The sequence below is a fragment of the Nocardia sp. NPDC051756 genome (assembly GCF_040681495.1).
Taxonomy (GTDB): Bacteria; Actinomycetota; Actinomycetes; order Mycobacteriales; family Mycobacteriaceae; genus Nocardia.
In genome coordinates, this window is the sequence record NZ_JBFAYV010000001.1 from 681,357 (window position 1) to 794,371 (window position 113,015).

At 67.0% G+C, this 113,015-nt stretch carries 121 protein-coding genes and 1 pseudogene (1 of these 122 only partly in view); 86 read left to right on the top strand and 36 right to left on the bottom strand.

The features are described 5' to 3' along the window. The 3 genes from kdpB to AB0M22_RS03280 form a co-directional block, all read right to left on the bottom strand. Nucleotides 1-1,566 carry the 5' portion of a potassium-transporting ATPase subunit KdpB gene (gene kdpB, locus AB0M22_RS03270; RefSeq protein ID WP_364721630.1) on the bottom strand. Its footprint begins 495 nt before the window's first position, so only the first 1,566 of its 2,061 coding nucleotides appear in the window; its start codon is at nt 1,564-1,566; its stop codon lies beyond the left edge, outside the window. Between the two features lie 109 nt (nt 1,567-1,675). After that, a complete protein-coding gene (kdpA, locus tag AB0M22_RS03275; RefSeq protein ID WP_364720426.1) occupies nt 1,676-3,346 on the bottom strand; it encodes a potassium-transporting ATPase subunit KdpA in 1,671 nt (556 codons plus the stop codon). Next, nucleotides 3,347-3,433, bottom strand: coding sequence for a potassium-transporting ATPase subunit F (locus AB0M22_RS03280; protein WP_223885482.1), 87 nt, complete (start codon nt 3,431-3,433; stop codon nt 3,347-3,349). A gap of 51 nt (nt 3,434-3,484) precedes the next feature. Between AB0M22_RS03280 and AB0M22_RS03285 the strand changes: the two genes are divergently transcribed. The 10 genes from AB0M22_RS03285 to AB0M22_RS03330 all read left to right on the top strand — a co-directional run bounded on the left by AB0M22_RS03285 (nt 3,485) and on the right by AB0M22_RS03330 (nt 11,228). Further along, nucleotides 3,485-3,664, top strand: coding sequence for a hypothetical protein (locus tag AB0M22_RS03285; protein WP_364721714.1), 180 nt, complete (start codon nt 3,485-3,487; stop codon nt 3,662-3,664). A 306-nt stretch (nt 3,665-3,970) separates the two neighbouring features. Next, nucleotides 3,971-6,472, top strand: a complete 2,502-nt coding sequence (locus tag AB0M22_RS03290; protein ID WP_364720429.1) for a sensor histidine kinase KdpD — start codon at nt 3,971-3,973, stop codon at nt 6,470-6,472. Between the two features lie 56 nt (nt 6,473-6,528). Then, nucleotides 6,529-7,236 (top strand): response regulator, encoded by a 708-nt coding sequence (locus AB0M22_RS03295; protein WP_150405534.1) that lies wholly within the window; start codon nt 6,529-6,531, stop codon nt 7,234-7,236. 95 nt (nt 7,237-7,331) lie between these two features. After that, nucleotides 7,332-7,778 (top strand): OsmC family protein, encoded by a 447-nt coding sequence (locus AB0M22_RS03300; RefSeq protein WP_364720432.1) that lies wholly within the window; start codon nt 7,332-7,334, stop codon nt 7,776-7,778. Next, complete coding sequence (locus tag AB0M22_RS03305) at nt 7,778-8,065, top strand: acylphosphatase (protein ID WP_364720435.1); 288 nt, start codon at nt 7,778-7,780, stop codon at nt 8,063-8,065. Before AB0M22_RS03300 ends, AB0M22_RS03305 begins: the two co-directional genes overlap by 1 nt. Nucleotides 8,066-8,096: 31 nt before the next feature. After that, complete coding sequence (locus tag AB0M22_RS03310) at nt 8,097-8,759, top strand: hypothetical protein (protein ID WP_364720438.1); 663 nt, start codon at nt 8,097-8,099, stop codon at nt 8,757-8,759. Next, nucleotides 8,759-9,940, top strand: a complete 1,182-nt coding sequence (locus tag AB0M22_RS03315) for a glutathionylspermidine synthase family protein (RefSeq protein WP_364720441.1) — start codon at nt 8,759-8,761, stop codon at nt 9,938-9,940. The genes AB0M22_RS03310 and AB0M22_RS03315 overlap by 1 nt, the downstream gene beginning before the upstream one ends. Next, the gene (locus AB0M22_RS03320) at nt 9,940-10,395 is read left to right on the top strand and encodes a DUF350 domain-containing protein (RefSeq protein WP_150405538.1); all 456 of its coding nucleotides are present in this window, start codon (nt 9,940-9,942) and stop codon (nt 10,393-10,395) included. Before AB0M22_RS03315 ends, AB0M22_RS03320 begins: the two co-directional genes overlap by 1 nt. 138 nt (nt 10,396-10,533) lie before the next feature. Continuing rightward, nucleotides 10,534-10,911 (top strand): type II toxin-antitoxin system RelE/ParE family toxin, encoded by a 378-nt coding sequence (locus AB0M22_RS03325; protein ID WP_364720446.1) that lies wholly within the window; start codon nt 10,534-10,536, stop codon nt 10,909-10,911. Next, nucleotides 10,908-11,228 carry a helix-turn-helix transcriptional regulator gene (locus tag AB0M22_RS03330; RefSeq protein ID WP_364720449.1) on the top strand — a complete coding sequence of 107 codons (321 nt, stop codon included), beginning with the start codon at nt 10,908-10,910 and terminating at the stop codon, nt 11,226-11,228. Before AB0M22_RS03325 ends, AB0M22_RS03330 begins: the two co-directional genes overlap by 4 nt. Before the next feature lie 37 nt (nt 11,229-11,265). On the opposite strand, the gene AB0M22_RS03335 is transcribed toward AB0M22_RS03330, so the two are convergent. The 3 genes from AB0M22_RS03335 to AB0M22_RS03345 form a co-directional block, all read right to left on the bottom strand. Next, nucleotides 11,266-12,465 (bottom strand): Cmx/CmrA family chloramphenicol efflux MFS transporter, encoded by a 1,200-nt coding sequence (locus tag AB0M22_RS03335; protein WP_364720451.1) that lies wholly within the window; start codon nt 12,463-12,465, stop codon nt 11,266-11,268. A 240-nt stretch (nt 12,466-12,705) separates the two neighbouring features. Next, on the bottom strand, nt 12,706-13,332 hold the full coding sequence (locus AB0M22_RS03340; RefSeq protein WP_364720453.1) for an MBL fold metallo-hydrolase: 627 nt from the start codon (nt 13,330-13,332) through the stop codon (nt 12,706-12,708). Continuing rightward, nucleotides 13,329-14,414 (bottom strand): S-(hydroxymethyl)mycothiol dehydrogenase, encoded by a 1,086-nt coding sequence (locus tag AB0M22_RS03345; RefSeq protein ID WP_364720455.1) that lies wholly within the window; start codon nt 14,412-14,414, stop codon nt 13,329-13,331. The genes AB0M22_RS03340 and AB0M22_RS03345 overlap by 4 nt, the downstream gene beginning before the upstream one ends. A gap of 198 nt (nt 14,415-14,612) precedes the next feature. Between AB0M22_RS03345 and AB0M22_RS03350 the strand changes: the two genes are divergently transcribed. Beyond that, entirely contained in the window at nt 14,613-15,038 is a 426-nt protein-coding gene (locus tag AB0M22_RS03350) for a DUF1707 domain-containing protein (protein ID WP_364720457.1), read from the top strand. A gap of 22 nt (nt 15,039-15,060) precedes the next feature. Here the strand turns inward: AB0M22_RS03350 and AB0M22_RS03355 are convergent, their stop codons facing one another. After that, nucleotides 15,061-17,115, bottom strand: a complete 2,055-nt coding sequence (locus AB0M22_RS03355; RefSeq protein WP_364720460.1) for a hypothetical protein — start codon at nt 17,113-17,115, stop codon at nt 15,061-15,063. A gap of 489 nt (nt 17,116-17,604) precedes the next feature. Between AB0M22_RS03355 and smc the strand changes: the two genes are divergently transcribed. Then, entirely contained in the window at nt 17,605-21,228 is a 3,624-nt protein-coding gene (smc, locus tag AB0M22_RS03360; protein ID WP_364720462.1) for a chromosome segregation protein SMC, read from the top strand. 134 nt (nt 21,229-21,362) lie between these two features. On the opposite strand, the gene AB0M22_RS03365 is transcribed toward smc, so the two are convergent. Further along, the gene (locus AB0M22_RS03365; RefSeq protein WP_364720465.1) at nt 21,363-22,280 is read right to left on the bottom strand and encodes an NmrA family NAD(P)-binding protein; all 918 of its coding nucleotides are present in this window, start codon (nt 22,278-22,280) and stop codon (nt 21,363-21,365) included. A 105-nt stretch (nt 22,281-22,385) separates the two neighbouring features. Here AB0M22_RS03365 and AB0M22_RS03370 point away from each other — a divergent pair, with 105 nt between their 5' ends. Beyond that, entirely contained in the window at nt 22,386-23,159 is a 774-nt protein-coding gene (locus AB0M22_RS03370) for a TetR/AcrR family transcriptional regulator (RefSeq protein WP_364720467.1), read from the top strand. A 215-nt stretch (nt 23,160-23,374) separates the two neighbouring features. Here AB0M22_RS03370 and AB0M22_RS03375 read toward each other — a convergent pair whose 3' ends face one another. Continuing rightward, a complete protein-coding gene (locus AB0M22_RS03375) occupies nt 23,375-23,764 on the bottom strand; it encodes a DUF2237 domain-containing protein (RefSeq protein ID WP_040737431.1) in 390 nt (129 codons plus the stop codon). Nucleotides 23,765-23,883: 119 nt separating this feature from the next. On the opposite strand from AB0M22_RS03375, the gene ftsY reads away from it, so the two are divergent. The 6 genes from ftsY (at nt 23,884) to ffh (ending at nt 32,185) form a co-directional block, all read left to right on the top strand. Next, nucleotides 23,884-25,416: a signal recognition particle-docking protein FtsY gene (ftsY, locus tag AB0M22_RS03380; RefSeq protein WP_364720470.1), complete on the top strand. Its 1,533-nt coding sequence runs from the start codon at nt 23,884-23,886 to the stop codon at nt 25,414-25,416. Between the two features lie 406 nt (nt 25,417-25,822). Beyond that, nucleotides 25,823-27,154 carry an ammonium transporter gene (locus AB0M22_RS03385; protein WP_150405667.1) on the top strand — a complete coding sequence of 444 codons (1,332 nt, stop codon included), beginning with the start codon at nt 25,823-25,825 and terminating at the stop codon, nt 27,152-27,154. Between the two features lie 5 nt (nt 27,155-27,159). Further along, nucleotides 27,160-27,498, top strand: coding sequence for a P-II family nitrogen regulator (locus tag AB0M22_RS03390; protein WP_040737447.1), 339 nt, complete (start codon nt 27,160-27,162; stop codon nt 27,496-27,498). Between the two features lie 84 nt (nt 27,499-27,582). After that, nucleotides 27,583-30,039: a [protein-PII] uridylyltransferase gene (locus AB0M22_RS03395; protein WP_364720473.1), complete on the top strand. Its 2,457-nt coding sequence runs from the start codon at nt 27,583-27,585 to the stop codon at nt 30,037-30,039. A gap of 118 nt (nt 30,040-30,157) precedes the next feature. After that, complete coding sequence (locus tag AB0M22_RS03400; RefSeq protein ID WP_357378324.1) at nt 30,158-30,472, top strand: hypothetical protein; 315 nt, start codon at nt 30,158-30,160, stop codon at nt 30,470-30,472. A gap of 147 nt (nt 30,473-30,619) precedes the next feature. Beyond that, nucleotides 30,620-32,185, top strand: a complete 1,566-nt coding sequence (gene ffh, locus AB0M22_RS03405; RefSeq protein ID WP_364720476.1) for a signal recognition particle protein — start codon at nt 30,620-30,622, stop codon at nt 32,183-32,185. Nucleotides 32,186-32,304: 119 nt separating this feature from the next. On the opposite strand, the gene AB0M22_RS03410 is transcribed toward ffh, so the two are convergent. After that, nucleotides 32,305-32,502 (bottom strand): hypothetical protein, encoded by a 198-nt coding sequence (locus tag AB0M22_RS03410; protein WP_364720479.1) that lies wholly within the window; start codon nt 32,500-32,502, stop codon nt 32,305-32,307. A gap of 73 nt (nt 32,503-32,575) precedes the next feature. On the opposite strand from AB0M22_RS03410, the gene AB0M22_RS03415 reads away from it, so the two are divergent. The 4 genes from AB0M22_RS03415 (at nt 32,576) to AB0M22_RS03430 (ending at nt 36,512) form a co-directional block, all read left to right on the top strand. Beyond that, on the top strand, nt 32,576-33,499 hold the full coding sequence (locus tag AB0M22_RS03415) for a LysR family transcriptional regulator (protein ID WP_364720482.1): 924 nt from the start codon (nt 32,576-32,578) through the stop codon (nt 33,497-33,499). 86 nt (nt 33,500-33,585) lie between these two features. Continuing rightward, nucleotides 33,586-34,680: an amidohydrolase family protein gene (locus AB0M22_RS03420; protein ID WP_364720485.1), complete on the top strand. Its 1,095-nt coding sequence runs from the start codon at nt 33,586-33,588 to the stop codon at nt 34,678-34,680. A gap of 43 nt (nt 34,681-34,723) precedes the next feature. Beyond that, on the top strand, nt 34,724-35,707 hold the full coding sequence (locus tag AB0M22_RS03425; RefSeq protein WP_364720487.1) for an LLM class F420-dependent oxidoreductase: 984 nt from the start codon (nt 34,724-34,726) through the stop codon (nt 35,705-35,707). Nucleotides 35,708-35,768: 61 nt separating this feature from the next. Then, entirely contained in the window at nt 35,769-36,512 is a 744-nt protein-coding gene (locus AB0M22_RS03430) for a class I SAM-dependent methyltransferase (RefSeq protein WP_364720490.1), read from the top strand. A gap of 51 nt (nt 36,513-36,563) precedes the next feature. Here AB0M22_RS03430 and AB0M22_RS03435 read toward each other — a convergent pair whose 3' ends face one another. After that, complete coding sequence (locus tag AB0M22_RS03435) at nt 36,564-36,716, bottom strand: hypothetical protein (protein WP_364720493.1); 153 nt, start codon at nt 36,714-36,716, stop codon at nt 36,564-36,566. Between the two features lie 228 nt (nt 36,717-36,944). Here AB0M22_RS03435 and rpsP point away from each other — a divergent pair, with 228 nt between their 5' ends. The 4 genes from rpsP to trmD are packed head-to-tail and all read left to right on the top strand — an operon-like array spanning nt 36,945 to nt 38,846. Beyond that, a complete protein-coding gene (rpsP, locus tag AB0M22_RS03440; RefSeq protein WP_364720495.1) occupies nt 36,945-37,382 on the top strand; it encodes a 30S ribosomal protein S16 in 438 nt (145 codons plus the stop codon). Next, entirely contained in the window at nt 37,382-37,624 is a 243-nt protein-coding gene (locus AB0M22_RS03445; protein ID WP_011210690.1) for an RNA-binding protein, read from the top strand. The genes rpsP and AB0M22_RS03445 overlap by 1 nt, the downstream gene beginning before the upstream one ends. Continuing rightward, on the top strand, nt 37,625-38,149 hold the full coding sequence (gene rimM / locus AB0M22_RS03450) for a ribosome maturation factor RimM (protein WP_364720497.1): 525 nt from the start codon (nt 37,625-37,627) through the stop codon (nt 38,147-38,149). A 7-nt stretch (nt 38,150-38,156) separates the two neighbouring features. Continuing rightward, nucleotides 38,157-38,846, top strand: a complete 690-nt coding sequence (gene trmD / locus AB0M22_RS03455) for a tRNA (guanosine(37)-N1)-methyltransferase TrmD (RefSeq protein WP_364720500.1) — start codon at nt 38,157-38,159, stop codon at nt 38,844-38,846. Nucleotides 38,847-38,855: 9 nt separating this feature from the next. Here the strand turns inward: trmD and AB0M22_RS03460 are convergent, their stop codons facing one another. Beyond that, complete coding sequence (locus AB0M22_RS03460; protein ID WP_364720503.1) at nt 38,856-39,707, bottom strand: LuxR C-terminal-related transcriptional regulator; 852 nt, start codon at nt 39,705-39,707, stop codon at nt 38,856-38,858. 87 nt (nt 39,708-39,794) lie between these two features. Between AB0M22_RS03460 and AB0M22_RS03465 the strand changes: the two genes are divergently transcribed. From AB0M22_RS03465 to AB0M22_RS03485, 5 genes are all read left to right on the top strand, one after another. After that, nucleotides 39,795-41,417 carry an AMP-binding protein gene (locus AB0M22_RS03465; protein WP_364720506.1) on the top strand — a complete coding sequence of 541 codons (1,623 nt, stop codon included), beginning with the start codon at nt 39,795-39,797 and terminating at the stop codon, nt 41,415-41,417. Beyond that, nucleotides 41,417-43,042: an AMP-binding protein gene (locus AB0M22_RS03470; RefSeq protein ID WP_364720508.1), complete on the top strand. Its 1,626-nt coding sequence runs from the start codon at nt 41,417-41,419 to the stop codon at nt 43,040-43,042. Before AB0M22_RS03465 ends, AB0M22_RS03470 begins: the two co-directional genes overlap by 1 nt. Before the next feature lie 256 nt (nt 43,043-43,298). Beyond that, nucleotides 43,299-43,616, top strand: coding sequence for a hypothetical protein (locus AB0M22_RS03475; protein WP_364720510.1), 318 nt, complete (start codon nt 43,299-43,301; stop codon nt 43,614-43,616). Between the two features lie 269 nt (nt 43,617-43,885). Then, on the top strand, nt 43,886-46,246 hold the full coding sequence (locus AB0M22_RS03480; protein ID WP_364720512.1) for a Tex family protein: 2,361 nt from the start codon (nt 43,886-43,888) through the stop codon (nt 46,244-46,246). A gap of 24 nt (nt 46,247-46,270) precedes the next feature. Beyond that, on the top strand, nt 46,271-47,167 hold the full coding sequence (locus AB0M22_RS03485; protein WP_364720515.1) for a hypothetical protein: 897 nt from the start codon (nt 46,271-46,273) through the stop codon (nt 47,165-47,167). Nucleotides 47,168-47,221: 54 nt separating this feature from the next. Here AB0M22_RS03485 and AB0M22_RS03490 read toward each other — a convergent pair whose 3' ends face one another. Further along, nucleotides 47,222-48,091 carry a sigma-70 family RNA polymerase sigma factor gene (locus AB0M22_RS03490; RefSeq protein WP_364720518.1) on the bottom strand — a complete coding sequence of 290 codons (870 nt, stop codon included), beginning with the start codon at nt 48,089-48,091 and terminating at the stop codon, nt 47,222-47,224. 129 nt (nt 48,092-48,220) lie between these two features. Between AB0M22_RS03490 and AB0M22_RS03495 the strand changes: the two genes are divergently transcribed. Both AB0M22_RS03495 and AB0M22_RS03500 read left to right on the top strand, forming a co-directional pair. Then, nucleotides 48,221-48,637 carry a DoxX family protein gene (locus tag AB0M22_RS03495; protein WP_364720520.1) on the top strand — a complete coding sequence of 139 codons (417 nt, stop codon included), beginning with the start codon at nt 48,221-48,223 and terminating at the stop codon, nt 48,635-48,637. 24 nt (nt 48,638-48,661) lie between these two features. Further along, nucleotides 48,662-49,816, top strand: coding sequence for a serine hydrolase domain-containing protein (locus AB0M22_RS03500; RefSeq protein ID WP_364720523.1), 1,155 nt, complete (start codon nt 48,662-48,664; stop codon nt 49,814-49,816). Here AB0M22_RS03500 and AB0M22_RS03505 read toward each other — a convergent pair. After that, nucleotides 49,807-50,247, bottom strand: a complete 441-nt coding sequence (locus AB0M22_RS03505) for a hypothetical protein (protein WP_364720525.1) — start codon at nt 50,245-50,247, stop codon at nt 49,807-49,809. The genes AB0M22_RS03500 and AB0M22_RS03505 overlap by 10 nt on opposite strands. A gap of 75 nt (nt 50,248-50,322) precedes the next feature. Between AB0M22_RS03505 and AB0M22_RS03510 the strand changes: the two genes are divergently transcribed. The 12 genes from AB0M22_RS03510 to AB0M22_RS03565 all read left to right on the top strand — a co-directional run bounded on the left by AB0M22_RS03510 (nt 50,323) and on the right by AB0M22_RS03565 (nt 59,222). Beyond that, nucleotides 50,323-50,889, top strand: coding sequence for a helix-turn-helix domain-containing protein (locus AB0M22_RS03510; protein WP_364720528.1), 567 nt, complete (start codon nt 50,323-50,325; stop codon nt 50,887-50,889). Nucleotides 50,890-51,052: 163 nt separating this feature from the next. Further along, the gene (gene rplS / locus AB0M22_RS03515; protein ID WP_029893064.1) at nt 51,053-51,394 is read left to right on the top strand and encodes a 50S ribosomal protein L19; all 342 of its coding nucleotides are present in this window, start codon (nt 51,053-51,055) and stop codon (nt 51,392-51,394) included. Between the two features lie 101 nt (nt 51,395-51,495). Further along, nucleotides 51,496-52,245 carry a signal peptidase I gene (lepB, locus tag AB0M22_RS03520; RefSeq protein WP_364721634.1) on the top strand — a complete coding sequence of 250 codons (750 nt, stop codon included), beginning with the start codon at nt 51,496-51,498 and terminating at the stop codon, nt 52,243-52,245. Nucleotides 52,246-52,326: 81 nt separating this feature from the next. Further along, a complete protein-coding gene (gene lepB / locus AB0M22_RS03525) occupies nt 52,327-53,088 on the top strand; it encodes a signal peptidase I (protein WP_364721636.1) in 762 nt (253 codons plus the stop codon). 28 nt (nt 53,089-53,116) lie between these two features. After that, entirely contained in the window at nt 53,117-53,923 is an 807-nt protein-coding gene (locus AB0M22_RS03530; RefSeq protein WP_364720531.1) for a ribonuclease HII, read from the top strand. A gap of 46 nt (nt 53,924-53,969) precedes the next feature. Next, nucleotides 53,970-54,275, top strand: coding sequence for a DUF2469 domain-containing protein (locus tag AB0M22_RS03535; RefSeq protein WP_011210678.1), 306 nt, complete (start codon nt 53,970-53,972; stop codon nt 54,273-54,275). Between the two features lie 140 nt (nt 54,276-54,415). Continuing rightward, nucleotides 54,416-54,772 (top strand): YraN family protein, encoded by a 357-nt coding sequence (locus tag AB0M22_RS03540; RefSeq protein WP_364720533.1) that lies wholly within the window; start codon nt 54,416-54,418, stop codon nt 54,770-54,772. After that, nucleotides 54,772-56,280, top strand: coding sequence for a YifB family Mg chelatase-like AAA ATPase (locus tag AB0M22_RS03545; RefSeq protein ID WP_364720536.1), 1,509 nt, complete (start codon nt 54,772-54,774; stop codon nt 56,278-56,280). Before AB0M22_RS03540 ends, AB0M22_RS03545 begins: the two co-directional genes overlap by 1 nt. An 86-nt stretch (nt 56,281-56,366) precedes the next feature. Continuing rightward, complete coding sequence (gene dprA / locus AB0M22_RS03550; RefSeq protein ID WP_364721638.1) at nt 56,367-57,515, top strand: DNA-processing protein DprA; 1,149 nt, start codon at nt 56,367-56,369, stop codon at nt 57,513-57,515. A gap of 64 nt (nt 57,516-57,579) precedes the next feature. After that, nucleotides 57,580-57,819 (top strand): ribbon-helix-helix protein, CopG family, encoded by a 240-nt coding sequence (locus tag AB0M22_RS03555; RefSeq protein ID WP_364720538.1) that lies wholly within the window; start codon nt 57,580-57,582, stop codon nt 57,817-57,819. After that, nucleotides 57,816-58,250, top strand: coding sequence for a PIN domain-containing protein (locus tag AB0M22_RS03560; protein ID WP_364720540.1), 435 nt, complete (start codon nt 57,816-57,818; stop codon nt 58,248-58,250). Before AB0M22_RS03555 ends, AB0M22_RS03560 begins: the two co-directional genes overlap by 4 nt. A gap of 48 nt (nt 58,251-58,298) precedes the next feature. Continuing rightward, complete coding sequence (locus AB0M22_RS03565) at nt 58,299-59,222, top strand: tyrosine recombinase XerC (protein ID WP_364720542.1); 924 nt, start codon at nt 58,299-58,301, stop codon at nt 59,220-59,222. Between the two features lie 84 nt (nt 59,223-59,306). Here AB0M22_RS03565 and AB0M22_RS03570 read toward each other — a convergent pair whose 3' ends face one another. Next, complete coding sequence (locus AB0M22_RS03570) at nt 59,307-60,767, bottom strand: MFS transporter (protein ID WP_364720545.1); 1,461 nt, start codon at nt 60,765-60,767, stop codon at nt 59,307-59,309. Nucleotides 60,768-60,821: 54 nt separating this feature from the next. On the opposite strand from AB0M22_RS03570, the gene AB0M22_RS03575 reads away from it, so the two are divergent. From AB0M22_RS03575 to AB0M22_RS03605, 7 genes are all read left to right on the top strand, one after another. After that, a complete protein-coding gene (locus tag AB0M22_RS03575; RefSeq protein ID WP_364720547.1) occupies nt 60,822-61,568 on the top strand; it encodes a TetR/AcrR family transcriptional regulator in 747 nt (248 codons plus the stop codon). Between the two features lie 94 nt (nt 61,569-61,662). Continuing rightward, nucleotides 61,663-62,394, top strand: a complete 732-nt coding sequence (locus AB0M22_RS03580; protein WP_364720549.1) for an acetoacetate decarboxylase family protein — start codon at nt 61,663-61,665, stop codon at nt 62,392-62,394. Nucleotides 62,395-62,543: 149 nt separating this feature from the next. Then, nucleotides 62,544-62,717, top strand: coding sequence for a hypothetical protein (locus AB0M22_RS03585; protein ID WP_364720552.1), 174 nt, complete (start codon nt 62,544-62,546; stop codon nt 62,715-62,717). Further along, nucleotides 62,714-63,079, top strand: coding sequence for a DUF202 domain-containing protein (locus AB0M22_RS03590; RefSeq protein ID WP_364720555.1), 366 nt, complete (start codon nt 62,714-62,716; stop codon nt 63,077-63,079). The genes AB0M22_RS03585 and AB0M22_RS03590 overlap by 4 nt, the downstream gene beginning before the upstream one ends. Beyond that, nucleotides 63,076-63,384: a DUF202 domain-containing protein gene (locus tag AB0M22_RS03595; protein WP_364720558.1), complete on the top strand. Its 309-nt coding sequence runs from the start codon at nt 63,076-63,078 to the stop codon at nt 63,382-63,384. The genes AB0M22_RS03590 and AB0M22_RS03595 overlap by 4 nt, the downstream gene beginning before the upstream one ends. 132 nt (nt 63,385-63,516) lie before the next feature. Next, on the top strand, nt 63,517-65,433 hold the full coding sequence (locus AB0M22_RS03600) for an alkyl sulfatase dimerization domain-containing protein (RefSeq protein ID WP_364720560.1): 1,917 nt from the start codon (nt 63,517-63,519) through the stop codon (nt 65,431-65,433). 56 nt (nt 65,434-65,489) lie between these two features. Further along, the gene (locus tag AB0M22_RS03605; protein WP_364720562.1) at nt 65,490-65,855 is read left to right on the top strand and encodes a hypothetical protein; all 366 of its coding nucleotides are present in this window, start codon (nt 65,490-65,492) and stop codon (nt 65,853-65,855) included. 87 nt (nt 65,856-65,942) lie between these two features. On the opposite strand, the gene AB0M22_RS03610 is transcribed toward AB0M22_RS03605, so the two are convergent. Then, nucleotides 65,943-66,461 (bottom strand): DUF1990 domain-containing protein, encoded by a 519-nt coding sequence (locus tag AB0M22_RS03610; RefSeq protein ID WP_364720565.1) that lies wholly within the window; start codon nt 66,459-66,461, stop codon nt 65,943-65,945. Nucleotides 66,462-66,611: 150 nt separating this feature from the next. Beyond that, the gene (locus AB0M22_RS03615; RefSeq protein WP_364720567.1) at nt 66,612-67,094 is read right to left on the bottom strand and encodes a peptidoglycan DD-metalloendopeptidase family protein; all 483 of its coding nucleotides are present in this window, start codon (nt 67,092-67,094) and stop codon (nt 66,612-66,614) included. A 4-nt stretch (nt 67,095-67,098) separates the two neighbouring features. Between AB0M22_RS03615 and AB0M22_RS03620 the strand changes: the two genes are divergently transcribed. The 8 genes from AB0M22_RS03620 to AB0M22_RS03655 all read left to right on the top strand — a co-directional run bounded on the left by AB0M22_RS03620 (nt 67,099) and on the right by AB0M22_RS03655 (nt 73,946). Then, a complete protein-coding gene (locus tag AB0M22_RS03620; RefSeq protein ID WP_364720569.1) occupies nt 67,099-67,500 on the top strand; it encodes a hypothetical protein in 402 nt (133 codons plus the stop codon). Between the two features lie 389 nt (nt 67,501-67,889). Then, nucleotides 67,890-68,780, top strand: coding sequence for a 30S ribosomal protein S2 (gene rpsB / locus AB0M22_RS03625; RefSeq protein ID WP_364720572.1), 891 nt, complete (start codon nt 67,890-67,892; stop codon nt 68,778-68,780). 101 nt (nt 68,781-68,881) lie between these two features. Beyond that, entirely contained in the window at nt 68,882-69,706 is an 825-nt protein-coding gene (gene tsf, locus AB0M22_RS03630) for a translation elongation factor Ts (RefSeq protein WP_364720574.1), read from the top strand. Nucleotides 69,707-69,963: 257 nt separating this feature from the next. Beyond that, complete coding sequence (gene pyrH / locus AB0M22_RS03635; protein ID WP_150405586.1) at nt 69,964-70,692, top strand: UMP kinase; 729 nt, start codon at nt 69,964-69,966, stop codon at nt 70,690-70,692. 50 nt (nt 70,693-70,742) lie between these two features. Next, a complete protein-coding gene (gene frr, locus AB0M22_RS03640) occupies nt 70,743-71,300 on the top strand; it encodes a ribosome recycling factor (RefSeq protein WP_150405675.1) in 558 nt (185 codons plus the stop codon). Nucleotides 71,301-71,636: 336 nt separating this feature from the next. Next, a complete protein-coding gene (locus tag AB0M22_RS03645; RefSeq protein ID WP_364721640.1) occupies nt 71,637-72,479 on the top strand; it encodes a phosphatidate cytidylyltransferase in 843 nt (280 codons plus the stop codon). Nucleotides 72,480-72,531: 52 nt separating this feature from the next. After that, on the top strand, nt 72,532-73,218 hold the full coding sequence (locus tag AB0M22_RS03650; RefSeq protein ID WP_364720578.1) for a hypothetical protein: 687 nt from the start codon (nt 72,532-72,534) through the stop codon (nt 73,216-73,218). Then, the gene (locus tag AB0M22_RS03655) at nt 73,215-73,946 is read left to right on the top strand and encodes a hypothetical protein (protein WP_364720580.1); all 732 of its coding nucleotides are present in this window, start codon (nt 73,215-73,217) and stop codon (nt 73,944-73,946) included. Before AB0M22_RS03650 ends, AB0M22_RS03655 begins: the two co-directional genes overlap by 4 nt. Nucleotides 73,947-73,973: 27 nt before the next feature. Here the strand turns inward: AB0M22_RS03655 and AB0M22_RS03660 are convergent, their stop codons facing one another. Then, on the bottom strand, nt 73,974-74,348 hold the full coding sequence (locus AB0M22_RS03660) for a lipopolysaccharide assembly protein LapA domain-containing protein (RefSeq protein ID WP_364720583.1): 375 nt from the start codon (nt 74,346-74,348) through the stop codon (nt 73,974-73,976). Nucleotides 74,349-74,473: 125 nt separating this feature from the next. On the opposite strand from AB0M22_RS03660, the gene rlmN reads away from it, so the two are divergent. Continuing rightward, the gene (gene rlmN, locus AB0M22_RS03665) at nt 74,474-75,583 is read left to right on the top strand and encodes a 23S rRNA (adenine(2503)-C(2))-methyltransferase RlmN (RefSeq protein ID WP_357378409.1); all 1,110 of its coding nucleotides are present in this window, start codon (nt 74,474-74,476) and stop codon (nt 75,581-75,583) included. 109 nt (nt 75,584-75,692) lie between these two features. Here rlmN and AB0M22_RS03670 read toward each other — a convergent pair whose 3' ends face one another. Then, nucleotides 75,693-76,013: a hypothetical protein gene (locus AB0M22_RS03670; protein ID WP_364720586.1), complete on the bottom strand. Its 321-nt coding sequence runs from the start codon at nt 76,011-76,013 to the stop codon at nt 75,693-75,695. A gap of 296 nt (nt 76,014-76,309) precedes the next feature. Between AB0M22_RS03670 and AB0M22_RS03675 the strand changes: the two genes are divergently transcribed. Both AB0M22_RS03675 and AB0M22_RS03680 read left to right on the top strand, forming a co-directional pair. Then, a complete protein-coding gene (locus AB0M22_RS03675; protein WP_364721642.1) occupies nt 76,310-76,543 on the top strand; it encodes a DUF397 domain-containing protein in 234 nt (77 codons plus the stop codon). A 76-nt stretch (nt 76,544-76,619) separates the two neighbouring features. Then, complete coding sequence (locus AB0M22_RS03680; protein WP_364720588.1) at nt 76,620-77,516, top strand: helix-turn-helix transcriptional regulator; 897 nt, start codon at nt 76,620-76,622, stop codon at nt 77,514-77,516. 45 nt (nt 77,517-77,561) lie between these two features. Here AB0M22_RS03680 and AB0M22_RS03685 read toward each other — a convergent pair whose 3' ends face one another. After that, entirely contained in the window at nt 77,562-78,362 is an 801-nt protein-coding gene (locus tag AB0M22_RS03685) for an SAM-dependent methyltransferase (RefSeq protein ID WP_364720590.1), read from the bottom strand. Nucleotides 78,363-78,862: 500 nt separating this feature from the next. Here AB0M22_RS03685 and AB0M22_RS03690 point away from each other — a divergent pair, with 500 nt between their 5' ends. The 5 genes and pseudogenes from AB0M22_RS03690 to AB0M22_RS03710 all read left to right on the top strand — a co-directional run bounded on the left by AB0M22_RS03690 (nt 78,863) and on the right by AB0M22_RS03710 (nt 82,561). Next, entirely contained in the window at nt 78,863-79,327 is a 465-nt protein-coding gene (locus AB0M22_RS03690) for an Rv3235 family protein (RefSeq protein ID WP_364720593.1), read from the top strand. A 286-nt stretch (nt 79,328-79,613) separates the two neighbouring features. Further along, nucleotides 79,614-80,351, top strand: coding sequence for a hypothetical protein (locus AB0M22_RS03695; protein ID WP_364720596.1), 738 nt, complete (start codon nt 79,614-79,616; stop codon nt 80,349-80,351). A 118-nt stretch (nt 80,352-80,469) separates the two neighbouring features. Then, nucleotides 80,470-81,660: a Fic family protein gene (locus tag AB0M22_RS03700; RefSeq protein WP_364720599.1), complete on the top strand. Its 1,191-nt coding sequence runs from the start codon at nt 80,470-80,472 to the stop codon at nt 81,658-81,660. Between the two features lie 134 nt (nt 81,661-81,794). Further along, nucleotides 81,795-82,235 (top strand): annotated as a pseudogene (locus AB0M22_RS03705) (hypothetical protein); the annotation flags it as partial. Between the two features lie 35 nt (nt 82,236-82,270). Continuing rightward, nucleotides 82,271-82,561 carry an Rv3235 family protein gene (locus tag AB0M22_RS03710; RefSeq protein WP_364721644.1) on the top strand — a complete coding sequence of 97 codons (291 nt, stop codon included), beginning with the start codon at nt 82,271-82,273 and terminating at the stop codon, nt 82,559-82,561. A 364-nt stretch (nt 82,562-82,925) separates the two neighbouring features. On the opposite strand, the gene AB0M22_RS03715 is transcribed toward AB0M22_RS03710, so the two are convergent. The 4 genes from AB0M22_RS03715 to AB0M22_RS03730 all read right to left on the bottom strand — a co-directional run bounded on the left by AB0M22_RS03715 (nt 82,926) and on the right by AB0M22_RS03730 (nt 85,464). After that, nucleotides 82,926-83,585, bottom strand: coding sequence for a nucleotidyl transferase AbiEii/AbiGii toxin family protein (locus AB0M22_RS03715; protein ID WP_364720601.1), 660 nt, complete (start codon nt 83,583-83,585; stop codon nt 82,926-82,928). A 7-nt stretch (nt 83,586-83,592) separates the two neighbouring features. Then, nucleotides 83,593-83,886, bottom strand: a complete 294-nt coding sequence (locus AB0M22_RS03720) for a hypothetical protein (RefSeq protein ID WP_364720603.1) — start codon at nt 83,884-83,886, stop codon at nt 83,593-83,595. A gap of 188 nt (nt 83,887-84,074) precedes the next feature. Further along, nucleotides 84,075-84,725, bottom strand: a complete 651-nt coding sequence (locus AB0M22_RS03725) for a hypothetical protein (RefSeq protein WP_364720605.1) — start codon at nt 84,723-84,725, stop codon at nt 84,075-84,077. A 265-nt stretch (nt 84,726-84,990) separates the two neighbouring features. Continuing rightward, the gene (locus AB0M22_RS03730) at nt 84,991-85,464 is read right to left on the bottom strand and encodes a DUF6194 family protein (protein WP_364720608.1); all 474 of its coding nucleotides are present in this window, start codon (nt 85,462-85,464) and stop codon (nt 84,991-84,993) included. 62 nt (nt 85,465-85,526) lie between these two features. Here AB0M22_RS03730 and AB0M22_RS03735 point away from each other — a divergent pair, with 62 nt between their 5' ends. From AB0M22_RS03735 to AB0M22_RS03745, 3 genes are all read left to right on the top strand, one after another. Then, nucleotides 85,527-86,264, top strand: a complete 738-nt coding sequence (locus tag AB0M22_RS03735; protein WP_364720610.1) for a MerR family transcriptional regulator — start codon at nt 85,527-85,529, stop codon at nt 86,262-86,264. Nucleotides 86,265-86,526: 262 nt separating this feature from the next. Continuing rightward, nucleotides 86,527-86,811, top strand: coding sequence for a hypothetical protein (locus tag AB0M22_RS03740; protein ID WP_364720612.1), 285 nt, complete (start codon nt 86,527-86,529; stop codon nt 86,809-86,811). A 246-nt stretch (nt 86,812-87,057) separates the two neighbouring features. Then, nucleotides 87,058-87,348: a hypothetical protein gene (locus AB0M22_RS03745; protein ID WP_364720614.1), complete on the top strand. Its 291-nt coding sequence runs from the start codon at nt 87,058-87,060 to the stop codon at nt 87,346-87,348. Nucleotides 87,349-87,403: 55 nt separating this feature from the next. On the opposite strand, the gene AB0M22_RS03750 is transcribed toward AB0M22_RS03745, so the two are convergent. Continuing rightward, nucleotides 87,404-88,360 (bottom strand): alpha/beta hydrolase, encoded by a 957-nt coding sequence (locus AB0M22_RS03750; protein WP_364720617.1) that lies wholly within the window; start codon nt 88,358-88,360, stop codon nt 87,404-87,406. 123 nt (nt 88,361-88,483) lie between these two features. Further along, the gene (locus tag AB0M22_RS03755) at nt 88,484-89,647 is read right to left on the bottom strand and encodes an NAD(P)/FAD-dependent oxidoreductase (protein WP_364720619.1); all 1,164 of its coding nucleotides are present in this window, start codon (nt 89,645-89,647) and stop codon (nt 88,484-88,486) included. A gap of 83 nt (nt 89,648-89,730) precedes the next feature. On the opposite strand from AB0M22_RS03755, the gene AB0M22_RS03760 reads away from it, so the two are divergent. Together AB0M22_RS03760 and AB0M22_RS03765 are read left to right on the top strand one after the other, a co-directional pair. After that, the gene (locus AB0M22_RS03760) at nt 89,731-90,315 is read left to right on the top strand and encodes a helix-turn-helix domain-containing protein (protein ID WP_364720623.1); all 585 of its coding nucleotides are present in this window, start codon (nt 89,731-89,733) and stop codon (nt 90,313-90,315) included. An 88-nt stretch (nt 90,316-90,403) separates the two neighbouring features. Next, on the top strand, nt 90,404-91,819 hold the full coding sequence (locus AB0M22_RS03765) for a serine/threonine-protein kinase (protein WP_364720625.1): 1,416 nt from the start codon (nt 90,404-90,406) through the stop codon (nt 91,817-91,819). Between the two features lie 52 nt (nt 91,820-91,871). Here the strand turns inward: AB0M22_RS03765 and AB0M22_RS03770 are convergent, their stop codons facing one another. After that, nucleotides 91,872-93,842: a glycosyl hydrolase family 18 protein gene (locus tag AB0M22_RS03770; RefSeq protein WP_364720628.1), complete on the bottom strand. Its 1,971-nt coding sequence runs from the start codon at nt 93,840-93,842 to the stop codon at nt 91,872-91,874. Nucleotides 93,843-94,235: 393 nt separating this feature from the next. Continuing rightward, nucleotides 94,236-95,096: a C1 family peptidase gene (locus AB0M22_RS03775; protein WP_364720630.1), complete on the bottom strand. Its 861-nt coding sequence runs from the start codon at nt 95,094-95,096 to the stop codon at nt 94,236-94,238. A 258-nt stretch (nt 95,097-95,354) separates the two neighbouring features. On the opposite strand from AB0M22_RS03775, the gene AB0M22_RS03780 reads away from it, so the two are divergent. From AB0M22_RS03780 to AB0M22_RS03790, 3 genes are all read left to right on the top strand, one after another. Next, a complete protein-coding gene (locus tag AB0M22_RS03780) occupies nt 95,355-96,017 on the top strand; it encodes a papain-like cysteine protease family protein (protein ID WP_364720633.1) in 663 nt (220 codons plus the stop codon). Nucleotides 96,018-96,720: 703 nt separating this feature from the next. Next, complete coding sequence (locus tag AB0M22_RS03785; RefSeq protein WP_364720635.1) at nt 96,721-97,572, top strand: inositol monophosphatase family protein; 852 nt, start codon at nt 96,721-96,723, stop codon at nt 97,570-97,572. A 14-nt stretch (nt 97,573-97,586) separates the two neighbouring features. Then, nucleotides 97,587-98,822 (top strand): hypothetical protein, encoded by a 1,236-nt coding sequence (locus tag AB0M22_RS03790; protein ID WP_364720638.1) that lies wholly within the window; start codon nt 97,587-97,589, stop codon nt 98,820-98,822. A 7-nt stretch (nt 98,823-98,829) separates the two neighbouring features. Here AB0M22_RS03790 and AB0M22_RS03795 read toward each other — a convergent pair whose 3' ends face one another. After that, nucleotides 98,830-99,243, bottom strand: coding sequence for a DUF5997 family protein (locus AB0M22_RS03795; RefSeq protein WP_364720640.1), 414 nt, complete (start codon nt 99,241-99,243; stop codon nt 98,830-98,832). Between the two features lie 36 nt (nt 99,244-99,279). Between AB0M22_RS03795 and AB0M22_RS03800 the strand changes: the two genes are divergently transcribed. From AB0M22_RS03800 to AB0M22_RS03810, 3 genes are all read left to right on the top strand, one after another. Beyond that, complete coding sequence (locus AB0M22_RS03800) at nt 99,280-100,218, top strand: LysR substrate-binding domain-containing protein (protein ID WP_364720643.1); 939 nt, start codon at nt 99,280-99,282, stop codon at nt 100,216-100,218. A gap of 162 nt (nt 100,219-100,380) precedes the next feature. Further along, nucleotides 100,381-100,917 (top strand): RNA polymerase sigma factor, encoded by a 537-nt coding sequence (locus AB0M22_RS03805; RefSeq protein ID WP_364720646.1) that lies wholly within the window; start codon nt 100,381-100,383, stop codon nt 100,915-100,917. Beyond that, nucleotides 100,914-101,183 (top strand): hypothetical protein, encoded by a 270-nt coding sequence (locus AB0M22_RS03810; protein ID WP_364720649.1) that lies wholly within the window; start codon nt 100,914-100,916, stop codon nt 101,181-101,183. Before AB0M22_RS03805 ends, AB0M22_RS03810 begins: the two co-directional genes overlap by 4 nt. Before the next feature lie 45 nt (nt 101,184-101,228). Here AB0M22_RS03810 and AB0M22_RS03815 read toward each other — a convergent pair whose 3' ends face one another. After that, complete coding sequence (locus AB0M22_RS03815; protein ID WP_364720651.1) at nt 101,229-101,561, bottom strand: hypothetical protein; 333 nt, start codon at nt 101,559-101,561, stop codon at nt 101,229-101,231. Nucleotides 101,562-101,694: 133 nt separating this feature from the next. Continuing rightward, a complete protein-coding gene (locus AB0M22_RS03820; protein ID WP_364720653.1) occupies nt 101,695-101,964 on the bottom strand; it encodes a DUF2631 domain-containing protein in 270 nt (89 codons plus the stop codon). A 154-nt stretch (nt 101,965-102,118) separates the two neighbouring features. Between AB0M22_RS03820 and dxr the strand changes: the two genes are divergently transcribed. The 5 genes from dxr (at nt 102,119) to AB0M22_RS03845 (ending at nt 108,829) form a co-directional block, all read left to right on the top strand. Next, nucleotides 102,119-103,258, top strand: a complete 1,140-nt coding sequence (gene dxr / locus AB0M22_RS03825; RefSeq protein WP_364720656.1) for a 1-deoxy-D-xylulose-5-phosphate reductoisomerase — start codon at nt 102,119-102,121, stop codon at nt 103,256-103,258. Between the two features lie 194 nt (nt 103,259-103,452). Continuing rightward, nucleotides 103,453-104,652: a M50 family metallopeptidase gene (locus AB0M22_RS03830; protein WP_364720658.1), complete on the top strand. Its 1,200-nt coding sequence runs from the start codon at nt 103,453-103,455 to the stop codon at nt 104,650-104,652. A 144-nt stretch (nt 104,653-104,796) separates the two neighbouring features. Then, nucleotides 104,797-105,954 (top strand): flavodoxin-dependent (E)-4-hydroxy-3-methylbut-2-enyl-diphosphate synthase, encoded by a 1,158-nt coding sequence (gene ispG / locus AB0M22_RS03835; protein WP_364720661.1) that lies wholly within the window; start codon nt 104,797-104,799, stop codon nt 105,952-105,954. A gap of 111 nt (nt 105,955-106,065) precedes the next feature. Continuing rightward, on the top strand, nt 106,066-106,932 hold the full coding sequence (locus AB0M22_RS03840) for a GNAT family N-acetyltransferase (protein ID WP_364720664.1): 867 nt from the start codon (nt 106,066-106,068) through the stop codon (nt 106,930-106,932). 88 nt (nt 106,933-107,020) lie between these two features. Then, on the top strand, nt 107,021-108,829 hold the full coding sequence (locus tag AB0M22_RS03845) for a penicillin-binding transpeptidase domain-containing protein (RefSeq protein ID WP_364720666.1): 1,809 nt from the start codon (nt 107,021-107,023) through the stop codon (nt 108,827-108,829). Here the strand turns inward: AB0M22_RS03845 and AB0M22_RS03850 are convergent. Then, nucleotides 108,823-108,978, bottom strand: a complete 156-nt coding sequence (locus AB0M22_RS03850; RefSeq protein WP_364720668.1) for a hypothetical protein — start codon at nt 108,976-108,978, stop codon at nt 108,823-108,825. The genes AB0M22_RS03845 and AB0M22_RS03850 overlap by 7 nt on opposite strands. 277 nt (nt 108,979-109,255) lie before the next feature. Beyond that, nucleotides 109,256-109,798 carry a cupin domain-containing protein gene (locus AB0M22_RS03855; protein WP_364720670.1) on the bottom strand — a complete coding sequence of 181 codons (543 nt, stop codon included), beginning with the start codon at nt 109,796-109,798 and terminating at the stop codon, nt 109,256-109,258. A gap of 139 nt (nt 109,799-109,937) precedes the next feature. Between AB0M22_RS03855 and AB0M22_RS03860 the strand changes: the two genes are divergently transcribed. Further along, a complete protein-coding gene (locus AB0M22_RS03860) occupies nt 109,938-110,441 on the top strand; it encodes a helix-turn-helix domain-containing protein (RefSeq protein ID WP_364720672.1) in 504 nt (167 codons plus the stop codon). A 6-nt stretch (nt 110,442-110,447) separates the two neighbouring features. On the opposite strand, the gene AB0M22_RS03865 is transcribed toward AB0M22_RS03860, so the two are convergent. The 3 genes from AB0M22_RS03865 to AB0M22_RS03875 all read right to left on the bottom strand — a co-directional run bounded on the left by AB0M22_RS03865 (nt 110,448) and on the right by AB0M22_RS03875 (nt 112,973). Further along, the gene (locus AB0M22_RS03865) at nt 110,448-110,948 is read right to left on the bottom strand and encodes a peroxynitrite isomerase (protein ID WP_364720675.1); all 501 of its coding nucleotides are present in this window, start codon (nt 110,946-110,948) and stop codon (nt 110,448-110,450) included. 502 nt (nt 110,949-111,450) lie between these two features. After that, the gene (locus AB0M22_RS03870) at nt 111,451-111,942 is read right to left on the bottom strand and encodes a hypothetical protein (RefSeq protein ID WP_364720678.1); all 492 of its coding nucleotides are present in this window, start codon (nt 111,940-111,942) and stop codon (nt 111,451-111,453) included. Nucleotides 111,943-111,953: 11 nt separating this feature from the next. Next, the gene (locus AB0M22_RS03875) at nt 111,954-112,973 is read right to left on the bottom strand and encodes a MerR family transcriptional regulator (protein ID WP_364720681.1); all 1,020 of its coding nucleotides are present in this window, start codon (nt 112,971-112,973) and stop codon (nt 111,954-111,956) included. Nucleotides 112,974-113,015: the final 42 nt, after the last annotated feature.

Consider the following 113,015-nt stretch of genomic DNA (forward strand, 5'->3'; position numbering starts at 1 on the left):
GCCGTCACCGGTCATCGCGACCAGCCTGCCGCCGTCCTGCTCCTTCTTGATCAGCGCCAGCTTGTCCTCCGGCGTGGCCTCGGCGAGGAAGTCGTCCACGCCCGCCTCGTCGGCGATCGCCTTGGCGGTCAACGGATTGTCGCCGGTGATCATGACGGTGCGGATGCCCATCCGGCGCATCTCGTCGAAGCGCTCGCGCATGCCCTGCTTGACCACGTCCTTGAGGTGGATGACGCCGAGCAGCCGCGCGGCGCCGTCGCTGACCTCACCGACCACCAGCGGCGTGCCACCGGAGGCGGACACACCGTCGACGGTCACGCCGACCTCGCTGGGCACGTTGCCGCCTTGTGCGCGAACCCATTCGATGACCGCGCTGGCCGCGCCCTTGCGCAGCTGGTGCCCGTCGTGCAGGTCGACGCCCGACATCCGGGTCTGCGCGGTGAATTCCACCCACGTCGCGCCCTTCAGCTCGCCGGGCGTGCGCTCGCGTTTGTTGAACGCCTGCTTGGCGTACACGACGATGGACCGCCCCTCGGGCGTCTCGTCGGCGAGGCTGGACAGCTGCGCCGCGTCGGCCAGCTCGTCGGCCGAAATGCCGGGCATCGGCACGAATTCCGAGGCCTGCCGGTTGCCGAGGGTGATGGTGCCGGTCTTATCCAGCAGCAGCGTGTTCACGTCGCCGGCCGCCTCGACCGCGCGGCCGGACATGGCGAGCACGTTGCGCTGCACCAGCCGGTCCATGCCCGCGATGCCGATGGCCGAGAGCAGCGCGCCGATGGTGGTCGGGATGAGGCACACCAGCAGCGAGACCATGACGATCCCGGTGATCCCGTTGACGTCCAGGGCCGAAGTGTCCGGCACGCCAGGGTTGTTCGCCTTGGAGAAGATCGCCAGCGGCTGCAAGGTGACCACCGCGAAGACGAAGATGATGGTCAGCGAGGCGAGCAGGATGTTGAGCGCGATCTCGTTCGGCGTCTTCTGCCTGCTCGCGCCCTCGACCAGGGCGATCATCTTGTCGATGAAGCTCTTGCCGGGCTCCTGGGTGATCTTGACGACGATCCGGTCGGACAGCACCGTGGTGCCGCCGGTCACCGCGGAGCGGTCACCGCCGGATTCCCGGATCACCGGCGCGGATTCACCGGTGATCGCCGATTCGTCTACGGAGGCAATGCCTTCCACGACATCACCGTCGCCGGGAATGACCTGTCCGGCCTCGACCACGACGTGATCGCCGCGTTGCAGTTCCGGTGCGGCGACGCCCTCCTCGATGACCTGACCGCCGGGCGTCCAATCCACCAAACGCCGTGCCACAGTGTCGGTTTTGGCCTTGCGCAAGGTGTCCGCCTGCGCCTTGCCGCGGCCCTCGGCCACGGCCTCGGCGAGATTGGCGAAGATCACGGTGAGCCACAGCCACACCACGATCGCCCAGGCGAAGAAGGTGGGATCGGAGATCGCGAGCACGGTGGACCAGACGGCGCCGAGCTCGACGATGAACATCACCGGGTTGCGCCACATGGTGCGCGGGTCCAGCTTGCGCACCGCGTCGGGCAGCGAGGTCAGCAGCATCTTGGGATCGAGCGCGCCGCGCGGTACCCGGCCGGACTTCTCGGCCAGCTGCTTCTTCGACTCGTTGAACTCGTCCGGAACGGTGACTTCAGTAGTGGGAGTGGTCATTTCAGTGGATTCCTTCGGCGAGCGGCCCGAGCGCGAGTGCGGGCAGGAAGGTGAGCGCGACCAGGATCACGGTGGTGCCGACGACCATGCCGATGAACTGCGGCCGGTGCGTCGGCAGCGTGCCGATCGACTCGGGGGTGTTGCCCTGCTTGGCCAGCGAACCGGCGAGCGCGAGCACGAAGATGATCGGCAGGAACCGGCCGAAGACCATCGCGAGGCCGAGCGCGGTGTTGTACCACTCGGTGTTGCCGGACAGGCCAGCGAACGCGGAGCCGTTGTTGTTGGCGGCGGAAGTGAAGGCGTACAACACTTCCGAGAGCCCGTGTGGTCCCGAGTTGGCCATCGAGGCGCGTTGTCCCGGCATGGCCATCGCGATCGCGGTGCCGATCAACACGATCAGCGGGCTGACCAGGAAATAGGAAGCGGCGAGCTTGATTTCGCGCGGCGTGATCTTCTTGCCGAGGTATTCCGGGGTGCGCCCGACCATCAGACCCGCGACGAACACGGTGATCACCGCGAGGATGAGCATGCCGTAGAGCCCGGAACCCGTTCCGCCCGGCGCTACTTCGCCGAGCTGCATGTTGAACATCGTCATCATGCCGCCGAGGCTGGTGTAGGAGTCGTGGAAGGAGTTGACCGCGCCGGTCGAGGTCAGCGTGGTCGCGCCGGAGAAGGTCGCGGAATCGGCTACGCCGAAACGGGTTTCGACGCCCTCCATGGACGCGCCGATCGCGGTCGGCACGGTGCCGTGGTGCGCGAGCTGGAACACATTGCTCAACGTCACGCTGATCAGCGCGATGGTGCCCATCACCGCGGCGATGGCCACGCCCTGCTTCTTGCTGCCGACCATCCGGCCGAAGGTGCGCGGCAGGGAGAAGCTGATGATCAGGATCAGGAAGATCTCGATCCAGTTGGTCCAGGTGGCGGGGTTCTCGAACGGGTGCGAGGAGTTGGCGTTGTAGAAGCCGCCGCCGTTGGTGCCGAGCTCCTTGATCACCTCCTGGCTGGCCACCGGGCCGCCGGTGATGGTCTGCTCGGTGCCGTTCAGCGTCTGTGCGACCTGGTCGTGCAGGTGGAAGTTCTGGATCACGCCGCCCGCGACCAGCACGATCGCGAACACGAACGCGATCGGCAGCAGGATGCGCAGGGTGCCGCGCACCAGGTCCACCCAGAAGTTGCCGAGATCACCGGTGTGCCGGCGGGCGAACCCGCGCACCAGCGCGACTGCGACGGCCATGCCGACGGCGGCGGAGACGAAGTTCTGCACCGCGAGGCCGGCCATCTGCACCAGGTGCCCCTGGGTGGACTCACCGGAGTAGTTCTGCCAGTTCGTGTTCGTCACGAAGCTGACCGCGGTGTTCCAGGCCAGCGCCGGGGTCATCTCGGTGCCGGGATCGTTGAGGTGCAGCGGCAGCTTGCCCTGGAGCAGCTGCAGGAAAAAGAGGAACAGAATGCTGACCGCCGAGAAGGCCAGCACGCTGCGGGCATACACGCCCCAGGTCTGTTCCACTTCCGGCTGCACGCCGATGGCCTTGTACAGAACGCGCTCGGCGCGCGAGTGCTTGGTGTTGTTGTAAACCCGGTACATGTAGTCGCCGAGCGGCACATGGACCAGGGCGAGCGCGATGATCAGGGACGCGATGAACGCGATCCCCGCCGTAGTCGTGTTCACCTAGAACCTCTCGGGGAAAAGCAGCGCCGCGACCATGTACACCGCGACGGAGATGGCGAGAACCAAACCGATCAGGTTCGCGATCACAGCTTCTCCACCCCTCGCTGGATCAGCCCCAGCAGGGCGAAGATCGCCACGGTGAGCACCGTGAACACCACGACAGACATGATTAACCAACCTCCATCAAGCGCTCGTGTTGTGGAGCGCGCCTTGGCGAGTCAAGTCTTCGATCAGGCGCTAGCCGAGGTTGTTTACGACTCCTTTGCGCGGCAAATGCTTGCCTTTGCGTTTCGTTTACACCCGGCTTCGGATAGCTGAAAGGATGCCGTCAAAGAGTGCGGCGATACCGTCAACACACCGTAAAGATCGCCGTGATCTTCATATGTGGGGGTAGTAGTGGAGGGCCGGCCAGGCGGACCACCTCCAGCGCAACCGGTTGTTCGTATCGGTTGGAGAGAGGATCGAAATGTCGGCTGTCGCCGTTGCCGTCATCGTCGGATTCGTGTGTTGCGCGCTGCTCATTCGCGCGCTGGGGACGCGCGGTGCGGACCGGGACGTGGCGCACCGCGCCGATACGTCCGAGGGGTACTCGGTTCCGGGACCTCGACGCGCAATGATGAACGAGTGAAACGCGGCCAACTCCGGATCTACCTCGGCGCCGCGCCGGGAGTCGGCAAGACCTACGCCATGCTCGGCGAGGCACACCGGCGGATCGAGCGCGGCCGCGATGTGGTCGCCGCGGTAGTGGAAACACATGGGCGGGCCAAGACCGCCGCCCTGCTGGAGGGCATCGAGCGGATTCCACCGAAGCTGGTGGAGTACCGCGGTACCGAGCTGCCCGAACTCGACGTCGAGGCGGTGCTGCGCCGGCATCCGACGGTGGCGCTGGTCGACGAGCTGGCGCACACCAACGCGCCGGGCGGAAAGCACGAAAAGCGTTGGCAGGACGTGGAAGAACTCCTCGACGCGGGCATCGACGTGATCTCCACGGTGAACGTGCAGCACCTGGAGAGCCTCAACGATGTGGTCGAGCAGATCACCGGCATCCAGCAGCGCGAGACGGTGCCGGACGCGATCGTGCGCGGCGCGGATCAGGTCGAGCTGGTCGACCTCACGCCGGAAGCGTTGCGGCGCAGGTTGTCTCACGGAAACGTCTACGCGGCGGACAAGGTGGACGCCGCGCTGCGCAACTACTTCCGTCCTGGAAACCTCACCGCGCTAAGAGAATTGGCGCTGTTGTGGCTGGCCGATCAGGTCGACGCCGCGCTCTCGAAGTACCGGGCCGACCACAAGATCACCGATCTGTGGGAGGCCCGCGAGCGGGTCGTCGTCGCGGTGACCGGGGGACCGGAGTCGGAAACGGTGGTGCGCCGGGCCAGTCGCATCGCGAGCAAGGCCAGCGCCGAACTCGTCCTGGTGCATGTCGTGCGCGGCGACGGGCTGGCCGGTGTGTCGACCGAACGGTTGAACCGATTACGGGAGCTGGCAGGCAGTTTGGACGCCTCGCTGCACACCATCACCGGCGACAACGTGCCGACCGCGCTGCTGGAATTCGCCCGCGAGGTGAACGCGACCCAGCTGGTGCTGGGCACGTCGCGCCGCTCCCGGTGGGCGCGGATGGTGGACGAGGGCATCGGCTCCACCGTGGTGCAGCAGTCGGGCAAGATCGACGTACACATGGTCACGCACGAGGAAGCCCATCGTGGCCTGCGCAAGGGCTCGCTCATGCCGCGCCAGCCCATCCGGGCCTGGCTCGCGGCGGTGCTGGTGCCCTCCGCGGTGTGCGGACTCGGCGTCGCCTTCCTGGACGGTTACCTCCAGCTCGGCGGGCTCAGCGCGGTGTTCTTCATCGGCGTCGTCGCGGTCGCGTTGCTCGGCGGCGTTGTCCCCGCGGCCTTTTCGGCGCTGCTGTCCGGGCTGCTGCTGAACTGGTTCTTCGCCGATCCGCGCTACAGCCTGACCATCGCCGAGCCGGACAGCTTCGTCACGGTGGTGGTGCTGTTGTTCGTCGCGGTGGCGGTGGCGGCGTTGGTCGACGTGGCCGCGAAGCTGACCCGGCAGGCCCGCCGGGCCTCGCAGCAAGCCGAACTGCTGACCCTGTTCGCCGGTGCCGTGCTGCACGGCGCGGACCTGCCCAAACTGCTGGAACAGGTCAGGGAGACCTACGGCCTGCGCGCGGTCAGCATGCTGTGCGGCGAACAGGTGGTCGCCGCGGTGGGTCAGAATCCGCCGGAGCGCGCCGCCGACGCCGAGACGGTGATTCAAGCCGGGGACGCGTCGAGCCTGCTGCTGCTGGCCGGACGCCCGTTGGCCGCGGCCGATCGACCGGTGCTCAACGCGGTCGCCAATCAGGCGGCCGGCCTGGTCCGGCAATCCCGCCTCGCCGAAGAGGCCAGTGCCGCCGCCGCCCTGCTCGAGGCGGACCGGTTGCGCCGGGCGCTGCTGTCCGCGGTGAGCCACGACCTGCGCACCCCGCTGGCCGGGGCCAAGGCCGCGGTGTCCAGCCTGCGCAGCGACGACATCGAGTTCTCCGCCGAGGACACCACCGAATTGCTGGAGACCATCGAGGAATCGGTGGATCAGCTGACCGCGCTGGTCGGCAACCTGCTCGACTCGTCCCGGCTGGCCGTCGGGGTGGTGAAACCGCAGCTGCAACGGGTGTACATGGACGAGGTGGTGCACCGGGCGCTGGTCAGCGTCGGCATGGGCGCGCGCGGGCTGCGGCGCGCGGCGATGGATCGGGTGAAGGTCGAGGTCGGCGACGTCTCCGTGCGCGCGGACGCCGGACTGCTGGAACGCGTGGTGGCCAACCTGATCGACAACGCCCTACGGCACGCGACCCGCGACACGCCGGTGCGGGTCACCGCCGAACGCGAGGGCGGCCGCATCTCCATCGCGGTCGTCGACGTCGGTCCCGGCGTGCCGCCGGGCACCGAGGAACAACTCTTCGAGCCGTTCCAGCGGCTCGGCGACCGCGACAACACCACCGGGGTCGGGCTCGGCCTGTCCGTGGTGCGCGGTTTCGTCGAGGCGATGGGTGGCACCGTGCACGCCGAACCGACCCCTGGCGGAGGATTGACCATGATCGTGGACCTGCCTGCCGACGAAACGGAAGCGAGCAGCTGATGATGGATACATCGACAGTGGCGGCCCCGCAGCCCCGGACCACACAGGAAGCCGTGATGACCGACAAGAAGCAGGATGCCCCGGCGATCAAGGTGCTGGTGGTCGACGACGAACCGCAGATCGTGCGCGCCCTGCGGATCAATCTGTCGGTCCGCGGCTACGAGGTGATCACCGCGGGAACCGGCGGCGCCGCGTTGCGTGCGGCCGCCGACAAGCACCCCGACGTGGTCATCCTCGATCTCGGCCTGCCCGACATCGACGGCATCGAGGTATTGGCCGGGCTGCGCGGCTGGACCTCGGCGCCGGTGATCGTGCTCTCCGCGCGCACCGACTCCGCGGACAAGGTCGAGGCCCTGGACGCCGGCGCGGACGACTACGTCACCAAGCCGTTCGGCATGGACGAGCTGCTGGCCCGGCTGCGCGCCGCGGTCCGGCGCGGCGCCGCCGACACCGACTCCTCCGACCCGGTGGTGGTGACCTCGTCGTTCACCGTCGACCTGGCCGCCAAGAAGGTGACCAAGAACGACGAGACGGTGCACCTCACGCCCACCGAGTGGGGCATGCTCGAGATGCTGGTGCGCAACAAGGGCAAGCTGGTCGGGCGCAAGGAGCTGCTGCGCGAGGTGTGGGGGCCGTCGTATGCGACCGAAACCCATTACCTGCGCGTTTATCTGGCCCAGTTGCGGCGCAAGCTCGAGGACGATCCGTCGCACCCCAAGCACCTGCTGACTGAGGCGGGGATGGGCTACCGGTTCCAGGAGTGAGTGGCCGGGATCGCCCCGCCCGCCGGAATGCCCGACCGCCCGACCCGCGTTGCCAGGCGTGAGTGGACTCCGACGAGAAATGGCAGGATCGACCCATGGCTGAACAGACATCCGCGACCGCGGCATCACAACCGACCGAACTCTGGGTCGAGCGCACCGGGACGCGGGCGTACACCGGCCGCAGCTCGCGCGGCGCCGAAGTCCTGATCGCGTCGCAGGGCGTGCCGGGCGCCTTCACCCCCGGCGAGTTGCTGAAGATCGCGCTGGCCGGTTGCTCCGGATTGAGCGCCGACTTCTCCATCGCGCGCAAGCTCGGCGACTCCTTCGATGCGACCGTCCGCGTGGCCGGCGACGCGGACCGGGAGAACGAGCTGTACCCGCAGCTGGACGAGACGTTCCAGCTCGACCTCAGCGAATTGGACCAGGAGGCGCGCGAGCGGTTGCTGGTTACCGTGCAGCGCGCGATCGACAAGGCGTGCACGGTGGGCCGGACGCTGGAGGCGGGGACGAAGGTGACTTTGTCCTTCGATATCGAGGCCTGATGGGCGAGGACGCTGAGCTATCCCGGCTGAGCGCGTGGGCGCACGGCCGCGTCCAGGGGGTGGGATTCCGCTGGTGGACGCGGTCGCGCGCGTTGGAACTCGGGTTGAGCGGACATGCCACGAACGCGCGCGACGGGCGGGTGCATGTCGTCGCGGAGGGGCCGCGAGCCGACTGCGTGCGGTTGCTGGAACTGCTACGTTCCGGTGATACACCTGGTCGGGTGACCTTGGTTGTGGAAAGCTGGGAGCCCGCGCGGGGTGATATGACCGGATTCGAGGAGCGGTAGTGGTGGGCCGGGATAGGACGAGGACTCGACAGTGAGCACGAACGATCCCGGTGACGAGCGTCCGGGGAACGAGCCCCCTGCCGCGGCGGAGCAACCGCCGAGCACGGCCGGGGCGCACGAATTCCACCCTCCCGCCCCGCAACCGGACCCGCCTCGGCAAGGCAGTGTGCAGCGGCAGGAGCCGGGCATCACCCAGCCGCGCCCGCCCACCGTGGCCGAGGCACGGGCCAGGGACAAGGCACGCAAGCGCGCCGAGGAAGCTCAGCAGGCCGCGGCAGCGGCGGACGTGGCGAAGAAGCGCACGCGCAAGCGGGTGATGATCGGCGGGGTCGCCATCGTCGGCGTCGCGGCGCTGGTCGGCGGCGGTTACCTCGCCTATCGGGCGATCAGTGCGCCGGACAAGGTCACCGCGTCGTGCGTGAAGACCGAGAACGGTCAGGAAATCGTCGTCGACGACAGCTATTGCGGCGACGGGCGGCGCGGCTTCGTCAGTGATGGCGGCATCAACCCCGGCCTGATCATCCTCGGCGGCGGCCCGCAGTACCGCTACTACTACGGCGGCACCCCCACCATCGGCAAGCCGCCGACCGGCGGCACCACCGTGAAACCCAAGAGCGCGGAGATAAAGACGAAGAGCGGCACCACGATTCAGCGTGGCGGGCTCGGCAGCAAGAGCACCGGCGGAGGGTCCTAGTGCGGCGAGTGCGCAGTACGCCCCGGCCGGATTGGCAGCAGATCACCGAGAGTCAGGGCCTGGTCTACGGTGTGCCCGGCCGCGACGCCGGCGGTCAGCCGCGCCCGTACTGGGACGAATCGGTGTACTACGAGTTCGAGATGGACGAAATCCTCGCGCTCGAAGCCGATGTCGAGCTGCTGCATTCGATGTGCCTCAACGCCGTCGAACACGTCGTGCTCACCGGGCGGTTCAAGGATTTCGGCCTGCCCGAATGGAGTTGGGCGCCGATCGCCGAATCCTGGCGGCGCAGTGACCCTTACGTCTACGGACGGTTCGACCTGCGCTACGACGCGCGTCGTCCGGCGAAACTGCTGGAATACAACGCGGATACGCCGACGTCGCTGCTGGAGGCGGCAATCGTGCAGTGGCACTGGCTGACCGCGCTCTACCCCGGCGGCGATCAGTGGAATTCGTTGCACGAGAAGCTGGTCGAGCGCTGGACCGAGCTGCGCGACGTCCTGCCGACCGCGCAACTGCACTTCAGTTGGTCCGGTGCGGACGCGACCGGTGAGGACAACGTCACCACCGCCTACATGCAGGAGACCGCGGCCGAGGCCGGGTTCGACACCATCGCGTTGCCGATCGAAGAGGTCGGATTCGACACGGAGCTGGAACGTTTCGTCGATCTGGCCGAGGCGCCGATCGAGGCGATCTTCAAGCTCTACCCGTGGGAGTGGGCGCTCGACGACGACTTCGGCAAGCGGGTCGTCGGCAGCCTGCCGCAGACCATGTGGATCGAGCCGCTGTGGAAGACGTTGCTCAGCAACAAGGCGATCCTCGCGGTGCTGTGGGAGATGTACCCGGGACACCCGAATCTGTTGCCCGCGTACCTGGATCAGCCCAACGAGCTCACCGAATACATCCGTAAGCCGAAGCTGGGCCGCGAGGGCGCCAACATGACCATCGTCGGCGCCGGCCTGGAAACCGCCACCGGCGGCATCTACGGCGAAGAGGGCTACGTCTACCAATTGCTGGACCCGCTACCGGAATTCGACGACATGCGTCCCGTGCTCGGCGCCTGGATCGTCGGCGACACCGCCGCCGGACTCGGCATCCGGGAGACCGCCGGACTGATCACCGACGACGGCTCCGCCTTCGTCCCGCACCGCATCGCCCAAAACACTCCGGAAGGACCATGATGACCACAGTCGCCCTCGAATCGGGGTACTGGAGCTCGCTCGGCGAGGGCGTGGGAGCGATCATCCTCTACGCCCTCATCGGTCTGGTGCTGATGCTCGTCGGGTTCTACGCCATCGACCTGACCACGCCGGGCAAGCTGCGCGCGCTGGTCGTCGCGGGCAAGCCCAACGCGATCATCGTCACCGCCGCGGGCATGATCAGCATGGCCTTCATCGTCGTCCTCGCCATCCTCGCGGTCGGCACCGGCGGCAAGCTCTCCGAAGGCCTCATCGCCGCCCTCGTCTTCGGCCTCGTCGGCATCATCGCCCAGGTCGTCTCGGTCCGCGTCATCGAAAAAGCCCTCGGCATCGACATCGGCGCCGCCCTGCACGCCGACACCTACACCACCGAAGTCCTGGTAGTAGCCGCCGCCCATTTCGCCCTCGGCCTCGTAGTAGCCTTCGCGATCCTGTAGCAGCTAACCCACGGCGGCGAGCGCCGCTGCTGGTCAGACGTTACTTGTCGGACCCACGACCTACCCTGCAACCGCATTCGCTCGATCAATTCCTGTTAAGGAAATCCTTGAATCGCGGACCAAGGGGAGGTACCGTCAATGGACGAGTGGGAGATCTTCATGACCGACGAGGTGGGGCAGTTCCTCGACGGCCTGTGTGAGACCGACTGCGAAACGTACAAGTTGGTGAATCAAGCGATCCTGGTGCTCGAGGAGAATGGGCCGTGCCAAGGAAGACCATTGGTGGACAGGATCGCCGGGTCGTCGATCGCGAATCTGAAGGAGCTGCGACCGGGCTCCTCCGGCCACAGCGAGATCCGAATACTGTTCGTCTTCGATCCATGGCGGTCGGCGATTCTGCTTGTGGCCGGCGATAAGTCGGGGAAATGGCGGCAGTGGTATCGCGAGGCCATACCGCGAGCTGAGCGTCTATATGAGTTTTATTTGATCGAACGGGAGAGGGAGTTGAGCGAATGAGCAACTACCGTCGCTGGCGCGACAGCGGACATCTCGAACGCGCGATCGAGGTGGCTGGCGGACCCGAGAAATTCGCGGAGGGTGTCGACCGTCTCAAAGACCGTGCCCGCGGCTGGCGGCTCGCGGAACTGCGGAAGCACCGCGGGCTCAATCAGAAACAGGTCGCAGAGCAGATGGGCGTATCGGTGGCGCGGGTCTCGCAGATCGAACAGGGCGAGGTGTCCACCCGAGACGTATTGGATCGGTACGTATCCGCGCTCGGCGGGGTGCTGAAGCTCGTCGCCGACTTCGGCGACGAGCAACTGCGCGTGGGTTGACCCGTGAGAGGCGCACCTGCCACTCACGGGCGCGTGGTCAGCGAGTGTTGATGCGGGAGCTGGGTTCCTGATCCAGCGGGTAGCCGGAGGTCCAGTGGCGGCGGGTGCTGGTGGCGATTGCGAGGGCGGTGGCGGCCAGAGCTGTGCTGGTCCATAGGGCGGATGTTGGGGATTCGGTTGTGCTGATGGTCAGGGCTGCGAGGGCTGGGCCGGTGGCGGCGCCGATGTTGAGGGCGGCGGTGGCGAAGGCGCCGCTCAGGTGCGGGGCGGTGGGGGTGGCGGCGGTGATTGTTCGGGCGATCCAGGTGGAGCCGACGGCGAAGGATGTGGCGCCGGTGATGGTGGCCATGATCAGGATGCCCGGTAGGGAGTGGGCTGTCAGGGCTGTGGTGGTCCAGATGATCGGTAGGGCAATCGATCCGGTGGTGATGATGATGTGGGCGTGGCGGTCGGCATAGTGGCCGCCGAGGGTTACGCCGAGGAATGAGCCGATTCCGAAGAGCGCCAGCACTATTGGGGTCCAAGCCGGTCCGGCTCCGGTGACGTTGGTGGTGACTACGGCGAGGTAGGTGAAGGCAGCGAAGGTCGCTGCGTTCACGAAACCGCCGAGGATCAGCGGGACCCGCACGCGCGGCAGGCTTAGTGCTCGCCACTCTGTCCGGAGGGCAGTGCCGGCCGATTGCTCTGTTCGTGGCGCTGGTCGAACCAGCAGCCAAGTGCCAAGCAGCGCAGGGACACTCACGATGACGACGGCCCAGAATGCTGAGCGCCAGCCGAGGGTTTGACCGAGGAAGGCGCCGGCGGGGACGCCGGCGATACAGGCCAGGGTTACGCCGGACAGGATGATCGAGGTGGCTCGGCCGACTCGGTGTGGGCCGGCGAGGGTGGGCAGGGCGGCGAGGGCGACCGCGAGGAATCCGGCGTTGGCTATCGCGGCGGCCACTCGGGTGGCGAGCAGGACCGCGAATGTTGTAGTGAGCGCGCCGACGATGTGGGCGGCGATGAACAACGACAGGCAGCCGGTCAGGGCGTGCCGGGCGGGCCAGCGGCCGGCGGCCATCGCCATCAGCGGGGCGCCGATGATCATTCCGACGGCGAACAGCGAGGTCAGTAACCCGGCTGAACCGAGGGATACGCCGACGTCCGCGGCGATGGGCTCGATCAGCCCGGACAACATGAATTCCGATGTGCCCTGGGCGAATACGGCCAGACCCAAGACGAAAACGACAACAGGCATACAAAGACTCCCAGACTCTGTTCGACACCGAGCCACCCATCCGGCACAGCGGACGGGAGGCGGAGCTGATATCGCCCATTACGGGGCGACGCGCAGCGTCGAACGACCTGGCGGGCAGGTCGTTTCGCGAATGGCGAGGGAACGCCACCTGGTCGTTCGACAGGTGGCTAGAGTCTGGACGCCTCTGGAGAAGTCACGAGCGACACCATAACAACGGCACCGCCCGTGACCGCAAGGGATTTAGTGACCGCGGGCGATCCAGTCGGCGAGCGAAGGCTTTTCGGCGCCGATGGTGGTGGTGTCGCCGTGGCCGGTGTGCACGGTGGTTTCGTCGGGGAGGGTGAGCAGGCGGTCGCGGATGGAGTCGATGATGGTGCCGAAATCGGAGTAGGAGCGGCCGGTGGCGCCGGGACCGCCGGAGAAGAGGGTGTCACCGGTGAAGAGCGCGGCGGCCTCGGGGAGGTGCAGGGAGACCGAGCCGGGGGAGTGACCTGGTGTGTGCAGGATGTCGATGTCGGTGCCGCCCACGGTGATTCGAGGAGTGTCGGCGAGCGAACGGTAGTCGACGTCGGGGTGGGTCATCCGCCAGAGCGGATCGTCGGCCGGGTGCAGGAGGATGGGAGCGTCGAGCCGGGCGCTCAATTCCGGTGCGACGGTGACGTGGTCGTTGTGGCCGTGCGTGCACAGGATCGCGACCACGTTGCGGGAGCCGACGGCCGCGGCGATCGCGTCCGCGTCGTGCGCGGCATCGATGACGAGGACGTCCTGGTCGTCGCCGAGGAGCCAGACGTTGTTGTCGACGTCCCAGGTGCCGCCGTCGAGGGAGAAGGTGCCGGAGGTGACGACGCGATCGATGCGCAGGCTCACAGGACCACCACCGAGCGGAGCACCTCGCCGGCGTGCATCGCGGTGAACGACGCCTCCACCTGATCGAGCGAAATGCGTTCGGTGACAAAACGTTCCAGCGGCAGCCGGCCTTGCAGATGCAGGTCGACCAGCATCGGGAAGTCGCGCTCGGGCAGGCAGTCGCCGTACCAGGACGACTTCAGCGCGCCGCCGCGGGAGAACAGGTCGATCAGCGGCATCTCGATGGTCATGTCCGGTGTGGGTACGCCGACCAGGACCACGGTGCCGGCCAGATCGCGGGCGTAGAACGCCTGCTTCCAGGTTTCCGGGCGGCCGACCGCCTCGATGACCACGTCGGCGCCGAAGCCGTCGGTGTACTCCTGGATCTTCTCGACCACGTCCTCGCTGGTCGCGTCGATGGTGTGGGTCGCGCCGAAGTCGGTGGCCCAGTTCAGCTTCCGGGCGTCGCGATCGACCGCGATGATGGTCTTCGCGCCGGCCAGCCGCGCGCCGGCGATGGCGGCGTCGCCGACCCCGCCGCAGCCGAGCACCGCGACGGTGTCGCCGCGGGACACGTTGCCGGTGTTCATCGCCGCGCCGATGCCCGCCATCACGCCGCAGCCGAGCAGCCCGGCGACCGCGGGGTCGGCGGCCGGATCGACCTTGGTGCACTGTCCTTCGTGCACCAGCGTCTTGTCCACGAAGGCGCCGATGCCGAGCGCCGGGCTCAGCTCGGTGCCGTCGGTGAGGGTCATCTTCTTGCTCGCGTTGTGGCTGGCGAAGCAGTACGAGGGGCGGCCGCGCTTACAGGCCCGGCATTCGCCGCACACGGCGCGCCAGTTCAGCACCACGAAATCGCCGACCTCGACGTGCGTGACCGCGTCGCCGACGGTCTCCACGATGCCCGCGGCCTCGTGCCCGAGCAGGAACGGGAACTCGTCGTTGATGCCGCCCTCGCGGTAGTGCAGGTCGGTGTGGCAGACGCCGCAGGCCTGCACCCGCACGATCACGTCGTGCGCACCCGGATCGGGAATCACCACGTCGACGATCTCGACCGGCGCGCCTTTGCTACGGGCGATGACACCGCGCACGGTTTCCGACACCTATGCCTCCTAGGAGATTTCGTCGACGCGGATCCGGAGCGCCCGCGAGCTGAGCTTCGTCCATACTGCCGCGCCCGGGGTGGCGACACCAGCGCCGGGTCCGGTCGGCCGGTCGAAGGGTTGACATTCCACTATGGAGGGTGCATTCTTAGTTTATATTCCACTATGGAGGGTGGAACCGTCGACAAGGAACCGCAGATGGAAATCTCGACCGGTACCCGCGCCTCGAACGCCGAACGCGAGAAGGTGGTGCGCCTGCTCGCCCGGCACATGGAGGATGGGCGGATCGACCTCGCCGAATACGATCAGCGCACCGCTCAGGTGTACGCGACGACCACCACCGATGATTTGCAGCTGGTGCTCTCGGATCTGCCCAAGCTGCCGAAAGCGCCGACCGGCAAAGCCGATTCGCGTTCGCGCATCCCGATCTGGCAGAAGATCGAGGGCACCAGCTGGCTCGGGGTGAGCGTGCTCGTCCTGTTCATCTGGGGCGCGATCTCGCTCAGCGTCGGCGAATTCACCTACCCGTGGCCGATCTGGGTGATCGGGCCGTGGGGTGCGGTGCTGGTGTTCCGGATGCTCACCGGGTTCGAATCCGGTAAGTACTCACGCCACGTGCGCTGAGGATGCGTTGGCAGGCAACGGTTTACGGCCAGGGCGGGGTAGCGCTGTGTGAGGATGCGTGGCGCCCCGAGCCGGTCTGATTCGGCGGCGGGCTCGAGCGGGGGCGGCGGCGAGCGGGTGGGTTGTACTCATCGGGCTCGTCGTCCCACGGCTGGGCGTATTCGTCGCGCTGTCTCGGCGGGGGAGGTGCTTGCCGCTGACGCGGCATCGACCGCTCGGGCCAGGACGGCCCGGCGGTCGGCGCGGGTCGTTGCCGGGGTGGCGAAAGCTGTTCGTACCGGCCCGCTTCCGCGTAATCGTGAGGCACGGCCGAACTGCCTCTGCGCTGTAGCGGAAGATCGGGTTGGCCGAGGCGCGAATCATAGTGCGGCTGTGCGGCTTCCCGGCGATACGCCGGTGGCTCCGGTGTGTGTTGCTCGAGCTGCGCCTGAATGGCGTCGAGCCGCTGGCGCCGGGCCCAGACCTCCGCCGGATCCTCGTAAGGCGACTGTTCGTCGTAGCCGGGCACCGCGGGCTGAGACCGTCTGCGCCGCTCGAGCGGAGGTCGTGCGTTGTCGTCCTGGACCGGCCAATGCGGTGCCGGGTCCGCGTAGTGCGGTGCCGGATCGACCTCCCACTGCGGCTGCGCCGGTTCTGCGTAAGTCGATCGAGCGTCCCCGAAGTCTTCGTAAGACGACTGCGTGGGGGCGTATTCCTGCTGTGCGCGTACAGACTCCGGTGCCTCGTGTGGTGCCCGAGCAGGCGCGGGCTCTTCGTAGGAGTGCCGGGTAGCGGCGAGACTGTCCGGCGACGAGCGCGCCGGTTCGGCGGAAGGCCAGTGCACGCGTGCAGATTCCAAATCCACGTAGGGCGTCCGCGCGGGTTCGGCGTCCGCGTATCTCGACGGCGCGATCGGTCCTCGTCCCGAGCGTGCCGGTTCGGGATCTTCATAACCCGACCGGACCGGTTCGACGTCCGCGCGACGGAATCCGGAGGGTGAGACCGAGTCTCGTCGTGAGCGTGCCGGTTCGGGCTCGTCGTAGGGCGAGTGTGCGGGTTCGGCGTCGTCGTATCGGGACCTGCCGCGCGAGATCGGATCTCTTCGTGCGCGTTCAGGTTCCGGCTCGTCGTAAGGCTGCGCAGCGGCAGGATCCGCGTATCGGGACCGGCTCGGTGTGATCGAATCTCGCCGCGAACGCGTGGGCACGACGGGAATGGGCGACGACTCTTCGTCGAGGGGTTCGGCATTGCGCCGGTCGCGCTGGGAGCGCTTGGCCGGCAGATCTTTTCGGTGCGACCGCGCCGAAAGGGGTTCCGCGCGCCGGGGTGTCGGGCGGGGTAGGCCGGGCTGCATGATCGGGAGTTCGCGGGTCTGCTGAGTGGCGCTGACGCCCTTCTCGCGGTAGGTCGCGGGAATGTCGTGAGACCGCAGCCAAGCGCCCGGATCATGCCGTCCGTGTCGATCCAGCTGCGGGACAACCTCTTCGAGCAGTTCGAGAATGTCCCCTTCGTCGTCTCCGAGCGCCGCGCGGATCGCCGCGAAGGTGTCGGGGTGGAAGACCCACATCCATTCGTACGGCGGGTAGGTGCCGCCGAGATCGTGACCGTGGAAGATCAGATCACCGGATCGGGCGATCTTGGCGCGCATCGACCAGCCCTCGGATTCGACCAGGAACTCCTGGCTTCCGGCCCGATCGACAGCGGGTCCGTCGTCGGCGCGGATCAGGCCGGATATCCACCGGCTCTTGCGTACCCGGTCGAGGGCTTGCGCCGCGCCCACAGTGCGGGATTCGGCGCGATCCCGGCGTGCCACCGTTCGTGCCCGTGGAGCCTCCGCTCGCCTCGCGCGAATCCTCGCCGGCTCCGGCTCGTCGTCCGCATCGTCGTACTCGGGGTAGTCGATCAGCTTGACCTCGAACCAGGCCACCCCCAATCCGGCGGCCAACAACCCACCCGCGATCGCGACCTCGACCCACTTGTCCGCCAGCACCGCGCTCTTGCTGTTTTCACACGCGTAGAGAAACAACAGACTGCCGCCGACCAGCGCCGCGATTCGGGCAAGCCGGAACGCCGTGTAGGTCCCGGCTGGGGCTGGCATCCTGTGGCGCTCCAAACATTCCCGCTGGCGAATCAGCATGGATCGTATGCGGCGACGTCGCCGGACGGCAGGGCGTGCGGCGAGTCCGTCGTTCTATTGGTGTAACGGTTCCGTTGAGGTCGAAGAAGATGCCCGAGTTGGTTACCTGCGAGCATCTGCCCGCCCTGTCCGGGCGCGCTATCGTCCTGCATGCGGTGGGCGCGTCGGTCGCGGCGCCGGATCCGGTGCGGTAGACACTGAGTACGCGTCCGGCAAACCTCGGGCACATCGAAATACCCGGGATTGCGGGATGACTCGATAACCTACGTGTATCGCCGAAGCACCGCTCGGTCACGGGGGTCCGTCCCGCGTCGGGGGTATTCGACACTCGACGGATACCATGGCTGGTCGCCCGCGTCTGCTGACCAGGCAGAACCTGAACGGTGTGCGCGATGGGCAGCTTGCCGGACCGACGAAGGCCGCCAATCGAAAACGGAAAGGTCGTCGAACTTGCATCTCAAGAGCCTGACGTTGAAGGGCTTCAAGTCCTTCGCGTCCGCGACGACGCTGCGATTGGAACCGGGTATCACGTGTGTGGTCGGTCCGAACGGATCCGGCAAGTCCAACGTGGTGGACGCGCTGACCTGGGTCATGGGCGAGCAGGGCGCGAAGGCGTTGCGCGGCGGCAAGATGCAGGACGTGATCTTCGCGGGCACCGCGGGCCGGGCCGCGCTCGGCCGCGCCGAGGTCACCCTCACCATCGACAACTCCGACGGCGCGCTGCCGATCGACTACGCCGAGGTGTCCATCACCCGGCGGATGTTCCGCGACGGCGCCGGCGAATACGAGATCAACGGCAGCTCCTGCCGGCTGATGGATGTGCAGGAGCTGCTCAGCGACTCCGGCATCGGCCGCGAGATGCACGTCATCGTCGGACAGGGTCAGCTCTCGGCCATTCTGGAATCGCGCCCGGAGGACCGGCGCGCGTTCATCGAAGAGGCCGCCGGCGTGCTCAAACACCGCAAGCGCAAAGAGAAGGCGGTGCGCAAGCTCGACGCCATGCAGGCCAACCTGGCCCGCCTCACCGACCTCACCACCGAGCTGCGCCGCCAGCTCAAGCCGCTCGGCCGGCAGGCGGAGGTGGCCCGTCGCGCGCAGACCGTGCAGGCCGACCTGCGCGACGCGCGAATGCGCCTGGCCGCCGACGACCTGGTGACCCGCCGCGGCGAGCTGGAGAGTCAGCAGAGCAAGGAAGCCTACGCTCGCGAGCAGCACATCAACGTGCAGAGCGAACTGGACGCCGCCAATGCCGCACTGGCGCAGCAGGAATTCCAGCTGTCCCGGCTGACGCCGAGCGCCGAGGCCGCCGCGCAGATCTGGTTCCAGCTCTCCGCGCTGGCCGAACGGGTCAACGCGACCATCCGCATCGCGCAGGACCGGGCCCGGCACCTCGACACCGAGACTCCGGTCGGCAGCGGGCGTGACCCGGAGCAGCTGGAGGCCGAGGCCGAGCGGGTGGAGGCCGAGGAGGCCGAACTGCGCGAGGCGGTCGAGATCGCGACCGAGACCCTCGAAGCCGCGCGTGACGCGCTGGCCGAACGCGAACACTCCGCCAAGGCCGCCGAGCAGGCGCACCTGGCCGCCGTGCGCGCGATCGCGGACCGCCGCGAAGGCGTGGCTCGGCTGGTCGGCAAGGTCGACACGTTGCGCACCAGGGCACAGTCCTACGACGGCGAGATCGCCCGGCTGACCACCTCGATCGCCGACGCGCGGCAGCGCGGCGACGCCGCGCAGGCCGAATTCGACACGGTGCAGACCGAACTCAGCGAGCTGGACGCCGGCGAGGCGGGCCTGGACGCGCAGCACGAACACGCGGTGCAGGCACTGGCGCTGGCGGATCAGCGCGTGACCGAACTGCGCGAGCAGGACCGCGAGGCGAGTAAGCGGGTCGCGTCGCTGTCGGCGCGGATCGAGGCGCTCGGCATGGGCCTGGCCCGCCGCGACGGCGCGGCCTGGCTGGTCGAGCATCGGTCGCAGGGCCTGCTCGGCCCGCTGTCCGGGCTGTTGCGCGTGCACGGCGGATTCGAAGCAGCGGTCGCCGCCGCGCTCGGTCCGCTCGCCGATGCGGTCGCGGCGGACACCGGAGAGTCGGCGCACGACGCCATCCGCGCGTTGAAGGACGCAGACGGCGGACGTGCCGCCCTGGTCTTCGGCGCCGACGGCGGCAGCCGACCGCAATTCGGCTCGCTCCCGGGTGCCGCGCGCTGGTTGACCGACGTGGTCGAGTGCCCGGACACCATGCGCGGCGCGATTACCGCACTCACCGCGGGCATCGCCGTGGTCGACGACTTGGCTGCCGCCCGGGCCGTAGTGACCGCCCGTCCGGACATTCGAGTGGTCACCCGCGACGGCGATCTCACCGGATCCGGTTGGCTGCTCGGCGGTTCCGACCGCGCGCCGAGCCAGCTGGAGATCCAGGCCGACATCGACGGCGCCAAGACCGACCTGGTCGCGGCGCAGCGCCGGGCCGAGGAACTCGAGGCGGCGCTGTCCGGCGCGCTGGCCGAACAGACCGATCGCAAGGACGCCGTCGACCAGGCGCTGCTCGCGCTGCACGAATCCGACCAGTCCCTGGTCGCCATCTACGACCGGCTCGGCCGCCTCGGCCACACCGCCCGCACCGCGCAGGGCGACAGCGAGCGGCTGCTCGCGCAGCGCACGGAAACCGAGGCGAGCCGCGAGGAAGCGCTCACCTCGCTGGCCGAGATCGAGGACCGGCTGCGCAACGCCGAACTCGAACAGTCCGAGATCGACTCCGACGGCACCTCCGCGGGCACCGAGACCGCGGGCCGCGAACGCGAGGAGGCCGCCGCCGCGCTGGCCGAGGCGCGCTCGATGGAGGTGGAGGCCCGGCTTTCGGTGCGCACCGCCGAGGAACGCGCGGAATCGGTTCGCGGCAAGGCGGATTCGCTGCGCCGGGCCGCGCGCGCCGAACGCGAGACCCGGGCCCGTGCCGAACGCGCGCAGGCCTCGCGCAAGAAGGCCGCCGAAGTCGCTGCGGCCGTGGCGGAATCCGGCGCCCGCGTCGCCGCGGAGCTGGAAAAGGTGGTCGCCGAGGCGGGTACCCGCCGCGACGACCTGGTCCGCCGCCGCGGCGAGGCCGCCGCTCAGGTCGAGCAGGTCAAGGAGCGGGTGCGGGCGCTGTCCACCCAGCTGGCCCAGCTCACCGACGCGGTGCACCGCGACGAAGTGGCGAAAGCCCAAGCGGCCCTGCGCATCGAACAGCTGGAGACGACCATCTCCGAGCAGTTCGGCATCGCGCTCAACGACCTGATCGCCGAGTACGGCCCCGACGTGCCGCTGCCGCCGACCGACCTGGAATGGCAGGAGTACGAGCAGGCGAAGGAGCGCGGCGAACAGGTCACCGCGCCCGCGCCGATGCCCTACGACCGGCCCACCCAGGAACGCCGCGCCAAACGCGCCGAGAAGGACCTCACCACCCTCGGCAAGGTGAATCCGCTTGCGCTGGAAGAGTTCGCGGCGCTCGAGGAGCGCTACAACTTCCTCGCCACCCAACTCGAAGACGTCAAGAGCGCGCGCAAGGACCTCCTGGAGGTGGTCGCCGAGGTGGACGCGCGGATCTTGCAGGTGTTCACCGAGGCGTGGGAGGACGTCGAGCGGGAGTTCGTCGGCGTCTTCGCGAAGCTGTTCCCCGGCGGCGAGGGCCGCCTGATCCTCACCGACCCGTCGGACATGCTCACCACCGGCATCGAGGTGGAGGCCAGGCCGCCGGGCAAGAAGGTCAAGCGGCTCTCGCTGCTCTCCGGTGGCGAGAAGTCGCTCACCGCGGTGGCCTTGCTGGTCGCCATCTTCCGTGCCCGGCCATCCCCGTTCTACGTGATGGACGAGGTCGAGGCCGCGCTGGACGACACCAACCTGCGCCGCCTGATCGGCCTGTTCGAGCAACTGCGGGAGAAGAGCCAGCTGATCGTCATCACCCACCAGAAGCCGACCATGGAGATCGCCGACGCGCTCTACGGCGTCAGTATGCGCGGCGACGGCATCACCCAGGTCATCTCGCAGCGCATGCGCGGGCAGAACGTGGCCGACCCGGTCGGCGCCGCCGCCGGCTGACCGCACACCTTTCGACCCGCCGCACCGAGACTCGCATGCGGTCGATCCGCATACCCCCTGACTTGCCGCACAGGGAATTGCATGCGAAAGGGTGTGCGGGAAGCTGGAAGGTGTGCGGCTGCATCGCCGGAGCGTCAGCGTGGGGCGGGTACCCGGTCGCTGTCCAGCAGCGATTTGATCTGGGCGGCACCGGTTTCGGTGAGCCAGGTGTCGAACGTGCGTAGGCCCGGGTGGATTTCGCGGACCGCGGCGATGTCGGCGAGCCAACCGCCGGTCTTGCGCATCAGTCGCCAGGTGTGTGCGATCGAGTCGCCGAGTTCGGCGGCGGCCGCCTCGTCGAGTTCCTGATAGCGGACCGGATGACCGGTGGCCTCGGTGATCGCCGCGGCCGCGGCCGGTGGCGTCACTGCGTCGCCCGCGAGTTCGAGGGTCTTGCCGTGCAGGCGATCCGGATCGGCGAAGGCCAGGGCCGCGATGTCGGCGATGTCGGCCAGCGCGATGACTTTCATCGGCTGATCGGCGGGGAACAGGTGCCGGTGCACGCCGTCGACGATGCCGTCGACCGGGAAGCCGCGCATCAGGTAGTTCTCCATGAAGCGGACCGGGCGCAGCAGGGTGTAGCGGGCGCCGCTGGCCGCGATCGCGTCCTCGATGCGGTTCTTGCCGATCGCGCCCCAGGTGTTGTCGCCGGGGAACGAGGCGATGCCGGTGAACACGATCTGCTCGACGCCGGCCTTGCGGGCCGCGTCGACGAGGGCCGTGCCGCGCTGCGCTTCGAGGTCGACATCCCAGCCCTGCGGGCCGTGTGCGGCCGGCGGCACCGCGAATAGTGCTGTGGCACCGGCGAGTGCGGCGGGCAGGGTGTCGGGGGCGTCGAAGTCGCCGACGGCGAGTTCCGCACCCGCGGCGGCCAAGGCCTGCGCGGCGGGCGCGTGCGGATCGCGGACCAGCGCCCGCACCGCCCGGCCGTCGGCCAGCAGCCTGCGGGCGGTCGCGCCGCCCTGCTTGCCGGTGGCGCCGGTGACGAGAACGAGGTTGTGCTGAGGGGACATGCGTGCCTTCTCTGTCGATAGAATCGGGTCGAGCAACCCGTATTTCGGACCATACGGGTGCCCTGACCCGGTTCACCAGGTCAGGCAAGAGGAGGGCGTAACGAAATGACCGCAGCAGTCGACGCCGCGCCGAACACCGCGGCGCGGGCCGATGCCCGCCGCAACCGCACGCTGGTGCTGGCCGCCGCGCAGCGGGCGTTCGCCGAGCACGGACCGTCGGTGTCGCTGGCCGAAGTCGCCCGCCGGGCCGGGGTCGGCGCGGGCACCGTCTACCGGCACTTCCCGACGAAATTCGATCTGCTGGAAGCGGTTATGCAGCAGCGCGTCGATCGGCTGGCCAAGCTGGCGGCCGACCATCTCGACGCCCCGGATCCGGGTGCCGCGTTCTTCGACTTCTGCACCGAGGTGGTCGCGTCGACGCCCGGTAACGAGGCGTTGTGCGAACTGATGCAATCCGACGACGGTTGGCCGCGAGCTTTGCTGATGAGTGCCGGAGCACGTTTCCATAAAGCGCTGGGTGGACTACTGCTCGCCGCGCAGCGGCAGGGCGCGGTGCGCGCCGATATCGAAGTGGCCGATGTACTGGCGATATTCACCGGATGCGTTGCGATCCAACGGCTTCAGCAGTCCAAAGGACGGATCGATCGCACGGCCGCGATCGTCCTCGACGCTATGCGTGCCACACCGGGCGTAACGAATCGTATCGGGGGAACGGATGTCCGTAACGAATCATCGGATCGTAACGAAACCGGCGAGCATCGTTGCCCGGTCTGTGACGCAACGGTGCGGCACACCGGAACCGGCCGCCGCGCCCGCTACTGCTCGGCCGCTTGCCGCCAGAAGGCGCATCGCCAACGCGCGGCAGCCCGGCGGCCATGATCAACGGGACCTGGTGGCGGATCCACTCCTGAGTCGCCGCCGGCATGTCCCGTTGATCATGAAAGGTTCGACGGCAGAGTGATCTGAATCGCATTGTGCGAGGCGGAGATCGAATGGCGCAAAAGCGCCGTGGGACGAAACCGGACGTTGCCGGGGACAGGTCCGGTCGGCAGCCGCGGCGCGAGGCGCGGGCTGCCGCCGGGCGATGGGCGGTTCTACAGCAGGTCACTCACGTCGTTGGGCACGTCCACGGCGTATTTACGCAGGATGTCCATCGAGATCACTTCCAGGGCGTTTTCGTGCGTTGCGGCCAGCACCACGGGTGCGGCGACACCGTCCTCATGCGCGTGCAGCCAACGTACGGCCACCACGCACCAGCGGTCTCCTGGTTGTAGGCCCGGGAAGTTGTTCTCCGGGCGCGGCGTACTCAGATCGTTGCCGATGGACGCCTGATGTTCCAGGAATTCGGCCGTGACGACGGTGCACACGGTGTGGCTGCCGAGATCCTCCGGCCCGGTGCTGCAGCAGCCGTCCCGGTAGAAGCCGGTGAGAGGATCGGTGCCGCACTCTTCCAGCGGCCCCCCAAGCACGTTTCGATCGGTCACGTCGCCGATCCTATTGCCACCTCGCGAGAAGTTCCGCAGGACAAGAAATCTCGGGGGTTGTGTCTCGGCCCCGGGGCGGCGTGGTAAAGCAGGCCGCTCGGTTCTGCAAGGATGGGCGCGTGAGTTCCGCAGCCTGGATCCTGATCGCCGTCGCCGCCGCCTTACTGCTGGTGGTGCTTGTTGTCGGATTTGTCCGGTACAAGCGCTCCCGGGTATCGCTGACGCCGCCGCCCGCCGACAAAGAGCTGACCGACAAGTCCGGTGGGTACTCGGCATCGGGCGGATTCAGCTTCAGTCAAGGCGGGACCGCGACCAAGGAACCGCAGCCGATCGAGCGCACCGACGACGACGGGCAGCCGCACGTCGGCGACGACGCGGCCATCCCGCGGGACGCGCCGAAGCGCGGGATCACGAATGTCACGCTGCCGGAGACCGATGTCGTCGAGGCGCCGGCGACCGAAGTCGGCGCGGACGTGGCGACTGCACCCGAGGAAACGGACACCGCGGAGTCGGCAGAGACGGGCACGGCCGAATCGAGCATCGCACCGGCCGAACCCGCTGAGTCGGAGGCACCCGCCGAGACGGACGCAGCCCCGACGACGGGCACATCTCAGACCGGAGCGGCCGCGCCCGGAACCACCACACCCCTGAGCGGAACGGACCTCACTCCGACCGGAGCCGCCCCCGACACCGCCGCCGGCGCCGAATCCCCGGTTCCGCTCGAGGACATCGACCCCACCGCGGGCCGCCTCGTTCGCCTGCGCGGCCGGCTGTCCCGCTCGCAGAACGCGGTCGGCAAGAGCCTGCTCGGCCTGCTCGGCGGCGGCGACCTCGACGACGAGTCCTGGGAAGAGGTGGAGGACACCCTGGTGCTCGCCGACCTCGGCACCGCAAGCACCGCCGCGGTCGTGGCTCGGCTGCGCCAGGAGATGGCCTCGCGCAGCGTCCGCACCACCGACGACGCCCGCGCGGTCCTGCGCGACGTGCTGATCGAGGCGCTGCGCCCGGAACTCGACCGCTCGATCCGCGCCCTGCCGCACGCCGACCACCCGTCGATCCTGCTCGTCGTCGGCGTCAACGGCACCGGAAAGACCACCACCACCGGCAAACTCGCCCGCGTGCTGGTCGCCGACGGCCGCCGAGTGCTGCTCGGCGCGGCCGACACCTTCCGCGCCGCGGCCGCCGACCAGTTGCAGACCTGGGGCGAGCGGGTCGGTGCCGACACCATTCGGGGCAAGGAAGCCGCCGATCCCGCCGCCGTCGCCTTCGACGCGGTCAGCGCGGGCATCGAGCGTGGCGTGGACGTGGTGATGATCGACACCGCGGGTCGCCTGCACACCAAGACCGGCCTGATGGACGAGCTGGGCAAGGTCAAGCGCGTAGTAGAGAAGAAGGCCGCCGTCGACGAGGTGCTGCTGGTGCTCGACGCCACGGTCGGCCAGAACGGGCTGATGCAGGCGCGGGTGTTCGCCGAGGTGGTCGACATTACCGGCGTGGTGCTGACCAAGCTCGACGGAACGGCCAAGGGCGGCATCGTCTTCCAGGTGCAGCACGAGCTGGGCGTCCCGGTGAAGCTGGTCGGGCTCGGCGAGGGCGCCGACGATCTGGCGCCGTTCGAGCCGGGCGCGTTCGTGGACGCACTGCTCGGCTGAGCCGGCCCGATATTCGGATCGGCGCGATATCGGCATTAGATGGGACGAATTATCGAGCCGCGCGAGCGCGCGGCGAAATTCGATCCGGCATCCGTTGTGTTTGCGGTGAAAGGCGCCGCAAACGGAATGTTTGCTAGCTCTACTCGCCGGTAACCGTCTATCCCTTTTGTCCGAAGCTAGCTTCCGATCAGCTCGGAAAGTCGCGGTGTAAACCACGAAACGTGGAAGCAACACAACTGGCCCATCCGTTCACGCAGGTGAAACACGCCAGCTCTGTGGATGAAACACCGAGTGAGGACCCTTCTGTGCAGGTCCATTTGCCGGAGTCGGCAGGGCCCGAGATGAGGAGGACTTCAAGGTGGCTTTTCCCCTTACCGGTGCACCGGACACTGGTGACACCGCATGGATGCTGGCGAGTTCAGCGCTTGTGTTGTTGATGACGCCCGGTCTGGCATTTTTCTACGGCGGCATGGTCCGTTCGAAGAACGTGCTGAACATGATCATGATGAGTGTCAGTGCCATGGGATTGATCGGCGTCCTATGGTCGCTGTACGGATACTCGACGGCATTCGGCGACAACAAGTTCGGCGTGATCGGTGACCCCGCGCAGTTCTTCGGACTGAAGGGTCTGATCGGCGGCAACTCGGTTGCCGAGGTCAAGGACGCCAGCGGCGCGGTCACCACGGCGGCGGTGAACATTCCGCTCGCGGGCACCATTCCGATGAGCGTGTTCGTCGCCTTCCAGCTGATGTTCGCCATCATCACGGTTGCCCTCATCTCGGGCGCGGTCGCCGACCGCCTCAAGTTCGGCTCCTGGCTGCTCTTCGCGGGCATCTGGGCCACGGTGGTCTACTTCCCGGTCGCGCACTGGGTCTTCGACTTCGATGTGAAGGACGCGGACGGCACCGTCGTGCACGAGGGCGGCTGGATCGCGAACAAGCTGCTCGCGGTCGACTTCGCCGGTGGCACCGCGGTGCACATCAACGCCGGTGCGGCCGGTCTCGCCCTGGTGCTGGTGCTCGGTAAGCGCAAGGGCTGGCCGACCACCGCGTTCCGCCCGCACAACCTGCCCTTCGTCATGCTCGGCGCCGGTCTGCTGTGGTTCGGCTGGTTCGGCTTCAACGCGGGTTCCGCGGTCACCTCGGGCGGCCTGGCCGGTTCGACCTTCATCACCACCACCTTCGCGACCTGCGCGGGCATGCTCGGCTGGCTGCTGGTGGAGAAGTTCCGTGACGGCAAGCCGACCTCGCTCGGCGCGGCCTCGGGTGTGGTGGCCGGTCTGGTTGCGATCACCCCGTCCTGCTCCTCGGTCAACGTGCTCGGCGCGCTGGTCATCGGTGTGGTCGCCGGCGTGCTCTGCGCCCTCGCGGTGGGCCTGAAGTTCAAGTTCGGCTTCGACGACTCGCTCGACGTGGTCGGCGTGCACCTGGTCGGCGGCATCGTCGGCACCCTGATGGTCGGCCTGGTCGCCACGCCGGAGGCGGGCGCGGGCAAGACCGGCCTGTTCTACGGCGGCGGCATCGACCAGCTGTGGCGGCAGGCGGTGGGTGCCGGTGCGGTACTTGCCTTCTCCTTCATCGCCAGCCTGATCATTGCCTATATCGTGAAGTTCACCATTGGGCTGCGAGTCAGCGACGAAGCCGAGGCCGTGGGCTTGGACGAGTCCGAGCACGCGGAAACCGCCTACGATTTCGCCGCGCTGGGCAGCACGGCACGTTCGGCCGTCAAGGAGGCATGACGAACATGAAACTGATCACCGCAATCGTCAAACCGTTCACACTCGAGGACGTCAAGACCGGGCTCGAGCAGGCGGGCGTGCTCGGCATGACTGTCAGCGAGGTGCAGGGTTACGGCCGCCAGAAGGGCCACACCGAGGTCTACCGCGGTGCGGAGTACTCCGTGGATTTCGTGCCCAAGGTTCGGGTCGAGGTGGTCGTCGACGACGCGTCCGTGGACAAGGTCGTCGAGGTGATCGTCGAGGCCTCCCGCACCGGCAAGATCGGTGACGGCAAGGTCTGGGTGACTCCGGTCGACACGATCATCCGAGTGCGGACCGGCGAACGCGGTACCGACGCTCTGTAACGAATATCGATCGAGCGGCGGCCCCGCCTCCTACCGGAGCACCGGTCGGGGCGGGGCCGCCAGCGTATGGATGGGTGGTGGGTTGTGGGCAGCAACGGGCACGGCGAAGGCAACGGCGGCAAGGTATCCAATGGGGCGGCCGATCTGGTCCGCGCTCGAACACAACTGCTCGACGGCGGTATGCCACGCAACCCACGGCTCGACGCCGAGTCCTTACGCCAGGCCCTGGTCGATCTCTACGAGCTGTGGCTCACGAGCAAGGGCACCGAACTGGGGATCACCAGGGACAGCGGCCTCGCCGTGGTCGCGGTCGGCGGACTCGGTCGCGGGGAGATGCTGCCCTACTCCGATCTGGACCTGGTGCTGCTGCACGATGACGTCGACCCGGCCCGGGTCGCCGAGGTGGCCGACCAGCTCTGGTATCCGCTGTGGGACGCCCACATCAAGCTCGATCACAGCGTGCGGACCGTCCCGCAGGCGCTGCGGGTGGCGTCCGACGATCTGATCGCCGCGCTCGGCATGCTGGAGGCCAGGCACATCGTCGGCGATCAGGACCTGAGCAACCTGCTGATCGGCGGGGTGCGCCGGGAGTGGCGGACCGGGATCCGGTCCCGGTTCGACGAGCTGATCGCCCAGGCCGAGGCGCGCTGGCAGCGCAGCGGCGAGATCGCCCATCGCGCCGAACCCGATCTGAAGAACGGGCGCGGCGGGCTGCGGGACATCCAGTTGCTCGACGCGCTGGCCATCGCCCAATTGACCGATGCCATGCCGGGACTCGGTCCGGAGGTGCCCGGAGGTGGCCTGAAACAAGCACATCGACGGTTGCTGGATGTTCGCACGGAGCTGCACCGGGTCGCGGGCCGAGCCCGTGACCAGCTGCGCGCTCAGGATGCCGACGAGATCGGCGCGGCGCTGCGAGTCGGCGACCGCTTCGATCTGGCCCGCACGCTGAGCGATTCCGCGCGGACCGTGAGCTACTCGGTGGATGTCGGATTGCGTACCGCGGCAAACGCTTTGCCGCGGCGTGGACTGGCCCGCCTGCGCCGCATGCCGGTGCGCCGACCACTCGATGAGGGGGTGGTCGAGCACGCGGGGGAGGTGGTGCTGGCCAGGGACGCGCGGCCGCAGCGCGACCCCGGCCTCATCCTCCGGGTGGCGGCCGCATCGGCACAGACCGGGCTGCCGATGTCGGCCACCACGCTGAACCGGCTCTCCGAGGACGCGCCGGAGCTGCGCGAACCCTGGCCGAAGGACGCGCTCAACGACCTGCTGGTGCTGCTCGGCGCGGGCCGCGGCGCCATCGACGCGATCGAGGCGCTGGACCGAACGGGCTTGTGGGGCAGGCTGCTTCCGGAGTGGGGCGCCGTGCGCGACCTACCGCCGCGCGATGCCCTGCACACCTGGACCGTCGATCGCCATCTGATGGAGACGGTGTCCTACGCCAGTGCGATGAGCACCCGCGTGGCCCGACCGGACCTGCTCGCGCTCGGCGCTTTGCTACACGACATCGGCAAGGGCCGGGCCGGCGACCACAGCGTTGTCGGGGCCGAACTGGCCACCCATATCGGCCGTCGGCTCGGCCTGTGGCCATCGGACGTACGCACCCTCAGCGCCATCGTCCGGCACCATCTGCTGCTCCCCGACACCGCGACCCGTCGCGACCTGGCCGACCCCGCCACGGTCCAGCACGTCGTCGACACGCTCGGCGGCGATCCGGAACTGCTGGAACTGCTGCACACCTTGGCCGAGGCGGACTCGCTCGCCACCGGACCCGGCGTCTGGGGTGATTGGAAGGCCTCGCTGATCGGCGACCTCGTCCGGCGCTGCCGCCTGGTCATGGCCGGCGGCGAGCTGCCGACGCCGGAACCGATCGCGCCGGAACTCGTCGCCAAGGCCAAGGCGGGCGGCGTGCACGTCGAATTGAAGCCGGGGGAGGGCAAATACACCTACACGGTCACCGTGATCGCGCCCGACGCCGCGGGCCTGCTCTCCGACGCCGCCGGGGTGCTCGCGCTGCACTCGCTGCGGGTGCTCTCGGCCTCGCTCGGCGTCGAAGGCGATTCCGCCATCGACACTTTCGTGGTGTCGCCGAAGTTCGGTGACCCGCCGGATGCCGGTTTGTTGCGCCAGGAACTGATCCGCGCGATTGCCGGTGACCTGGACGTTCCCGCCGTGCTCGCGAAGCGCGAACGGGAGGCGGGCGGCATCGGACCCAGCCAATTCGCGCAGGCGCAGCCGCGCGTGCTCTGGTCCGGCGCCTCGGTGCCGGGGCAGGTGCTGCTCGAACTGCGCGCCGAGGATCGGATCGGGGTACTCAGCCGGCTCGCCGCAGCCCTCGAGGACAGCGGCGCCGACGTTCGCTGGGCGAAGGTGGTGACCATGGGCTCGGCCGTCGTCGACACCTTCTGCCTCGACCTCGGTTCCGCGGACAGCCCGGACCGCCGGGCGGATATCGAGAAAGCGATCCTGGCCGTCGTCCCGCGCCCGGCGCCGAAGAAGCCGGAAGCGGGCATGCCCGGACCGGAGATCATCGGTTCCTGACCTTCGCTACCTAGTAACCAATCTGTTGCACACGATTTGCTGGAACCCATATCTCGAGGCTCCCTCACGTTCTAGTATCAGAGCGTCTGGCTATCGCTAGCATGAGGGGAGCACGTCGGTGGCAATTGAAGTTGTTTCGGCGTCGATGATGACGAGCGACGAGACCACGCACATGGCGCGGTGCGTCGGCGGGGATCGCTGGGTCGTTTCCTGGCTACCGGGTCGGACATTGACCGGACAACAGGCTGTGACCGCCATGACCATCGCCTCCACGGTCGCCAACTCGCGAATCCCCACCACCACGGAATGGGCCATCCTCGACGACCTGGCACTCGAGCTGGGATTGACCGCGCGCGAGGCGGTCTACATGGTGGCCAAGGAGAATCACGACTATCGCAAGACGGCCAAACCGCGACGTCGTTCGCTCGAATAAGATCTGCGGTACAGCGTGGGAAATCCGGCGACCGGGAGCGAAATGGCCCGGTCGCTTTCCTGCGCGTTCATCCCCATGCGCGGACAGGTCGGCTATCCCATTACCCTGGGAGGCAATTGACGTCCCCCGAGATCAGGAGCGCGATCGGTGTTCGAATCCCTGTCCGACCGGCTTACCGGTGCCCTCAAGGATCTGCGTGGTAAGGGGCGTCTGTCACCGGCCGACATCGACGCCACCTGCCGGGAGATCCGGCTAGCCCTGCTCGAAGCCGACGTCGCGCTGCCCGTGGTGCGCGGTTTCATCGCCCGAATCAAGGAGCGCGCCAAGGGCGCCGAGGTCTCCGCGGCGCTGAATCCGGCGCAGCAGGTCGTCAAGATCGTCAACGAGGAACTCGTCGGCATCCTCGGCGGCGAGACCCGCAGGCTGACCCTGGCCAAGAACCCGCCGACCGTGGTCATGCTCGCCGGCCTGCAAGGCGCCGGTAAGACGACCCTCGCCGGCAAGCTCGCCAAATGGCTGAAGGGACAAGGACATCAGCCGTTGCTGGTGGCCTGCGACCTGCAGCGTCCCGGCGCGGTCACGCAGCTTCAGGTGGTCGGTGAGCGCGCGGGCGTGCCCGTGTTCGCGCCGCACGGCGGCACCTCCATCGGCGGCGGCGAGAACGCGCTCGGCGTCTCGGCCGCCGACCCGGTCGAGGTCGCCCGCGGCGGCATCGAAGAGGCCCGCAGCAAGCAGTACGACGTGGTCATCGTCGACACCGCCGGTCGCCTCGGCATCGACGAAGAACTGATGCGCCAGGCCGCCGGCATCCGCGACGCCGTGCAGCCGGACGAGACGCTGTTCGTGCTCGACGCGATGATCGGCCAGGACGCGGTCGCCACCGCGCAGGCCTTCCGCGACGGGGTCGGCTTCACCGGCGTCGTGCTCACCAAGCTCGACGGCGACGCCCGCGGTGGCGCCGCGCTGTCGGTGCGCGAGGTGACCGGCGCGCCGATCATGTTCGCCTCCACCGGTGAGAAGCTCGAGGACTTCGACGTCTTCCACCCGGACCGGATGGCCAGCCGCATCCTCGGTATGGGCGACGTGCTCAGCCTGATCGAGCAGGCCGAGCAGATCTACGACCAGGAACAGGCCGAGGAAGCCGCGCGCAAGATCGGCAGCGGCGAGATGACGCTCGAGGACTTCCTCGATCAGATGCTCGCCATCCGCAAGATGGGCCCGATCGGCAACCTGCTCGGCATGCTCCCCGGCGCCGGCCAGATGAAGGACGCGCTCGCCGCCGTCGACGACAAGTCGCTGGATCGGGTGCAGGCCATCATCCGCGGCATGACCCCGGCCGAGCGGGACAACCCGAAGATCATCAACGCTTCTCGCCGCCTGCGCATCGCGAACGGCTCCGGCGTACAGGTCTCCGAGGTCAACCAGCTCGTCGACCGGTTCTTCGAAGCCAAGAAGATGATGGCGATGATGGGCAGGCAGATGGGCATGCCGGGGTCGCGTCGGAGCAACAACAAAAAGGGCAAGAAGGGCAAGAAGGGTGGGCGCGGACCCACGCCGCCGAAGGTGCGCGGTGGTATGCCCGGCATGCCCGCGGGAATGCCCGGGCTGCCGGCCGGAATGCCGGACATCTCGAATATGCCCGCCGGGCTGGACCAGTTGCCGCCCGGGCTCGAAGGTTTCGACTTGTCGAAGCTGAAGTTCCCGAAGAAGTAAGACGTTTCGAGCCGCCCCGTACCGATCACCGGTGCGGGGCGGTTTCGTCGGTGGATGACGTTCGGTCGCCACGCGCGTTTGTGTTGCGCCGCACAAGGTTTCGTACGTGGCTGGTGGAGTCAGGCCGTAACGCGTCGTCGTGTAGTGGTTTCCAGCCAGACGTGCACGGTGCCGCACGGGCAGCGGGTGTAGACGATCGTGCCCTCCGAGGTGCGGTGGCGCGAAAGGGTGGTGCCGGGTCGATCGACCGCGCCGCACTGTCGGCAGCCGCGGTGATCGGTGGATTCGGTCGGCGGCGCGGTCGCGAAAGTGGTCATGTCTCGAATCGTGGCCGGTTTGCATGTTCGAATCCAGCGAAAGATTCCGCACCGAATCATGTTGAATCAATGCATGATCGACCCTCGCCTGCACACCCTGCGGATGTTGCGGGAACACGGAACCGTCACCGCGGCGGCGACCGCGCTGCACCTCACCCCCTCCACCGTGTCGCAGCAATTGCGCTTGCTCGCAAAGGATTTGGATGTGCAACTGCTCGAGCAGGTCGGCCGCCGGGTCCGCCTGACCTCCGCCGCGCACACCCTGCTCCGGCACGCCGACGAACTGTTCGCCCAGGCCGAACGAGCCAGGGCCGAACTCGCCGCGCACCGCACCGGCATCACCGGCATGCTGCGAATCAGCGCGATGCCGACCGCGCTCGTCGCGCTGGTCGCCCCCGCCGCGGCCCGGCTGCGCGACGCCAACCCGCTGCTGACGGTCGAGATGAGCGAGGACGAAAGCAGGCACTGCTTCGACCTCCTGCTCAGCGGCGACAGCGACATCGGCGTGCTGATCCCCGCCCCCGGCGGCCCCGCCCTGGACGACCCCCGCTTCGAACAGCATCAACTGATCGACGAGCCACAAGACCTGCTGGTCCCGTCCGGTCACCGCCTCGCCGAATGCCGCAGTGTCGCCCTGACCGAGGCCGCCGAGGAACCCTGGGTCGGTGCGCCGGACCGAGTCGCCCACTGCCACCTGTTGCTCGGCGCCTGCGCCGCAGCCGGTTTCATGCCCCGCATCAACCATCGCGGCGTCGATTGGCTCGGCATCTCCGCAATGGTCGCCCACGGTTTCGGGGTCAGCCTCATCCCTCGTCTCGCCACCCTCCCCGCCGACCACGCCGTCGTCCGCGTCCCGCTGCACGGAGACGGTGCGCCCACCCGCCGCCACATCATCTGCATCCGCCGAGGCAGCGCCGCCCAGCCCGCCATCGCGGCCGGCTTGGCCGCCGTCCGAGAGATCTGCCGCGAACGCAACGACGTGGTCTTGGTGGATTGAGTCGGCTCGGTCGGCTGTGGTGCGCGTGACGGTCAGGGGCATGGACGTTAGGTTGGAGGACAGCCGACGACGTCCAGGAGGTTGCTATGCATCTGCGCGGTGTGGTTCTCCCTGGTGAGGATGTCCGCGACCTCTGGGTGCGGGATGGGCTGGTGTCGTTCGAGCCGGTGCCGGGGGCTGAAACGCTCTGCCGCACAGGGTGGATCGTGCCGGGGCTGGTCGACGCGCACTGCCATGTCGGGATCCGGTACGGCGGGGGAGACGAGGATCGGGACGGGGCGATCGCGCAGGCGGAGACCGAGCGCGATGCCGGGGCGCTGTTGTTGCGGGATGCCGGTTCGCCCATCGACACGCGGTTCATCGATGACCACGAGGAACTGCCGCGCATCATCCGCGCCGGCCGCCATATCGCCCGACCGCGCCGCTACATCCGCGAGCTGGGCATCGAACTCGACGACGAACGCGACCTGCCGGAGATCGTCGCCGAGCAGGCCCGCTTCGGCGACGGCTGGGTGAAGATCGTCGGCGACTGGATCGACCGCTCGGTCGGCGATCTGCGCCCGCTGTGGAGCGACGCGATCCTCAAGGAGGCCATCGACGCCGCGCACGCCAACGGCGCCCGGGTGACCGCCCACGTCTTTGGGGAGGACGCCCTGCCCGGCCTGATCGACGCGGGCATCGACTGCCTCGAACACGGCACCGGCCTCACCGACGACACCATCGAGATGATGGTCGAACACGGCACCGCCTTGGTGCCGACCCTGGTCAACATCGACACCTTCCCCGAAATCGCCGACAGCGCAGGCAAATTCCCTGCCTACGCCGCGCACATGCGCGACCTGCACCGCCGCGTGCGCAGCACCGTCGCCAACGCCCACGACGCGGGCGTCCCGATTTTCGCCGGCACCGACGCGGGCGGTTCCATCCGGCACGGCCGCATCGCCGACGAGATCAGCGCCCTCGGCGGCGCGGGCCTGTCCACCCACGACGCCCTCGGCGCCGCCTCCTGGAACGCCCGAACCTGGCTCGGCCGGCCGGGCATCGAACCCGGTGCCCCCGCCGATTTCGTTGTCTACCAGGAAGACCCACGCATCAACCCGGAGATCCTGAACACCCCCTACGCCGTAGTCCTGCGCGGCCGCCTATACGCCCACCGCGACCCCGTCACCGGCCACCGCTAGCGCGGAGCGGGCGGATTTGCGGGCGCGCGTATCGTCGGGCGGTATGAGCATTCGTCTCGGCTATCAGATGCCCAACTTCAGTTATGGACAGCCGGTTTCCGAGCTGTTCCCCACGGTGGTCGCGCAGGCCAGGGAGGCTGAGGCGGCGGGGTTCGACACCGTGTTCGTGATGGACCATTTCTACCAGCTGCCGGGGCTCGGTGAACCGGGCGATCCGATGCTGGAGGCGTACACCGCGCTGTCCGGTATCGCCGCATCGACCGAGCGAATTCAGTTGTCCGCGTTGGTAACCGGTAATACCTACCGCAACCCGGCGCTGCTCGCGAAGACCGTCACCACGCTCGACCTGGTCAGCGCGGGCCGCGCGGTGCTGGGGATCGGTGCGGGCTGGTTCGAGCTCGAGCATCAGTCCTACGGCTTCGAATTCGGTACCTTCACCGATCGTTTCGAGCGGCTCGACGAGGCGTTGCAGATCATCCAGCCGATGCTGCGCGGCGAGCCCGCCACCTTCGACGGCAAGTGGTACCACACCGACAAGGCGATCAACGAGCCTCGGCTGCGCGACGATCTGCCGATCCTGCTCGGTGGGGCGGGGGAGAAGAAGACGTTCGCGCTGGCCGCCCGCTTCGCCGACCACCTGAACATCATCTGTAACGCCTCGGAACTGCCGAAGAAGATGGCGGCCCTGCATCAGCGGTGCGCCGAGGTCGGCCGCGATCCGTCGACGCTGGAGGTCAGTTACCTGTGCTTCCTGATGGTCGACGAGGACGGCGATCAGGCGCGCAAGGAACAGCGGGATCTGCTGCGCGGCATCGGGGTCGACGTGGACGCGCTGTCCGACGAGGAACGCGCGCAGAGCATCGCCGACCGCCAGTTCGTCGGCTCGCCCGATGAGGTAGCCGAGCAGTTGCAGACCAAGGTTCTCGACCACGGCGTGCAGGGCATCATCGTCAACATGGTCACCAACGGGCATCAGCCCGGCGCGGTCGATCTCGCCGGCCGCACCCTCGCTCCGCTGGTCCGATGATCAGCAAAGCCCTGAAAACTGTTGGGGCGCGAAAACTTCAGCGCTCGATAGAATCGGCCCTGTGACGACGACCACATCGCGGCGCGCGTCCTACGGCTTCGACGCGCCGCCCATCATCCTCATGCTCGGTGTCCTCGCGGTCGGCTTCCTGGTCGCCGCGGTGACGAACGCGCTGGTCGGCAACGTCATTCCGGCGTGGCTGACCTTCCTGGTCGGCCTGATCATGGCCGCGCAGTTCGGACTGTTCCTGCACGCGACCCGCCGCGGCAAGTTCCGCGCGTGGGACGGCCTGCTCGACGATCTCAGCCTGCGCGGCGACGAGCGGTTGCTCGATCTGGGGTGCGGCCGTGGCGCGGTGCTGCTGGCCGCGGCGAAGCGCCTGCCGCAGGGGCGTGCGGTGGGCATCGACCTGTGGCGTTCGGTGGACCAGTCGGGCAACAGCCTGGCCACCACCGAGCGCAACGCGGTCGCCGAAAACGTCGCCGATCGAATCGAATTGCATACCGGCAACATGACCGCGCTGCCGTTCCGCAACGACGAATTCGACGTGATCGTCTCCAGCCTCGCGATTCACAACATCAAAGCGTCCGCGGGCCGCGCCGCCGCGGTGCGCGAGGCGCTGCGCGTGCTGCGACCCGGCGGGCATCTGGTGCTGGTCGATATCGGCCGGACCGGCGAATACGAGACCACCCTCACGGCCAACGGAGCGCAAACCCTCACCGCCCGCTCACTGGGCTGGCAGCTGTGGTGGGGCGGGCCGTGGACGAAGACCCGCGCCCTCACCGCCGCGGCCCCGTCCGCTTGAGCGGGCCGGCGATCCGGCGGTCGAGTTCAGGCATTGCCGCAGTTCATGGCCTCAGTTGAAGGCGTGCACGATCCCGGAGACGATCCCGCGCAGCACCCGGAACAGGCCTGCGGCGACGAACTCGCCGGCGATCTCGGTGCCCACGTCACCCGCGACCTCGCGGGTGGTGCTCTGCTTGCGCCGGTTGCGACGGAAGATCCCCATACCCGTTTATAGCCGCGCGACGCCGGTTCGCAACGGGGTCGGGGATGCGATTTCAGGTGAACGTGGCCCGTCTGGCAGAATGAACAACCGTCCTTCCGGACAAGTGTCAGCCCGTCTCCGGTTACGTACCGCGCGGCGGTCACACACTCCATGCGCTAAACCGGGCTCGCAGACCGTGCGGGTCGCTGAATTGCGCCGTGACCAGACTACGAAAGAGGCAGAACAAGCATGGCTGTTCGCATCAAGCTCACCCGCTTGGGCAAGATCCGCAACCCCCAGTACCGCATCGTCGTCGCCGACGCGCGGACCCGCCGGGATGGCCGTTCCATCGAGTCCATCGGCCTGTACCACCCGAAGGAAGAGCCGTCGCTCATCGAGATCGATTCCGAGCGCGCTCAGTACTGGCTCAGCGTCGGTGCGCAGCCGACCGAGCCCGTCCAGCGCCTGCTGGAGATCACCGGTGACTGGCAGAAGTTCAAGGGCCTGCCGGGCGCCGAGGGCACGCTGAAGGTCAAGGCCGAGAAGGCGTCCAAGCTGGACCTGTTCAACGCCGCGCTGGCCGCCGCGGACAACGCCCCCTCCGGCGAGGCCACCACCCCGAAGAAGAAGGCCGCCAAGAAGGAAGAGGCCGCCGAGGCGCCCGCCGCTGCTGAGGCCGCCGAGTAATGAGTGCCGTCGTCGCCGATGCTGTCGAACATCTTGTTCGCGGCATCGTCGCGAATCCCGATGACGTCCGCGTCGAGCTGATCACCGGCCGCCGCGGACGCACCGTCGAGGTGCATGTGCACCCCGACGACCTGGGCAAGGTGATCGGTCGCGGCGGTCGTACCGCGACCGCACTGCGCACCCTCGTCGCCGGCATCGGCGGCCGGGGCATCCGGGTCGACGTGGTCGACACCGACCAGTAGATGGAACTTGTCGTAGGACGGGTCGCCAAGTCGCACGGTGTGCGCGGTGAACTGGTCGTCGAGATCCGCACCGATGAGCCGGAGGCCCGGTTCGCCCCGGGCAGCACGCTGCGCGGACGACTGGCGCGATCCAAGGAAGTCCGTGACTTCACCGTGGAGTCGGCCCGAGAGCACTCGGGCCGGCTTCTGGTGTTTCTCGCCGGCGTCGCCGACCGCGACTCGGCCGATGCCTTGCGCGGCACGCTGTTCGTGGTGGACAGCGACGACCTGCCGCCGGGCGACGACCCGGACGAGTACTACGACCACGAACTCGAGGGCCTGACCGTTCGGCTGCTCGACGAAACCGTGGTCGGCACCGTGCGCGAAGTGCTGCATTCCGCTGCGGGAGAACTGCTTTCGGTGAAAGCCGCCGACGACGGCCGGGAGATCCTGATCCCGTTCGTGAACGCCATCGTGCCCACCGTCTCGCTCGCGGACCGGCTGATCGTCATCGATCCGCCCGAAGGACTCCTCGATCCGGAATGAGGTCGCCGTGAAACTCGATGTGGTCACGATCTTTCCGGAATATCTCGAGCCGCTGCGAACCGCGTTGCTGGGCAAGGCAATCGACAAGGGTCTGATCTCGGTCGACGTGCACGATCTGCGTGGTTGGACGCATGACGTGCACAAGTCCGTCGATGACTCGCCGTACGGCGGGGGACCCGGCATGGTCATGAAGCCGACCATCTGGGGCGATGCGCTCGATGAGGTTTGCCCCGACGACGCGTTGCTCGTCGTCCCCACGCCCGCGGGTGTTCCGTTCACGCAGGAAACAGCGCAGCGCTGGGCCACCGAGGATCACCTCGTGTTCGCCTGCGGGCGCTATGAAGGCATCGACCAGCGCGTCTTCGATGACGCCGCCCGGCGGGTTCGCGTCGAAGAGGTCAGTATCGGCGATTACGTCCTGATCGGCGGCGAGGCGGCCGTCCTCGTCATGACCGAAGCCGTCGTCCGTCTGCTCCCCGGCGTCTTGGGCAATCAGCAATCGCACCAAGAGGATTCGTTCTCCGACGGCCTCCTCGAAGGCCCCAGCTACACGCGACCGGTCACCTGGCGCGACCTCGAGGTGCCTCCGGTGCTGCTCTCCGGCGACCACGCCAAGGTGGCCGCGTGGCGTCGCGAGCAATCGCTCCAGCGCACCCGCGACCGCCGCCCCGATCTCCTCCCCGAAACCGACCGCTGAAGCACCCTCTCAGGGCAGCAGCCCGTGCCGCCGGGCCGCGACGACGGCTTCGTGGCGCGAGTGCGCGTCCAGCTTGGTCATGGCGTTGCGGAGGTAACTCTTGACGGTTTCCGCGCTGAGCGAGAGGCGTTGGGCGGCTTCCTGATTGGAGCACCCGAGGGCGATCTGGGACAGGACGTCCAACTCGCGGCGGGACAGCCGCGGGGCGTCCGGGAGCGGCTCGCCGACCATGACTCGGATCAGACGTTCACACACCGTGTGCAGGCGCGTGCGCAGCAGATCGTCGCCCGCGGAACGCGCCATGCCGCGCAGTTCGGCGTGGATGTCGCGCAACTCCTCGGACACCGCGGGCACCGCCTCCGGGGTTGGCAACGTGGCCTCGAGCAGTCGCAGGCGACGGTCCACCTCGTCCCGGATGCTGATCTCCCCGGCTAGCCGGCGAGCGGCCTGCATCACCAGATCGGCGGTGCGATCGCCGACCGGACTCGCGCTGCGGGTAGCGGCGTAGAGGACCGCCCTGGAGCGTTTGTCCACGACCACCGGTACGGCGACGATCGACCGCAGTCCCTCGCCCGAGACCGGCCCGTCGTAGTGGTGGGTGATGGAAGAGGTATTGACGTAATCGGTGACCGAGGCGGGCCGCCCGGAATCGATCACCCGGCCGCCCAGGCCGGAGCTGCGCAGCACGGACAGGCCGCGTAGCCCGTTGGTCAGCGTGCCGACGAATTCCGACAGCAGCAGCGCATCGTTGTGCACTTGGCCGCCGAACGTCACCGGCACCCCGGCCGCGCTCGCCACCCAGCGGATTTCGGCGCGCAACGCATCGCCATCGCGGGGACGCAGCAGTGCGGTGTGGGTCATGGGACTCACCCCTTTTCGGGGGTAGTAGCGAACTCGGTGTGACCCACATCCTATTGGGTGAGCTGGATCACGATGAGGAGTGGCGAGATGGGTACCGACCTGAAACCTCGGGTACGCGAACTGCTGGACATGTACGACCGGCCCGAGGCGTCCGCGGCGGAGCTACTGTGCGATCGGCACCCGGCGGGCGCCATCGCGTTCACGATCGTCGAGCGGGACCTGTCCTCGATCGACCTCACCTACGGCGAACTGCGGGAACGGTCGACTCGATTCGCCATCGGGCTGGCCGAACTCGGGATCAAGCAGGGCGACCGGGTGGCGACCCTGATGGCGAAGTCCACCGACCTGGTGGTGGCGCTGCTCGGGATCTGGCGGCTCGGCGCGGTGCACGTTCCGCTGTTCACCGCGTTCGCGCCGCCGGCCATCGCGTTCCGGCTGGAAGCGAGCGGCACGTCGATCGTCATCGCCGATGCCGATCAGGCGCCGAAGCTGGCCGCGGGCCCCGACATGCCCGCCGACGCGCCGTGGCAGGTCATCGTCAGCGGCGATTCGCCCGAGGGCACGCTGGGCATGGTGGACGTGCACGCCGACCACGCGCCGACCCCGCCCGCGGTGGCGATCGGCGGCGACGGCCTGATGGTCGAGCTGTTCACCAGCGGCACCACCGGAACCCCGAAGGGCGTGCCGATTCCGTTGCGCGCGCTCGCGGCGTTCCAGGCGTATCAGGAGTTCGCGCTGGACGTCCGCCCCGACGACGTCTTCTGGAACGCGGCCGATCCGGGCTGGGCCTACGGCCTGTACTGGGCGATCATGGCCCCGCTCGGCAGTGGCATTCGCAGCATCCTGTTGCACGCGCCGTTCTCGCCGACGCTCACCTGGCAGGTGCTGAATCGGTTCGGCGTCACCAACTTCACCGCGGCCCCGACGGTGTACCGCGCGCTGCGTTCGGACCCGAACGCGCCTGCGCTGCACCACACGCTGCGGCGCGCGTCCTCCGCAGGCGAACCGCTGACGCCCGAGGTCGTCGCCTGGTCGCTGGAACACTTCGGCGTCGCGGTGCGCGATCACTACGGGCAGACCGAGCACGGCATGCTGATCTGCAATTCCTGGCACGAGGCGCTCGACGCCGAGGTCCCGGCCGGCTCGATGGGCCGCGCGCTGCCCGGCTGGACCTGCGCGGTGCTGTCGGACAACGCCGACACGGTCGCGCCGATCGGTGAGCTGGGCCGGGTCGCCATCGACACCCAGAACAGCCCGCTGCTGTGGTTCCTCGGCTACCTCGACGCCCCCGAACGCACCGCCCAGCGCTACACCCCCGACGGCCGCTGGTACATCACCGGCGACGCGGGCTCGCAGGACGAGAACGGGTGCTTCCGCTTCTCCGCCCGCGACGACGACGTGATCATCATGGCCGGCTACCGGATCGGCCCGTTCGAGGTGGAGAGCGTGCTGGTGCTGCACGATCTGGTCGCCGAGGCGGCTGTGGTCGGCATGCCGGACGAACTGCGCGGCGAGGTGCTGGAGGCGTTCGTGGTGCTGCGCGACAGTTCCCGGGTCGGCACCGCGTTGGAGGCCGAGTTGCAGGAACTGGTGAAGAAGAAGTTCGCCGCGCACGCCTACCCGCGCACGGTGCATTTCGTGACCGAGCTGCCGAAGACTCCGAGCGGCAAGGTGCAGCGATTCGTGCTGCGGCAGAAGGGAAACCGGTGATGTCGGACCCGAGCTACGCGTCCGGCACCTCGGACACCCCGCTGCTGGGCGACACCATCGGCGGCAACCTCGACCGCGCCGTGGCCGCCTTCCCGGATCGGGAGGCATTGGTGGACAAGGCTTCCGATCGGCGCTGGACCTACCGGGAACTCGGCGCCGCGATCGGCGCGCTGGCCACCGGCCTGGCCGCGCGCGGCATCGGGAAGGGCGACCGGGTCGGCATCTGGGCGCCGAACTGCGCGGAGTGGTTCTTCGTGCAGTACGCGACGGCGAAGATCGGCGCGATCCTGGTCAACATCAATCCGGCCTACCGGACCAGCGAGCTGGAATACGTGCTGCGCCAGTCGGGTGTGCGGATGCTCGTCGCCGCGCCGGAGTTCAAGACGTCGAACTACGTCGCGATGATCGAGGAGGTCCGGCCGAACTGCCCGACGCTGGAGCAGGTGCTGGTGCTCGGTACGGCGGACTGGGACGAGCTGGCGCGGACGGAGATCGATGCGGACCGCTTGGCCGCGCTGGCCGGCGAACTGTCCATCGACGATCCGATCAACATTCAATACACCTCGGGCACAACGGGTTTCCCCAAGGGGGCGACGCTCAGCCATCACAACATCCTGAACAACGGCTTCTTCGTAGGCGAGCTGTGCGGCTACTCCGAACAGGACCGGATCTGCGTGCCGGTGCCGTTCTACCACTGCTTCGGCATGGTGATGGGCAACCTGGCCGGCACGAGTCACGGTGCGGCGGTGATCATTCCGGCGCCGGCCTTCGATCCGGTCGCCACGCTGGCCGCGGTCGAGTCCGAGCGCTGCACCTCGCTCTACGGCGTGCCGACCATGTTCATCGCGTTGCTCACCGAATTGGACTCCGCCACACCGGATCTGTCCAGCCTGCGCACCGGGATCATGGCCGGCTCGCCCTGCCCGGTCGAGGTGATGAAGCGCGTGATCGACCGGATGGGCATGCACGAGGTGTGCATCTGTTACGGCATGACCGAGACCTCGCCGGTGTCCACCCAGACCCGCCGCGACGACGGCATCGACCGGCGCACCGGCACCGTCGGCCGGGTCGGCCCGCACCTCGAGGTCAAGATCGTCGATCCCGCAACGGGTCTCACGGTGCCGCGCGGCGAGCCGGGCGAACTCTGCACCCGCGGCTACTCGGTGATGCTCGGCTACTGGAACGACCAGGCCAAGACCACCGAGGCCATCGACACCGCCCGCTGGATGCACACCGGCGACATCGGCGTGATGGACACCGACGGCTATCTGGCGATCACCGGCCGGATCAAGGACATGGTCATCCGCGGCGGCGAGAACGTCTACCCGCGCGAGATCGAGGAGTTCCTCTACACCCACCCCGACATCCTGGACGCCCAGGTGATCGGTGTGCCCGACCCGAAGTACGGCGAGGAGTTGATGGCTTGGGTACGGATGCGTGACGGCGCGACCGCGTTGGATGCCACTGCTGTTCGCGAGTTCTGTGAGGGGAAGCTCGCGCACTTCAAGATCCCGCGCTACGTGCACGTGGTGGACGAGTTCCCGATGACGGTCACCGGGAAGATCCGCAAGGCCGAAATGCGCGAGCTGTCCCGTGCACTCCTGGGGGTGGTCGACCAGACCTGATATCGGGTGCCCCGATTACTGGCGTCATGTGAGCTGTGGTTGGTCCACCTAAGGTGGGACAAGGTCATTTCGTCGGGGATCTGGTTTATCTGGTCGCGAAAGGTCTTACATGCAAATCGGTTCGTTTTCACGTGTCGTATCTTGTGTTATCGCCAGTGCCGCACCACTTCTCGTCTTGGCGCCGGCGGCCGTTGCTCAGCCGGGTAGCCCGTACAGCTGCTCAGGTCTTTTTCTGACCAGTGATGGTTCCGCGGAAGTGGAATCGTGCATTTATGCGGAGAACGGGACGCCGCGGGCATTCGGCGGGCTCAATATCAAGAATGGCACCATCGACAACAAGAATTGCACCATGTCGGTCAGGGTCATCGATAAAGACGCCTATCGGACCGGGCAGAACGAAGAGGTCGCCAACAGTGGCGACTTCCCCTGCTTCAACGGACGGTATCCCTCCCCGCCGTTGACGGTGGACGTCGCCAAGGCGACCCCCGGGCACCGCTACGTCAGCGTCACGACGGTAACCAAGCAGGGGCAGAGTCCGTTCAGTCCCATCTACAGCCCGGAACTGGTCCTGTAGTAGGCGATTCGGCACATGCGTAAGAACTACCGAACCCGGTCGAGCGTGCTCGGCCGGGTTCGGCGCGTCCCGGGGTTCGGCCGGCGAAGTTCGCCGGACCAGCGGTTGATGCGGCACGCACGACCCGGTTCCGCCGGGTGCGGGTCCCTTGTCGGGCGGTCCCGGTAGTGTCTCCGGACGTGACGACAGCGCCCGAGACTGTAAGTGCAGAGTCCGACCCCGCCGTGCTCCCACCCGCGACGTCCTCCGGCGTCGCGAGTCAAGCCAGCGTGAACCGTCGCATCGCCGACGAGCTCGCGGTGCGGGAGAGCCAGGTGCGTGCCGCCGTCGAGCTGATCGATGGTGGCTCGACCGTGCCGTTCATCGCGCGATACCGCAAGGAGGTCACCGGCGGTCTCGACGACGCGCAGCTGCGCCTCCTGGACGAGCGCCTGCACTACCTCCGCGAACTCGACGAGCGCCGCGGCGCGATCCTCGAATCCATCCGCGGCCAGGGCAAACTCGACGACGCGCTGCACCAGCAGATCATGCTCGCCGAGACCAAGGCCCGGCTCGAGGACATCTACCTGCCGTACAAGCCGAAGCGGCGCACCAAGGCGCAGATCGCGCGCGAGGCGGGCCACGAGCCGGTCGCCGACGCCCTGATCAACGACCCGACCACCGATCCCGCGCAGTACAACGCCGAGCAGCTCGACGGCGCGCGGTCGATCCTGGTCGAGCGGTTCGCCGAGGACGCCGACCTGGTCGGTGAGCTGCGCGAGCTGATGTGGAACCGCGGTCAGGTCAAGTCGACCGTCCGTCCGGGCAAGGAGGAGGCGGGCGCGAAGTTCGCCGACTACTTCGAGTTCGACGAGCCGTTCACCAAGCTGCCCTCACACCGCATCCTCGCGCTGCTGCGCGGCGAGAAGGAAGACGTGCTCTCGCTGCACCTGGAGCCGGACACCGAGGAACTCGAGCCGGGCGAACGGTCCATCTACGAGGGCCGGATCGCGATCAAGTTCAACATCGCCGAGAAGGGCCGCGCCGCCGACACCTGGCTGCTGGACACCGTGCGCTGGGCCTGGCGGACCAAACTGCAAGTGAGCCTTGGCATCGACACCCGGATGCGGCTGCGCCAGGCGGCGGAGAAGGACGCGGTCGACGTGTTCGCGGCGAACCTGCGCGACCTGCTGCTCGCCGCGCCGGCCGGCACCCGCACCACCATGGGCCTCGACCCGGGCTACCGGACCGGCGTGAAGGTCGCCGTCGTCGACGCCACCGGCAAGGCGGTCGCCACCGAGGTGATCTACCCGCACAAGCCGCAGGGCCAGACCGAGAAGTCCCTCGCGGTGCTCGGCGCGCTGGTCGCCCGGTTCGGCGTGGAGCTCATCGCCATCGGCAACGGCACCGCCTCGCGCGAGACCGATGCCCTTGCCACCGAGCTGATCTCGCGCATCCCGGAGAACAAGCCGACCAAGATCGTGGTGTCCGAGGCGGGCGCCTCGGTGTACTCCGCGTCGGCGTACGCGACCCAGGAACTGCCGGACATGGACGTGTCGCTGCGCGGCGCGGTGTCCATCGCGCGCCGGCTCCAGGATCCGCTGGCCGAGCTGGTGAAGATCGATCCGAAGTCGATCGGCGTCGGTCAGTACCAGCACGACGTGTCCGAGACGCTGCTCGCCCGTTCGCTGGGCGCGGTGGTCGAGGACGCGGTGAACGCGGTCGGCGTCGACGTGAACACCGCCTCGGTGCCGCTGCTCTCGCGAGTGTCCGGCATCGCCGGCTCGGTCGCGGAAAGCATTGTGGCGCACCGCGACCAGAACGGCCCGTTCCGCAGCCGGACCGCGCTGCTCGAGGTGCCGCGGCTCGGACCGAAGGCATTCGAGCAGTGCGCGGGCTTCCTGCGGATCCGCGGCGGCGACGACCCGCTGGACACGTCCTCGGTGCACCCCGAGGCCTACCCGGTGGTCCGCCGGATCATGGAATCCACCGGCCGCGACATCACCGAGGTCATCGGCAACACGACGGTGCTGCGCGCGCTGCGGGCCGACGAGTTCACCGACGAACGCTTCGGCGTGCCGACCGTCACCGACATCATCACCGAACTGGAGAAGCCGGGCCGCGACCCGCGACCGGAGTTCAAGACCGCGGAATTCGCCGCCGGCGTGGAGAAGGTCGCCGACCTGGAGCCGGGCATGGTGCTCGAAGGCGTCGTCACGAACGTCGCGGCCTTCGGCGCGTTCGTCGACATCGGCGTGCACCAGGACGGCCTCGTGCACGTTTCGGCGATGTCGCACAACTTCATCAAGGATCCGCGCGAGGTGGTGAACACCGGCGACGTGGTCAAGGTGAAGGTGCTCGAGGTCGATGTGGCGCGCCAGCGCATCGGTCTGTCGCTGCGCCTGGACGACGAGCCGGGGCCCGCGGTGAAGGGCGAACGGGGCGAGAACCGCCAGCGTGGTCAAGGTGACCGCAAGGGCGGCGCGCCGGACCGGCAGAATGGTCAGGGTAAGAACCAGCAGGGCCGAAATCAAGGACAGCGTAATCAGAGTCAAGGCCAGGCCCGTGGCGGCGGCAATCAGCGTCGCAACGCGCCCGCACCCAGTGGTTCGATGGCGGACGCCTTGCGCCGGGCAGGTTTCGGACAGTAGGTCAGACGGAGGTTTCAGGCGGCCATGCGACGATGGCTCAGTGAGGATGTGATCGCGCAGGGCCGGCTTCCGCTGCTGTGCTTCCTTCTAGGGTTCATCGTCGGTTTCCTGTTGATCCGGCTCAGCGTCCGGATGATCCGCAAGCAGGTGCGCTGGTGGCCGGGGAACCTGCGGTCCGGCGGCGTACACATCCACCACATGGTGTTCGGGGTGATCCTCGTGCTGGTGTCCGGCGTCGGCATGGTCACCCTGTACCAGACCGCCGACGTCACCACGGCCGCCGTGCTCGCCGCGTTCTTCGGGGTCGGCGCGGCGCTGACCCTGGACGAATTCGCGCTGATCTTCTATCTGCGCGATGTGTACTGGGAAGAGCAGGGGCGGACCTCGGTGGACGCGGTGTTCGTCGCGCTCGCGGTCACCGGGTTGCTGCTGTTGGGATTTCATCCGCTGTGGTTGCTCGACATCAACGACTTCCGCAGTGACCCGAGCATCGAGGTCCGGGTGTTCGTCGTCTTCTTCGCGGTGGTGAACCTCGCGCTCGCCGCGATCGTGATCGCCAAGGGGAAGATCTGGACCGGGTTGTTCGGGATGTTCTTCCTGCCGCTGCTGTTCGTCGGGGCGCTGCGGCTGAGCCGGCCCGGCGCGCCGTGGGCTCGTTGGCGGTATTCGGATCGGCGTCGGCTCATGTACCGGGCCATTGTCCGCGAACGGCGCTACCGGCGCCCGGTCATCCGCGCCAAGATCTTCGTCCAAGACCTGGTCGCGGGCAAACCGGACGTCGAACACGTCCGCACCGCCGCCGAGGCCGAGCTGACCCGCACCGTCGTCCCCGCCCCGCCGGCGCCGCACCGCCACCACCTCTCGCTGTTCCCCTCGGACCACGAACCCGAACCGGTGGCCAACGCCACGGATCGCGACTGAGCCTGCCGCCGCCCGTGAGTTGTCCTGCCGAGCGCTGATCGGCAAGTTCGCGCGTCAGCGGGCCGGGAGGGGGAGGGTGGCGAGTCGAGTTCGGTCGGCCAGCAGGTCGATCGCGGTGATCTTGTCGTCGGCGACGCTGAAGGCGATCACCGACATCGGTGCGCCGTCGGCCGTACTCAGCAGGCCCGCAACACCATTGACCACGGCGTGCGTGACGTCGTACTGGTTGGCGAAGCGGTGGAAGGTGTCCAGTAGCCCGGCGACGGCGGACGCGCCCCGGATGATCTGGATGCCACCGGCTCCGGCGTCGGCGCGCAGCACCACATCGGGATCGAGCAGCGACAGCAGATCGTCGAAGCTGCCGTCTCGCGCGGCGGCGAGGAATGCGGCAACGGCGCGCCGCTGGCGCGGGAGGTCCGGGTCCAGCCGCGGTGCGCCGCCTTGGACGCGACGGCGGGCGCGGCTCGCGATCATCTTGGCCGCGCCGGGCGTCTTGCCGAGGATCGGCGCGATCTCGTCGTACGGCAGGGCGAACATGTCGTGCAGCACGAATGCGAGCCGCTCGGCCGGATTCAACGACTCCAGCACCACCAGCAGCGCGATACCGACCGAATCCGCCAGCATCGCTTGCTGTTCCGGATCGGTGCCGTCGTCGAGCCGGACCACCGGGTCTGGCAGTTGCTCCCCGAACGAGTCCTCCCGTCGCGCCCGGCGCGAGCGCAACACGTCCAGGCACACCCGGCTCACGGCGGTGGTCAGCCAGCCGCCGAGATTGTCGATGCCGTCCGCGTCGGTGCGGGCCAACCGCAGCCACGCCTCCTGCACGGCGTCCTCGGCCTCGGCCGGCGACCCGAGCATCCGGTAGGCCACCGCGACCAGATGCGCGCGATGCGTCTCGAACCGATCGGCCAGGTATTCGTCCACGTGGTCTCCTCCGCAGGGTCGTCTCACAGTGATGACGAATCTCGCGCGCCCGATGTGACAACTCGCGGCCGGTTACCTCTTCGCCGCCCCACTCGTCAGAGAGGTAACAGCGACGGAAGGAACCACATCATGAACACCGATACGAAGAACCTCGCACGGAGCGTTGCCTACCTGGGTGCGACCGGGGTCGTGCTCACCGAATCGGTGATCGGCTCCTATTGGGACCTCGCCCGGATTCCTTATGTCCGTGAGGTTTTCGAGCGGCTCGAATATCCGATGTATTTCGCGACCATGCTCGGCGTCGCCAAGGCGGCGGCGGTGGCCGCGATCGTGCTGCCCGGCCATCCGCGCGCCGAGGAATGGGCCTATGCCGGACTGACTTTCGTCTACGGCGGCGCGGCGGTGTCGCACCTCGCAGCCGGTGACGAGCCGAAGGCGGCGATCGGGCCGCTGGTGTTCGCCGGGCTGAGCCTGGCGTCGTGGGGGCTGCGGCCGCCCAGCGGTCGGCGCAATCCCCTGGCCTTGCTGCGTCGTTCGGCGGCCTGAGGCCTCGGCAAGGAGGAGCGAACTATGAACAACGTACAAGGCACTGTCGCACCGGGATTCGAGGCAGTGCGGGACGAGTTTGCCGAGGTCGTGGCCGAGGATAACGGCGAATCCGGTTCGCAACTGGCCGCTTTCGTGCACGGCAGACCGGTGGTCGATCTCTGGGCCGGCCCAGAGGTGACCGGCGAAACGCTGACCGGCCTGTTGTCCTCGACCAAAGGCGCAGCGACGCTGGTCGTCGCCTTGCTCGTGCAGGACGGAGTACTCGACCTGGACCGGCCCGTCGCGGCCTACTGGCCGGAGTTCGCCGCCGCGGGCAAGGTCACGATCACCTTGCGGCAGGTACTCACCAACAAATCCGGCGTGATCGGGGTCGACGGCGGTTTCACCCTGGCCGAACTCGCCGACGATCGGCTGATCGCGCAACGCGTCGCCGGTCAACGCCCGTTCTTCCGGCCGGGAGTCGTGCAGGGTTACGGCGGCTTCGTTACCTTCGCCATCATCGGCGAGGTGATTCGCCGCCGTACAGGCAGTTCGATCCAGGAGCTGTTCGAGGAACGCATCAGAGCCCCGTACGATCTGGACCTCTATCTCGGATTGCCTGCGGCACTGGAGGATCGGTACCTGGCGATCCTGCCCTGGTCGGCGACGCCGGAGATGCGGGCCGTGTTCGAGGCGAATTCTCCTGGTCCGCACAGCATTCCGGGCATCTCGTACAACCTCAACGCCACCGGATTCACCCCCGGCGATGTGCTCTCGCTGCCTAACTACGCCGATCTGCGCGCGAACGGTCCCGCCTCGATGGGCGGTGTGGGTAGCGCGCGTGGCCTGGCGGCGATGTACGCGGCGGCGATCTCCGAAATCAACGGCCGTGCAGCGCTATTGAAACCCGACACGCTCGCGGTGTTCACCACCATCCAGACCGCGGGCCACGATTTGGTCCGCGGCGACAACGCGCCCTATCTGGTCGGATTCGAGGCCAAGGGCCTCGGCTATCCGTTCCTCGGCGCAAACGCCTTCGGCCACACCGGCGCCGCCGGTTCCGATGGCTTCGCCGACCCGCACAGCGGCCTGTCCTACGGCTACACCCGCCGTCGCGCCGCCTTCGCCTTCAATGCGGCGGAAAACGAGAGGCTGGCCTCGGCGCTGCACCGTGCCGCCCGAAATACTCAGGGCTGAACGGTAATTCGCCGCATGCGCGGCGATGTGACGGCGTCGTCCGGGGTCAGTGCCACGTGCATGCACGCGGCGATCAACACGGTCTCGGCGACCGCACAGACCATCGCCTGCGCCAGGGGTGCTCCGGGGTCGGCGGTCACCAGGTCGAACCACAGGTCGATGACCGCCGCACCGGCGACCGCCGACGCCACCAGCCGGGCCCGGGAGTCGTTGCGGTGCAACAACCCCGTGGTCAATCCGCAACCGGCGGCGAGAAAGAGATCCAGGCCGACCCACGCCGACGACCAGTTCCGCACGTCCGCGGTGCTGGGCAACGTATTCCAGAGGATGGCGGCCCACGGCACGAGCGCGAGCGCGCTGGCGGCGATGAACCAGCGCGCTTTGTCGCGCACCAGCCGGGTTCGAGAAGGGAGTAGGGCAGTCATTCGCATGACGGCCACGCTACGTCCGCAAAGAACTCTTTGCAAACATTTCTTTGCAAAGAATCGTTTGCTATTCTTCGCCCCATGGCACCGCGCAGAAGCGACGACATGACCAGCGCCGAGCGCACCGCGCTCTACCGCACGCTCGCTCACCCCCTGCGCGGCCGAATCCTCGACTACCTGGGCAAACACGGCGAAGCGAACTCGGCGACCCTGGCCGAGGTGCTGGACGAGAGCACCGGCAGCACCAGCTACCACCTGCGCAAGCTGGCCGAACTCGGCCTCATCACCGAGATCGCGGAGAAGTCGACGGGCCGCGAGCGCTGGTGGAAGTCGCTGCCGTTCGAACACACCACGCCCGATCCGGCGACCATGGCGCCGGCCGAATACGCGGCGGCCGAGCATCTCGGCCGGCTGAAATCCGGCCGCGACATCGAGCTGTACCTGCGAGCGGTGCGCGAATGGGCGGGCCCGGACGGCTGGGCGCAGGTGCAGCGCACCGGAACCTATATGACAAAAGACCAGGTGGTAGCGTTCGTCGCGGAGTACAAAGCGTTGCTCGCCCGGCACGGCGCCGCCCGCGAGGACGCACCCGAGGGCGCGCAACCGATGAGCGTTCGCCTGTTCGCGGTACCCGAGGCCCCGGCCTGATCCGGGGGCCGATTTTTCCGGCGACCCGCTGATCTGGCACAATACTCAGGTTGCCCTGGGCGAGTTGTGCACCAGGCGCATCCCCTTGAATCGGAGCATGAACCGGCCGAGCACGCGAAGTGCCGCCAGGGTCCTCTGTTCGCGCGAACCCATAAGGATGGAAATGAACACCCTTGACTTCGTCGACGAGAAGTCGCTGCGCAGCGACGTCCCCGACTTCCGGCCGGGCGACACCCTCAATGTGCACGTAAAGGTCATCGAAGGCTCGAAGGAGCGCATCCAGGTCTTCAAGGGCGTCGTCATCCGACGCCAGGGCGGTGGCATCCGCGAGACCTTCACGGTCCGCAAGGTGTCCTTCGGTGTCGGCGTGGAGCGCACCTTCCCGGTGCACACCCCGAACATCGACCACATCGAGGTCGTCACCCGCGGTGACGTCCGCCGCGCCAAGCTGTACTACCTGCGCGATCTGCGCGGCAAGGCCGCCAAGATCAAGGAAAAGCGCTGATCTAGCTTTTCGCACGACAGAGCGTCTGGTAGCCCGGCCGCGGAACTCAGTTCCGCTGCCGGGCTACTGTTTTCGGTGTGACAGACCACAGCGCGTCCTCGATGGAATCGGCCGACCACGGGGGAGGGCGTCGCGGCAGGCGCCGGCGGGCGAAGAAGCAGCGCCCGTTCTGGCAGGAACTGCCGATCCTCATCGTGATCGCCGCGGTCATCGCCGCGTTGATGGTCAACTTCGTGGGGCGTCCGTATCTGATCCCGTCGGAGTCGATGGAGACCACGTTGCACGGTTGTGCCGGGTGCACGGGCGACCGCATCTACGTGCAGAAACTGAGCTACTACTGGGGTGATCCGCAGCCGGGCGACGTCGTCGTGTTCGTCGGGCCGCCGTCGTGGAACGACACGTTCCAGTCGACGCGTTCGCAGAACACCGTCGTCCGCGGGGTGCAGAACTTCTTCTCGTTCTTCGGGATCGTGCCGCCGGACGAGAACGATCTGGTCAAGCGCGTGGTCGCGGTCGGCGGCCAGACCGTGCAGTGCTGCGACGCGCAGGGCCGGGTTCTGGTCGACGGCAAGCCGTTGGACGAGCCGTACGCCCGCTACACCCTCCCGTACAAGCCGGGCCAGCCCTTCGGCGCCGGCGGCGGCCGCGAGTTCGCGCCGGTCAAGGTGCCCGACGGCTCGTTGTGGGTGATGGGCGACAACCGCAACAACTCACGCGACTCGCGCGCGCACATCACCGACGAGCTGCACGGGACCGTCCCCGTCGACAACGTCCGGGGCAAAGCGGTGTTCAAGATCTGGCCGCCGAGCCGGATCGGGCCGGTGCGATCGGAGAATCCACAATCGAATTAGTGTGGACGCCGATCGCCCGGCGTCAGCCGAGTCTCAGGGTGCCGGGCTAATCTGTTCGGCGTGGCAGACGAAAGTGGGTCGGTGTCGGTGTCCGATTCGGACGACGAGCGGGTGCAACCGCGGCGCAGCAGGCGGCGACGCGAGAAGAAACAGCGGCCGTTCTGGCAGGAGCTGCCGATCCTCGTCGTCATCGCGGCGGTGATCGCGGCGCTGATGGTCACCTTCGTCGGACGCCCCTACGTGATTCCGTCGCAATCGATGGAGACCACGCTGCACGGCTGCGCCGGGTGCACCGGCGACCGCATCTACGTGCAGAAACTGAGCTACTACTGGGGCGATCCGCAGCCCGGTGACGTCGTCGTGTTCGTCGGCCCGCCGTCTTGGAACACGCACTACCAGTCGATCCGTTCGGACAACGCCGTCGCACGCGGGGTGCAGAACTTCTTCTCCTTCTTCGGCCTGGTGCCGCCGGACGAGAACGATCTGGTGAAGCGGGTGATCGCGGTCGGCGGTCAGACCGTGCAGTGCTGCGACGCGCAGGGCCGGGTCTTGGTCGACGGCAAGCCGCTCGACGAGCCATACGCGCGTTATCTGCTCCCGTACGTCCCGGGTCAGCCCTACGGCCCCGGCGGCGGGCGCGAGTTCAAGCCGGTCAAGGTGCCCGAGGGGCATCTGTGGGTGATGGGCGACAACCGCAACGAGTCTGCCGATTCGCGCGCCCACATCACCGATGAACTGCAAGGCACCGTCCCGGTGGACAACGTCCGCGGCAAGGCCGTGTTCAAGATCTGGCCGCCGAGCCGGATCGGTCCGGTCCGCTCACAGAACGCCCAAGCGAACTGATCATCAGCGGCCGCAGCATAATTGGACGGTGGGGCAGAGCCGAGTGGTACAGAGCAATGGGTGGCCGCCGCGCGTGGTGATGCGAAAGGCGGGTGGGTTACGCACGCTCGAAGCGGCGTTGATCCGCAGCGGGCTCGGCCCGGTCGCCGGCGTCGACGAGGCGGGCCGCGGGCCGTGCGCGGGACCGCTGGTCGTCGCGGCCTGCCTGCCCGCGCCCAAGGCCTACGACAAGCTGGCCGGGCTCGACGACTCCAAGAAGCTCACCGAGGCGGTCCGGGAAGAGCTGTACCCGGTCATCGTCCGGCTGTCGCTGGCCTGGAATGTCGTGGTGATCCCGGCCTGGGAGATCGACTCGATCGGCATCCACGTCGCCAATATCGAGGGCATGCGCCGCGCGGTCGCCGGGCTCGGCGAGACACCGGGATATGTACTGACCGACGGATTCCGGGTGCCCGGCATCCCCGCGCCGTCGCTGCCGGTGATCGGCGGTGACGCGGCCGCGGCCTGCATCGCCGCCGCCAGCATCCTGGCGAAGGTCACCAGGGATCGGATGATGGTCGATCTCGACGAACGGTTCCCCGGTTACGGATTCGCCGGCCACAAGGGCTACAACACGCCCGACCACCTCGCCGCCTTGCGCAGGCTCGGGCCCAGCGACGAGCACCGGCGTTCCTGGCGCAACGTGCGCGAGGTCGAGGGCCTGCGACCGGTCTCCGCGGTGGCCGAAGCGGCGGATGTGATGCTCTCCGGCGAGGAGACCCCGATGATGTCCGATGAGTTCCAAGACGGGCGTCCGGATAGCCGAGTGGCTACCGGCGCTACCCATGCGCGATGATGTCAGCACACGACGCAGCGCGGCGAGAAGGAGGACGTCCCACCCGATGAGTGCCGAGGACCTCGAGAAGTACGAAACCGAGATGGAGCTCTCGCTGTACCGAGAGTACAAAGACATCGTCGGTCAGTTCTCGTACGTGGTGGAGACCGAGCGCCGCTTCTACCTGGCCAACTCCGTGGAGTTGCGCCCGCAGAACGCCGACGGTGAGGTGTATTTCGAGGTTCGGATGAGCGATGCCTGGGTGTGGGACATGTACCGTCCGGCCCGCTTCGTCAAGCACGTCCGTGTGATCACCTTCAAGGACGTCAACATCGAAGAGCTGGAGAAGCCGGACCTACGCCTGCCGGAGTAGTAGCACGGTCCACCGACAATCCGGTGGCCCCGGATAGCTGCTCACCGGAAGTTGTGCACAGGGGCTCGGCTATCCCCAAGGGCGGTATTTGCCCAGGTCGGCGGACGAGGCCGCGCTGAGCCGCCGGGCACATTGGCCGAGTGACGGATAAAAGGGCGCTCGGCGCGCGTGGGGAAGAACTGGCGGCACGGTTCCTCGAGGCAGCGGGGATCGAGATCGTCAGCAGGAACTGGCGATGCAGATACGGTGAACTGGACATGGTCGTCCGGGACGCCGGGGTCACCGCGTTCGTGGAGGTCAAAACCCGATCGGGGCTCGGGTTCGGGACGCCGGCCGAGTCGGTCACCTTCGTCAAACAGCAGCGGATCCGGCGGCTGTCCCTGCTGTGGCTGGCCGATCAAGAAGGTCCGTGGCGGCAGATCCGGTTCGACGTCGTCTCCGTGCTGCTGGCCCGCGGGCACGAGCCGGTCATCGATCATCTCAAGGCGGTGTTCTGATGGCCCTCGGCCGGGCCCATTCGGTCGCGGTCACCGGCGTGGACGGGCTGCTGGTCGAGATCGAGGCCGACATCGGGCAGGGATTGCCCTCGGTGCACCTGGTGGGGCTACCGGATACGGCGTTGCAGGAGTCGCGGAATCGGGTTCGCTCGGCGGTGGCGAACTCGGGGGAGAAGTGGCCGGACGGGCGGGTCATTCTGGCGCTCTCGCCGGCCACGTTGCCGAAGATCGGCAGCGTTTACGATCTGGCCCTGGCGATTTCGGTACTCGACGCGTCGGGGGCGGTTCCGTCCGAGCGGCTCGCGAAGACGGTGTTGCTCGGCGAGCTCGCGTTGGACGGGCGGGTTCGGCGGGTGCGCGGCATCCTGCCCGCGGTGATCGCCGCCCGCAATGCGGGGTGGCCTGCGGTCGTGGTGCCGGAATCGGCGCTGGCCGAGGCCGGATTGGTGGATGGGATAGCGGTTTTCGGGGCGGCGAGCCTGCGCACGGTGGTGGCGTGGTTGCGTGGGGAAGGCTCGCTGTGCGAGCCGACCGGGCGGATGCCGGAGCCGGTGCGGTCCGGCGGCGATCTGAGTGAGGTGGTCGGGCAGGACGAGGCCCGCTGGGCGTTGGAGGTGGCCGCGGCGGGCGGGCATCATCTGCTGCTCACCGGGCCGCCGGGGATCGGGAAAACGATGTTGGCGCAACGGCTTCCGGGGTTGTTGCCGCCGTTGTCGGAGGCCGAGTCGCTAGAGGTGACCGCCATCCACTCCATGGCGGGCGTGTTGTCCGGCGATCATCCGCTCATCACGATGCCGCCGTTCGTCGCGCCGCATCATTCGACGTCGGTGACCGCCATGGTCGGTGGTGGGTCGGGCACCGCGCGACCTGGTGCCGTGAGCCGGGCGCATCGCGGGGTGCTCTTTCTCGACGAGTGCGCGGAGATCGGCGCCAAGGTGCTGGAGGCGATGCGAACTCCATTGGAGGAGGGCGAAGTTCGCATCGCGCGCCGCGACGGTGTGGCCCGGTATCCGGCGCGATTCCAGCTCGTCCTGGCCGCCAATCCGTGCCCGTGCGCGCCGGCCCGGGACGTCGACTGCATCTGTGCGCCGCTTGCCCGGCGACGTTATCTCGGGAAACTGTCCGGGCCGTTGATGGATCGGATCGATATCTGGGTGCAGATGCGCGGGCAGTCCGGGGCCGCGTTCAGTACCGACAAGGCCGAAAGCAGTGCGGTGGTGCGTGATCGGGTCGCGCTGGCGCGGCAGGCGGCGGTGCGGCGCTGGCAGGAGTACGGCTGGCTGACCAATGCCGAAGTGCCGGGCCATATTCTGCGCCAGCGATTCCGGTTACCGCATGACGCGATCGCGCCGGTCGAGACGGCGTTGCGGCTCGGGCGGATGTCCGCGCGTGGTGCGGATCGGGCCATTCGAGTCGCATGGACGATCAGTGACCTGCGTGGTGCGGACTTGCCGACCGCGCAGGATGTGCTGGCGGCATTGAACTTTCGTCAGCGTGGTGCGCAGTGAGCGCGGAGGCGGTGCCATCTCCGACGAACGGCGGGGGCATCGAGCTGCCGGTGTGGTCGACGGAAAGCTGCTCCGCGGCGTTCGATATGGATGCCTACGAGCGACGGCTGGCGTGGGTGTACCTGTCCCGGGTGGTGGCGGGGCCGTGTGCGGCGCTCTCGGCCTTGATCGAGTCGGTCGGAGTGATCGAGGCGGCCCGCGCGGTGCGCGAGTGCGAGTTGCCGCAGTCGTTGCGCGGGCCGACCGAGCAGCGGCGCGGAACAGACTCGGCGGCACGGGATCTGGAGTTGATCGAGCGGATCGGTGGGCGGGTGGTGACGCCGGATGATCCGGAGTGGCCTGCCTGGCGGCTGTTGGGTCTCGCCCAACTCGATGCCGGTCGCGACCGGGATGGCGCCGTGCCGCTGGTGCTGTGGGTGCGCGGTCCGCGGTCGCTGCTGGAATCGAGTGACCGTGCCCTCGCGGTCGTGGGCGCCCGGTGCTGCACTGGGTACGGGAACCAGGTCACCGGTGAGATCGCGGGCGATCTCGCGGCGAAAGGCTGGACGATCGTGTCCGGCGCGGCCTTCGGGATCGACGGGATGGCGCATCGCGCGGCCTTGGCCGTCGGCGGTGCCACCATCGCGGTGCTGGCCTGCGGCATCGATCGTCCGTATCCGGCGCAACACGATCGGCTGCTGGCCGAGATCGCCGAGACCGGGCTGGTGGTCAGCGAATATCCGCCGGGCACCGCCGCGCACAAACACCAGTTCCTGGCTCGGAATCGACTCGTCGCCGCGCTGGCCGACGGCGTGCTGGTCGTCGAGGCGGGATTGCGCAGCGGGGCGCGCAACACGGTGAAATGGGCACGGCGCCTGGGCCGTCCGGCGCTGGCCGTCCCCGGCCCGGTCACCTCGGCGGCCTCCGTCGGCTGTCACCGGATGATCCGGGAAGGCGAAGCCTTGCTCGTCACGCGAGCCGAGGAGGTCGTCGACGAGGCGGGGCCGCTGCGCTTGCCGCTGCCCGGTTCGATCGGCAGCCCCGAGGATTCGCTGTCCGGCGACGAAGCCCTCGTCTTCGCCGCGCTCCCGAAGATCGGTTCGCGCACACCCCGCGAACTGGCCCAGCAGTCCGGACTGTCGCTACCCGCCGTGCGCGCGGCCCTGCCCGCCCTCGAACTCGCGGAGTTCGTCGGCACGAGCGAAGGCGGTTGGTACCGGAAAACGACCGCTCGTCGCCATACCGAGGACACCTGACCGATGCCACCCACCCCAGAAAAGAAAGCTGACACAAATGTATGGTGCAGGTACCATAACCTCCATGCTGAAAAAGACGACAGTGATGGTCGACGAAGAGGACCTGGCCCTCATCAAGGCGGCTGCCGCGCGGGAGGGCAGGCCCGAGTCCGAGATTTTCCGCGAGGCGTTCCACATCGCCGCACTGCGCACCAAGCGCTGGGACGACGACTGGGACATCCCGACGATCAGTTCCGGCACCTCGCGAACGGCCGAGGAGATGAGCCAGGTGGTGCACGAGGAGATCGTGCGGCGGAACAGTTGATCGTCATCGGCGATACCTCCGCCCTGGTCGCCGCGTTCGACACCGATCATTCGGAACACGAAGGCGCGCGCGCCGCATTGGCCGCGGCGGCGCTGACGGTTGTCTGCCCCCTGGTGCTACTCGAAATCGAACACATCGTGACCCGAGACTTCGACCGGCACACAGTGGGCGTCGTCCACGACTGGCTGCTCGCCCAGGAACCGCTCGGCCGCGTCGCCGTAGCGCCGTTGCCGAGCGAGCACCTGCGCAAGGCGCGCAGGGTGCAGGACCGGTACGCCGATCTGCGACTCGACTTCACCGACGCGGTAAACGTCGTGCTGGCCGCCGAATACGAGACCGACGTGATCCTGACCCTGGACCGCAAGGATTTTCGCGCGATCCGGCCACTCACCGGCGCCGAGGGCTTCCGCGTGCTGCCGGACGACCTATGACCGGCGCGGTGGCTTGCCAACCGAGACGACGGTCGGGACGGTGGTGAGATGGAAGAACTGCCCGAGGACCTGGAAGCGCTGCTGACCGAGTACAGCAGGCACCTGCGGCTCGGCCGGAACCGGTCGGCGCACACGGTGCGCGCCTACCTCGGCGACGCGCGTTCGCTGCTGGCCCACCTGTACGCCAGGTCGGCGGATTCGGCGGTGCGCGAACTGGATCTGCTGCTGATGCGCTCCTGGCTCGCCCAGCAGTCGCAGGCCGGCGTCGCGCGGACCACGATGGCGCGGCGGGCCTCCTCGGCCCGGACCTTCACCGCCTGGCTCACCCAGACCGGCCGGCTGCCCGTCGATCCGGGACTGCGGCTCGGTTCCCCCAAGGCGCACCGGGTGCTCCCCGCCGTGCTCGGCCGCCAGCAGGCGCTCGGCGCGATGGATGCCGCGGAATCCGGTGCCGCACAGCATGAGCCGATGGCCCTGCGGGACCGGTTGATCGTGGAGCTGTTGTACTCCACCGGAATTCGAGTCAGCGAGCTGTGCGGCCTCGACATCGATGACGTCGACCGCGAACGCCGAGTGGTCCGCGTCCTCGGCAAGGGAATCAAGGAACGCTCGGCCCCCTTCGGCATCCCCGCCGACGAGGCGATCGGCAACTGGCTACAGTACGGCCGCGCCGCCTTCGCGACGGCGGACTCCGGCCGCGCCCTCCTCCTCGGCCGCCGCGGTAAACGCCTCGATCAACGCCAAGCCAGAACCGTTGTGCACGAGGTGGTCTCATCCATCCCCGGAGCTCCCGACATGGGCCCGCACGGCCTACGCCACACCGCCGCCACCCACCTCCTGGAAGGTGGCGCCGACCTCCGCGTCGTCCAAGAACTCCTCGGCCACGCCAGCATGGCCACCACCCAGCTCTACACCCACGTATCGATCGAACGCCTCAAGAAGGTCCACGACCAGGCCCACCCGCGCGCCTGAGGTATTTCGATCCGTCTGCGACGCAGCGAGTCCGGCAGCATCGTCGCCTCTCCGCGCTGCACGGAGAGGCGACGACGCCAGTTCTTATCCGACCTCGACCACAGGCTCCTGCGGCTGATCGGCCGGTGTCCGCCGCGCACGAAGCAAGGTCAGGCCGAGCAACGCGGCCGCGACACAGAACCCGGCGCTGATCCACGAACCCGTGGACATCGCCGCGGTGAATGCGACCTTCGCCGGCTCGGCGAACCCGAGCTGGAATGCGGCGCCGATGGATTCGCGCGCCGCCTCGGGCACATCCGCCGGCATCTTCTCGGTGAACACACCGGCCAGCACGCTGCCGAGGATGGCGATGCTGATCGCCATGCCGACCTGCTGCAACGTGTCGTTCATCGCCGAACCGACGCCGGCATGCTCGAGCGGAATGGCACTCATGATCGCGGCATACGCGGCCGGACCGGCCAACCCGCCGCCGACGCCCATGACCAGCATGCTGACCAGGATCCACCCATAACTCTCACTGACCGCGAGGATCGCGAACGCCCCACCCATGATCAGCAGACCCGACACGATCAGCGTCTTGTTGGTGAGCTTCTTGCCCAAGGTCGCGCCGAGCCCGTTGCACACGGCGGCCGCCACGGCGTAGGGGAGTAGCGCCAACCCGGCCTTCATCGGTCCATAACCGAGCACGAATTGCAGATACTGGGTGAGCATCAGCATGACCGCGCCCATCCCGAACACCATCAACAGCAGCGTCAGCGCGGTGCCGGTGAAGTCCCGATTGCGGAACACCGCCAGCGGCAGCATCGGATGCTCGGACCGGCTCTCCCACACCACGAACCCGACCGCGGTCAGCACGGCCAGCACGATCATGCCGATGTTCCACTCCCGCTCGATGATCACGTAGACCGTCGAGACGAGCGCGACGATGGACAACAGCACCCCGACCAGGTCGACCGGCCGCTGCTCACCGGTGGTTTCCGGCATCAGCACCAGCGCCGCGACGATGGCGAGCGCCGCCACCGGGATGTTCAGCAGGAACACCGAGCCCCACCAATAGTGCTGTAGCAGCAGGCCGCCCAGCGTCGGCCCGGCGACGATGCCCACCATCGACACGGTGGACCAGGCGGCCATCGCCTTGCGCCGTTCGTCCTCGGCGAAGGTGGTCATCAGGATGGAGATGGTCGACGGCATCAGCAGCGAACCGCCGACGCCCATCAGCACCCGCGCGGCGACGACATGCCACGGCTCGGTGGCCAGCACCGCGGCCAGCGAGGCCACGCCGAACACGGCCAAGCCGTAGATCAGCATCCGCCGCCTGCCGAATCGGTCGGACAGGCTGCCCGCGGTGAGCAGCAGTCCGGCGAAGACCAGCACGTAGCCGTCCAGGATCCACTGCACGTCCGACGGCGTGGCCCCGAGCTCGCGAATCAGCGACGGGATAGCGAGGTTGAGCACAGTGCTGTCGAGCATCAGCACCAGCAAGGACAGGCAAAGGACCCCCAGAATCCACCAACGGCGAGGGTCTCGTACAACGTTCGATTCCACTCGAACAGCGTACGATTAACTCGCACAGTGTGCGAATGAATATAAGATTGGCCGGTGACCAAGCAGTTCGACTCGGTATGGCTCCGCGAACCCCGGCAACCGAAGGCGTCGGGGTTACGCCTGGACCACATCGTCGGTGCGGCCGTCGACCTGCTCGACGCCGAGGGGCTCGATTCGTTGAGCATGCGCAAGATCGGCGCCAAGCTCGACGCGGGCGCGACCAGCCTCTATTGGTATGTCGCGAACAAGGACGAGCTACTGGAATTGGTGCTCGACGAGTTCTGGGGCATGGTCGAGGTGCCGGAATCGGACGACGCGCCCTGGCGGGAAGTGCTGACGACCTTCGCCTACAACTTCCGTGACACGCTGCGCGCGCACGGATGGAGCGCCTCGCTGATCGGCCAACTGCCCAGCATGGGGCCGAATGCGTTGCGGCTCACCGATCGGCTGCGGCGCGCGTACATCCGCGCGGGCTTCCGTGGCATCGACATCTACCTCGCCAGCGGGACGGTGATGTCCTACGTGCTCGGGATCGTGACGCCGGAGATCGCGTGGGCCAAGACGTATGGCGACGTCGATATCAACCGGGACTCCATCGTGCAGATGATGGAAGAGGTGGCCGGGGACTATCCGGACATGATGTCGGACTATCGGGCGCTCTCGCCGGTCAGCCCCGACGCGGCGCGGGCGATGGCGTTCGATTTCGGCTTGCTGTGCCTGCTGGACGGTCTGGAGCACCGGCTGCCCGAGGGTTCCGCGGAACGATCGGGGGATCGGGACGCCGACGCCGGGTTGTCTTGATAAACTGGAACGAGTTCTAGTTTCGACGGGCGCAGACCCGGAGACGCGGTGCACCTCAACGGTTCCGGCGTGGGGTGCACAGGAAGGCGTTCGCGTGAGCACCCACACCGTCCTCGGTCGGGAAGTTCGCATGCCGGTTCGCATCCGCCTCGCGCGGGCGTTCCTGGCGAGCTACCTGGTTCCCGCCGACGCCGCGCAGCAGGTGATCGACTACTCCGGACTGCGGGTGCTGCGACTGCCGGGCGGTCGCGCGATGTGCTCGCTCGTCTTCGTCGAGTACGTCGACGGTGATCTCGGCCCGTACAACGAGTTCGGCGTCTCGTTCATGGTCCGGCACCACACCGCCGACCCGGCCGAGCGTTTCGGCGACCTCCGCGCCTTGGCCACGAGCCGGGCCGGAGTGTTCATCCATCGACTGCCGGTCGACGGCGACTTCACCCTTGCGGCCGGTCGCGGAATCTGGGGATTCCCCAAGGAACTCGCCGATTTCACCGTGCGGCACGACGCCGGACCGCGCCACGGCGCGCTGCACCAGAACGGCAGGCTCGTCGTCGATCTGACCGTCCAGCAGGGCATTTCCACCCCGCAACGCCGAAACACCGCCGCCTCGTTCGACGCCTACTCGCACATCGACGGCGTCACCCGGTGCACGCCATGGCGGATGGAACCCTCCGGCATGCGCGCCCGTCCCGGCGGCGCCACCCTCGCCCTGGGCGGCCACCCCCTCGCCGACGAACTGCGATCGCTGCGCCTGCCGCACCGCGCCGTCATGACCTCCACCATCTCCCGGCTGGCGATGACCTTCGAAGACGCGGCCGTTGTGTAGTTACAGCTACAACCAGCGGGAACGACACATCGAGTAACCGCATGATCACGGCCCGCGCGGTTCGTGGACGCCCCCAGGACGGCCGGTTAGGGTGACTTAGCGGGCAGTTTGCTCGCGACACGAAGCCGATCTGTATAGGAGAGGTGCCCGTGAATTCCGACGACCAGCGCCCGCTGCTGGCTCCAGGCGACGGCCTGGCGGAATCACGCGGTTACCGGCCGCCGGACGTAGCGTGGAGCGTCGTGATGACCGTGCCGTTCGGCGCGCCGCTGCGCGCCGACAAGCCACCCGAGCCCGCCACCGCCCGAGTCGGGGCGGCATGACGCTCCCGCGCCCCGACGCCGAGTCGGAGGACGGGGAAGAAGAGGTCGACTACCGGTTCACTCTGGCCAACGAGCGCACGTTCCTGGCGTGGATGCGTACGTCGCTCGGTCTGCTCGCCGGTGGAGTCGCGGTGCATACGTTGGTGCAGCCGTTCCGGATGGGCGGCGTGCGGCGGGTGCTCGCCTTGAGTTGTCTCGTGCTCGCGGTGGTCATTGCCGTTGGCGCGTACGCGCATTGGCGGCGGGTGGGGGTGGCGATGCGGCAGGGGCGGCCGCTGCCCGACACGGTGCTGGTGCCGATCCTGTCCGCGGGCATCGCCGTCGTCTCGGTGCTGGCCGGTGTCGCGGTGTTGCTGCGATGAGCCGCGCCGGACTCGCCGCGGAGCGCACCGCCCTGGCCTGGCGGCGGACGGCGGTGGCCTCGATGATCACCGGCGCGCTGTTCCTGAACCACGCCGTGACCAGCGGGTGGCGTCCCGCGTTGATCGCGCCGATCGGCGCGGCGATCGCCATGGCGGCGCTGGCCGGCCTGAGTTACCTGCGCAACCGCAGCTTGCACGAGGGGCGCCACAGTCACGGCGGCTGGGTCGTCGCCGCGGCGACCGCGGCCGTGGTGTCCGTTGCGGTGATCGCGGTAGGCATCGAGTTCACCGACCCAGTGCCCTAGACCCTCACCGGCACAGCAACTTTGCACCGACTCCCAGGAGGACGACATGAGCGAACGACGTGAGCGAAGTGAGCGAATCGTGGGCCAGTGTGCGTCGCGCATGCCGGAGCCGAGCAGCGGCGAGGTGCGGGCATGAGCACCGCGACCGAGCCGAGCGACTTCATCGTCGCAGAACAGCAGCGTGCCGCCGCGGCAATGCCGTTCGCCGACACCGCCGACCTCGAGGACGCCGATCGCGGGTTCATCGCCGCGCTCGAGCCCGGCGTGGTGACCGCCGAAGACGGAAGCGTGGTGTGGGACAACGATTCCTACGACTTCCTGCACGAACCCTGCCCCGCCTCGGTCAATCCCGGCCTGTGGCGGCAGTCCGGCCTGGTCGTGAAGCAGGGACTGTTCGAGGTCACCGACGGGATCTATCAGATTCGCGGACTCGACCTGTCCAACATGACCCTCGTCGAGGGCAAAACCGGTGTGCTCGTGATCGATCCGCTGGTTTCCGCGGAGACCGCGGCGGCCGGACTGGCGTTGTATCGAGCGCATCGCGGCGACCGCCCGGTGACCGGCGTCATCTACACCCATTCGCACGTGGACCATTTCGGCGGCGTGCTGGGCGTGACGACCACCGAAGAGGTCGAGGCAGGGCGTTGTCCGATCCTGGCCCCGGCGGGGTTCCTGGAACACGCGGTGGCCGAGAACGTTTACGCGGGCACCGCGATGGCGCGCCGGGCCGGCTACATGTACGGCGCGGTGCTGCCACGCGGCCCGCTCGGCGCGGTGGGCGCCGGTCTCGGACAGACCAATTCGATCGGCACGATCACCCTGATCCCGCCGACCGTCGACATCACCGCGACCGGGCAGGAGGAGACGGTCGACGGGATCCGGATCGTCTTCCAGATCACCCCCGGCACCGAAGCGCCCGCCGAGATGAACTTCTACTTCCCCGATCACCGCGCCCTGTGCATGGCCGAAAACGCCACGCACACCCTGCATAACCTGCTCACCCTGCGCGGTGCGCTGGTGCGCGACCCGCACATCTGGGCGAAGTACCTGACCGAGGCGATCAACCTGTACGCGCGCCGCTCCGATGTGGTGTTCGCCTCCCATCACTGGCCGACCTGGGGCACCGATCGACTGGTGGAATTCCTTGCGCTGCAACGTGATCTATACGGATATCTGAACGACCAGACCTTGCGGCTGCTGAACCAGGGATACGTCGGCGCCGAGATCGCCGAAATGATCACGCTGCCCTCGGCGGTCGAGGGCAGCTGGCACACGCACGGGTACTACGGGTCGGTCAGCCACAACGTCAAAGCCATCTACCAGCGGTACATGGGCTGGTTCGACGGCAACCCCGCCCATCTGTGGGAGCACCCGCCGGTCGAATCCGCCATGCGGCACGTGGAATTCATGGGCGGCGCCGAGGAGGTGCTGCGCAAGGCGCGCAAGTCCTACGACGCGGGTGACTACCGGTGGGTGGCGCAGGTGGTCAACTACGTGATCTACGCTGATCCCACCAACGATGCCGCGAAAGCGTTGCAGGCCAGCACATTCGAGCAACTCGGCTACGGCGCGGAGAACGCGACGTGGCGCAACTTCTATCTCAGCGGCGCCTACGAACTGCGCTACGGCTCGTTCGGCACACCGACCAAAGCCAACGCGCCGTCCATGCTCGCCGCGCTGACCGTGGAGCAGGTCTTCGACGCCATGGCGCTGCGCGTCGACGGACCGAAGGCGTGGAACCAGCGGGTCGTCGCGGATTGGCAGATCAACGACGAGGATCGCGTCCACCGTCTCGAACTGCGCAACGGACGGCTGACCCACTACGCCCGGCCGGACGGGGTGCCGCTGCCGGAGCCCGACGCGGTCTTCACGCTGAGCAAGGCGACGCTCATTCGAGTGCTGCTGGCGGGTGAGGATTTCGGGGTGGCGGCCGCCGCGGGCGACATCCTGATCGACGGCGACGTCACCAAGCTGGCCGAGCTGGTCGGTGTATTCGATTCGCCGGACCCGGATTTCACCATCGTCACCCCGCGCGGCACGCTCGGGTAGTCCGCCTGCCGGAAAACTGTTCGACTCCGAAACCGACCCTCCTTACGGTGGTGCACATGTCAACCGAACCCTCGGCCGATCGGCCGCCGCTGCGCGAGCGCCTGCGCGCCGCGCTGTCCGTTGCGATGAAGTCCCGTGACCGTCAGGCGATCACCGCCCTGCGGTCCACCTTGGGCGCCATCGACAACGCGGAAGCCGTCGACGTCGGCGAGCACCGGGCCGGTTCGGTGGAGAGCAGCCCGGTCGGCCTCGGTGTCGCCGAAGTCGCCCGCCGCGAGTTGACCGACAGCGACATCGAGCAGATCGTGCGTGCCGAGATCGCCGAACGCCACACGGTCGCCGAGGAGTACGACGGACACGGGCGGGCGGAACATGCCGAGGACTTGCGTGCGCAGGCCAAGGCGCTGGCCGACCTGCTCTAGACCGAAGAAGTAGCTATCCGACGATGTCTGTCGAGTGTCATATCTGCTTGACGGACACCGTGATTCGCGATGTGCCGCCGGTCCGATTCACACCGACGTGGGCAGGGTCTTGATATACCGCCCGGCGAAGAAGCGCTGGATGACGCGCACCACGGGCCCGCCGAGCTTGGTGTACCAGGTCCCGGGCCGCGAGAACGCGGTCACGATGCCGTACACCGATTCGTCGGCCGGGTCGTACTCGACAGCGAACAATTCCTCGCCGATCTCCGGATGCCCCGGCAACGTCCCGTAGGCGAACCCGCGCTGGTTCGGCGCGGCCAGCACGTACACCACCCGGCACGGCGCGATGATCGCCAACGGCCCGACCCCGAGCCGCACCGTCAAACGCGTACCGGGCTCGGCCTTCACGGTCGACGCGTCATGAAAGATCCCGGTGCCCTTCTGCATCCGATAGTTCAGAATCTCCGCGCCGGCATGCTCGAACAACGCCCGTCCATGCCCGATCCGCCGCCGCAACCGAAACCGGTGATACCCCTCCGGCAATTCACTGGTCGTCGCACCGACTTCCGAATACGTGAACGGCGGATCGCCTGGCGCTTGCTCCATCTCCCGATCTTCACCCGCACCCGACGCCATTGGGAAGCAATCCGCCGCGTCTGTTTCGACACGCCGCGCGCCCCGCCTCGTCTCGATGTGATCCGGAGAGAGGCGGAACCGCGGCCGGGTAGCGGAACGTCGGCTACCGACGCGAACAGTTCAGGCCGGCGCGACCGGCTTGAGCCGCAGAGGAGTGAAGTGGAGCAGACCCAGCGGATCCAGATACTCCCGTCGCCGCCGACCGCCACCCTCACTCCGCAGCCCCCAGTGCAGACAAGTCCCGCACCCTTCATGCCCGGCCGCCACGGTGCCGATCCGGGCACCTCGCCCGACCCGCCGCCCGACCGCAACCTCGGCACGCACGGGCTCATACGTCGTCCGCAGCCCACCCGGATGGTCGATCGACACCACCGGCTTGTCGGCCACCGTCCCCGCGAACACCACGATCCCGTCCCCGGCCGCCAGCACCGCCTGCCCCGCCGCCGCAGCCAGATCGACTCCGCGATGTCCCGGCAGCCAATCCTGCGCAGGCTTGTCGAACCGTCGCAATACGGTCGGCCGCGGCTGTAAAGGCCAGCCGAACTGTCCGACGGGCGTCGCCGCCACCGGTTCCGCACCGGTCAGCACGAGCCCCACGAGCACCGCGGTGACGACATTCGAACGCGCCCAGTTCCGCGACATCACCCGGCATCACTCGGCCACCGACGGCAACGCCAACGGAGCCGGCGCGAGCAGCCCGCAGAACTCGGAATCACTCGGCGACATGAAAAACGGTGCGGGCCCGACATATTCGCAAAACTCCGGATCGAGCGGCGAAACTCCGTCCGCCACCCGCAACGGCGCCGGACGCACCAACCCGCAGAACGAACCCGTGCACGCCCCGGGCACGGGTTCGTGCCACAGCCACCCGCCGATCGAACCCGCGGGCTCCGGTCTCGCCGCTTCCCGCGCACCCGCGACCGGCGGAGCCGTCAACACGGCAAGCACGAAGAAAAGCGGTATGGCCAGCGTGATCATCGAAGAAATCGGATTCGAAGGCATGCCATGAAGCCTCATCCGCCCGGCCCGCCCGCGGAACCCCCACCACCCCGATTGTGGACAACTTTCTCAACTGTGGACATCTCCCGTTCCACCCGCCGCAACCACCCTCGCGTACCCCCTGACAGGCCGATTTAGAAGCTGAGCCCCCTACCCCGTAGACTGATCGAGCGGTCTGTGCGTGCACGGACCGACTTCGCGCGCCACCCCGTGCTTGTTCGCAACGGCGCTGTTCGAATCGAGTTCATCAGTTTTCGGTTCGCGGCAGAGCCTGTGCGGAGCAGGGAGTCGTCGGCTGGTCCCCACCCTCGAGGTCGGGTCCGACGGTTCGGAGGCGCCAGGGCAACGAGTCACCGATTCGTTGCGTCAACCGGCAAACGAAAGAGAGATACGGGAGCTATGGCTGTCGTAACAATGAAGCAGCTGCTGGACAGCGGCGCGCACTTCGGGCACCAGACACGGCGCTGGAACCCGAAGATGAAGCGGTTCATCTTCACCGACCGCAACGGCATCTACATCATCGACCTGCAGCAGACGCTGACCTACATCGACAAGGCCTACGAGTTCGTCAAGGAGACTGTCGCCCACGGTGGCACCGTTCTCTTCGTCGGCACCAAGAAGCAGGCCCAGGAGTCGATCGCGGCCGAGGCGACTCGCGTCGGGATGCCCTACGTCAACCAGCGCTGGCTGGGTGGCATGCTCACCAACTTCTCCACCGTGCACAAGCGCCTGCAGCGCCTCAAGGAGCTCGAGGCCATGGAGCAGACCGGTGGCTTCGAGGGTCGCACCAAGAAGGAAATCCTCATGCTCACGCGTGAGATGAACAAGCTGGACCGCACCCTCGGCGGTATCCGCGACATGGCCAAGGTGCCCTCGGCCATCTGGGTCGTCGACACCAACAAGGAGCACATCGCCGTCGGCGAGGCGCGCAAGCTGAACATCCCGGTCATCGCGATCCTGGATACCAACTGCGACCCCGACCTGGTCGACTACCCGATCCCGGGTAACGACGACGCGATCCGTTCCGCCGCTCTGCTGACCAAGGTCGTTGCCTCCGCGGTGGCCGAGGGCGTGCAGGCGCGGGCCGGCCTGTCCTCCGGTGACGACAAGCCGGAAGCGGGCGCGGGCGAGCCGCTGGCCGAGTGGGAGCAGGAGCTGCTCGCTTCTGCCGCACCGGCCGCCGAGGCCCCTGCCGAAGCCGCCGCCGAGGCCCCTGCTGAGGCTCCGGCCGAAGCACCGGCAGAGGCGCCTGTCGAGGTTGCCGCTGTGGAGACCCCGGCCGAGGCCTGAGTCTCGTAACCCGCTGTTCCAGCGGTGATCATGATCGCGTGCGATGGTGATCACCGCTGCCCAGTATTTCCAGAACTTTCTCCGAAGGAGGCTCGCCACCGATGGCGAACTACACCGCTGCCGATGTGAAGCGGCTCCGGGAGCTCACCGGCTCCGGGATGATGGACTGTAAGAACGCGCTGGCCGAGACCGACGGCGATTTCGAGAAGGCCGTCGAGATCCTGCGCATCAAGGGCGCCAAGGACGTCGGCAAGCGTGCCGAGCGCACCACCGCCGAGGGCCTGGTCACCGCCAAGGGCGGCGTCATGGTCGAGATCAACTCCGAGACCGACTTCGTCGCGAAGAACGCGGAGTTCCAGGCGCTGGCCGACCAGATCGTGGCTGCCGCCGCGGCTGCCAAGCCCGCCGACCTGGACGCGCTCAAGGCCATCGACCTCGGCGGCCAGACCGCCGATCAGGCCGTGCAGGCGCTTGCCGCGAAGATCGGCGAGAAGCTCGAGCTGCGTCGCGTCATCTCGCTCGACGGCCCGGTCGCCACCTACCTGCACAAGCGTGCCTCGGATCTGCCGCCGGCTGTCGGCGTGCTGATCGAGTACCAGGGCGAGGGTGACGCGGCGGCCGACGCCGCGCGTGCCGCCGCCATGCAGGTGGCCGCGCTCAAGGCGAAGTACGTGACCCGCGACGAGGTTCCGGCCGACATCGTGGAGAACGAGCGCCGCATCGCCGAGCAGACCGCGCGCGAAGAGGGCAAGCCCGAAGCCGCACTGCCGAAGATCACCGAGGGCCGGGTCAACGGCTTCTTCAAGGACGTCGTGCTGCTCGAGCAGTCGTCGGTCACCGATTCGAAGAAGACCGTCAAGGCCCTGCTGGACGAGGCCGGGGTCACCGTGACCCGCTTCGCCCGCTTCGAGGTCGGCTCCAACTGATCGCGCCCCGCGCGGTCATCCCGGCACCCGCCGGGATCGAGACGCGCGGGACCGGGTCTAGCCGCACTCACAGCACCATAGCGAGCAGACCCCCTGTCGACCGATTTGCCGGTTGACGGGGGGTCTTCTTATGCCGCCGAACACACATAGGGCAGGATAGGGGCCGCTCCGTGTTGAGGAGCCTTTCCGAGCTGCCGAATTCTTTGACGCACTTGCCTGCCGAGAACAACGTTGACCGCCGAAGGAGAAGAACACCCATGACGGACCCGGGGATCGATCGCCCAGGATATCGCCGGGTGCTTCTCAAGCTAGGTGGCGAGATGTTCGGCGGCGGCCGGGTCGGGCTCGACCCCGACGTGGTGGAGACGGTCGCCGAGCAGATCGCCGAGGTCGTCGCGACCGGCGTGCAGGTGGCCGTGGTGATCGGCGGCGGCAACTTCTTCCGCGGCGCCGAGCTGGAGGAGCGCGGCATGGAACGCGCCCGCTCGGACTACATGGGCATGCTCGGCACCGTGATGAACAGCCTTGCGCTGCAAGACTTTTTGCAGAAGCAGGGAATCGAGACCCGGGTGCAGACCGCGATCACCATGGGTCAGGTCGCCGAGCCGTACCTGCCGCTGCGCGCCAAGCGCCACCTGGAGAAGGGCCGCGTGGTCATCTTCGGCGCAGGCATGGGCATGCCCTACTTCTCTACCGACACCACGGCTGCCCAGCGCGCCCTGGAGATCGGCGCCGAGGTGGTGCTGATGGCCAAGGCGGTCGACGGCGTGTTCACCGCCGATCCCAAGGTCGACGAAGACGCCACCATGTACTCCGAGATCACCCACAAAGAGGTCATCGAGAAGGGGCTCAAGGTCGCCGACGCGACCGCCTTCAGTCTCTGTATGGACAACCAGATGCCGATGCTGGTGTTCAATTTGTTGACCAAGGGCAATATCGCCCGAGCGGTCGCCGGTGAGAAGATCGGCACATTGGTTCGGTCCTGACCCCGCGACCCGCGGATCATGACGATGACGACGCTGTGGAGGAAACGGTCGTGATTGAAGAAGCGCTCTTCGACGCCGAGGAGAAGATGGAAAAGGCTGTCACGGTAGCGAAGGACGATCTCGCGGGCATCCGCACCGGACGCGCCAACCCGGGGATGTTCACTCGGATCGTCGTGGACTACTACGGCTCGCTCACCCCCATCACCCAGATGTCCAGCATCACGGTGCCGGAGCCGCGCATGGTCGTGATCAAGCCGTACGAGCAGGCGCAGCTCGGCGCGATCGAAACCGCGATCCGCAACTCCGATCTCGGCGTCAACCCCACCAACAACGGTGACATCATTCGCATTTCGGTGCCGCAGCTGACCGAGGAGCGTCGCCGCGAGCTGGCCAAGCAGGCCAAGGGCAAGGGGGAGGACGCCAAGGTGTCGATCCGCAATGTCCGCCGCAAAGCCATGGACGAACTGTCGCGCATCCAGAAGGATGGCGAGGCGGGTGAGGACGAGGTCGGGCGTGCCGAGAAGGACCTCGACAAGACCACCGCCAGGTACGTCGGCCAGATCGACGAACTGGTCAAACACAAAGAAGCTGAACTGCTCGAGGTCTGACGCTGACGGCGGCGCGCCGCCGATCGACGCAGCAGGCCCGCCCGGGCGGGGGACGAACGGAACGACGAGTTGAGCGACGGGACAATCGTGGCCGAGAACGCCGCCGCGACCGGTGCGGCTGAGGAGCCGAGGCCGGTGAACGGCACAGCTGATGCGAGGCAAGAGCACGTGCCCGATGCGGGAGCATCGGGTTACGAGCCTTTAGCCTCGGCTGCGGCGTCCGTGCACGACGCTCCGGCCGCCGATGGTGCCGCGTGGGCGTCCGCCGCGACCGAGCAGGCGGTTCCGGCCGTCTCAGCCGCCGAGCACGATCCGGAGGCGCACGGTCCCAACGCAGTGCTCGCCGCGACCCCGCCGGCCGGTTCGCGCGCGGGGCGGAACCTGCCCGCGGCGCTCGCCGTCGGCTTCGGGCTCGGGCTGTCGCTGATCGCGATTCTGCTGTTCGTGCCGAAGGTGTTCATCGGTGTCGTCGGCGTCGCGGTGGGCGTCGCCACCTGGGAGGTCGCCAAGCGGCTGCGCGAGGCCGACGTTCTGGTGCCGCGGATTCCGCTCATCGTCGGTGGTCAGGCCGTGTTCTGGCTCGGCTGGCCGTACGGCGCCAGCGGTGTCGCCGGGGCCTTCGCCGCGACCGCGCTGACCTGCATGGTGTGGCGGCTGTTCGATCATGGACTGCAAACCGCGCCGCGAAACTTCCTGCGCGACACCGCCATTGCCATCTTCACCCTGGCCTGGATCCCGCTGCTCGCCTCGTTCGCGACGCTGCTGCTGCTCGAACCCGACGGCAACCTGCGGGTGCTGACCTTCATGATCCTGGTCGTCTGCTCCGACGTCGGCGGCTACGTCGCCGGGGTGCTGTTCGGCAGGCATCCGATGGTGCCGTCGATCAGCCCGAAGAAATCCTGGGAGGGTTTCGGCGGCTCGCTAGTCTTCAGCGTCATCGGCGGCCTGCTCACCGTCACCCTGCTGCTCGACGCCAACTCGATGATCGGCGTCGTCCTCGGCGTCGGCCTCGTCCTCGTCGCCACCTGCGGCGACCTGATCGAATCCCAGATCAAGCGCGAACTCGGCATCAAGGACATGGGCACCCTGCTCCCCGGCCACGGCGGCATCATGGACCGCCTCGACTCCATGCTCCCCTCCGCCTTCGTCTCCTGGCTGGTCCTCTCCACCCTCCTCTGACCAGGCACTATAAATATTTGCCGGACAGCTGGCAAAAATTTATACTCGCCACATGGCCCAGTTCCGACTGTCGCACGCCGAGGTAGCGGTGCTGTCGTATCTGCTCGGCAGTCCCGCGCCGCAACGCCAGGTCCATATCGCCGCGGCCACCGGCGTCACCCAGGCCCGGGTCTCGCAGATCATGGCGATCGCGGATACCCGCGGCTGGACCGAGCGCTGCGCCGAGGGCTGGCGGGTGCTGCGTCCCCGCGCGGTCTTCGATCACCTCGTCACCGCTCGCCCGCCCAGGGTGACCACGGTGGAGGCCTGGTACAGCCTGGACAACGGCCCGAGGCAGATCGAACTCGCACTGGAACGGGCCGCCGCCCAGCGGGTTTCACTTCACGTATGCGGTGACTGGGCGGCCGACCGAATCGCTCCGTGGCGAATTCCGGAGATCGTCGTGCTGCACGCCGACGCGCGTTTGGAGTTGGATGAGGCCGGTTTCGTCCCGGTCGACACGGATCCATCCGATGCGAGCCTGGTGGTAACTATCGGCAAATCCCCACCCGGCTGGCGCCTCGACGCGGCGCTGGCCGCCGCGATGGGCGGACTCCAGGCCCAGGTGTGGCCGCTGGCACCGGTCATCGAGGTGGCCAGGCACATGCTCATCGGCAATAAACCCGACGCCGCCGAGGCCGTCGCCGAGCTCGAAGAACGCTTCCTCAGCGCCCGCGCCGAGCTCGAGCGCGCCGCGTGAAAGACCTTGCGGTCTACAGCGGTTCGCGGGCCGAGGATGGCGCGTATCGAGCCCTGGCCGATGCCGCGCTCGTCTCGCGGGCGCTGGAGTCGTGGACGGTGGTCGGTGGGCACATGGTCAACCTGCACGTCCTGCGCAGTGGGGTTTCGATCCCGCTGCGTGCCACCCGGGATGCCGACCTCGCGGTCGAGCTGGTCGCCATTCGCGACGGTGTCCTGTTGGACAGCTTGCGCGAGCTGGGCTACGACAATCCGCGATCCGGAAATCGTTTCGAGCGATCGGTCGCCGGAACCGCCGCGACGATCGACTTGCTGGCTCCTTCGTGCACCAATCGGCACGTGCCCGACCTCGACGCCGGGCCGATCGCCGTCGACGGAATTCCCGCGCTGCACGTCGCGCTGGCCAGGGACCCGGTATGGATCGGCCTCGATGCCACGCTGACCGACGGCACTCAGCTTGCCGCTCGGATCGCGATCCCCGACATACCGACTGCCATCTGCATCAAGGTGTTCGCCTACGGGCAGCGACTAGCGCCGCGCGATGCGGAAGATATCGCCCGGCTGTTGGAGTGCGGCTACGCGGAACAGTCCGAATGGCCGAGCGGCACTACCTTCACCGAAGCACTCGGGCTGCTGCGCAAGCACTTCGATCAGCCGGGACGCGCACTGCGCAATTGGAACGGAAACCCAGCCCGGATTCGTGCGCTCGTCCGGGCTCTCCGCGCCTGACGGTCGTCGGTCGCCAGGCGCGGTGACCTACTTCTTGGCGGCTCGGCGCAGTTGGAGGATGCGGACTCCGCCGACCAGGGCCATCACCAGCGCGCCGCCGATTACCGACAGCAGGACGGCGACGCCGAGGGGCAGCGAGAAGTGCCAGAAGAACAGGCCGACCTGAACCTGGTCGAGGTTCTGCAGGATGAAGACCAGCAGCACGATCAGGATCAGTGCGCCCGCGATCAGCCCGATCCAGGTGTTGCCGGTCCGGGAGGACAGCGACTGGCGATGCTTGGCGGCGGGGACGGCAGGCGGGGCGGTGGTGGCGGGCGGGGTGGTCGCCGGGGGAGCCTTGGTCATCGGCTCGTCCGGGAAGGCCGGATCGGGATCCGACAGGTGGTCAGCATTGGTGGACATATCCCGATCATTGCCCACTGCTATGACAGTTACACGTATTTCCTTGCAACGAACTGGTCATGTCGAGGCCCGGGCGTACGGGCGGGTGTGCGGCACATTCGCCCAGATGGGAGAATGGAGGAACTATGACCGTCTCCCTGCCCCTCGTTTTCGATGCTCCGCGCCGTGGCATGCCGCCTCGGCACCTCGCCGACCTCGACGCCGAGGGCAGGCGGGCAGCCATCGAGGAGCTGGGACTGCCCAAGTTCCGCGCCGACCAGATCGCCCGCCAGTACTACGGCAGGCTGCAAGCCGACCCGGAACAGATGACGGACCTGCCCGCGCCGGTGCGCGAAAAGATCGGCGAGGCGCTGTTCCCGCCGCTCATGTCCGTGGTCAAGCACGTCGCCTGCGATGCGGGCGAGACGCGAAAGACGTTGTGGCGTGCGGGTGATGGCACCCTGCTGGAGAGCGTGCTCATGCGCTACCCCGACCGCGCCACCCTCTGCATCTCCAGCCAGGCCGGCTGCGGCATGGCGTGTCCGTTCTGCGCGACCGGACAGGGCGGATTGAACCGCAACCTGTCCACCGCCGAAATCGTCGACCAGGTCCGCGCCGCGGCCGCCGCGATGCGTGACGGTGAGGTCGCCGGCGGCCCCGGCCGCCTGTCCAACATCGTCTTCATGGGCATGGGCGAACCCCTGGCCAACTACAAGCGGGTGGTCGCCGCGGTCCGCCGCATCACCTCCCCGTCGCCGGACGGTTTCGGCATCTCCCAGCGCAATGTGGTCGTCTCCACCGTCGGCCTGGCCCCCGCGATCCGCAAACTGGCCGACGAAGACCTCTCCGTCACCCTCGCCGTCTCCCTGCACACCCCCGACGACGAACTCCGCGACACCTTGGTCCCGGTCAACAACCGCTGGCCGATCGCCGAGGTCCTCGACGCCGCCCGCTACTACGCCGACAAGTCCGGTCGCCGAGTCTCGATCGAGTACGCGCTGATCCGCGACATCAACGACCAGCCCTGGCGCGCGGACATGCTCGGCCAGAAACTGCACAAGGCGCTGGGTTCCCGCGTGCACGTCAACGTGATCCCGCTGAACCCGACCCCCGGCAGCAAATGGGACGCGAGCCCGAAACCCGTTGAGGCCGAATTCGTTCGCCGCGTCAACGCCCAAGGCGTCCCGTGCACAGTCCGCGACACCCGCGGCCAAGAAATCGCCGCCGCCTGCGGACAATTGGCAGCCGAAGGGTAGTTCCTGGTTCGGGTTTAGCCGGGCGACGATCAGACCGATGATGGGCGCTGATCCGCGATACCGATGATCATCCCGTGGCGTGGAACAGTTTCTGCTGCAGCCGGATTCATTATGCGTCGCCTGCGGTCGCGTGGAGCTCGCTGGAATCGAACAGGGTTGTCCAGAACTCGTGTTGCACGGCATTCCACAGGTCTTGATGCTGCGGCAGCTTCTCCCGCGCGTCGGCGAGATCCAGCGAGGATGTGTCGCTATCGAAGACGATCGTTCCGGGCTGGGCCAACGGCAGCGGCTTGTCCGGCCATTCGACCGCAGGGCCAGGGTCGCTGAACAGCGTTATCCGCAGAATCCACGGGCGTCGCCGAACCAGCTGCCATTCAGCGGCTTTGCGGCCATCGGCCGTTGTGGTCGTGCGCAGCCCTCTGCGTCTCATTGCGATTCTCCTCGGCGGCAGCGCACCCGCGGATCGACATCGGTCTCCGGGGCAGGAGGCGATTCAGCCGCCTGTTCGTCGAGACGATCCATGCCGTGTCCTTCTGTGGTGCAACAGCGTTCGGCTGCTCACGCTGCATGCCCCGAACGGGGCGATTTGGGCGATCACAGTGTTTCAGACCCGGCGCGCAGATGCAACGGCACCTGCGTCTGCACCTGCGAACGCACGTACATTCGCACGTGCGTTGGCGTGTACATTGTTTGGTGAGCGGCGTTAACCAGAAAGTCGAGAGTGTCATGTCGGAGAGAACTGCGGCGCACGAGCTACCTTCGAGCGAAATCGTCTGGCGGAAGAGCTCATACAGTGGTCCGCACGGCAATTGTGTTGAGGTGGCGCAGCTTTCGGCAGATCGGATCGGATTGCGCAATTCGCGGCACCCACGAGGAGCGGTGCTGACGTTTGGCCGCACGGAGTTCGATGCGTTCGTCGGGGCGATCAAGAACGGCTGTTTCGATGGCCTGATGCGGTAAAGTATTTCGTTGGTGTGGCTACTGGGACGTGGCTCCCCACGCACATCGGCGGCGATACAACATCGGAGACGACTTGATGGCAGTCAGGCCGGAACATGCAAATCCTGCGGTAGCGGAACTCTCAGCCGCAAGGGGCCCAACGGTTTTGCGAATCGCGCTCGGCGGCCAACTGCGCAAGCTTCGTGAAGAACGCAATATCAGTCGGCGCGTCGCCGGTGAAGCGTTGCGGGCGTCCGAAACCAAGATCACGCGTATGGAGCTGGGGCAGACCGGGTTCAAAGAACGCGACATGGCGGACTTGCTCACGTTGTACGGCGTGCTCGACCTGGACGAGCGTGAGCGTTTTCTGGACCTGGCCCAGCAGGCGAACCAGCCCGGCTGGTGGCACCGCTACAGTGATGTGCTCCCCTCCTGGTTCGAGACCTACGTTGGCCTGGAGCAGGCCGCCCAGCGGATCCGGATCTACGAAACCCATTACATCCCAGGCCTTTTCCAGACCGCTGATTACGCCCGATACATCTTCGGTCTCGACTCGGCGCAGGAAGCGCAGCGCCTGGTCGACATGCGGATGCGACGGCAGCGGATCTTGACTCGCGAACCGGACGCACCGTCGGTGTGGGCGGTCGTCGATGAGCATGTGCTGCGCAGGCAGCCTCCGGAGCCTCGAATTGCCCGCGATCAGCTGGAGCATCTCCTCGAGCTGATCGAGCGGCCGAACATCACGCTGCAGGTCTTGCCGGAGACGGCTGGTCCGACTCCGGCCGAAGGCGGCTCGTTCAGCATGCTTCGCTTCCCCGAATCGGAGCTGCCCGACATCGTCTACCTCGAACAGCTCACCGGCGCACTCTATCTGGACAAGAGCTCGGATCTGCAGCACTATCGGCAGCTGATGGATGTCCTGAGTGCGGTCTATGCCCGACCACCGGAAGAGACGCCCGCCGTGCTGAACAAACTCCTCGACGCCCTGCCGTAACGCCGGCGTCGATGCGCGGTGGCGCCCCGGATAACGCTGCCGGAGTCAGGGTTTGCGAGCGATTGCGCCGATCATGAGGCGTTCGGCGATGGTCAGCTTGTCGCGGACGATGCGGTCCGGGCGCCACTGAGGCAGGTAAACCAATCCAGGGTCAACCATCTCGAGGCCGGCGAACAACGCGGCAACTTCGTCGTGCGTGCGGAAACGGCCGGTGCCGAGGAAGGTGAGAAACGTCTTTTCGAGCTCGCGGGCCTCGGGACCCGAATCGCAGAAATGGGTCAGGAACAGGTAGCTTCCCGACGGCACCGCACTCATGTACGCGTCGACGATGCCCTTTGGGTCCTCGTCGTCGTGCAGGTGATGCAGCATGCCCACCAGCATCACCGCCACCGGTTCGGTGAAGTCGATCAGTTTCCGGACGCGGGGCGAACCCAGCACCGCCTCCGAGTCGCGCAGATCAGCCGTTTCCACGTTGGTGAGTCCATTGGTGGCCAACAGAGCTCGCCCGTGCGCCAACACGATCGGGTCGATGTCGACATAGACCACCCGTGCGTGCGGGTCGACGCTCTGGGCGACCTGGTGAGTGTTCTCCATTGTCGGCAATCCCGCACCGAGATCCAGGAACTGCCGGATCCCGGCCTCGCCGGTCAGGTACCGCACACCGCGGCCGAGGATTGCCCGGTTGTACCAAGCGAGTTCGCCGATCTGGGGCATGGTCTCCCGAAGTCGATCAGCCACTTGTTGATCAACATCGTAGTTGTCCTTGCCGCCCAACACTGCGTCGTAGGCCCGCGCGATGCTGGGCCTGCCCAGGTCGATCCCTTCCGGCACTTCGGGATTGGCCACAACTTACCTCTCTCGACGTATTGCCCAGCGGTTCGCGATCGAGCACCACAGCTGGTGGTCCACAACCGATCATGCTGCTGCTCAACAACATTAGCAAGGGATTGGATGCCCGCCGCGAGCTTTTCGGAGGCTGACGTTACGTCTGATCCCATGCACGGTGCGCGCGGTCGGGAGATTGCGGCCGTTGGTACCTGAGAACCCGTGATTTGCCTGCCGGCGCTGCCAACGGAGAGGGGAGTGCGATGCGTCAGCGCACAAGCCGGAAGAACGCCCGAATATGGCGTGGGATTCATGACCTTCGGCCCGACTGGTGAGAACGTGCAGGACCATACAAGAGTGGTCGCTTGGTTGGTGGACAGGGTTCGGTGGCCGTGGAATGCTGTCGCGATCGCGGGGGACGCGACGGGAACCGAGGGGGATTTGACGTGGATAGCTTTGTGGCGCCACCGGCAGCGCCGAGTACCGAAACCGCAGTGGCTGCTCCTCGGCAATGTGCGGGGGTGGCGGTCCCGTCTGCGAGTGGGCCGTCCGGTGATCATCGACCGGCACTGCGCGACGAGCAGTCTCGGCGGTCCGGAAGATCAGGTCCGCGTCGCCTGCTGCGTGCTGGGCACATCGGGTCGCCCTCGATCGGCGAACCGGACAGCGAGGTAAGGGAATTCGCTCACGGAGCGTTACGAATCGCCCTCGAGGTACTCGATCACCGCCGACCGATCGCCCACCTCGACGCCATAGCAGAACCGCCGGTGGTCTCGGCGATCCGCACCTTGGTCGCGGGCGGTTTCGTGCCCGGCCGCGCATTAGGCACCGCAGTACTGACCCGGGTCAACGTGGTGATGGTCAACAGTGACGCCGCGGAACTGTGCGCCGCGTACGACCGAGGCCACCGCCATTTCGCCCTCGCCGCACACATTGCCCGTACGCGCGCCGATCACTGGCGCATGACCGCCCTCCGAGTGCTGTGACCGCATTTCACAATTCATGGAACCGCAGTCCGGTCGCCGTCTCGATGCTCCCGCTTAGAACAGGTTCATTCGCAACTGGATTGAGTGGCTCGGCGCTTAGTGTGCTCGCATGGGGTCGCGAGCTGAGATCGTAGTCATCGACGCAGGGACACAACGGAAGTTCTATACCCACTGGGGTGCTCGAGCGCTACACCTGGATCTTTTGCCGGGAGTGCAGAGCGCACTGCGGTTCGCTACCGCGCAGGAAGAGGTCGAGAACTGGATTTACGACCTCGAAGCGGCGGCAGTGATCGATGTCGACAACCGAATGTTGTTGTGGCACTCCAGCGCGTGTAAGGAAGACGCGATTCGCTGCGCTGTCTTCGAGACGATGCGGGAAACCTGGCCGAATTGGTCTATCCAATGGGCAGAATTCCAAGAACGGGACCTGATCGACTATTGCACCGGTCGTTGGCCGCAATGCATTGTCACGGTCGTTGCCCCCGACAAGCCCCGGTTGTACACGCCCGCTATCGATTTGGTGCATTTACTGGAGCAGGGACCTGCGCTGGTCGACGTCATCGCCGGTTGGAAGCGGGCCGACCGCTTGCCCACCATGCCGCCGTACGGCCTCCATCTCGACCCCGCGCAGAAGTGTGGTGCCTGGTGGGCATTCGACAACAATTCCAGTGTCCTGGATGCGATCGCCGAGCACTGGCGCGATTGGCGCTGGGAAAACTGGAACAACCGGATGGCCAAGGTACTGACCAAGACCGACCCTGGTCCACCCGCAGACGTGATGAAGGCGTTCCAGTCCCTCTCCGAAAGTTTCGAGCAGCACCAGCTGCTCGACGCGGGCACCGAAGCCTCGGCAGCCTTGCTGAACATGACGGACTGGCTCCAAGGTCTCACCCGCTCGGCCGGCCAAGCATTGACCACCATCGAAGACAACGCCTTCACCCACCGCCCGATCGAACTCACACCAACCGAGCTGAACGACACCCGCGAAGCGATCGCCAGAGCCGCACTCCGCTCAGCGCCCTGAAGGCAGAATCACTGAAGATCGCGCCGAAAGGTACAACAAGAAATCCATGGTCGCGTTTTTAGTGTATAAACTAAGCTATGGGGATGCGAAGTAGCCTTTTCGTCCACGAAAGCGCCTTATGAACTGGCCACCGCATCGCATCGAGGAACGCGCCTGGATCCCGCGCCAACGGCAGGGATCCAGGGCTGACCGCACCCTCGACCGCATTGAAGTCGCGATTCCACCTCACATCGGCGACCTCGAGTACGATCCAGCCGGGCCGGTGGCTCGCGCGCACGAAGCGGCCGTGATCGCGATCGCGCGTCTCGAGGCCGGATTCGGCGAACATCTGGCTCCGCTGGCCGATTTTCTGCTGCGCAGCGAATCGGTCGCCTCGTCGAAGATCGAACATATTGACGCAGGGTGGCGTGCGTTCGGAAAAGCAGTCGCCGGCGGGAAAGCCAGCGTTGAGGCGCAGTCGCAGCTGGCAGCGGTCAAGGTGCTGATCGCCATGGTCGATGCCGCGGGGACCGGGCTCATCACGATTGACGATCTTCTGGCAGCACACCGTCTGTTGATGGCTCCCGACTTTTACGCCGCGCGCGAGTCAGGTCAGCTGCGTGAGGTTCAGAACTGGATTGGTGGCAGCGACTACACGCCTGTCGGCGCGGCTTACATTCCGCCGCCTCCTGAACTGGTCGCCGAGCTCATGGATGACCTGCTCGTCTTCGTGAATCGCACCGATCTACCGATCCTGGCGCAGGCCGCGATTGCCCACGCGCAGTTCGAGTCTATCCATCCGTTCACCGACGGCAACGGCCGCGTGGGGCGCGCGTTGATAAGTGCCGTCCTGCGTCGCCGCGACCTCACCCGTCGGGTGACTATCCCGTTGGCCTCAGCCATGCTGGCTGACACCAGCCGATACTTCGCCCACCTCAATGCCTATCGTGATGGGCAGGTGGACACGTTCGTCGAATACGTGGGTGTGGGTGCGCTGCATGCCAGCGAGGCAGCGCAAGAATCCGCGCGTGCACTGGCAGCACTACCCGCGCGCTGGCGCGAACTTGCCCGCCCTCGCGCGAACTCCACGGACGAGACCCTGCTCGCCGCGCTGCTCGATACGCCAATCTTCAACGCGGACACCGCACAACGGATAGTCGGCACCACCGATGCGAGCACGTATCGTGCTCTGGCCAGACTCACCGACGCGGGGGTCCTCGAGGTTTTGTCGGAGAGCAAACGGAACCGTATTTGGGCCGCTGTAGACGTTTTGGCCGAGCTGGACGCGCTCAGCGCAGCCATCGGCAAGCGCACGACCGAACATCTTTAGTCGATACGGTAAGCGTTGATGGACTTCATCAATGGGTGTTGGACTTCAGACGAGTGCCTATGGGGGTTGATCCGTCCCGGAACTGATGACGGATCCGCCCGCGTCGGTGCGTGAAAAGATCGGCGAGGCGTTGTTCCCGCCGCTCATGTCGGTGGTCAAGCATGTCGCCTGCGATGCGTGACGGTGAGGTCGCCCCCGACGACGAACTCCGCGACACCTTGGTCCCGGTCAACAACCGCTGGCCGATCGCCGAGGTCCTCGACGCCGCCCGCTACTACGCCGACAAGTCCGGTCGCCGAGTCTCGATCGAGTACGCGCTGATCCGCGACATCAACGACCAGCCCTGGCGCGCGGACATGCTCGGCCAGAAACTGCACAAGGCGCTGGGTTCCCGCGTGCACGTCAACGTGATCCCGCTGAACCCGACCCCCGGCAGCAAATGGGACGCGAGCCCGAAACCCGTTGAGGCCGAATTCGTTCGCCGCGTCAACGCCCAAGGCGTCCTGTGCACAGTCCGCGACACCCGCGGCCAAGAAATCGCTGCGGCCTGCGGACAATTGGCAGCTGAGGGCTAGCTTATCGATTTCAGGAAATGCTGGCGCCCACTGCGATGACATTGTCCCTCGAGGTACTCGATCACCGCCGGCCAATCGCTCACCTCGACGCCATGGCAGATCCGTCGGTGGTCTCGGCGGTACGCACCTTGGTCGGGGGGTGGATTCATGCCCGGTCGTGCGTTAGGCACCGCGGTACTGACCCGAGTCGACGTTGTGATGGTCAACAGTGGTGCTGCGGGCTGTGCGCCGCTTTCGGCCGAGGGCGCCGTCATTTCGCGCTTGCCGCGCCCATTGCCCGCACTCGCGCTGATCGCTGGTGCATGACTGCTCTCCGAGTGCTGTGACCGCAATTCGGCATACATCGAATGGTCTCTGTGTGCCGTCCGCTACGCCAAAGTCCTGCCGCCGCTCGCTCCGCTGCAACGCAGGCCACCACCGGCTGGGCAGCCGGATAGCCTCTCGCGAATCGCCCTGATCGGCCGGGACGAAGCATCGGCAGCGCTGTCGAGCATTACGAACGGCTCTACGATCCCGCAGCACCACAAAACAGGGCTTGACGACTATCGACGACGACGCCTTCACCCGCCGCCCGAGCGACCTCTCATCAACCGAGTCGAACGACACGCGCGAAGCCATCGCCGCAGCGGCGCTTCGTCCGCAGCCCTGATCCCGGTATCGCGGATCGGCCGAAACTCCTTGAGCGCGAATCTATTCGGTTGAGGGCGTCTGGAGTATCCGGCGCCAATCGGTGAAACGACCGCGCATAGCGGTGATGTGCTCGGCTGGGATGTCGTATTCGGCGAATGCGTCGTCGGTGATCTGGTTGAGCGCGCCCAATGCGTCGGCGAACATGTGCGGGTCGAACCCGTCGTCGGAATTCTTAGCGAGGTCAAGCAGCCGGTTGCGGCTGTAGCGGTCGCTGGTTATAGCAGCGTCGACGTCGAGGAAATCTCGCGGAAGTGCTCGCCCGTAGAGTGCGCACATCTTGTTCGCGACGGCATCGTCGGGGTGGAGGACTGGTCCGATATCGAGCAGGACAGGAGGATGCGCTCGCCAGTCTGCCGACAGCTCCAGTTTGTCCGCGGTGGCGTTTGGCTCGGTGGAGGAGGAGACCAGTAGGCGTGCGAAGGTGTCACCGCTCATCGTGGTGGCGACCACATATCCGTGTTGTTCGAGGGCGGTGATGACGGCCTTGACGGCTCCGGGGAAATCTGCGCGGCGGTGCCAGTCGGTGAACAGGTCGACATCGCCACTAGGCCGGTTACCCATACCGTGGGCGCGGATGGCATAGCCGCCAGCGAGGGCGAATCCTTGGTCGCCGGCTGCTGCGAGTGCGATTTCTGCGAGCTTGCGATGGCGGGCTTCCACTGGGTGCCTACGCCGAAGCAGACCGGCTGAGCTGCGCGAGTTCGGGGAACCGGCCTTCCCAGGCACGCTTGATCTGCAGAGGAAGCCACATGTAGGACCAGAGCCGTTTGAGAACTGCTTCGTTGAGGTAGGAGTTCAGGTCAGTTGGGCTGGCGGCTTCGTTGATCACGGTGCGGTAGAGGTCGACGATTCGGCCTGGCCGGTCCAGGTCGTACTCGGCATGGCCGGACCAGTCGAGATGCGTCGGGAGGTTGACGATGCCACTGGTTGGACCTGTGAGCAGGTGCAGGTCCTCGGGCACAGCGACAGGCTTGTGGTATCTCGGCTGATCGCGTGTCGGTTCCGGCATCTTCCCTCCCCTATTCGACGTGTTGCTCGCCTGGTCAGCTTACCGTTGGCGTCTGACGGAAGTAGGTAGCAATGCGCCAACCTTGATTGTCGACAAGAGAGCTTGTCTTCGTGGTCCGATGTGACCAGTGGCGCCCGCGCTTAACCGGCCAGCGCTCCGCCGAGGAAGATTCCGCCGATGATGATCGCGGGGACACCGAAGACGATGGTGCCGACGATTGCGCCGAGGGCGGCTCCGGGGATGGCGGTGACGATGCAGCCGCCGAGGAAGCCGGGGATGGTGAGGGCGCCGAAGGTGGGGATGGTGGCGGCACCGCCGACCAGCAGGCCGCCGAGCAAGCAACCGAGGGAGGCGCCGACGAGGGTGCCGATGATCGTGCCCAGTGCGGTGCCGATGCCGACGATGGTGGAGAAGGTGGACAGGGCCGCGCCGAAGGCGGGGGACATCGGGTCCAGGGCGACGTCGTTCAGCTGGTCGGTGGTGCCCGGCGCCGGCGTCGCGCTCGCGGGGTCCACGCTCGGCGTCAGGGTCGCGGTGTTGCCGTCGATTCGGGCGGCGATCGGCCAACGCTGGTTGTCCCGGTAGTAGCCGAGTGGGAACGCGGCCATCAGGTTGCCGCTGTCGTCGCGGATCTCGAGCTTGTCGTCGGCGGTGTCGAGCGAGCCCGAGTCGGTGGACAGGACCATCGAGCCGCCGAGGGCCTGCGCGGTGTAGTGCAGGCCGGCCGGCTCTGGGTCGGCCTGTGCCGTGCTCAGCGAACCCGCCACGATCGCTGCCGTCAACACTGACACGGCAACGAATTTCGTCGAAACATTCATGCGCACACTGCCTTCGATTCGGCCTGCTGGCACGGCGGCACCGCGCATCAGAACGGGTTTTCGGACATGTCGCGGGACATCCTGGACGCCTCGCGGTCCCGCTGACGATAGCTATCCCGCATGAAGATATGCATCAAAGGTAAGTCGGCGAGTCGCGTCAAACAAGGCTAGCTGTGTGTTAGCTGTGGCACATGAGGGCTGTTGAGCGGGCTAAGCGAGGTTGGCCGACTCGTCCTATTCAGTGCGACTCCGATCCGGAATGGCGCTCGTAGCGGGAACGGGCGCGGTCGTACGCCGTGTGGAGCAGCTCACGTGTCGTCGTCTCGGTGCGGGCGCCGGGATTGACCACGGCGAGCCAGCCGGCGGAGCTGTAGGTGGGGTGGGGGAGGACGGTGTCGGTGACTCGGTAGTCCACGTCGGTGGGTTGCTGTCGTGGTGTGTGGCCGGTCCATTCGGTGAAGGCTGCTTTTCCGGCGGCGATGTTGACGCGGAAGCTGTTGGGGTGGTTCAGGTCTGAGCTCGGCTCGCCGGGATAATCCTTGGTCACGACTGTCGCGAAGGGCTGGGTTTTGGTGGGCACCACGCCCTCGGGGGAGTAGTAGAAGAAGGAGTCGCCCCAACTGATCTCCGGCCATTCGGTCCCCGCGGTCGGGCTGAGGATGAGAACGCCGTCGAGGCCGGCCACGAAGTCGATGATCTCGTCTATGGTCATAGGTTCCAGCGTCTCATTCAAGTGCTTGTGTGGACTTGGCATGCAGTCACGAGGAGATTCGGGTGGTAAATCTCAAATCGCAGGTGAAGCGCACGGTCGATATCGCTCGACGCGCGGGCTACTCGGTCCAGCAGGTGCGCAATCTCGAACGGGACGGCGTACTGCCGCCCGCCACGCGCACCGCGACGGGTCACCGGATCTACGGGGAGACCCACCTGCACTCGGCGCTCGCCTATCGAGCACTTGCGGCGGGCGCGGGCCCGACCGAGGCCAAGCGGATCCTCCGAACGTTCCACAACGGCCCGATCCCGGAAGCCCTTGCCCTACTCGATGCGGCCCATGCGCGACTGCACACCGAGCGCATCGAACTCGGACATGCCGAACAGGCTGCAGCCTCGATCTCCCTCGAGCCGATCGATGACGTGCACAGCTCCGACGCGATGAGCATCGCCCAGCTAGCCGACGCGCTCGGCATCCGCACCTCGACGTTGCGGCATTGGGACGCAGAAGGTTTGGTGATTCCAGACCGCAACCACACTCGACAAGGAGCCCGGCACTACACACCGAACCAGGTACGCGACGCCCGAATCGTCCATCAACTCCGAAAAGCGGGTTACCCGATCGCCCACCTACGCGCCGTGATGCCGGACCTGCGGAGCGTGCACCGATCCGAAGACCTGAACTCCGCGCTCGCCGCCCGCGACGCCGGCCTCACCGCCCGCGCCACCGCGCTCCTCGACGCCGCCGCGGAACTGCGCACCGTGGTTTCGCTCATCACGAAAACCGAATCGGCGCAATAGGATCCAGTGCTCGCCCGATCCGGCTGACTACCGGATCGTTGACCAACGGCGCCTACTACTCGACAACCTCGGGCACGGTCGCGTCGGTGTCGTCAGATCGCTGAAAAGTGTTGAAAGCAAACTATGTTCGGACCGATTCAGGCGCGTCGCGCGCCGACAACTTGCGGACACCCAACAGCAGTGGCACGATTCGCAGGTTCGGGGGGCTCGTTCGACATCGCCGAACTTTGTGTTGGACAAACTTTTTGATGGGGGAAATTTCGTGAATCTCGACTTCAGCAACGACCCACAATTCTCGTGGTACGTGGTCCTACTGCTGGTGAGCGGCCTGGCGATGCTGGCCTTGTCCTTCGCCAAGTCTCAGGGCAACGTCGGCCAAATCCTCAACGCCGTCTTCGGCACCCTGTTCGTGGGCTACGGCATCTACCTCGCCTTCCTCTTCGAAGGCGGCTCGTACTGGATGTTCTTCCAGGCGTTCATCCTGCCGGTGCTGCTGGTGTTCCAGTGGGCCAAGTCGCTGGGTAGCTCCGGCAACCGCTCCGCGTAACGCCTATTACCAGGTCCGGCCGCTGACCGCTAGCTGAACGAGTGCGGCAAGGGTCACAATCGGTCTCTGACCAGGTCGAACAGGTACCGCGCCGAGAAAAGTAGTTTCGCGAACCAGCATGTGGCTACCCCTTGGAGAACGCCGATACTGGCCGTCGGCGCAGATATCGTGCAGACGGCTGGTCGGCGGAACCGCAGTTCGCCAGTACTTGGCGGACCGCAACGACAGCGGGAAGGAAACGAATACATGCTGATGCTCACCCCCACCGCCATCGAGGTCGTTCGCAACATCACGTCCGCGGAAGGCGCACCGGATGAGGCCGGCCTACGCATCTCCACCGCGGACGGCGCCGAGACGCTACAGCTCGAAGTGGCCGCCATTCCGGGCGAGCAAGACCAGGTCCTGACCGCCGAGGGCTCGCGAATCTTCCTGGATCAGGAGGCTGCCGCGTTCCTGGACGACAAGGTCCTCGACACCGGAACGGACGCCAACGGCGCCGGCGGCTTTGTGATTGCGTTGCAGGGCAAGTACTCCTAAACCCACACCGTCGAATGGACGCGTGGCCGCATCAGTGGCCACGCGTCCGTCCGTTCTAAGCAACGAGCGTGAGGTGCGCGACCCGGCTCTGACCGGTCCCACCCGCTCGCGTCAGCAGGCGAGCAACGGCCTCGGCCACCCGCCCCGGCTGCTCCAGAATCACCGAATGCCCTGCGCCCTCGACCATGACGAAGTCCGCGTACTCGACCGCGGCCGCCATCGCGACGGAATGCGACGCCGGCGTCATCAGATCGGCGGAACCGCACAGCACCAACGTCGGGATCTTCGAGAGCACCGCGAGCGCGTCGGTCTGGTCGTAGCCCATGAAGCCGCTCAGGAAGCTCGCCATGGTCACGATGGGCGTCTCGTTGTGCATCGCGTTGGCCAGCGCGAGCACCCGCGGACTGACCTGGCGATCGCCGAACTCCGCCATCCGGATGATCGGCGCGAAAACCTTGCAGGCCAACAGCTTCGCGTGCTGCATGAGCACCGGAGCCCGCCGGACCGCCGACTGGAACACCGAAACCACCGGGTTACGCAGCAGCCGGCCGAACCCCGCGTCGGCCAGCCCGCTCGCCGCCGTCGCGATGAGTCCGACACCGACTATGCGCGAACCGATTTCGTGTGGACGCTGGCTGACGTAGGTGAGCACGGCCATGCCGCCCATCGAATGGCCGACGAGGATGACCGGACCGGTAGGGGCGACCGCATCGAGCACGTCACGCAGGTCGTGGCCGAGCTGCTCGAGGTGGTAGGTCCGCCGAGACGCCGCGGCCGAATCACCATGACCCCGATGGTCGTAACAGACCACCCGGGCCCCGGCGTACTGACGAAGCAGTGCGTCGCGAACGTAGGTCCAGGACTCGGTGCGCAAGCAATGTCCGTGCAGGAGAACAACAGTCAGCTCCGCGTTCCGCGGTCCGTATTCGCGAACCGCAAGCGCCACACCGTCTTCGGTCGAAACCGTGGCACGGCGTTCGGCCGAGGTGACGATGGTGCTCGAGTTCGGCATCGGAGGCTCCGGATTCGCTGGTGGTGACAGCTACAACTGTGCGCCGCAGCCGCCGCCGATATCAGGCCCCCGAGTGCTGAGCCCGGACCTCCCAGGTGGAGCAGATCCCCACCCAAGGTGGGGTCACGAGCGATCGACCTGGGGTTGCAGGAGTCGCTCGTTGAGGTATCTGCGTACTCCGTCGACATCGATCGGCTCGCCCGAGGCGAAGATCCGGTCCAGGTCGGCGCAGGCCAGGGCGGCCGCGGTGGAGCGGGGCAGCATGACGGATTCGTACGCGCGGACCGCTTCGTCGAGGGTGGGGTGGGTGGCGATGGCGGCGGCCAGGTCGGTGCCATCGAGCATGGCGAGGTTCGCGCCGATGCCGAACGGGGGCATCAGGTGGGCGGCGTCGCCGAGCAGGGTGCGGCCGGGGAGGTGGTCCCAGGTGTGTCCGACCGGGAGGATGAACAGCGGACGGTTGACGAATCCGCCGTCACTGCAACGGAATAGGTCGAGCAAGCTGTCGTGCCAACCATCGAACACGGTCAGCAGGTATGCGCGGACGGCCGCGGTGTCGTCCAGTTCCAGACCCGCGGTGCGGTACCAGTCGTGCGGAACCTCCAGCCCGGCATAGACGCGGATGTGGCCGCCGCTGTTGCGTTGCGCCGACAGCATCGTGGGACCGGACTTGGCGATGACGGTGCCGTCGCCGACCAGTTGCGCCAGCGCGGGGTGGCGGGTGTCGACGTCGTCGAGGAAGGTTTCGACGAGGGTGCTGCCGGTATGCGTCGGGGTGGCGGTGGACAGGGTCGGCCGGACCCGTGACCAGGCACCATCCGCGCCGATGACGAGATCGAACTCCTGGGTGGTGCCATCGCGAAACCGCAGTGTCGTGTCATCGAGGACCGACTCGACGGCTTGCCCCCAGCGGACGGTCCCGGGAGCGAGCGATTCGAGGAACAGGCCGCGCAATTGACCTCGGTCGATCTCCGGCGCGTAATCCTCACCGGTAGAAGGCTGTTCGTGACGCAGGAGTTTGGCGGTAACGGGATCGAGGGCACGCATCTCCTGGCCTTCGGGACGCGCCAGCTCGCGGAACGCGTCGAACAACCCGGCCGCCCGAAGAGCGACCTGACCCGTGTCGGCGTGCAGGTCGAGCGTCCCACCCTGGCTACGAGCGCCAGGGGAGTGCTCTTGTTCGAACACGGTGACCGCGCGACCGTGCAGTTGAAGTCCGCGGGCGCAAGCAAGTCCGCCGAGGCCGGCGCCGACGACCGCGATGCGGGGATCTGAAGAGAAGCTCATGCCTCCATGAAACCTAACTCACTAAAAAAGTGCAATCACTAAACTTTCATAGTGACTAGACCTTCATTGGTAGTCTGGGCGGCGTGGACGAACCGATCGGGCGCCGCGAGCGCAAGAAGGCCCAGACCCGCAAGTCGCTGGCCGATGCCGCGCTGCGCCTGTTCCTCGAGCACGGCTACGACCGAGTCGGGGTCAAGGACGTCGCCGATGCCGCCGACGTCTCGGTGACCACCCTCTTCAAGCATTTCCCCAGTAAAGAAGCCCTGGTCTTCGACCTGGACGACGATCTGGAGGCGGCCCTCGTCGCCGCGATCCGCGACCGCGCGCCCGGCCGGTCCATCCCGCAGGCCCTGCGCGACCACATCCTGTCGCGGGTCGCGAAAGTGCAGGCAGCGGCGGGTCAAACCGCCGCATTCGTCCAGATGATCGCCGAGACCCCCGTCCTGCGCGACTACGCCCGCCGCATGTGGCTCCGCCACGAAACCGCCCTGGCCACCGCCATCGCCGTAGCCGTCGGCGCCCCTGCCGACGACCCCGCCTGCGCCGCTCTGGCCCGTTTCGCCCTGGACGCCAGCGATCTCATCGAACGTCACCCCGACCCCGAACGTGCCGCGGAAGACATCTTCGATCTCCTCGAAAATGGTTGGAACACAACTCGTTCCGGATAGTTCACGAACAGATCGGCCGCCCCGAATCGGACACGGGTTATGCTGCCTCGATCCGAATGCTCGATGGGAAGGGGGCGTGGTGCTTGGGGTGGGGGACTCGTTCGCCGGTTATCTCGTCGAGGGTGTGCTCGGGCAGGGCGGGATGGGCACCGTCTATCGGGCCCGGCATCCGCGTTTGCCGCGACTGGTCGCGCTCAAGCTGCTGCACCGCGCGGTGTCCGAAGACGAGGAATTGCGGCGGCGCTTCGAATTGGAAGCCAATGTTGTTGCGCGCCTGGATCATCCGGGAATCGTCGGGGTCTATGACCGCGGCACCCAGGATGGGCATCTCTGGATCTCCATGCAGTACATCGCCGGCACCGACGCCGCGCGACTAGATCCTCGTGCCGCGCCTCCGGGACACGTCGTGCAGATTGTCACCGACACGGCGGACGCACTCGACTACGCCCATGGTCGCGGAGTGCTGCATCGGGACATCAAACCCGCGAATATCCTGCTGACCGAATCGAAATCCGGGCAGGGGCCGCGCGCGATCCTCACCGATTTCGGTATCGCCCGATTGCTCGATGCCGACACCAAGCTGACCGCCACCGGAACATTCACCGCCACACTCGCTTACGCGTCGCCGGAACAACTGTCCGGCGAACAGGTGGATCACCGCGCCGACCAATATTCGCTGGCCTGCACGCTTTTCACTCTGCTGGCAGGGCAAACCCCTTACCCCGCAACGAATCCAGGGCAGATAGTCGCCGGGCACATCACCAAACCGGTCCCACGGCTCAGCGATCGACGCCCCGACCTGCCGGCGCCGCTCGACGACGTCATCGGCCGCGCGATGGCCAAGCAGCGACACGAAAGGTTCGCCAGCTGTAGCGAATTCGCGGAGGCGGCGAAGGATGCGCTGTTCGGCAGGCCTGCCGTCGCGGGGTACCGGACGGCACCGACCGTGCTGAACACGCGACCCGAGCCGACTCCGTCACCTGCGGTCGACAGCGATCCGCGACGGCGTACCGCGCCGACAATGCTGAATCAACACTCGGATCCGGCATCGGTGTATCCGTGGCAGATGTCACCGGTAGCCGATCCGCCCCGCCCATCGGGCCGTGCCGCCAAAACCGCCGCCGTCCTCGCCTTGCTGTTCGGACTGATCGCCGAGGTGCCCGCGGTCGGCGCAGTGATCGAGTTGATCAGGGGACATGGCACCGACGCGGCCACCGAAATGATCGCGATAGCAGCCGTTGTCACCGCACTCGCGGCATTGCTCATCGGCGGATCTTTGGCACTCATGCTGCGAAAACGCGGCGGAAGGCTGGCGGTCGCAATCGGTTCCGCGATCGTCACACTCGCCGGCTTGGCCGCCGTCGGCGCGGTGCTCATCGACCGCGACTACACCAGCCTGGCGATCTTCGGCTCGGTGCCGGTGTTTTCACTCATCGCCCTGTGGTGCGCGACGTCGCATTCGACCACGCGATGGCTCGCGTACCGGGACGACAGCGAGCTGTGACAGAGCAAAGGTGGGCCTCGTAAAACGAAGCCCACCTTCACATTCCAGCTTTCTACTTCAGCGTGATGTCATCCACGCTGTACGACCCTTGGCCGTACCAACCGTGCACCCATACGGTGACCTTCGTGGTCGAGGCACCGGTGGTGAACTTGGTCGAAAGTTGTTGGTACGCACCGCCGGTACCCGGAGTCCAGGTGGACGTGTCAGTGGTGCCCGAACCGGTGACGCCGAGGTAGACGTAGTTGCCGTTCACCCACGCCGACAACGTGTACGCGTGATTCGGCTCGACCGTTATCTGCTGCGTGCACTGAGCAGTGTCGCCGCTGCTCGCCGCCGCGGTGAGGGCGTTCTTGCCGCCGTGCACCGGGCTGGTGACGAGCGTGCCGAGGTTGCCCGCGCAGGACCACGGGGCCAGTGAACCGCCTTCGAAATCACCGTTGACCACACCGTTTCCGGTGGGCGGCGTGGTGGTTGTGGTGGTCGGCGGAACAGACGTGGTGGTGGTCGTCGTGGTCGTAGTCGTGGAGGTCGGCGGAGTCGTCGGTGTGGTCGTCGGCGGCGTGCAGGTGGAAGCGCTGCCGTTGACGGTCTTGACCACCTGGTTGAACAGCGTCGACGCCGCGTCCAGGTTCTCCAGCGAGTACATCATCGCGCCGCCGAGTCCCTTGCAGTGCAGGTAATCCGACTTGGCCTGGATGGATTGCAGCGAGTCGCCGCCCCAGAAGTTGGTGCCGTCGTAGAAGTAGGCGGCCTGCGCTACCGGGTCGTAGAACGTGCGGGACGGATTGTCGACGACGCCGGCCAACTCCTTGTACATCCGGATGCCAGGGACGTTGCCGGAGGACGGTCCGCCCGGCGCCGGACCGGTCGCGGGTTGGAACAGCCCATTCTTGTTGCCGGGCTGCACGCCCGTCCAGCCGCGGTAGTAGAACGGGTAGCCGATGGTCAGTTTGGTCGGCGGGAAGCCACCGGGGATGCCGTAGGAACTGTCACCCGTGGTCCACGCGGTGATCGCCTCATCGATGTTGTATTTCGCGTTGCCCGGCGGGACCGGGTTCATCGGGTCGTCCGGCCTGCTGTAGATCGGATCCTGGAAGTTGGTCGGGCCCTTGGCATCCCATGCGCCGTGCATGTCGTAGGTCATGACATTGACGAGGTCGAGGTAGTTGCCGAGTTTGTCGGTCTCGTAGTTGCGGATCTTGTCCTGCCCCGCCGCCACGGCCGCGGTCAGCGAGTAACGCTTGTTGTCCACCAGGCCCTGCGCGTCCAGCTGCTTGCGCAACTCGGCGGTCAGCAAGGTGAAGTTGGCCCGGTCGGCCGGTGAGGCATGGTTGCCGAGATGGCCGCCGCCACCGGGATACTCCCAGTCCAGATCGAGGCCGTCGAACACGCCCTTACCGGTGCCGGGGCCGCCGTAACCGTCGGCCTTCGGCAGGTTGCCCTTGATGAACATGTCGATGCAGGAGGACGCGAACTTCTTGCGCGCGGCATCGGTCGCGGAGATGTCGGAGAAGAACTTCGAGTAGGTCCAGCCGCCGATCGACAAGAGCACCTTCAGGTTCGGGTGCTTGGCCTTGAGCTGCTTGATCTGCTTGAAGTTGCCGACGATCGGGTCGTTCCAGGCGTCCGCGGTGCCGTCGACGCTGATCCCCGCGCCGAACGACTTGCCGTAGTCGGCGAACGAATCACCCGCGCCGTCACCGGCATTCGGGTTGTTCTCGTCCTGGCTGGCCGCCTTGTTCGCCTCGAAGCAGGTCAGGTCGGTGGGGTGGATGTTCGCGAACGCGTACATCATGTAGTCGAGCTTGCCTGCCATGCCCGAGGTGTCGACGTTCTTGAGGTAGAAGGCGTTGTCGTAGACCGACCATTGGTTGTAGTAGCCGATTTTGACACCGCCGGAGGTCGGGGGCGCCGCGGCCGCGGTCTGGGCCGGTGCGTTGGTGAATCCCACCAACACCGCGGCTATGCCGATCAATAGACTCGCGACCATTGCGACGAGCCCGGTAGATTTCGCCGTTCGCATGGGGTCCTCCCTATGGGGACGTTGGATCGGTCCCCGATGAACGGAATCGCATAAAGGTCAGCGAATCGTTCACCGCGACATTTCTGTGTGCGCGCGGCGATGGCCCGAAGATCGTAGGCGAACGAGAACCGAAATATATTGTGCTGGTGGTTGACCCGGCCGATGGGGGTGCCGCCGAGTCCGGCCAACCGTTTGAATCATGACATGTTCGGCGTCGTCCGGATCCCCAGTATGAGAGTGGGGAATTCGGCTGGTCAACGGGTTGTTTCCCCAGTTCCGGAGGGGTAGACGCGGAGCGGATTGCACGAGGTGCAATCGGCGGAAAACGCCTGGTTCCTGCCGGCGGTACAGTCGGCAGGAATCAGGACTTCGCACTACTCATGACGTGATCGATCATCCGGTGACAAGTCGTCCCATCGAGTGAATTTCATCGACGTCGCCGCCGGTGATGAAGGACCACGGCGCGGTGAAGAATCCGCTGTCACCCCAACTCGCTCCCCAGGAATTCTGGATGGTGACGCCATTCTGGTCGTATCCGACGATCGTCACCTCATGGCCGCCGACCGTGCGCTCGTTGCGCGACGGGTTGTAGCGGGAGTTGCTCTTGCTCAGGTTCATGAAACTCTGCCTGACCTCGAATCCGATCGGGACCGGCAGCCCGGCCGAGATCGCATTCTTGATGTTGGTCACGCGATCGCCGGAATCCAGATCCTGTGCGCCGGAAAGCTTGTAGTGCGCGGCATTCGCGCGCTCCGACGCATCGGGCTGGGTGGTGTAGTCGAAATCGCCCTGCCAGTAGTGGGATTTGGTGTCGATGCCCTGGCTGCGCTCCATCGGCAGCGCGACACCCGCCCAGGTGCCCTGGTCGTTGCCCTTCGCGATCTGCGCGTAGATGTACATCGGGGCCATCGGACCGCCGGTGATCCCCTGCTCGTTCATCAGCACGCCGTAGCCGGTGTAACCGGTCGCCCAGGCCACGCACGACCCGACCGGACCCTGGTCGCCCGCCGGCGCCGCGAACTGCTTGAGCGAATAGGACGGCGGCGCGACGGCCGAGCCGACCCGGACCGGCAGCGCGAAACCGGTGCTGGTGTCTTTGTCCTGATTGGCCTTTGCCGCTTGCACATCGAAGCCGAAGGAATGGTGCTTGAGTTCGGGGCCCGCGGTGGGCGGATCCGCTTGTGCGATTCCCACCGAGACGAGTCCGATGCCGACCGCGAATGCCACTGCGGCAGGCAGTATTGAATAACGCATGACAACTCCTGGTTGATTTGTCCGTTTTGTCGATTTAGGGCAGTTGCCCGATGCGCACCGGTAGCCGAAATTGTTGAACTGTTGAACAGCTCGGGCTCTCCGTTGCCACCTTGCGAATGCTCCTCGCAAAACATCAGTGCGGCAACAGCATTGGGTGTTGTTATCGTGTTTCGGATTGGGGACGTTCCCCACTTGCTGCCGTCGGAAGTCGCGGCGTAGTTTTTCCTGAAATTCAGCGACCCGAAAGAGGGTGTCCTAGTGCTGCCGCGAAGAAAACTTCATGCTTGGACAATTGCCGCGACAGTGGTGCTCCTTTCGTTCGGCCACGGTGCGTCCGTTGCCGAACCGCCCTCTCCTGGAACGGATTTCACCGCGCGTCCGACCGGACTGAAGGTCACCACCGGGTTACCCGGCGTCATCGAACCGCGGGTTACCGCCACCGGTTCGAAAACGCTTCCGTACGCGCAACAGGTGCAGGAGTGGAATCAATGGTGCTGGGCGGCCGACGGCGCCGCGATATCCACCTACCTCGGCCACCGAATCGCGCAGGCCGACTACTGCAAACTCGTGCACGCAACCGCGCAGGGTAAACAGTGCCCGAACGAGAGTGCGTCGCTCGAAGAGATCGCCGCCGCATTCAAGAAGATCGGCTTCAACGCATCGGTCGGCTCCCCGTTCTCCATGACCAAAATCGCCGCCGAGATCTCGGCAAACCGCCCCATCCTCACCGGAATAGCCTGGACCGCCGGCGGCGGGCACGCCCAAGTCATGTATGGCTACGACGCAGACAACGGCACCGTCACCTACGGAGATCCCTGGCCGGCGGCACAACGAATCGTCACCCAGACCCTCACGTCATATACCCAAAACCCCGAATGGGCTTGGTTCGGCGAAGATTACGGAATATCGAAAAAGAAATGAGCCGCCCCGCAGCCGCCCTCCTGCTCGCCGCCGCACTGACAATCCCAGGCTGCGCCGCGCCCCACACCCCGGCAAGCGCCGACCTCAACTGGGCCCCCACCCCGGATACCGAAACGATCGATCGAGTCCTGGATTCTCCCGAGGCAACTCGACTAGCCGCCTCGTTCCTCGGATCCCAGCACCCACCCCTCACCACCGATAACCCCCACCCCCTCCGCCGCATGGGCACCCAAATACTGGTCTACGCAACCAATCCAAAGTTCGCGACCGATCCCCAATCCTCCCTACAAACCGCCGGCGCCCCGTCCTACATCGCCATACCAGCGACAATCACCCCCCGACCCACCCCCGACACAATCCAACTAACCCCAACCCCACCCCACACCCCCCAAGCGATAGCCACCGGAACCGAAGAATCCCAATCCGCCCAATCCCTCCCCACCAACGCCCGCCTCCTCCTCGACTACCCCACCCACACCTGGTTCGCCTGGACCCAAACCCAAGTCACCACAATCTCCTCCAGCACCCACCCCGACCTGACCGGCAAACAGTTCGACACGAACCAGTTCAAAGATTGGCTGACATCGCGATGAGGCAGACGAGCGATCGGGTGCCGGACATCTGAGCGGAACCCGCAGGTTACGCCCTCAGCGACGCGCACAGCCGCTACGCTCGACGGACAACACTGTGCGGGGAGGGTGCGTTGCGGGACGTCGGATCGTTGTGGGAGGCACTGGACGAGCAGCTGCTGCCGTTGCTCCGCCGATACCGCCGCAACCTCGCGTCGCTACAGGTCGACACGAAGGCCGACAACACGCTGCTGTCCGAGGCGGACCTGGCCACCCAGACGGCCATCATCGAAACCATCGGGCGGCATTTCCCCGGGTCGCGATTCGTTGCCGAAGAAGACGAAGCGGAGTTGCCCGGCTCCGGTGAGCCGACCTGGATCATCGATCCGATCGACGGCACGAGCGAGTTCGTCACCGCCAGCGGACGCGAATTCTGTAGTGTCGTATGCCTTCTCGAACATGGTGTACCGAGCGCGGCGTACGTCCTTGCTCCCGAATTGGGTGTCGATCGCTCACCGATAACGATTCACTGGTCGGGAGAAGTCACGGTGAACGGGCATACGGCGGAGCCAATCAGCCCGACAACGTCACCGAGACGCGCGTCAGTGACGCGCAGCAAGAACTCCACCGCCCGGAAGTTCGAAATCGATCTCGCCGACGCCGGTTGCCTCATGAAGACCCGCACCACATCCCAAACCCTCGACATGGTCAGAACCTGTATCGACCTGTCCGCCTGGACGCAGGCGCCGGAATCCCAGTTCGACCTGTTCTACCGGCCGAATCAGAAAGTCTGGGACGGCGCCGCAGGCATCGGCCTGACGGCAGCGATGGGCCGCACAGCCACCGACGGCCGCGGGATCTCCCCGCTGCCGCTCGCCCAGGAGTTCCTGAACCAACGCGAGCCCATTTTCCCCGAAACGATTGCAGGCGACCCGGACTGCGTGCGGTGGTTCGTCGAGTTGCTCGCCGAGTCCCGGAGTGGTTGATGTCGAATCGTGTCATGGTGGACATCACGACGTTCATCAGCGCCGAGGAATTCATCCTCTCCCAGAACCACAGCTCCCCGGCACGGCCTCGCGATCCCTTTGCGCAGCAATGCTATGCGGAACTCGTCCAGTCACTCATCTACTTCGACGAGGTGCTCGTCCCGCACCCGATCAAACTGAACCCGATTCCTGCCGACTACGGCGACCTCCCGCGAATCCTTCGCCATCTCTTCGATCTGCGAATCGCGGTGCCGATGTCGATCGGCTCGGGTGAAGCGGCGGCTTTGGTCACGGCCGAGCACGCTGCCATGGAGACGCTCAAAACAACCGGCGTCGAGACGATGCTGCGGTTTATCGATAAGACTCGCCGCGCCGATCGCGAGGTGCAGGAGCGCGGCGGCGGTCAGCGGATGCTGGCGAATATCGCGGCGTGGGCGGATTACCAGTGGGAGAACGTGCGGATCGAAGGTCATCACCGCGCCCGGATCAGCGGCGCCGATGGAGTGGAACTCGACCCGTTCGGTCAGTGGGCGCGGGCGTCATCGTTCGCGATGGAGGGACAATTCCGCAGTTTGATCGAGGACAGTGAACAGCAGCTGTGGCTCATCGCGACATTGGTGCGGTCGCTGCGCTACTCGGCGCGGGCGAAGGTGAAAAGTGTCGCCTACACACCACATCCGCTGCGCCGCGACTTCTCGGTGATGTTCGACCTCTTCGACGACGGCGTCGCGGAGAGTGCGATCGAGGAAGTGATTTCGGCGGTTCGCGGGATACCCAGTGAGATTCGGAAGGTCGCCGGGGCGCGGCAGGGGCGTCGCTTGCAAATGCTGGAGTACCAGTTGCCACTGCTGGGCGGGCGATTGTGGTCACTGCGCGACCGCGGACGGTTCACCGATGAGCGCTGGCTACAGATGATCTGTGGGCGCATCGACGAATACCGCTCGCGTGCAGTCGATTTCCGGCGCGCACTGTCTCGCTGCGATACCGAAGAGGAAGCACGTCGCCTGGAACTCGACGTGGAAGGCGTCCGCGATCAACTGCTCAGGCGATTGGGTCTTGAATCGGCCGAGCCGAACGAGACGGAGACCACCCTGATCGAGGCCGCGGCATCGGTTGCGGAACTGGTCGGGCCGGGGATACCGATCACCCGGCCGCTTCGGCTCGCCTTGGTTCCCTTTCGGCGCTATTCGGGAACCTTGGAGGGCTTGCACCAGAAGTTTCTCTACCGCGAGTTCGTCAGCGGTATGTGAGGCCGCGCTAGGTGCGGTTTTTGGCCGGCCTGTTGGTGGCGGCGCGGCGTTCGGCTTCCTTGGTGGCGATTCGCTCGTTTTCCTTGACGACCTCGGCGTAGTTTTCGCGCTCGCGGAGTAGCCATTGTGGGGGGTCGGCGAGGAGGGTGGCGATTTCGTCGGCGGTCAGGGCGTCGGAGACTTCGGCGCGGGAGAGGCCGGAGTTGGAGACGCCGAGTTTGCGGGCGGTGACGTCGCGGGGGAAGGGGCCGGTGCGGCGGAGTTCGGTGAGCCACTCCGGGGGATCGGTGCGGAGGGCGTCGAGGTCGGCGCGGGAGAGCGGGGTGTTGCGGAACGATTCGGGGGCCGCGGGGAGGTAGATGCCGAGCTTGTTGGCTGCGGTCAGAGGCTTCATCAGCTGGGGGTTCGGGTCCGGGCTCACTGAAACAGAGTATCCGGTGCCGATATGGTTCCTGGCATGAGCCGGTTCGAGTCGATCGATGTCGCGCGCCTACGGTGGTTTGTCGCGGTGGCCGAGGAGTTGCATTTTGCGCGGGCGGCGAAGGGGTTGAATATTTCGCGGCAGCGGTTGAGTCAAACGGTCATCGATTTGGAGGGGGAGCTGGGCACGAAACTGTTCGTGCCGGGGGCGCAGCCGACTCAGCTGACCGCGGACGGCGAGGAACTGCTGGGGGAGGCGCGGGAGTTGCTCGCGCGGGCGGCGGAGGCGGCGGTCGAGGAGCGGCCGGACGGGCCCGCGGCGTTGCGGGTGGGGTTCGTGCCGGGGGTGACGGTGTCGAAGTGGACGCGGATCTGGAGCGAGCGTTTTCCGGATACGCCGCTCGAGGTGGTGGGCGTGCCGATGGGGGAGCAGGAAGCGGCGCTGCGGGAGGGGCGGGTCGAGCTGTGCTTCGTCCGGTTGCCGATCGATCGGGACGGGATGAGCGCGATTCCGCTGTATCGGGAACTGCCGGTGGTTGTGGTGCCGAAGGATCATCCGATCTCGGTCTTCGAGCAGGTGAGCATGGCGGACCTGGCCGATGAACGGATGCAGGACGCGTCCGATATCGATGCGGTCGAGGGCGCCATCGAGCTGGTCGCGGCCGGCGTGGGTGTCGCGGTGGTTCCGCATTCGATCGCTCGGCTGCACGCTCGGCGCGACCTGGTGTACCGGACGGTGACCGATGTCGCGGACACGGAGATCGCCCTGGCCTGGCCGACGGATCGGACCAGCGATCTGGTCGAGGATTTCGTCGGCGTGGTCCGCGGGCGGTCCGAACGTAGTTCTCGTTCCCCGGCCGCGCGCGCCAAAAGCCCTGAGCCGCAGAAGAAGACGCCGCCGAAGCGAGCCGGTCGACCGAACCCGGCAAAGAATACGGCCGCCAAGAAGAAGCCGGCGAAGCGTCGAGGGCGCTGAGCCTGGGGTGAATCCTTTTGCGGTGTCGGCCCCTCTCATGTCCGTGCCGGCGACCACGCCGGCCGGAGATCGGGAGGTTGTCGTGATCATTGCCGCGATTGTTGTTGCCGTACTGCTTGTTTGCGCATGCAGCGTCGCCGTACTGCGTCGTCGGAGTTCGAAATGACTTGGCCCGATGAGCAGTTGGTGGCGGCGGCGCGCGCGGGCGATGTGGACTCGCTCACCGCCCTGGTGTCGGGAACGCATCCGCATATCAGGCGGTTCGCCTTTTCGCTGTGCGCGTCTGCCGAAGACGCCGAGGACGCGGCGCAGGAGGCGCTGATCATTCTGTATCGCAAGATCGGCACGCTGCGCGCGTCAGGAGCGTTGGCGTCGTGGATGTTTCGGATCGTCCGCAACGAATGCCTGCGCCAGGTACGGCAATTGGCGGGCCGGGATGAGCCGATACCGGACGACTCGACGGTATCGGCGGAGGAAGAGGCGATCCGGCGCTGGGAGGCCGAGCGGGTGGCGTCGGCCATCGCGGCCTTGCCCCTCGATCAGCGGCAGGTGCTGATCATGCGGGATATCCAGGGGCTCGGCGGGCGAATGGTGGCCGAGCGGCTCGGTCTCAGCACGGCGGCGATGAAATCGCGGCTGCACCGGGCTCGTTCGGCCGTGCAGTGCTCGTTGCGCGACGGCTGGGACGGTCGCGAATGAACGAGCAGACCTTCGCGAGCAGTTCGGTACCGCGGCATCTGATCCGCGGCGTCGCGGGATTCGGCGCGTTGATCGGAGCGTTCGCGCTGATGCCGTGGGCAGGAGCGGCGAGTCTGCTGCTTGCCCCGATCGGCTTCGTCGTACTCCGCGGCTGTCCGACCTGCTGGGCGATCGGATTGTTGCAGACGATATCGCGGGGGCGGCTGCAACGTTCTTGTACAGACGGACAATGCCAACTGATCCGACCCGTCGAGCGGGACAAGTGATGTCCCGCTCGACGAGCGTCGAAACTCATTCGCCTACTGGCGAATTCAGCTGTTCGCCCCGCACACCCGGTTGAGTTCGTTGGTGACGGGGTCCAGGTCGGTGACGTTGTCGTCGGACAGCGCGTTGGCGTAGGCGACGATGACGTCCTTCTCGGCCTGCTCGCCACCGCTCGCGGCGATGGACAGCAGGGTGAGGTGCAATGCCTGGGCGACCGGGTCCTCCAGGACCCCGTTGGGGGATCCGGCGACCGCCTTGTTGATCGCGTCGACGGCACGGCCACAGGTCTCGGACTGGGCGTGCGCCGTGCCGGCGGGCAGCAGGAACAGCGAACCGACGGCACTGGCGGTCAGCAGCGCGGCAGCGAAAATCTTGGGCATAGCGTCCTCACGGTCTGGTCAGCAAGCGAAGGTCCGCGACCCAACCGAGTCGCGGACCTCTCGACGCATACCGTACTTGGCCGTACATACCCGGCGAAAGCCAATATCTGTCAGGGCATTCGGCCCCGGTCGATCAGCGCGGCTTGCGGCGCAGGAACGAGTCCCGGACCAGGATGCCGACGATGGCGGCGGCGAAACCGATCAGGTAGATGTCCTCGACACGTCCCTTGTGGTTACCGATCACCATCGCGACCAGGATGAACGCGACGATCCAGCCGGCGATGCGGAAGGTGCGGGGCGACTCACCGCTCCACCCCCATGCGGCGGAGGGAACCTCGGCGGTGTCCACGTGAGTGACGATGCCGCGCTCGGTGCTGGCGGGTTCGAGTTCCGTGGCGGCCACGATTCGCTCCTTAGCTGGTTCGGGATGGACTGCTGCTCGATATCGTGACATACGACGGTGCGTCGTTGTAAGTCGGGACACGCCGCTGGGGGAAGGCGGAGCCGACGGGGCGGGTAAGGACAGTACGTAACTTTTTGTGCGCCACAATGAAGGCGTGTCCGACATCGTGAGAGTCCTGCTCCTCGGCAGTACCGGATCCATCGGTACCCAAGCGCTCGAGGTGATCGCCGCCAACCCCGACCGGTTCGAGGTGGTCGGCCTGGCCGCGCGCGGCGGCAATACCGAGCTACTCGCCGCGCAGATCGCGGCCACCGGGACGCGCAATGTCGCGGTCGCCGATCCGAAAGCCGCTCAGCAGCTCGACATTCCGCTGGCCGGCCCGGACGCGGCGACCGAACTGGTGCGCCGCACCGAGGCCGATGTCGTGCTGAACGCGCTGGTCGGCTCGCTCGGGCTGGAGCCGACCCTGGCCACCCTGCAAGCGGGTACCCGGCTCGCGCTGGCGAACAAGGAATCGCTGGTCGCAGGCGGTTCACTGGTGACCCGCGCCGCCGCGCCCGGCCAGATCGTGCCGGTCGACTCCGAGCATTCCGCGCTGGCCCAGTGCCTGCGCGGCGGCCGCGCCGAGGAGGTGGACCGGCTGGTGCTCACCGCGTCCGGCGGACCGTTCCGCGGCTGGACCGCGGAGATGCTGGAATCGGTGAATCCCGCTGAGGCCAAGACCCATCCGACCTGGTCCATGGGCCCGATGAACACGCTGAACTCGGCCTCGCTGGTGAACAAGGGCCTGGAGCTGATCGAGACGCACCTGCTGTTCGGCATTCCCTACGACCGCATCGACGTCACCGTGCACCCGCAGTCGATCGTGCACTCGATGGTCACCTTCACCGACGGCTCCACCCTCGCCCAGGCCAGCCCGCCGGACATGAAACTGCCCATCGCGCTCGCCCTCGGCTGGCCCGACCGGGTCCCCGGCGCGGCCCTGGCCTGCGACTTCGGCACCGCCGCCACCTGGACCTTCGAGCCGGTCGACCACGAGGTCTTCCCGGCCATCGAGCTGGCCCGCCGGGCCGGCGAGGCGGGCGGCAGCGTCACCGCCGTCTACAACGCCGCCAATGAGGTTGCGGTGCAAGCCTTCCTGGACGGCGTCATCCGTTTCCCGGACATCGTCCGCACGGTGGCCGCCGCGATCGAGGCCGCCGACCAGTGGCGCACCGAACCCGATTCGCTCGCCGAGGTCCTCGCCGCCGACACCTGGGCCCGCGAATTCGCCCGCGCCCGCGTGCACGCCTGACCCTGTACCCCGACCGGACTCGCCCGCCGACCGCCACCTGGCACACTGAACACGTAGTGCCGGGCGGGGTCCGGTTACTGTGGTCGGGGTGCTCGCGGCCGTGACGGGATGTGCGGGCCAGGTTTGTGGGCGGCCGATCCGGCGGTCGCACTTCATCAAGGCGAGCTGCGCTATGCAGGAGGGCTGCTAAACACATGGTCTACGCGTTGGGGTTCGTGCTGTTCGCGCTAGGCATCACGATTTCGATCGCGCTGCACGAATGCGGGCACATGTGGACCGCCCAGGCCACCGGCATGAAGGTGCGGCGGTACTTCATCGGTTTCGGGCCCAAGGTGTTCTCGTTCCGGCGCGGCGAGACCGAATACGGCCTCAAGGCGCTGCCGCTCGGCGGCTTCTGCGATATCGCGGGCATGACCGCCCTGGACGACCTCGCGCCGGAGGAAATCGACCGCGCGATGTACCGCCAGGAAACCTGGAAGCGGATGGTCGTGATGTCCGGCGGCATCGCGATGAACTTCCTGCTCGGTTTCATCCTGGTGGTCTTCCTGGCCATCGGCTGGGGCCTGCCCCGGTTCGACCAGCCGCCGGCCACCGCGCTCGGCAACATGAGCTGTGTCCCGCAGCAGAATCCGGACGGCAGCACCCAGCCGTGCTCGGGCGCGGGTCCGGCGCAGCGCGCGGGTCTGCAACGCGGCGACATCGTCAAGTCGGTCAACGACGTGAAGGTGACGACCTGGAAGGACTTCCAGTCCGAAACCCAGAAGCAGTCCGGCCCGTTCACCTACACCGTCGAGCGTGACGGCAAGACCATCACCATCCCGGTCACCCCGGAACGCGTCATGCGTTACCCGGAGGGCGGCGGGGCCGGACGTGAGGTCGGTGCGGTCGGCGTCGGTGCGGACTTCTACGAGCCGGTCAAGTACAACGTGCTGAGCGCGATCCCCGCCGCGGGCGCGTTCACCGGCGACATGTTCGTGCGCACCTTCCAGTCACTGGCCCAGCTGCCGCAGAAGGTGACCGCGCTGTGGTCCGCGGTGACCGGCGGCGAGCGCGACCCGGAAACCCCGGTCAGCGTCTACGGCGCGAGCAAGATCGGCGGCGAGACCGCCGAACGCGGGCTGTGGGGCGTCTTCATCCTGGTTCTGGCCAGCCTGAACTTCTTCCTCGGCGCGTTCAACATCCTGCCGCTGCTGCCGTTGGACGGCGGGCACATGGCGGTGGTGCTCTACGAGAAGGTCCGCAACACCATCCGCGGCTGGAAGGGCCTGGCCCCCGGCGGTCCGGTCGACTATCTGAAGCTGTTGCCGCTGACCTATGTCGCGGTGGTGATCGGCGGCGCGTACATGGTGCTCACCTTGGTCGCCGACATCGTCAATCCGATCAAGTTGTTCTGATTTCGCGCGAACGAGGTACCCTGTCGCCGGCACTTGGGGGACAGAGCACGTCTGTCGTGGGCGTCACAGGGTGGGTTCGGCGTGCGCGACTAAGCTCGGAAAGCGAACGGCCCACAATGTACGTACGAAAGTAGGCAGCCGAAAGTGACCAGCACAATCGGATTGGGGATGCCCGCCGCTCCTGCGGCCGTTCTCGCTCCTCGACGCAAGACTCGCCAGTTGAAGGTGGGCAATGTCGGGGTCGGAAGTGATCACCCGATCTCCGTGCAGTCGATGACCACCACCAAGACCCACGACATCAACGCCACGCTGCAGCAGATCGCGGAGCTCACCGCGTCCGGCTGCGACATCGTCCGGGTGGCCTGCCCGCGTCAGGAAGACGCGGACGCGCTGGCGACGATCGCGCGCAAGAGCCAGATCCCGGTCATCGCCGACATCCACTTCCAGCCCCGCTACATCTTCGCGGCGATCGACGCCGGTTGTGCCGCGGTGCGGGTGAACCCGGGCAACATCAAGGAATTCGACGGCCGGGTCGGCGAGGTCGCCAAGGCCGCGGCCGCCGCGGGCATCCCGATCCGCATCGGCGTCAACGCCGGTTCGCTGGACAAGCGGATGCTGGAGAAGTACGGCAAGGCCACCCCGGAGGCGCTGGTCGAATCCGCGCTCTGGGAGGCGAGCCTGTTCGAGGACCACGGGTTCGGCGACATCAAGATCTCGGTCAAGCACAACGACCCGGTGATCATGGTGGAGGCCTACCGTCAGCTGGCCGCGCGCAGCGACTACCCGCTGCACCTCGGCGTGACCGAGGCCGGTCCGGCGTTCCAGGGCACGATCAAGTCCGCGGTGGCCTTCGGTGCGCTGCTGTCGGAGGGCATCGGCGACACCATCCGCGTCTCGCTGTCCGCGCCGCCGGCCGAGGAGATCAAGGTCGGCGATCAGATCCTGCAATCGATGAACCTGCGCCCGCGCAAGCTCGAGATCGTGTCCTGCCCGTCGTGTGGCCGCGCCCAGGTGGACGTGTACAGCCTCGCGAACGCGGTCAGCGCCGGTTTGGAGGGCATGGAGGTGCCGCTGCGGGTCGCCGTGATGGGCTGCGTGGTGAACGGGCCCGGCGAGGCGCGCGAGGCGGATCTGGGCGTCGCGTCCGGTAACGGTAAGGGGCAGATTTTCGTCAAGGGCGAGGTCATCAAGACCGTGCCGGAGGCGATGATCGTGGAGACCCTGATCGAGGAGGCGCTGCGCATCGCCGAGCAAATGGGCGTGGACGCGGGTGCCGGCGAGCCGGTCGTCACGGTCGGCTGACGCCGCCGCCGGTGTGTAGCCGGACTTCGTCGGGTTCAGCTGAACGAATCATGAACTGTTGCGTTCGGCATAGCCGTACCACATCGTCGATTTTCGTGGCAGGCTAGCAACGTGCGGAGTCTGCTGGAGCCGACGCGTAGGGCGAAGTACGTTCCCGCGCGTCAGCTCGCGAACCGGGACCTGGGACAGGTCCTCCGAGTGCTGGATGCCGATCCGGTGGCCTCGTGCATGGTCGCCGCCCGGCTCCAGGAATTCGGCCTGGACAGTTCTCGATGTGGGCAGGGCGAACTGTGGAGCCGCGGCGGTCCCGCGGAGTCGCTGTGTTTCTCCGGCGCGAACCTGGTTCCGTTGCGTGGCGATCACGACGCGCTGCGGGCGTTCGCGGACCGGGCGCTCCGGTGGCCGCGGATCGCCTCGTCCGTGGTGGGACGCCGGGAACTGGCGTTGCCGCTGTGGGAGATGTTGTCCGGGCACTGGGGGCCGGAGCGGGAACTGCGCGGCGAGCAGCCGCTGCTCGCCCTCGCGCAACCGCCGCTGGCCACCCCCGATCCGAACGTCCGCCGCGTGCGCCCGGACGAACTCGACCGCTATCTCTGCGCCGCGATCGCCATGTTCATCGAGGAAGTCGGCGTGGATCCGCGCGCGGGCGACGGTGGCCGCGGCTACCGTCGCCGCATTCAGAGCCTGATCGAATCCGGCCGCGCCTGGGCACGTTTCGAAGACGGCGAGGTCGTGTTCAAGGCCGAGGTCGGATCGTTGTCCCGGCGCACCGGTCAGATCCAAGGCGTCTGGGTGCATCCCGAACACCGTGGTACCGGGCTCGGCACCGCGGGAACAGCCGCCATCGCGAACGCGGTGGTCGCCTCCGGGCGTACCGCGAGCCTGTACGTGAACGACTACAACGAAGTCGCGCGCCGCGCCTACAGCCGCGTCGGCTTCCGGCAGATCGCCACCTTCTCCACCATCCTGCTCGACTGACCCGGGTTGGGCTGAAAGCTGTTTCAGTGGAATGCAACACGGAGCGGCGCGGAGGTTTGCTCAACATTGGCTATTACGATCGGTGCCGATGTCGACCAGGATTGAATCGCTGCGGAAACCGCTCATCGTCACGCTGGCTGTCGCGCTGCTCGCGGTGCCCGCGGCCGGCTGCGCGCGCGGTCCGCAGGGGCCGGTGCCGGCCGCCGACGACTTCGTCGAGGCGTTCGCGAAGCACGACCTGACGGCCGCCGCGAGCTTCACCAATCAGCCCGAAAAGGCCAGTCCCGCACTGAATTCCGCGTGGGATCACTTGCAGGCGGAGAAGTTGAAGGCGAGTACCGGTTCGGCTCGGGTCTCCGGTGACACCGCGACCGTCGACTACACCTACGAGTGGCAGTTGCCCAAGGATCGGACCTGGCGCTACACCGGGCAGTTGCAGATGGGTCGCAGCGGTGGTCGCTGGAAGGTGCGCTGGACCTCCTCGAACATCCATCCCAAGCTCGGCGACACCCAGACGATGTCGTTGCGCGCCAACCCGGCGCCGCGGGCGCGGGTGAACGAGCAGGCGGGTAGCGATGTGCTGGTGCCGGGCAAGGTGTCCCGGGTCGCGTTCACCGCGGCCAACGCCGCCGACGTCGGCGCGGTCGCCACCTCGCTGTCGGCGGCGCTGAGCCCGTTCGATCCGGAGCTGACCCCCGAATCCGTCCGGGACGCGGCGCTCGCGGCCAAGGGCGCCTACACCGTCGCGTTGCTCACCGAGAGCGAATTCGACCAGGTGAGCACCGATGTCATCGGCCTGCCCGGGGTCGTGGTCACCTCGGAGTGGGACCTGGTGCCTACCGATCGCGCGTTCGCGCCGGATTTGCTCGCGCAGATCCGCAAGACGGTGATCGCCGAGGTGGACGGCAAGGCGGGCTGGAGTGTGGTCACCATGAACGCGAACGGCGCCGACACCGACGTGCTCACCGAGGTCCCGTCGCAGCCGGCCCCGTCGTTCTCGCTCAGCGTGGACCGCAACGTGCAGAACGCCGCGCAACGCGCTGTCGACCTGCGCGAAGAGCAGACCATGATGGTGGTGCTGCGGCCGTCGACCGGGGCGATCCTGGCGATCGCGCAGAATAAGGCGGCGGATCGGGACGGGCCGGTCGCGACCATCGGCCAGTATCCGCCGGGTTCGGTGTTCAAGACGGTGACCGCGGCCGCGGCGATGTCCACCGGTCTCGCCACCCCGGACACGGTGCTGCCCTGCCCGAGCCGAATCACCATCGGGGACCGCACGATTCCCAATTACAACCTGTTCACCATCGGGGACGCGCCGATGATCACCGCCTACGAGCGGTCCTGCAACACCGCGTTCGCCAACGTCGCCAGTCGGCTGCCGGGTGACGCGCTGCATACCGCCGCCGCGAAACTCGGTGTGGGACCGGGTTATTCGGTGGCGGGGCTGCCGACTTTCTCCGGCTCGGTGCCGCCGTCGGACGAGTTGATCCAGCGCACCGAGGACGGCATCGGCCAGGGCAAGGTGGTGGTCAGCCCGCTCGGCATGGCCTTGATGGCGGCCACCGTCGCGCACGGCTCGGTGCCGGTTCCGTACCTGATCGCGGGACGCGCGACGACGGTGGACGGCGCCGAGCCCGCTCTCTCGCCGCAGGTGATCACCGGGCTGCGGGCGATGATGCGCAGGGTGGTCACCGGCGGCACCGCAGAGCGGATCGCCGATCAGGGTGAGGTGTACGGGAAAACCGGTGAGGCCGAGGTCGACGGTGGGTCGCACTCGTGGTTCGTCGGTTACCGCGGGGATATCGCGTTCGCGACGTTATTGGTCAAGGGTGGCAGCTCCGACAACGCGGTCGCGGTCAGCCGCGACATGATCGCCGCGCTGCCACCGGGTTACTGAGCCGCGCCGTCCTGTGCGGACGGATTGCTGGTCGAGGCGGTGTGGTCCATGATCACGGCGCCGGCGTCGCCGCCGTCGAGGATCTGGACGGTTGCGGCGCCGCCGAGGACGATGGCCACACTGGCCAGAATTGTGGTGGAACGCTTCATTGTTCGGCTCCCTCAGGTCAGGGGTGTCGACGGGGAAGGGTTCTAGCTGGGCCGCGCAGGGATTACCCGCGCATTGTTTTCTGAAAGTTTGCTGACTTCGGAACCGTAAACCGGGATCGATTCGCCGAACAAGCTCGAGTGGCTGACCACACAGCGCAGCAAGAAAGTGTCTCAGGTCACATTTCGGACGAATCTCGGAGAGACTACCTCCGCGCGGGTGGGTAATTTCGCGGAATTCGCCGAATACGAAAACAACTCCGTCGGACGCGCCATTCGGTCAGATAATGTTCCGGATTCTGCCTCGTGCGGGCGGAGGGTGTCCGATATTGCCCGAGAGCAACCTGGTCGACGAGGCGTTATGCGCGTACTTCGTAGCGGATGTCGTAGGCGGCGGCGATCGGGTTGATCTTCGCGGGGTCGAGTTGGCCGTCGGTGAGCACCGCGGGGCCGGCTTCGAAGAGGTCTTCGAGGTAGTGCTCCCAGCCGCCGGGTGCGGAGATTTGCAGGACCCGGGGCGGGGAGTCGAGACGGGGTGCAGGGCGTGCGGGACGCCTTTCGGGAGCAGCGTGAAGCAGCCTTTTCCGGCGGTGTAGTTGCGGTCGTCGAATTCGATGCCGAGTTCGCCGTCCAGCACGTAGATGCACTCGTCGGCCGCGTCGTGGATGTGGCGCGGAATCGGGCGGGCGACAACCACTTCGAGCAGGGAGAACCGTCCTTCGGTGTCGGCGGTCATCGCTTTGACCGCGAACGCGGGCGGCAGCGGTACCCGGCCGGGGCGGGCCTCGGTGGGGTCGAGGAGGGGGAATCTGTCCTTGGACATTGGCGAGCTACCTTCCTGGATGCAATACTGGAAGCGGAATCCGCTTCCGTTTCAATGAGCGCCGAGGAGTGCCGCCTTGTCAACCCCGTTGCCGCCCAATCGAACTGGGCGCACCGACGCACGACGTAACCGAGAGCGGGTGCTGGAAACTGCGCGCGCGTTGTTCGCCGAGCGGGGCGAGGAGGTGCAGATGCCTGAGCTTGCGAAGGCTGCGGGGGTTGGGGTCGGCACGGTGTATCGGCACTTTCCCACGCGTCAAGCGCTGGTCGAGGCGGCGGCCGAGCAGCGGTTCGCGGAGTTGGCCGAATACGCGCGCACCGAATGTCGCCGCGTGCCCGAGCGTGGGGTGGAGGTCTATCTCGTCAGAGTCGGCGAGGTGCTGGCGAGTGACCGCGGATTATCCGCGGCCATCGAGGCTGCCAGGGGGACTTCGGAGACCGAACCGCGGGGCGCGGCCAGGGTGGAACTCAAGGCGGCCGTGCGTGATCTGCTCGACGACGGTCGCGCCGCCGGGGCCATCCGGGCCGATGCGACGGTCGCCGACGTCTACATGCTGGTCGGCGCGCTGTCCGCGACTATCCGTACCGGCAGCGGGGATTGGCGGCGGTTCCTCGAGCTGGCCATGAACGGCCTGGGCGCGTAGTGCTTTTCAGTCGGCCCGGCGCAGGGTGGCGGCGAGATGGTGCTGCAACGGCTCGCCGACCGCCGCCATGCGCAGCGTGTAATCGATGGTGTCGCCCTTCAACTGAAAGGTGCGGCCAAGGGCGGTAACGAGTTTCGCGGTGCTGGTGCGGCCGATACTGGTCGAGTCGAACTCCATGTGCAACGCACCATCGGCGACATTCAATGCGCCCTCACATATTTCGGTGATTCCGGTCGGGTGCGCCAAGATCAATTCCACCCGGTCCGGGCTCGGGCAGCGCAGATATCCGGTTTCGGCGTGCATCGGGCGACTGCCGTCGGCGGCCCGCGTGCGCTGCCGGTAGGTGAGGAACGGGCGGCCGAGATGCCCGAACCGGACCTCTTCCAGGTAATCGAACGACTCGATGGTCGGATATTCGCCGTGCCCGTCGCCCCGCCAGGTACCGAGCAGTGGAGCCAAGGGTGCGATATCGGGATGGGGCGCGATGGAGGGTTGGGGTTCGACCACGGCGCACAGCCTAAACCTTGTTGGTTCCCGGGGTGTTCGTATACTGCCGAATTCTGTTGGCGCTAAGGTTAGCGTCGCCTAAATGGTAGGCGGGGTCGTTGGTTCGCCGAACTCGCTCGAGCGATTGACCACTTGGTCCCGCGAACGGGTTTCCAACGAGAGTCCGGAGATCCGAAGATACAGAACCAGCTGTTCCAGGCTTTATCGAAGACTTCCCTTGCGCTGGTACCACTCTGGCATCCAGACATTCGCTGAAGCGTTGTTGAACCTCACACCACCCGCCCTACCCAGTCCATGACCCACGATCAGCCGGGTCGACACGAACGGCGTGTCGCAACCCCACCCGACCCGAGCCGGCTGGGCGCAGCAAGCGCCGAGCGGGACATAGTGGAGGGCGCTCTCGTGTTTCCGTATAGCTATGTCCCGTTTGGTGGGGCGGAGGCTGCTGAGGGGGACATCAGTGCGACGCTTCTTGGGATCGGCGGCGCTGTCCCGGTCGGTGTTACTCGCGGCCGGTCGGGGCTGATGGGCGGGGGGTGGTGTCTTGGGCTTGGATTGCTGCTTCGACTTCGGCTACTGCGGTGTGAATCATTGTGCTGTAAGGGGTTTCGGGGAGGGTGTGGAGTTTGGCTCGGGCGGCGGCCAGTTCGCGTTGGGCGGCGGGGAAGGAGCTGAGTCTGCGGTAGTTGTCGGCGAGGTTGAGGTGGAGGGAGGGGTAGAAGCCTTGGACGTCGAGGGAGGCGTCGAATTCGCGGGCGCGGGCGTTGGTGAGGGAGTCGGCGGCGTCCAAGGCGCGGATGTCCCAGGCGAGGGCTTCGGCGGCGTCGTCGTGGAGGTCGGCGAGGTAGTGGGCGAGGGTGCAGCGGTGTAGTGGATCACCCTGGGGGCCAATGGAATTCCAGAGGGCGAGCAGGGACTCGCGGGCGGCGTCGGGTTGGCCTTCGTGGCCGAGGGCTACGGCGCGCGTGATGGCGGTCATGGTGTCGTCGGTCATGGCATTGGGTCCTATCCGTTGGCTGGCATGGCCAGGGTGGTGAGGTCGCCGTCGGTGGCGGAGCGGATGACGACCGGGTGCCCGGCGGCGGCGATGTCGAGCATGAGATCCGGGCCCAGCGCGGTGTTTATCGCGGGGAGCAGGGTGGTGACTTCGAAGAAGAGATCGATGGCGGAGCCGGTGACGGTGGCGGGCAGGTGGCTGCCGGCCACCGTGAGTCCGGTCGGGCCGACTTCGAATCGAACTGTGGGGGAGGCGCTTTCGAGAACATCGAGCAACGGCCTGCGCTCAGTCAGTACGCGCGTCCGGACTGGTTCCAAGCCAGCCAGCACTACTCGATAGTCGGGGAACGGTTCATCGATCACTCGGCAACGTCGCTCGCTACTGCCGCCGGTCAGCAGCAATCCCTGATCCGTTGGGGCAGCGACGATTTCGTCCAGGCTGCGAAGCCATTCGACAACAGGGGCAAGTTCGCCCCCATCGACCACCAGCGACCAATCGCCACCTTGCCGATCCCGCGACACCACGGTCCGAGTCGAAAGCCGGTAGCGGTCAGTGGCAGTGAGCGTCAACGAATTCCCACTCGCCTCCAGCAGAATGCCCGCGAGAACAGGTATTTCGCGATCACTCGCCGCCGCGGCCCGCACTTGCTCGAACGCCTCCGCGAGCAGCCAGGCCGGCACCGCAACCCGGTCGCCCGCCGCGAGCGTCTGCTTGATCGACTCGGCCACGACCGCAGCCGCCACCGCGCGCCGCTTCAGCTCACCGACATGCTCGTCCAGCATCCGCTCCGCCCGCCCGGCGTCCCCGGACAGGATCTCCGAGATCGTCTCGAGCGGCACCTCGATCGCCCGCAGCCGGCGAATCAGCATCGCGCGTTCGCGCTGGTCCTCGGTGTAATACCGATACCCGGTGAGCGGATCGACGCGGGCGGGCGTCAGCAACCCGCAGTCGTCGTAGAACCGCAGTGCGCTGGCCGTGAGCCCGCTCGCTCGCGCCAGCACGCCTATCGTGATCAAACTGTCTGCCACCCGGCCATCATGAAGTCTCAGGTAGGCCGAAGGTCAACCCGC

Coding starts and splice junctions, on each gene's coding strand:
- AB0M22_RS03295 (WP_150405534.1), top strand. CDS start 6,529: ATGACCGACAAGAAGCAGGATGCCCCGGCGATCAAGGTGCTGGTGGTC.
- AB0M22_RS03300 (WP_364720432.1), top strand. CDS start 7,332: ATGGCTGAACAGACATCCGCGACCGCGGCATCACAACCGACCGAACTC.
- AB0M22_RS03305 (WP_364720435.1), top strand. CDS start 7,778: ATGGGCGAGGACGCTGAGCTATCCCGGCTGAGCGCGTGGGCGCACGGC.
- AB0M22_RS03320 (WP_150405538.1), top strand. CDS start 9,940: ATGACCACAGTCGCCCTCGAATCGGGGTACTGGAGCTCGCTCGGCGAG.
- AB0M22_RS03325 (WP_364720446.1), top strand. CDS start 10,534: ATGGACGAGTGGGAGATCTTCATGACCGACGAGGTGGGGCAGTTCCTC.
- AB0M22_RS03330 (WP_364720449.1), top strand. CDS start 10,908: ATGAGCAACTACCGTCGCTGGCGCGACAGCGGACATCTCGAACGCGCG.
- AB0M22_RS03335 (WP_364720451.1), bottom strand. CDS start 12,465: ATGCCTGTTGTCGTTTTCGTCTTGGGTCTGGCCGTATTCGCCCAGGGC.
- AB0M22_RS03350 (WP_364720457.1), top strand. CDS start 14,613: ATGGAAATCTCGACCGGTACCCGCGCCTCGAACGCCGAACGCGAGAAG.
- AB0M22_RS03355 (WP_364720460.1), bottom strand. CDS start 17,115: ATGCCAGCCCCAGCCGGGACCTACACGGCGTTCCGGCTTGCCCGAATC.
- AB0M22_RS03365 (WP_364720465.1), bottom strand. CDS start 22,280: ATGTCCCCTCAGCACAACCTCGTTCTCGTCACCGGCGCCACCGGCAAG.
- AB0M22_RS03370 (WP_364720467.1), top strand. CDS start 22,386: ATGACCGCAGCAGTCGACGCCGCGCCGAACACCGCGGCGCGGGCCGAT.
- AB0M22_RS03385 (WP_150405667.1), top strand. CDS start 25,823: ATGCTGGCGAGTTCAGCGCTTGTGTTGTTGATGACGCCCGGTCTGGCA.
- AB0M22_RS03390 (WP_040737447.1), top strand. CDS start 27,160: ATGAAACTGATCACCGCAATCGTCAAACCGTTCACACTCGAGGACGTC.
- AB0M22_RS03410 (WP_364720479.1), bottom strand. CDS start 32,502: ATGACCACTTTCGCGACCGCGCCGCCGACCGAATCCACCGATCACCGC.
- AB0M22_RS03415 (WP_364720482.1), top strand. CDS start 32,576: ATGATCGACCCTCGCCTGCACACCCTGCGGATGTTGCGGGAACACGGA.
- AB0M22_RS03420 (WP_364720485.1), top strand. CDS start 33,586: ATGCATCTGCGCGGTGTGGTTCTCCCTGGTGAGGATGTCCGCGACCTC.
- AB0M22_RS03425 (WP_364720487.1), top strand. CDS start 34,724: ATGAGCATTCGTCTCGGCTATCAGATGCCCAACTTCAGTTATGGACAG.
- AB0M22_RS03435 (WP_364720493.1), bottom strand. CDS start 36,716: ATGGGGATCTTCCGTCGCAACCGGCGCAAGCAGAGCACCACCCGCGAG.
- rpsP (WP_364720495.1), top strand. CDS start 36,945: ATGGCTGTTCGCATCAAGCTCACCCGCTTGGGCAAGATCCGCAACCCC.
- AB0M22_RS03445 (WP_011210690.1), top strand. CDS start 37,382: ATGAGTGCCGTCGTCGCCGATGCTGTCGAACATCTTGTTCGCGGCATC.
- rimM (WP_364720497.1), top strand. CDS start 37,625: ATGGAACTTGTCGTAGGACGGGTCGCCAAGTCGCACGGTGTGCGCGGT.
- AB0M22_RS03460 (WP_364720503.1), bottom strand. CDS start 39,707: ATGACCCACACCGCACTGCTGCGTCCCCGCGATGGCGATGCGTTGCGC.
- AB0M22_RS03465 (WP_364720506.1), top strand. CDS start 39,795: ATGGGTACCGACCTGAAACCTCGGGTACGCGAACTGCTGGACATGTAC.
- AB0M22_RS03470 (WP_364720508.1), top strand. CDS start 41,417: ATGTCGGACCCGAGCTACGCGTCCGGCACCTCGGACACCCCGCTGCTG.
- AB0M22_RS03485 (WP_364720515.1), top strand. CDS start 46,271: ATGCGACGATGGCTCAGTGAGGATGTGATCGCGCAGGGCCGGCTTCCG.
- AB0M22_RS03495 (WP_364720520.1), top strand. CDS start 48,221: ATGAACACCGATACGAAGAACCTCGCACGGAGCGTTGCCTACCTGGGT.
- AB0M22_RS03500 (WP_364720523.1), top strand. CDS start 48,662: ATGAACAACGTACAAGGCACTGTCGCACCGGGATTCGAGGCAGTGCGG.
- AB0M22_RS03505 (WP_364720525.1), bottom strand. CDS start 50,247: ATGCGAATGACTGCCCTACTCCCTTCTCGAACCCGGCTGGTGCGCGAC.
- AB0M22_RS03510 (WP_364720528.1), top strand. CDS start 50,323: ATGGCACCGCGCAGAAGCGACGACATGACCAGCGCCGAGCGCACCGCG.
- rplS (WP_029893064.1), top strand. CDS start 51,053: ATGAACACCCTTGACTTCGTCGACGAGAAGTCGCTGCGCAGCGACGTC.
- lepB (WP_364721634.1), top strand. CDS start 51,496: ATGGAATCGGCCGACCACGGGGGAGGGCGTCGCGGCAGGCGCCGGCGG.
- AB0M22_RS03535 (WP_011210678.1), top strand. CDS start 53,970: ATGAGTGCCGAGGACCTCGAGAAGTACGAAACCGAGATGGAGCTCTCG.
- AB0M22_RS03545 (WP_364720536.1), top strand. CDS start 54,772: ATGGCCCTCGGCCGGGCCCATTCGGTCGCGGTCACCGGCGTGGACGGG.
- dprA (WP_364721638.1), top strand. CDS start 56,367: ATGGATGCCTACGAGCGACGGCTGGCGTGGGTGTACCTGTCCCGGGTG.
- AB0M22_RS03555 (WP_364720538.1), top strand. CDS start 57,580: ATGCTGAAAAAGACGACAGTGATGGTCGACGAAGAGGACCTGGCCCTC.
- AB0M22_RS03565 (WP_364720542.1), top strand. CDS start 58,299: ATGGAAGAACTGCCCGAGGACCTGGAAGCGCTGCTGACCGAGTACAGC.
- AB0M22_RS03590 (WP_364720555.1), top strand. CDS start 62,714: ATGACGCTCCCGCGCCCCGACGCCGAGTCGGAGGACGGGGAAGAAGAG.
- AB0M22_RS03595 (WP_364720558.1), top strand. CDS start 63,076: ATGAGCCGCGCCGGACTCGCCGCGGAGCGCACCGCCCTGGCCTGGCGG.
- AB0M22_RS03600 (WP_364720560.1), top strand. CDS start 63,517: ATGAGCACCGCGACCGAGCCGAGCGACTTCATCGTCGCAGAACAGCAG.
- AB0M22_RS03605 (WP_364720562.1), top strand. CDS start 65,490: ATGTCAACCGAACCCTCGGCCGATCGGCCGCCGCTGCGCGAGCGCCTG.
- AB0M22_RS03610 (WP_364720565.1), bottom strand. CDS start 66,461: ATGGAGCAAGCGCCAGGCGATCCGCCGTTCACGTATTCGGAAGTCGGT.
- rpsB (WP_364720572.1), top strand. CDS start 67,890: ATGGCTGTCGTAACAATGAAGCAGCTGCTGGACAGCGGCGCGCACTTC.
- tsf (WP_364720574.1), top strand. CDS start 68,882: ATGGCGAACTACACCGCTGCCGATGTGAAGCGGCTCCGGGAGCTCACC.
- pyrH (WP_150405586.1), top strand. CDS start 69,964: ATGACGGACCCGGGGATCGATCGCCCAGGATATCGCCGGGTGCTTCTC.
- AB0M22_RS03650 (WP_364720578.1), top strand. CDS start 72,532: ATGGCCCAGTTCCGACTGTCGCACGCCGAGGTAGCGGTGCTGTCGTAT.
- AB0M22_RS03660 (WP_364720583.1), bottom strand. CDS start 74,348: ATGTCCACCAATGCTGACCACCTGTCGGATCCCGATCCGGCCTTCCCG.
- rlmN (WP_357378409.1), top strand. CDS start 74,474: ATGACCGTCTCCCTGCCCCTCGTTTTCGATGCTCCGCGCCGTGGCATG.
- AB0M22_RS03670 (WP_364720586.1), bottom strand. CDS start 76,013: ATGAGACGCAGAGGGCTGCGCACGACCACAACGGCCGATGGCCGCAAA.
- AB0M22_RS03675 (WP_364721642.1), top strand. CDS start 76,310: ATGTCGGAGAGAACTGCGGCGCACGAGCTACCTTCGAGCGAAATCGTC.
- AB0M22_RS03680 (WP_364720588.1), top strand. CDS start 76,620: ATGGCAGTCAGGCCGGAACATGCAAATCCTGCGGTAGCGGAACTCTCA.
- AB0M22_RS03700 (WP_364720599.1), top strand. CDS start 80,470: ATGAACTGGCCACCGCATCGCATCGAGGAACGCGCCTGGATCCCGCGC.
- AB0M22_RS03710 (WP_364721644.1), top strand. CDS start 82,271: ATGACATTGTCCCTCGAGGTACTCGATCACCGCCGGCCAATCGCTCAC.
- AB0M22_RS03730 (WP_364720608.1), bottom strand. CDS start 85,464: ATGACCATAGACGAGATCATCGACTTCGTGGCCGGCCTCGACGGCGTT.
- AB0M22_RS03745 (WP_364720614.1), top strand. CDS start 87,058: ATGCTGATGCTCACCCCCACCGCCATCGAGGTCGTTCGCAACATCACG.
- AB0M22_RS03750 (WP_364720617.1), bottom strand. CDS start 88,360: ATGCCGAACTCGAGCACCATCGTCACCTCGGCCGAACGCCGTGCCACG.
- AB0M22_RS03755 (WP_364720619.1), bottom strand. CDS start 89,647: ATGAGCTTCTCTTCAGATCCCCGCATCGCGGTCGTCGGCGCCGGCCTC.
- AB0M22_RS03770 (WP_364720628.1), bottom strand. CDS start 93,842: ATGCGAACGGCGAAATCTACCGGGCTCGTCGCAATGGTCGCGAGTCTA.
- AB0M22_RS03775 (WP_364720630.1), bottom strand. CDS start 95,096: ATGCGTTATTCAATACTGCCTGCCGCAGTGGCATTCGCGGTCGGCATC.
- AB0M22_RS03790 (WP_364720638.1), top strand. CDS start 97,587: ATGGTGGACATCACGACGTTCATCAGCGCCGAGGAATTCATCCTCTCC.
- AB0M22_RS03800 (WP_364720643.1), top strand. CDS start 99,280: ATGAGCCGGTTCGAGTCGATCGATGTCGCGCGCCTACGGTGGTTTGTC.
- AB0M22_RS03805 (WP_364720646.1), top strand. CDS start 100,381: ATGACTTGGCCCGATGAGCAGTTGGTGGCGGCGGCGCGCGCGGGCGAT.
- AB0M22_RS03810 (WP_364720649.1), top strand. CDS start 100,914: ATGAACGAGCAGACCTTCGCGAGCAGTTCGGTACCGCGGCATCTGATC.
- AB0M22_RS03815 (WP_364720651.1), bottom strand. CDS start 101,561: ATGCCCAAGATTTTCGCTGCCGCGCTGCTGACCGCCAGTGCCGTCGGT.
- AB0M22_RS03830 (WP_364720658.1), top strand. CDS start 103,453: ATGGTCTACGCGTTGGGGTTCGTGCTGTTCGCGCTAGGCATCACGATT.
- AB0M22_RS03845 (WP_364720666.1), top strand. CDS start 107,021: ATGTCGACCAGGATTGAATCGCTGCGGAAACCGCTCATCGTCACGCTG.
- AB0M22_RS03850 (WP_364720668.1), bottom strand. CDS start 108,978: ATGAAGCGTTCCACCACAATTCTGGCCAGTGTGGCCATCGTCCTCGGC.
- AB0M22_RS03855 (WP_364720670.1), bottom strand. CDS start 109,798: ATGTCCAAGGACAGATTCCCCCTCCTCGACCCCACCGAGGCCCGCCCC.
- AB0M22_RS03870 (WP_364720678.1), bottom strand. CDS start 111,942: ATGACCGACGACACCATGACCGCCATCACGCGCGCCGTAGCCCTCGGC.